This is a genomic window from Exiguobacterium sp. s78 (genome assembly GCF_018618985.1).
Taxonomy (GTDB): Bacteria; Bacillota; Bacilli; order Exiguobacteriales; family Exiguobacteriaceae; genus Exiguobacterium_A; species Exiguobacterium_A abrahamii.
Genome location: NZ_JACSNB010000001.1, coordinates 1,317,158 through 1,424,864 on the forward strand (window position 1 = coordinate 1,317,158; position 107,707 = coordinate 1,424,864).

137 protein-coding genes (2 of these 137 cut by a window edge) are annotated in these 107,707 nt (G+C 48.4%); 62 read left to right on the plus strand and 75 right to left on the minus strand.

Going from position 1 to position 107,707, the window contains the following annotated elements:
• The 3 genes in view from KNQ18_RS06745 to KNQ18_RS06755 are tightly spaced (at most 34 nt apart) and all read right to left on the minus strand, a layout consistent with a single transcriptional unit that may run on beyond the window.
• Positions 1–427 carry the 5' portion of an alpha/beta hydrolase gene (locus KNQ18_RS06745; protein WP_215084231.1) on the minus strand. Its footprint begins 494 nt before the window's first position, so the window shows 427 of its 921 coding nt (coding positions 1–427); its start codon is at positions 425–427; its stop codon lies off the left edge, out of view.
• A 34-nt stretch (positions 428–461) separates the two neighbouring features.
• The gene (locus KNQ18_RS06750; protein WP_215084234.1) at positions 462–1,910 is read right to left on the minus strand and encodes a PH domain-containing protein; all 1,449 of its coding nucleotides are present in this window, start codon (positions 1,908–1,910) and stop codon (positions 462–464) included.
• Entirely contained in the window at positions 1,907–2,398 is a 492-nt protein-coding gene (locus tag KNQ18_RS06755; RefSeq protein WP_056061365.1) for a PH domain-containing protein, read from the minus strand. Before KNQ18_RS06755 ends, KNQ18_RS06750 begins: the two co-directional genes overlap by 4 nt.
• 125 nt (positions 2,399–2,523) lie before the next feature.
• Between KNQ18_RS06755 and KNQ18_RS06760 the strand changes: the two genes are divergently transcribed.
• A complete protein-coding gene (locus tag KNQ18_RS06760) occupies positions 2,524–2,979 on the plus strand; it encodes a hypothetical protein (RefSeq protein ID WP_064300971.1) in 456 nt (151 codons plus the stop codon).
• Positions 2,980–2,996: 17 nt separating this feature from the next.
• Here the strand turns inward: KNQ18_RS06760 and KNQ18_RS06765 are convergent, their stop codons facing one another.
• On the minus strand, positions 2,997–3,428 hold the full coding sequence (locus KNQ18_RS06765) for a MarR family winged helix-turn-helix transcriptional regulator (RefSeq protein WP_023468293.1): 432 nt from the start codon (positions 3,426–3,428) through the stop codon (positions 2,997–2,999).
• A 108-nt stretch (positions 3,429–3,536) separates the two neighbouring features.
• Here KNQ18_RS06765 and KNQ18_RS06770 point away from each other — a divergent pair, with 108 nt between their 5' ends.
• Entirely contained in the window at positions 3,537–3,959 is a 423-nt protein-coding gene (locus KNQ18_RS06770) for an organic hydroperoxide resistance protein (protein ID WP_029341685.1), read from the plus strand.
• A 131-nt stretch (positions 3,960–4,090) separates the two neighbouring features.
• Here KNQ18_RS06770 and KNQ18_RS06775 read toward each other — a convergent pair whose 3' ends face one another.
• Entirely contained in the window at positions 4,091–5,227 is a 1,137-nt protein-coding gene (locus KNQ18_RS06775; protein WP_149427355.1) for a Six-bladed beta-propeller, TolB-like protein, read from the minus strand.
• Between the two features lie 140 nt (positions 5,228–5,367).
• Between KNQ18_RS06775 and KNQ18_RS06780 the strand changes: the two genes are divergently transcribed.
• From KNQ18_RS06780 to KNQ18_RS06795, 4 genes are all read left to right on the plus strand, one after another.
• Positions 5,368–6,444 (plus strand): GTP pyrophosphokinase, encoded by a 1,077-nt coding sequence (locus KNQ18_RS06780; protein WP_231681756.1) that lies wholly within the window; start codon positions 5,368–5,370, stop codon positions 6,442–6,444.
• 71 nt (positions 6,445–6,515) lie between these two features.
• A complete protein-coding gene (locus KNQ18_RS06785; RefSeq protein WP_023468290.1) occupies positions 6,516–6,959 on the plus strand; it encodes a MarR family winged helix-turn-helix transcriptional regulator in 444 nt (147 codons plus the stop codon).
• Between the two features lie 72 nt (positions 6,960–7,031).
• Positions 7,032–7,517 (plus strand): tetratricopeptide repeat protein, encoded by a 486-nt coding sequence (locus tag KNQ18_RS06790; protein ID WP_058265937.1) that lies wholly within the window; start codon positions 7,032–7,034, stop codon positions 7,515–7,517.
• A gap of 85 nt (positions 7,518–7,602) precedes the next feature.
• Positions 7,603–7,848 (plus strand): hypothetical protein, encoded by a 246-nt coding sequence (locus tag KNQ18_RS06795; protein ID WP_214770058.1) that lies wholly within the window; start codon positions 7,603–7,605, stop codon positions 7,846–7,848.
• Positions 7,849–7,942: 94 nt separating this feature from the next.
• Here KNQ18_RS06795 and KNQ18_RS06800 read toward each other — a convergent pair whose 3' ends face one another.
• The 5 genes from KNQ18_RS06800 to KNQ18_RS06820 are packed head-to-tail and all read right to left on the minus strand — an operon-like array spanning position 7,943 to position 12,100.
• Positions 7,943–8,818, minus strand: coding sequence for an aminoglycoside phosphotransferase family protein (locus KNQ18_RS06800; RefSeq protein WP_215084236.1), 876 nt, complete (start codon positions 8,816–8,818; stop codon positions 7,943–7,945).
• 50 nt (positions 8,819–8,868) lie between these two features.
• A complete protein-coding gene (locus KNQ18_RS06805; RefSeq protein WP_029341679.1) occupies positions 8,869–9,426 on the minus strand; it encodes a guanylate kinase in 558 nt (185 codons plus the stop codon).
• Positions 9,416–9,886 carry a hypothetical protein gene (locus KNQ18_RS06810; protein ID WP_023468285.1) on the minus strand — a complete coding sequence of 157 codons (471 nt, stop codon included), beginning with the start codon at positions 9,884–9,886 and terminating at the stop codon, positions 9,416–9,418. The genes KNQ18_RS06805 and KNQ18_RS06810 overlap by 11 nt, the downstream gene beginning before the upstream one ends.
• 13 nt (positions 9,887–9,899) lie before the next feature.
• Positions 9,900–10,622, minus strand: a complete 723-nt coding sequence (locus KNQ18_RS06815) for a glycerophosphodiester phosphodiesterase (protein ID WP_251133309.1) — start codon at positions 10,620–10,622, stop codon at positions 9,900–9,902.
• Positions 10,622–12,100 carry a carboxypeptidase M32 gene (locus tag KNQ18_RS06820; protein WP_195865074.1) on the minus strand — a complete coding sequence of 493 codons (1,479 nt, stop codon included), beginning with the start codon at positions 12,098–12,100 and terminating at the stop codon, positions 10,622–10,624. Before KNQ18_RS06820 ends, KNQ18_RS06815 begins: the two co-directional genes overlap by 1 nt.
• 145 nt (positions 12,101–12,245) lie before the next feature.
• Between KNQ18_RS06820 and KNQ18_RS06825 the strand changes: the two genes are divergently transcribed.
• Positions 12,246–12,875, plus strand: a complete 630-nt coding sequence (locus KNQ18_RS06825; RefSeq protein WP_023468282.1) for a Lipopolysaccharide core heptose (II) kinase — start codon at positions 12,246–12,248, stop codon at positions 12,873–12,875.
• Positions 12,876–13,017: 142 nt separating this feature from the next.
• On the opposite strand, the gene KNQ18_RS06830 is transcribed toward KNQ18_RS06825, so the two are convergent.
• The 3 genes from KNQ18_RS06830 to KNQ18_RS06840 all read right to left on the minus strand — a co-directional run bounded on the left by KNQ18_RS06830 (position 13,018) and on the right by KNQ18_RS06840 (position 16,686).
• Positions 13,018–13,713, minus strand: coding sequence for a hypothetical protein (locus tag KNQ18_RS06830; protein ID WP_215084238.1), 696 nt, complete (start codon positions 13,711–13,713; stop codon positions 13,018–13,020).
• Positions 13,714–13,791: 78 nt separating this feature from the next.
• The gene (locus KNQ18_RS06835) at positions 13,792–15,084 is read right to left on the minus strand and encodes a globin-coupled sensor protein (protein WP_064300965.1); all 1,293 of its coding nucleotides are present in this window, start codon (positions 15,082–15,084) and stop codon (positions 13,792–13,794) included.
• Positions 15,085–15,384: 300 nt separating this feature from the next.
• Positions 15,385–16,686 (minus strand): hemolysin family protein, encoded by a 1,302-nt coding sequence (locus tag KNQ18_RS06840; protein WP_214770046.1) that lies wholly within the window; start codon positions 16,684–16,686, stop codon positions 15,385–15,387.
• Between the two features lie 282 nt (positions 16,687–16,968).
• On the opposite strand from KNQ18_RS06840, the gene KNQ18_RS06845 reads away from it, so the two are divergent.
• The 3 genes from KNQ18_RS06845 to KNQ18_RS06855 all read left to right on the plus strand — a co-directional run bounded on the left by KNQ18_RS06845 (position 16,969) and on the right by KNQ18_RS06855 (position 19,933).
• The gene (locus tag KNQ18_RS06845) at positions 16,969–18,021 is read left to right on the plus strand and encodes a hypothetical protein (RefSeq protein WP_251133310.1); all 1,053 of its coding nucleotides are present in this window, start codon (positions 16,969–16,971) and stop codon (positions 18,019–18,021) included.
• Positions 18,022–18,140: 119 nt separating this feature from the next.
• The gene (locus KNQ18_RS06850) at positions 18,141–18,734 is read left to right on the plus strand and encodes a TetR/AcrR family transcriptional regulator (RefSeq protein ID WP_023468277.1); all 594 of its coding nucleotides are present in this window, start codon (positions 18,141–18,143) and stop codon (positions 18,732–18,734) included.
• A 17-nt stretch (positions 18,735–18,751) separates the two neighbouring features.
• A complete protein-coding gene (locus KNQ18_RS06855; RefSeq protein WP_058265930.1) occupies positions 18,752–19,933 on the plus strand; it encodes an MFS transporter in 1,182 nt (393 codons plus the stop codon).
• 39 nt (positions 19,934–19,972) lie between these two features.
• On the opposite strand, the gene KNQ18_RS06860 is transcribed toward KNQ18_RS06855, so the two are convergent.
• From KNQ18_RS06860 to KNQ18_RS06875, 4 genes are all read right to left on the minus strand, one after another.
• Entirely contained in the window at positions 19,973–20,578 is a 606-nt protein-coding gene (locus tag KNQ18_RS06860; RefSeq protein ID WP_215084240.1) for an HAD-IA family hydrolase, read from the minus strand.
• On the minus strand, positions 20,550–21,461 hold the full coding sequence (locus tag KNQ18_RS06865) for a PhzF family phenazine biosynthesis protein (protein WP_215084242.1): 912 nt from the start codon (positions 21,459–21,461) through the stop codon (positions 20,550–20,552). Before KNQ18_RS06865 ends, KNQ18_RS06860 begins: the two co-directional genes overlap by 29 nt.
• On the minus strand, positions 21,458–22,510 hold the full coding sequence (locus KNQ18_RS06870; protein WP_215084244.1) for a flavin monoamine oxidase family protein: 1,053 nt from the start codon (positions 22,508–22,510) through the stop codon (positions 21,458–21,460). Before KNQ18_RS06870 ends, KNQ18_RS06865 begins: the two co-directional genes overlap by 4 nt.
• Before the next feature lie 80 nt (positions 22,511–22,590).
• The gene (locus tag KNQ18_RS06875) at positions 22,591–22,767 is read right to left on the minus strand and encodes a hypothetical protein (protein WP_169738094.1); all 177 of its coding nucleotides are present in this window, start codon (positions 22,765–22,767) and stop codon (positions 22,591–22,593) included.
• Between the two features lie 214 nt (positions 22,768–22,981).
• Here KNQ18_RS06875 and KNQ18_RS06880 point away from each other — a divergent pair, with 214 nt between their 5' ends.
• The 5 genes from KNQ18_RS06880 to KNQ18_RS06900 all read left to right on the plus strand — a co-directional run bounded on the left by KNQ18_RS06880 (position 22,982) and on the right by KNQ18_RS06900 (position 25,706).
• Positions 22,982–23,143, plus strand: a complete 162-nt coding sequence (locus KNQ18_RS06880) for a hypothetical protein (RefSeq protein ID WP_215084246.1) — start codon at positions 22,982–22,984, stop codon at positions 23,141–23,143.
• 299 nt (positions 23,144–23,442) lie between these two features.
• A complete protein-coding gene (locus KNQ18_RS06885; protein ID WP_214723164.1) occupies positions 23,443–23,652 on the plus strand; it encodes a helix-turn-helix transcriptional regulator in 210 nt (69 codons plus the stop codon).
• On the plus strand, positions 23,649–24,110 hold the full coding sequence (locus KNQ18_RS06890) for a hypothetical protein (protein ID WP_215084248.1): 462 nt from the start codon (positions 23,649–23,651) through the stop codon (positions 24,108–24,110). Before KNQ18_RS06885 ends, KNQ18_RS06890 begins: the two co-directional genes overlap by 4 nt.
• A 283-nt stretch (positions 24,111–24,393) precedes the next feature.
• Complete coding sequence (locus tag KNQ18_RS06895) at positions 24,394–24,924, plus strand: GNAT family N-acetyltransferase (RefSeq protein WP_052017128.1); 531 nt, start codon at positions 24,394–24,396, stop codon at positions 24,922–24,924.
• Complete coding sequence (locus KNQ18_RS06900) at positions 24,921–25,706, plus strand: endonuclease/exonuclease/phosphatase family protein (RefSeq protein WP_215084250.1); 786 nt, start codon at positions 24,921–24,923, stop codon at positions 25,704–25,706. The genes KNQ18_RS06895 and KNQ18_RS06900 overlap by 4 nt, the downstream gene beginning before the upstream one ends.
• 40 nt (positions 25,707–25,746) lie before the next feature.
• Here the strand turns inward: KNQ18_RS06900 and KNQ18_RS06905 are convergent, their stop codons facing one another.
• The 3 genes from KNQ18_RS06905 to KNQ18_RS06915 form a co-directional block, all read right to left on the minus strand.
• A complete protein-coding gene (locus KNQ18_RS06905; protein WP_251133311.1) occupies positions 25,747–26,232 on the minus strand; it encodes a YusW family protein in 486 nt (161 codons plus the stop codon).
• Positions 26,229–26,846, minus strand: coding sequence for a flavodoxin family protein (locus KNQ18_RS06910; RefSeq protein ID WP_055968026.1), 618 nt, complete (start codon positions 26,844–26,846; stop codon positions 26,229–26,231). The genes KNQ18_RS06905 and KNQ18_RS06910 overlap by 4 nt, the downstream gene beginning before the upstream one ends.
• Positions 26,847–27,000: 154 nt before the next feature.
• Entirely contained in the window at positions 27,001–27,480 is a 480-nt protein-coding gene (locus KNQ18_RS06915; RefSeq protein ID WP_214723156.1) for a GNAT family N-acetyltransferase, read from the minus strand.
• A 121-nt stretch (positions 27,481–27,601) separates the two neighbouring features.
• Between KNQ18_RS06915 and KNQ18_RS06920 the strand changes: the two genes are divergently transcribed.
• Both KNQ18_RS06920 and KNQ18_RS06925 read left to right on the plus strand, forming a co-directional pair.
• On the plus strand, positions 27,602–28,048 hold the full coding sequence (locus KNQ18_RS06920; RefSeq protein ID WP_214723154.1) for a MarR family winged helix-turn-helix transcriptional regulator: 447 nt from the start codon (positions 27,602–27,604) through the stop codon (positions 28,046–28,048).
• Between the two features lie 36 nt (positions 28,049–28,084).
• Positions 28,085–29,353, plus strand: a complete 1,269-nt coding sequence (locus KNQ18_RS06925) for an NAD(P)-binding domain-containing protein (protein ID WP_214723152.1) — start codon at positions 28,085–28,087, stop codon at positions 29,351–29,353.
• A 19-nt stretch (positions 29,354–29,372) separates the two neighbouring features.
• On the opposite strand, the gene KNQ18_RS06930 is transcribed toward KNQ18_RS06925, so the two are convergent.
• On the minus strand, positions 29,373–29,813 hold the full coding sequence (locus KNQ18_RS06930) for a VOC family protein (protein WP_064300951.1): 441 nt from the start codon (positions 29,811–29,813) through the stop codon (positions 29,373–29,375).
• Positions 29,814–29,964: 151 nt separating this feature from the next.
• Here KNQ18_RS06930 and KNQ18_RS06935 point away from each other — a divergent pair, with 151 nt between their 5' ends.
• Entirely contained in the window at positions 29,965–30,711 is a 747-nt protein-coding gene (locus KNQ18_RS06935; RefSeq protein WP_214857593.1) for a bacteriorhodopsin, read from the plus strand.
• A gap of 250 nt (positions 30,712–30,961) precedes the next feature.
• Here the strand turns inward: KNQ18_RS06935 and KNQ18_RS06940 are convergent, their stop codons facing one another.
• The gene (locus KNQ18_RS06940; protein WP_214723146.1) at positions 30,962–31,384 is read right to left on the minus strand and encodes a hypothetical protein; all 423 of its coding nucleotides are present in this window, start codon (positions 31,382–31,384) and stop codon (positions 30,962–30,964) included.
• Positions 31,385–31,465: 81 nt separating this feature from the next.
• Here KNQ18_RS06940 and KNQ18_RS06945 point away from each other — a divergent pair, with 81 nt between their 5' ends.
• Entirely contained in the window at positions 31,466–31,969 is a 504-nt protein-coding gene (locus KNQ18_RS06945) for a DNA topology modulation protein (protein WP_214769996.1), read from the plus strand.
• 127 nt (positions 31,970–32,096) lie between these two features.
• On the opposite strand, the gene KNQ18_RS06950 is transcribed toward KNQ18_RS06945, so the two are convergent.
• Positions 32,097–33,803, minus strand: coding sequence for a methyl-accepting chemotaxis protein (locus tag KNQ18_RS06950; protein WP_215084252.1), 1,707 nt, complete (start codon positions 33,801–33,803; stop codon positions 32,097–32,099).
• 162 nt (positions 33,804–33,965) lie between these two features.
• Here KNQ18_RS06950 and KNQ18_RS06955 point away from each other — a divergent pair, with 162 nt between their 5' ends.
• Entirely contained in the window at positions 33,966–35,018 is a 1,053-nt protein-coding gene (locus KNQ18_RS06955; protein ID WP_023468255.1) for a C45 family autoproteolytic acyltransferase/hydrolase, read from the plus strand.
• A 40-nt stretch (positions 35,019–35,058) separates the two neighbouring features.
• Here the strand turns inward: KNQ18_RS06955 and KNQ18_RS06960 are convergent, their stop codons facing one another.
• The 4 genes from KNQ18_RS06960 to KNQ18_RS17410 form a co-directional block, all read right to left on the minus strand.
• Positions 35,059–35,535, minus strand: coding sequence for a GNAT family N-acetyltransferase (locus KNQ18_RS06960; protein ID WP_064300945.1), 477 nt, complete (start codon positions 35,533–35,535; stop codon positions 35,059–35,061).
• Complete coding sequence (locus KNQ18_RS06965) at positions 35,517–36,095, minus strand: GNAT family N-acetyltransferase (RefSeq protein WP_215084254.1); 579 nt, start codon at positions 36,093–36,095, stop codon at positions 35,517–35,519. The genes KNQ18_RS06960 and KNQ18_RS06965 overlap by 19 nt, the downstream gene beginning before the upstream one ends.
• Before the next feature lie 34 nt (positions 36,096–36,129).
• Positions 36,130–36,618 (minus strand): GNAT family N-acetyltransferase, encoded by a 489-nt coding sequence (locus tag KNQ18_RS06970; RefSeq protein ID WP_149427329.1) that lies wholly within the window; start codon positions 36,616–36,618, stop codon positions 36,130–36,132.
• A 109-nt stretch (positions 36,619–36,727) separates the two neighbouring features.
• Complete coding sequence (locus KNQ18_RS17410; protein ID WP_133208597.1) at positions 36,728–37,633, minus strand: methyl-accepting chemotaxis protein; 906 nt, start codon at positions 37,631–37,633, stop codon at positions 36,728–36,730.
• Positions 37,634–37,897: 264 nt separating this feature from the next.
• Here KNQ18_RS17410 and KNQ18_RS06980 point away from each other — a divergent pair, with 264 nt between their 5' ends.
• From KNQ18_RS06980 to KNQ18_RS06990, 3 genes are read left to right on the plus strand one after another with little or no spacing between them, the layout of a single operon-like run.
• Positions 37,898–38,881: an ROK family protein gene (locus tag KNQ18_RS06980; RefSeq protein ID WP_215084256.1), complete on the plus strand. Its 984-nt coding sequence runs from the start codon at positions 37,898–37,900 to the stop codon at positions 38,879–38,881.
• Positions 38,878–40,041, plus strand: a complete 1,164-nt coding sequence (locus KNQ18_RS06985; RefSeq protein WP_215084258.1) for an MFS transporter — start codon at positions 38,878–38,880, stop codon at positions 40,039–40,041. The genes KNQ18_RS06980 and KNQ18_RS06985 overlap by 4 nt, the downstream gene beginning before the upstream one ends.
• A 17-nt stretch (positions 40,042–40,058) precedes the next feature.
• On the plus strand, positions 40,059–40,436 hold the full coding sequence (locus tag KNQ18_RS06990) for a VOC family protein (protein ID WP_215084260.1): 378 nt from the start codon (positions 40,059–40,061) through the stop codon (positions 40,434–40,436).
• Positions 40,437–40,941: 505 nt separating this feature from the next.
• Here KNQ18_RS06990 and KNQ18_RS06995 read toward each other — a convergent pair.
• Positions 40,942–41,553, minus strand: coding sequence for a DUF3885 domain-containing protein (locus KNQ18_RS06995; RefSeq protein WP_215084262.1), 612 nt, complete (start codon positions 41,551–41,553; stop codon positions 40,942–40,944).
• Positions 41,554–41,662: 109 nt separating this feature from the next.
• On the opposite strand from KNQ18_RS06995, the gene KNQ18_RS07000 reads away from it, so the two are divergent.
• Positions 41,663–42,130: a GNAT family N-acetyltransferase gene (locus tag KNQ18_RS07000; protein ID WP_215084264.1), complete on the plus strand. Its 468-nt coding sequence runs from the start codon at positions 41,663–41,665 to the stop codon at positions 42,128–42,130.
• Positions 42,131–42,229: 99 nt separating this feature from the next.
• Here the strand turns inward: KNQ18_RS07000 and KNQ18_RS07005 are convergent, their stop codons facing one another.
• Positions 42,230–42,553: a DUF3784 domain-containing protein gene (locus KNQ18_RS07005; RefSeq protein ID WP_215084265.1), complete on the minus strand. Its 324-nt coding sequence runs from the start codon at positions 42,551–42,553 to the stop codon at positions 42,230–42,232.
• A 379-nt stretch (positions 42,554–42,932) separates the two neighbouring features.
• Here KNQ18_RS07005 and KNQ18_RS17275 point away from each other — a divergent pair, with 379 nt between their 5' ends.
• Together KNQ18_RS17275 and KNQ18_RS07010 are read left to right on the plus strand one after the other, a co-directional pair.
• Positions 42,933–43,817, plus strand: a complete 885-nt coding sequence (locus KNQ18_RS17275) for a hypothetical protein (RefSeq protein ID WP_251133312.1) — start codon at positions 42,933–42,935, stop codon at positions 43,815–43,817.
• A 219-nt stretch (positions 43,818–44,036) separates the two neighbouring features.
• The gene (locus KNQ18_RS07010; RefSeq protein WP_251133313.1) at positions 44,037–46,151 is read left to right on the plus strand and encodes an ABC transporter permease; all 2,115 of its coding nucleotides are present in this window, start codon (positions 44,037–44,039) and stop codon (positions 46,149–46,151) included.
• Positions 46,152–46,265: 114 nt separating this feature from the next.
• Here KNQ18_RS07010 and KNQ18_RS07015 read toward each other — a convergent pair whose 3' ends face one another.
• Positions 46,266–46,550, minus strand: coding sequence for a hypothetical protein (locus KNQ18_RS07015; RefSeq protein WP_195865105.1), 285 nt, complete (start codon positions 46,548–46,550; stop codon positions 46,266–46,268).
• Entirely contained in the window at positions 46,547–46,849 is a 303-nt protein-coding gene (locus KNQ18_RS07020; protein ID WP_058705042.1) for a DUF2089 family protein, read from the minus strand. The genes KNQ18_RS07015 and KNQ18_RS07020 overlap by 4 nt, the downstream gene beginning before the upstream one ends.
• A 187-nt stretch (positions 46,850–47,036) precedes the next feature.
• On the opposite strand from KNQ18_RS07020, the gene KNQ18_RS07025 reads away from it, so the two are divergent.
• From KNQ18_RS07025 to KNQ18_RS07035, 3 genes are read left to right on the plus strand one after another with little or no spacing between them, the layout of a single operon-like run.
• Positions 47,037–47,450 (plus strand): DUF4064 domain-containing protein, encoded by a 414-nt coding sequence (locus KNQ18_RS07025; protein WP_058265893.1) that lies wholly within the window; start codon positions 47,037–47,039, stop codon positions 47,448–47,450.
• A 24-nt stretch (positions 47,451–47,474) separates the two neighbouring features.
• Positions 47,475–48,164 carry an ABC transporter permease gene (locus KNQ18_RS07030; protein ID WP_149427320.1) on the plus strand — a complete coding sequence of 230 codons (690 nt, stop codon included), beginning with the start codon at positions 47,475–47,477 and terminating at the stop codon, positions 48,162–48,164.
• Complete coding sequence (locus tag KNQ18_RS07035) at positions 48,164–49,093, plus strand: ABC transporter ATP-binding protein (RefSeq protein WP_215084267.1); 930 nt, start codon at positions 48,164–48,166, stop codon at positions 49,091–49,093. Before KNQ18_RS07030 ends, KNQ18_RS07035 begins: the two co-directional genes overlap by 1 nt.
• A gap of 105 nt (positions 49,094–49,198) precedes the next feature.
• Here KNQ18_RS07035 and KNQ18_RS07040 read toward each other — a convergent pair whose 3' ends face one another.
• From KNQ18_RS07040 to KNQ18_RS07050, 3 genes are read right to left on the minus strand one after another with little or no spacing between them, the layout of a single operon-like run.
• Positions 49,199–50,167, minus strand: coding sequence for a FecCD family ABC transporter permease (locus KNQ18_RS07040; RefSeq protein WP_215084269.1), 969 nt, complete (start codon positions 50,165–50,167; stop codon positions 49,199–49,201).
• Positions 50,164–51,147, minus strand: a complete 984-nt coding sequence (locus KNQ18_RS07045; RefSeq protein WP_371743230.1) for a FecCD family ABC transporter permease — start codon at positions 51,145–51,147, stop codon at positions 50,164–50,166. The genes KNQ18_RS07040 and KNQ18_RS07045 overlap by 4 nt, the downstream gene beginning before the upstream one ends.
• A gap of 59 nt (positions 51,148–51,206) precedes the next feature.
• Complete coding sequence (locus KNQ18_RS07050; RefSeq protein ID WP_371743245.1) at positions 51,207–52,073, minus strand: ABC transporter substrate-binding protein; 867 nt, start codon at positions 52,071–52,073, stop codon at positions 51,207–51,209.
• 237 nt (positions 52,074–52,310) lie between these two features.
• Here KNQ18_RS07050 and KNQ18_RS07055 point away from each other — a divergent pair, with 237 nt between their 5' ends.
• Both KNQ18_RS07055 and KNQ18_RS07060 read left to right on the plus strand, forming a co-directional pair.
• Positions 52,311–53,057 (plus strand): arylamine N-acetyltransferase family protein, encoded by a 747-nt coding sequence (locus tag KNQ18_RS07055; RefSeq protein WP_215084271.1) that lies wholly within the window; start codon positions 52,311–52,313, stop codon positions 53,055–53,057.
• Positions 53,058–53,060: 3 nt separating this feature from the next.
• Positions 53,061–53,531, plus strand: a complete 471-nt coding sequence (locus KNQ18_RS07060; RefSeq protein ID WP_215084272.1) for an NUDIX hydrolase — start codon at positions 53,061–53,063, stop codon at positions 53,529–53,531.
• 44 nt (positions 53,532–53,575) lie between these two features.
• Here KNQ18_RS07060 and KNQ18_RS07065 read toward each other — a convergent pair whose 3' ends face one another.
• The 4 genes from KNQ18_RS07065 to KNQ18_RS07080 all read right to left on the minus strand — a co-directional run bounded on the left by KNQ18_RS07065 (position 53,576) and on the right by KNQ18_RS07080 (position 56,747).
• Entirely contained in the window at positions 53,576–54,277 is a 702-nt protein-coding gene (locus tag KNQ18_RS07065; protein WP_035397505.1) for a DUF554 domain-containing protein, read from the minus strand.
• A 16-nt stretch (positions 54,278–54,293) separates the two neighbouring features.
• Entirely contained in the window at positions 54,294–55,226 is a 933-nt protein-coding gene (locus tag KNQ18_RS07070; RefSeq protein ID WP_215084273.1) for a DMT family transporter, read from the minus strand.
• The gene (locus KNQ18_RS07075) at positions 55,226–55,891 is read right to left on the minus strand and encodes a GntR family transcriptional regulator (RefSeq protein WP_174316277.1); all 666 of its coding nucleotides are present in this window, start codon (positions 55,889–55,891) and stop codon (positions 55,226–55,228) included. Before KNQ18_RS07075 ends, KNQ18_RS07070 begins: the two co-directional genes overlap by 1 nt.
• Before the next feature lie 85 nt (positions 55,892–55,976).
• A complete protein-coding gene (locus tag KNQ18_RS07080; RefSeq protein WP_133208617.1) occupies positions 55,977–56,747 on the minus strand; it encodes a CPBP family intramembrane glutamic endopeptidase in 771 nt (256 codons plus the stop codon).
• 159 nt (positions 56,748–56,906) lie between these two features.
• Here KNQ18_RS07080 and KNQ18_RS07085 point away from each other — a divergent pair, with 159 nt between their 5' ends.
• Positions 56,907–57,230: a PadR family transcriptional regulator gene (locus tag KNQ18_RS07085; RefSeq protein ID WP_035397512.1), complete on the plus strand. Its 324-nt coding sequence runs from the start codon at positions 56,907–56,909 to the stop codon at positions 57,228–57,230.
• A 1-nt stretch (position 57,231) separates the two neighbouring features.
• Positions 57,232–57,969, plus strand: a complete 738-nt coding sequence (locus KNQ18_RS07090; protein ID WP_149427312.1) for a hypothetical protein — start codon at positions 57,232–57,234, stop codon at positions 57,967–57,969.
• Between the two features lie 81 nt (positions 57,970–58,050).
• Here KNQ18_RS07090 and KNQ18_RS07095 read toward each other — a convergent pair whose 3' ends face one another.
• Positions 58,051–58,623, minus strand: a complete 573-nt coding sequence (locus KNQ18_RS07095; RefSeq protein WP_149427311.1) for a GNAT family N-acetyltransferase — start codon at positions 58,621–58,623, stop codon at positions 58,051–58,053.
• 15 nt (positions 58,624–58,638) lie between these two features.
• The gene (locus KNQ18_RS07100) at positions 58,639–59,874 is read right to left on the minus strand and encodes an MDR family MFS transporter (RefSeq protein ID WP_149427310.1); all 1,236 of its coding nucleotides are present in this window, start codon (positions 59,872–59,874) and stop codon (positions 58,639–58,641) included.
• Positions 59,875–59,976: 102 nt separating this feature from the next.
• Between KNQ18_RS07100 and KNQ18_RS07105 the strand changes: the two genes are divergently transcribed.
• Complete coding sequence (locus tag KNQ18_RS07105) at positions 59,977–61,608, plus strand: ABC transporter substrate-binding protein (protein WP_215084274.1); 1,632 nt, start codon at positions 59,977–59,979, stop codon at positions 61,606–61,608.
• A 139-nt stretch (positions 61,609–61,747) separates the two neighbouring features.
• Positions 61,748–62,887 carry a globin domain-containing protein gene (locus KNQ18_RS07110; RefSeq protein ID WP_214723097.1) on the plus strand — a complete coding sequence of 380 codons (1,140 nt, stop codon included), beginning with the start codon at positions 61,748–61,750 and terminating at the stop codon, positions 62,885–62,887.
• 49 nt (positions 62,888–62,936) lie between these two features.
• Here KNQ18_RS07110 and KNQ18_RS07115 read toward each other — a convergent pair whose 3' ends face one another.
• Together KNQ18_RS07115 and KNQ18_RS07120 are read right to left on the minus strand one after the other, a co-directional pair.
• On the minus strand, positions 62,937–63,677 hold the full coding sequence (locus tag KNQ18_RS07115; RefSeq protein WP_215084276.1) for a sugar nucleotide-binding protein: 741 nt from the start codon (positions 63,675–63,677) through the stop codon (positions 62,937–62,939).
• Positions 63,678–64,056: 379 nt separating this feature from the next.
• A complete protein-coding gene (locus KNQ18_RS07120) occupies positions 64,057–65,256 on the minus strand; it encodes an MFS transporter (protein ID WP_215084278.1) in 1,200 nt (399 codons plus the stop codon).
• 175 nt (positions 65,257–65,431) lie between these two features.
• Here KNQ18_RS07120 and KNQ18_RS07125 point away from each other — a divergent pair, with 175 nt between their 5' ends.
• Positions 65,432–65,749 carry a hypothetical protein gene (locus tag KNQ18_RS07125; RefSeq protein WP_064300912.1) on the plus strand — a complete coding sequence of 106 codons (318 nt, stop codon included), beginning with the start codon at positions 65,432–65,434 and terminating at the stop codon, positions 65,747–65,749.
• 47 nt (positions 65,750–65,796) lie between these two features.
• Here KNQ18_RS07125 and KNQ18_RS07130 read toward each other — a convergent pair whose 3' ends face one another.
• Both KNQ18_RS07130 and KNQ18_RS17415 read right to left on the minus strand, forming a co-directional pair.
• On the minus strand, positions 65,797–66,732 hold the full coding sequence (locus KNQ18_RS07130) for a cation diffusion facilitator family transporter (RefSeq protein WP_214769957.1): 936 nt from the start codon (positions 66,730–66,732) through the stop codon (positions 65,797–65,799).
• A 172-nt stretch (positions 66,733–66,904) separates the two neighbouring features.
• A complete protein-coding gene (locus KNQ18_RS17415; RefSeq protein ID WP_214723091.1) occupies positions 66,905–67,810 on the minus strand; it encodes a methyl-accepting chemotaxis protein in 906 nt (301 codons plus the stop codon).
• Positions 67,811–68,074: 264 nt separating this feature from the next.
• Here KNQ18_RS17415 and KNQ18_RS07140 point away from each other — a divergent pair, with 264 nt between their 5' ends.
• A complete protein-coding gene (locus tag KNQ18_RS07140) occupies positions 68,075–68,491 on the plus strand; it encodes a hypothetical protein (protein WP_214723089.1) in 417 nt (138 codons plus the stop codon).
• Between the two features lie 203 nt (positions 68,492–68,694).
• Here KNQ18_RS07140 and KNQ18_RS07145 read toward each other — a convergent pair whose 3' ends face one another.
• Positions 68,695–68,889: a hypothetical protein gene (locus KNQ18_RS07145; RefSeq protein WP_064300907.1), complete on the minus strand. Its 195-nt coding sequence runs from the start codon at positions 68,887–68,889 to the stop codon at positions 68,695–68,697.
• Between the two features lie 363 nt (positions 68,890–69,252).
• Between KNQ18_RS07145 and KNQ18_RS07150 the strand changes: the two genes are divergently transcribed.
• The gene (locus KNQ18_RS07150; RefSeq protein ID WP_214723087.1) at positions 69,253–69,579 is read left to right on the plus strand and encodes a DUF3139 domain-containing protein; all 327 of its coding nucleotides are present in this window, start codon (positions 69,253–69,255) and stop codon (positions 69,577–69,579) included.
• Between the two features lie 68 nt (positions 69,580–69,647).
• Here the strand turns inward: KNQ18_RS07150 and KNQ18_RS07155 are convergent, their stop codons facing one another.
• The 3 genes from KNQ18_RS07155 to KNQ18_RS07165 all read right to left on the minus strand — a co-directional run bounded on the left by KNQ18_RS07155 (position 69,648) and on the right by KNQ18_RS07165 (position 71,416).
• Positions 69,648–69,896, minus strand: a complete 249-nt coding sequence (locus KNQ18_RS07155; RefSeq protein ID WP_149427300.1) for a hypothetical protein — start codon at positions 69,894–69,896, stop codon at positions 69,648–69,650.
• A 34-nt stretch (positions 69,897–69,930) separates the two neighbouring features.
• A complete protein-coding gene (locus tag KNQ18_RS07160) occupies positions 69,931–70,107 on the minus strand; it encodes a hypothetical protein (protein ID WP_156323164.1) in 177 nt (58 codons plus the stop codon).
• 559 nt (positions 70,108–70,666) lie between these two features.
• A complete protein-coding gene (locus KNQ18_RS07165; RefSeq protein ID WP_055967881.1) occupies positions 70,667–71,416 on the minus strand; it encodes an SDR family NAD(P)-dependent oxidoreductase in 750 nt (249 codons plus the stop codon).
• Positions 71,417–71,498: 82 nt separating this feature from the next.
• Between KNQ18_RS07165 and KNQ18_RS07170 the strand changes: the two genes are divergently transcribed.
• Complete coding sequence (locus KNQ18_RS07170; RefSeq protein WP_035397549.1) at positions 71,499–71,906, plus strand: MerR family transcriptional regulator; 408 nt, start codon at positions 71,499–71,501, stop codon at positions 71,904–71,906.
• Here KNQ18_RS07170 and KNQ18_RS07175 read toward each other — a convergent pair.
• A complete protein-coding gene (locus tag KNQ18_RS07175) occupies positions 71,876–72,949 on the minus strand; it encodes a threonine aldolase family protein (RefSeq protein ID WP_215084280.1) in 1,074 nt (357 codons plus the stop codon). The genes KNQ18_RS07170 and KNQ18_RS07175 overlap by 31 nt on opposite strands.
• A gap of 124 nt (positions 72,950–73,073) precedes the next feature.
• Between KNQ18_RS07175 and KNQ18_RS07180 the strand changes: the two genes are divergently transcribed.
• Both KNQ18_RS07180 and KNQ18_RS07185 read left to right on the plus strand, forming a co-directional pair.
• Positions 73,074–73,751, plus strand: coding sequence for a hypothetical protein (locus KNQ18_RS07180; protein WP_215084282.1), 678 nt, complete (start codon positions 73,074–73,076; stop codon positions 73,749–73,751).
• Between the two features lie 200 nt (positions 73,752–73,951).
• A complete protein-coding gene (locus KNQ18_RS07185; protein ID WP_029341604.1) occupies positions 73,952–74,245 on the plus strand; it encodes a hypothetical protein in 294 nt (97 codons plus the stop codon).
• Positions 74,246–74,298: 53 nt separating this feature from the next.
• Here KNQ18_RS07185 and KNQ18_RS07190 read toward each other — a convergent pair whose 3' ends face one another.
• From KNQ18_RS07190 to KNQ18_RS07210, 5 genes are all read right to left on the minus strand, one after another.
• Positions 74,299–74,835 carry an Imm64 family immunity protein gene (locus tag KNQ18_RS07190; RefSeq protein WP_215084284.1) on the minus strand — a complete coding sequence of 179 codons (537 nt, stop codon included), beginning with the start codon at positions 74,833–74,835 and terminating at the stop codon, positions 74,299–74,301.
• 24 nt (positions 74,836–74,859) lie between these two features.
• Positions 74,860–75,996 carry a GGDEF domain-containing protein gene (locus KNQ18_RS07195; RefSeq protein WP_215084286.1) on the minus strand — a complete coding sequence of 379 codons (1,137 nt, stop codon included), beginning with the start codon at positions 75,994–75,996 and terminating at the stop codon, positions 74,860–74,862.
• 134 nt (positions 75,997–76,130) lie between these two features.
• Positions 76,131–76,403: a phage holin gene (locus KNQ18_RS07200; protein ID WP_149427295.1), complete on the minus strand. Its 273-nt coding sequence runs from the start codon at positions 76,401–76,403 to the stop codon at positions 76,131–76,133.
• Positions 76,373–77,008, minus strand: a complete 636-nt coding sequence (locus KNQ18_RS07205) for a M15 family metallopeptidase (protein ID WP_149427294.1) — start codon at positions 77,006–77,008, stop codon at positions 76,373–76,375. The genes KNQ18_RS07200 and KNQ18_RS07205 overlap by 31 nt, the downstream gene beginning before the upstream one ends.
• Positions 77,008–77,763, minus strand: coding sequence for a helix-turn-helix domain-containing protein (locus KNQ18_RS07210; RefSeq protein WP_149427293.1), 756 nt, complete (start codon positions 77,761–77,763; stop codon positions 77,008–77,010). The genes KNQ18_RS07205 and KNQ18_RS07210 overlap by 1 nt, the downstream gene beginning before the upstream one ends.
• A 90-nt stretch (positions 77,764–77,853) precedes the next feature.
• Between KNQ18_RS07210 and KNQ18_RS07215 the strand changes: the two genes are divergently transcribed.
• Positions 77,854–78,351 (plus strand): DinB family protein, encoded by a 498-nt coding sequence (locus tag KNQ18_RS07215; RefSeq protein WP_167507561.1) that lies wholly within the window; start codon positions 77,854–77,856, stop codon positions 78,349–78,351.
• Between the two features lie 36 nt (positions 78,352–78,387).
• Here the strand turns inward: KNQ18_RS07215 and KNQ18_RS07220 are convergent, their stop codons facing one another.
• Positions 78,388–78,873, minus strand: coding sequence for an NUDIX hydrolase (locus KNQ18_RS07220; RefSeq protein ID WP_214723071.1), 486 nt, complete (start codon positions 78,871–78,873; stop codon positions 78,388–78,390).
• Positions 78,870–79,403, minus strand: a complete 534-nt coding sequence (locus tag KNQ18_RS07225; protein WP_050677833.1) for a DUF402 domain-containing protein — start codon at positions 79,401–79,403, stop codon at positions 78,870–78,872. Before KNQ18_RS07225 ends, KNQ18_RS07220 begins: the two co-directional genes overlap by 4 nt.
• A 155-nt stretch (positions 79,404–79,558) precedes the next feature.
• On the opposite strand from KNQ18_RS07225, the gene KNQ18_RS07230 reads away from it, so the two are divergent.
• Together KNQ18_RS07230 and KNQ18_RS07235 are read left to right on the plus strand one after the other, a co-directional pair.
• Entirely contained in the window at positions 79,559–80,668 is a 1,110-nt protein-coding gene (locus tag KNQ18_RS07230) for a GGDEF domain-containing protein (protein ID WP_215084288.1), read from the plus strand.
• Between the two features lie 82 nt (positions 80,669–80,750).
• Positions 80,751–80,999 (plus strand): hypothetical protein, encoded by a 249-nt coding sequence (locus KNQ18_RS07235; protein WP_149427289.1) that lies wholly within the window; start codon positions 80,751–80,753, stop codon positions 80,997–80,999.
• A 46-nt stretch (positions 81,000–81,045) separates the two neighbouring features.
• On the opposite strand, the gene KNQ18_RS07240 is transcribed toward KNQ18_RS07235, so the two are convergent.
• The 3 genes from KNQ18_RS07240 to KNQ18_RS07250 are packed head-to-tail and all read right to left on the minus strand — an operon-like array spanning position 81,046 to position 83,561.
• Entirely contained in the window at positions 81,046–81,732 is a 687-nt protein-coding gene (locus KNQ18_RS07240) for a polysaccharide deacetylase family protein (RefSeq protein WP_149427288.1), read from the minus strand.
• A 17-nt stretch (positions 81,733–81,749) separates the two neighbouring features.
• Positions 81,750–82,877: an MGDG synthase family glycosyltransferase gene (locus tag KNQ18_RS07245; RefSeq protein WP_215084290.1), complete on the minus strand. Its 1,128-nt coding sequence runs from the start codon at positions 82,875–82,877 to the stop codon at positions 81,750–81,752.
• 54 nt (positions 82,878–82,931) lie between these two features.
• Positions 82,932–83,561, minus strand: a complete 630-nt coding sequence (locus KNQ18_RS07250; protein ID WP_149427287.1) for a DedA family protein — start codon at positions 83,559–83,561, stop codon at positions 82,932–82,934.
• Between the two features lie 215 nt (positions 83,562–83,776).
• Between KNQ18_RS07250 and KNQ18_RS07255 the strand changes: the two genes are divergently transcribed.
• The 4 genes from KNQ18_RS07255 to KNQ18_RS07270 all read left to right on the plus strand — a co-directional run bounded on the left by KNQ18_RS07255 (position 83,777) and on the right by KNQ18_RS07270 (position 85,881).
• Positions 83,777–84,319: a GNAT family N-acetyltransferase gene (locus KNQ18_RS07255; RefSeq protein ID WP_064300890.1), complete on the plus strand. Its 543-nt coding sequence runs from the start codon at positions 83,777–83,779 to the stop codon at positions 84,317–84,319.
• Positions 84,320–84,345: 26 nt separating this feature from the next.
• Positions 84,346–85,149, plus strand: coding sequence for a hypothetical protein (locus KNQ18_RS07260; RefSeq protein ID WP_149427286.1), 804 nt, complete (start codon positions 84,346–84,348; stop codon positions 85,147–85,149).
• Positions 85,115–85,510, plus strand: coding sequence for a hypothetical protein (locus tag KNQ18_RS07265; RefSeq protein WP_149427285.1), 396 nt, complete (start codon positions 85,115–85,117; stop codon positions 85,508–85,510). The genes KNQ18_RS07260 and KNQ18_RS07265 overlap by 35 nt, the downstream gene beginning before the upstream one ends.
• A gap of 89 nt (positions 85,511–85,599) precedes the next feature.
• Entirely contained in the window at positions 85,600–85,881 is a 282-nt protein-coding gene (locus KNQ18_RS07270) for a hypothetical protein (RefSeq protein WP_149427284.1), read from the plus strand.
• A 56-nt stretch (positions 85,882–85,937) separates the two neighbouring features.
• Here KNQ18_RS07270 and KNQ18_RS07275 read toward each other — a convergent pair whose 3' ends face one another.
• Both KNQ18_RS07275 and KNQ18_RS07280 read right to left on the minus strand, forming a co-directional pair.
• Entirely contained in the window at positions 85,938–86,120 is a 183-nt protein-coding gene (locus KNQ18_RS07275; protein WP_029341587.1) for a hypothetical protein, read from the minus strand.
• A 128-nt stretch (positions 86,121–86,248) separates the two neighbouring features.
• Entirely contained in the window at positions 86,249–86,884 is a 636-nt protein-coding gene (locus KNQ18_RS07280; protein WP_058704052.1) for an NAD(P)-dependent oxidoreductase, read from the minus strand.
• 163 nt (positions 86,885–87,047) lie between these two features.
• On the opposite strand from KNQ18_RS07280, the gene KNQ18_RS07285 reads away from it, so the two are divergent.
• Positions 87,048–87,479, plus strand: a complete 432-nt coding sequence (locus KNQ18_RS07285; RefSeq protein ID WP_058265849.1) for an Rrf2 family transcriptional regulator — start codon at positions 87,048–87,050, stop codon at positions 87,477–87,479.
• A gap of 17 nt (positions 87,480–87,496) precedes the next feature.
• On the opposite strand, the gene KNQ18_RS07290 is transcribed toward KNQ18_RS07285, so the two are convergent.
• The 3 genes from KNQ18_RS07290 to arr all read right to left on the minus strand — a co-directional run bounded on the left by KNQ18_RS07290 (position 87,497) and on the right by arr (position 88,716).
• Entirely contained in the window at positions 87,497–87,673 is a 177-nt protein-coding gene (locus tag KNQ18_RS07290) for a hypothetical protein (protein ID WP_156501836.1), read from the minus strand.
• A 104-nt stretch (positions 87,674–87,777) separates the two neighbouring features.
• Positions 87,778–88,293, minus strand: coding sequence for a hypothetical protein (locus KNQ18_RS07295; protein ID WP_149427283.1), 516 nt, complete (start codon positions 88,291–88,293; stop codon positions 87,778–87,780).
• A gap of 21 nt (positions 88,294–88,314) precedes the next feature.
• The gene (arr, locus tag KNQ18_RS07300) at positions 88,315–88,716 is read right to left on the minus strand and encodes an NAD(+)--rifampin ADP-ribosyltransferase (protein WP_064299934.1); all 402 of its coding nucleotides are present in this window, start codon (positions 88,714–88,716) and stop codon (positions 88,315–88,317) included.
• 199 nt (positions 88,717–88,915) lie between these two features.
• Here arr and KNQ18_RS07305 point away from each other — a divergent pair, with 199 nt between their 5' ends.
• From KNQ18_RS07305 to KNQ18_RS07320, 4 genes are all read left to right on the plus strand, one after another.
• On the plus strand, positions 88,916–89,446 hold the full coding sequence (locus tag KNQ18_RS07305; protein WP_064299935.1) for a hypothetical protein: 531 nt from the start codon (positions 88,916–88,918) through the stop codon (positions 89,444–89,446).
• 153 nt (positions 89,447–89,599) lie between these two features.
• Complete coding sequence (locus KNQ18_RS07310) at positions 89,600–90,019, plus strand: MarR family winged helix-turn-helix transcriptional regulator (protein ID WP_215084292.1); 420 nt, start codon at positions 89,600–89,602, stop codon at positions 90,017–90,019.
• Between the two features lie 19 nt (positions 90,020–90,038).
• Positions 90,039–90,461, plus strand: a complete 423-nt coding sequence (locus KNQ18_RS07315) for a MarR family winged helix-turn-helix transcriptional regulator (protein ID WP_023468160.1) — start codon at positions 90,039–90,041, stop codon at positions 90,459–90,461.
• Positions 90,462–90,546: 85 nt separating this feature from the next.
• Entirely contained in the window at positions 90,547–91,323 is a 777-nt protein-coding gene (locus tag KNQ18_RS07320) for a hypothetical protein (protein ID WP_149427281.1), read from the plus strand.
• Between the two features lie 149 nt (positions 91,324–91,472).
• On the opposite strand, the gene KNQ18_RS07325 is transcribed toward KNQ18_RS07320, so the two are convergent.
• From KNQ18_RS07325 to KNQ18_RS07340, 4 genes are all read right to left on the minus strand, one after another.
• Complete coding sequence (locus KNQ18_RS07325; RefSeq protein ID WP_149427280.1) at positions 91,473–92,462, minus strand: DUF2268 domain-containing putative Zn-dependent protease; 990 nt, start codon at positions 92,460–92,462, stop codon at positions 91,473–91,475.
• A 150-nt stretch (positions 92,463–92,612) separates the two neighbouring features.
• Positions 92,613–93,404, minus strand: coding sequence for an ABC transporter permease (locus KNQ18_RS07330; RefSeq protein ID WP_058704049.1), 792 nt, complete (start codon positions 93,402–93,404; stop codon positions 92,613–92,615).
• Entirely contained in the window at positions 93,401–94,195 is a 795-nt protein-coding gene (locus KNQ18_RS07335; RefSeq protein ID WP_208796383.1) for an ABC transporter permease, read from the minus strand. The genes KNQ18_RS07330 and KNQ18_RS07335 overlap by 4 nt, the downstream gene beginning before the upstream one ends.
• Positions 94,192–95,196, minus strand: a complete 1,005-nt coding sequence (locus KNQ18_RS07340; protein WP_149427279.1) for an ABC transporter ATP-binding protein — start codon at positions 95,194–95,196, stop codon at positions 94,192–94,194. Before KNQ18_RS07340 ends, KNQ18_RS07335 begins: the two co-directional genes overlap by 4 nt.
• Before the next feature lie 142 nt (positions 95,197–95,338).
• Between KNQ18_RS07340 and KNQ18_RS07345 the strand changes: the two genes are divergently transcribed.
• The 3 genes from KNQ18_RS07345 to KNQ18_RS07355 all read left to right on the plus strand — a co-directional run bounded on the left by KNQ18_RS07345 (position 95,339) and on the right by KNQ18_RS07355 (position 97,639).
• Positions 95,339–95,722, plus strand: a complete 384-nt coding sequence (locus KNQ18_RS07345) for a hypothetical protein (protein WP_023468155.1) — start codon at positions 95,339–95,341, stop codon at positions 95,720–95,722.
• A 155-nt stretch (positions 95,723–95,877) separates the two neighbouring features.
• Entirely contained in the window at positions 95,878–96,963 is a 1,086-nt protein-coding gene (locus KNQ18_RS07350) for a diguanylate cyclase (RefSeq protein WP_167507558.1), read from the plus strand.
• A gap of 64 nt (positions 96,964–97,027) precedes the next feature.
• Complete coding sequence (locus KNQ18_RS07355; protein WP_149427277.1) at positions 97,028–97,639, plus strand: YdeI/OmpD-associated family protein; 612 nt, start codon at positions 97,028–97,030, stop codon at positions 97,637–97,639.
• Here KNQ18_RS07355 and KNQ18_RS07360 read toward each other — a convergent pair.
• Together KNQ18_RS07360 and KNQ18_RS07365 are read right to left on the minus strand one after the other, a co-directional pair.
• Complete coding sequence (locus tag KNQ18_RS07360) at positions 97,628–98,518, minus strand: ABC transporter ATP-binding protein (RefSeq protein WP_149427276.1); 891 nt, start codon at positions 98,516–98,518, stop codon at positions 97,628–97,630. The genes KNQ18_RS07355 and KNQ18_RS07360 overlap by 12 nt on opposite strands.
• A 1-nt stretch (position 98,519) precedes the next feature.
• On the minus strand, positions 98,520–99,203 hold the full coding sequence (locus tag KNQ18_RS07365; RefSeq protein ID WP_058704043.1) for an ABC transporter permease: 684 nt from the start codon (positions 99,201–99,203) through the stop codon (positions 98,520–98,522).
• A 242-nt stretch (positions 99,204–99,445) separates the two neighbouring features.
• On the opposite strand from KNQ18_RS07365, the gene KNQ18_RS07370 reads away from it, so the two are divergent.
• From KNQ18_RS07370 to KNQ18_RS07385, 4 genes are all read left to right on the plus strand, one after another.
• Positions 99,446–100,306 carry an alpha/beta fold hydrolase gene (locus KNQ18_RS07370; RefSeq protein WP_149427275.1) on the plus strand — a complete coding sequence of 287 codons (861 nt, stop codon included), beginning with the start codon at positions 99,446–99,448 and terminating at the stop codon, positions 100,304–100,306.
• A gap of 43 nt (positions 100,307–100,349) precedes the next feature.
• Positions 100,350–100,736 (plus strand): hypothetical protein, encoded by a 387-nt coding sequence (locus KNQ18_RS07375; protein ID WP_149427274.1) that lies wholly within the window; start codon positions 100,350–100,352, stop codon positions 100,734–100,736.
• Between the two features lie 163 nt (positions 100,737–100,899).
• The gene (locus tag KNQ18_RS07380; protein WP_149427273.1) at positions 100,900–101,562 is read left to right on the plus strand and encodes a type 1 glutamine amidotransferase domain-containing protein; all 663 of its coding nucleotides are present in this window, start codon (positions 100,900–100,902) and stop codon (positions 101,560–101,562) included.
• A 54-nt stretch (positions 101,563–101,616) separates the two neighbouring features.
• A complete protein-coding gene (locus KNQ18_RS07385) occupies positions 101,617–101,904 on the plus strand; it encodes a putative quinol monooxygenase (RefSeq protein ID WP_064299947.1) in 288 nt (95 codons plus the stop codon).
• Positions 101,905–101,974: 70 nt separating this feature from the next.
• Here KNQ18_RS07385 and KNQ18_RS07390 read toward each other — a convergent pair whose 3' ends face one another.
• The 4 genes from KNQ18_RS07390 to KNQ18_RS07405 all read right to left on the minus strand — a co-directional run bounded on the left by KNQ18_RS07390 (position 101,975) and on the right by KNQ18_RS07405 (position 105,500).
• Entirely contained in the window at positions 101,975–102,829 is an 855-nt protein-coding gene (locus KNQ18_RS07390) for a LysR family transcriptional regulator (protein ID WP_149427272.1), read from the minus strand.
• Between the two features lie 89 nt (positions 102,830–102,918).
• A complete protein-coding gene (locus KNQ18_RS07395) occupies positions 102,919–104,151 on the minus strand; it encodes a chloride channel protein (RefSeq protein WP_058704037.1) in 1,233 nt (410 codons plus the stop codon).
• A complete protein-coding gene (locus tag KNQ18_RS07400; protein ID WP_050677800.1) occupies positions 104,148–104,498 on the minus strand; it encodes a potassium channel family protein in 351 nt (116 codons plus the stop codon). The genes KNQ18_RS07395 and KNQ18_RS07400 overlap by 4 nt, the downstream gene beginning before the upstream one ends.
• 24 nt (positions 104,499–104,522) lie before the next feature.
• Complete coding sequence (locus tag KNQ18_RS07405; protein ID WP_058704035.1) at positions 104,523–105,500, minus strand: DUF389 domain-containing protein; 978 nt, start codon at positions 105,498–105,500, stop codon at positions 104,523–104,525.
• Between the two features lie 141 nt (positions 105,501–105,641).
• On the opposite strand from KNQ18_RS07405, the gene KNQ18_RS07410 reads away from it, so the two are divergent.
• The gene (locus tag KNQ18_RS07410; RefSeq protein WP_214769824.1) at positions 105,642–106,136 is read left to right on the plus strand and encodes a hypothetical protein; all 495 of its coding nucleotides are present in this window, start codon (positions 105,642–105,644) and stop codon (positions 106,134–106,136) included.
• Between the two features lie 64 nt (positions 106,137–106,200).
• Here KNQ18_RS07410 and KNQ18_RS07415 read toward each other — a convergent pair whose 3' ends face one another.
• A complete protein-coding gene (locus KNQ18_RS07415; protein ID WP_215084295.1) occupies positions 106,201–107,232 on the minus strand; it encodes a zinc-binding dehydrogenase in 1,032 nt (343 codons plus the stop codon).
• A gap of 169 nt (positions 107,233–107,401) precedes the next feature.
• Between KNQ18_RS07415 and KNQ18_RS07420 the strand changes: the two genes are divergently transcribed.
• A protein-coding gene (locus KNQ18_RS07420; protein WP_214769821.1) for a peptidyl-alpha-hydroxyglycine alpha-amidating lyase family protein crosses the window boundary here: on the plus strand, positions 107,402–107,707 show its beginning. It continues 765 nt past the right edge of the window; 306 of the gene's 1,071 nt are visible here — the first part of the coding sequence; the start codon lies at positions 107,402–107,404; its stop codon lies beyond the right edge, outside the window.

Below are 107,707 nucleotides of genomic sequence, written 5' to 3' on the forward strand. Positions count from 1 at the left end.
TCCATTCCAAGACATCCAGTCGATCGAGCCAACCGTAGTTCCGGACGCCACCGCTTCGATCCTGCCCACGCCGTTCGATGAGTAAGACATTGAAATCAGCCTCATGGTAATAACGGGCAAGCGCATAAACACCGGTCTGTGAAAACATCATCTCATCCGGGACGAGGAGGACTGTCTGTTTGCTACCGTCAACCGGTAGATAACGACCGAAGCGGACGAGCCCGTCCTTCGACCATTGCTGTGTCTCGCTTGTTTGTTTGAACCATGTCTCGTCTTTCGTCACCTGTCCGTCCGTTCTCGTCGTCTTCAGAATCGGAGAAGCGTCCGACTGACCGATCAATGTTTCTTGCATCCGGTATCCATCATAGACGATGAACAATAGCAGACACGTGACGAGCAACACGATGCCGATTCCCCATTTGCGCATGTGCTTCGCTTCCTTTCCGACAGTGAGTCTTTCCTTATTCGTCGTCAGTTTTCACTTCCCCTGCTAACGGGGTCGAAAGGAACGATTGTTTATACCAGCGCTGTAAGGTATCGATATCCGTTCGTTCAAAATAGAGCGCGTTAAAGGCAGTATTGCCTCGTAATTGAATTTCGATCCGGGCAATCTCCTTTGCTTCGAGCCAACGGGAGACGGACCAGGTCAATTCCTCGATCTTCAGTCGTGGCGTATAGACGGTCTCTTTTTGGACCCATTGTTTGCGTAACATCAAGAGATCGTGGCCGGTTCCGAAACGGGTCTTTCGGTAACCGCTGCGCACAGCGAAGTAATAGAACGGTAACCAGATGAACAGAAGCAAGATCAGGAAGCGCCATGAGGAATCAAGGACGATGATGACGACACTGCTTAATGCCGTAAACAACAGCGCATAACCGAGTAACGGCCAACGAACCCGGTAGCGAAAGCCGATCGGTGCGACTTCATGCTGCGGGCTGAACTGTCGAAAGCGCGGCAGATATGTCGCTAGGAACGCATCAATCTCGTTCGTCCGGATGAACGGATGGAGCAACAGTCGCTCCTTTTCTCCAGTCGCCGAGATGATGTGCAAGGACAGGCTAGCCCGTCCAATCAACCGCTGAATCCAGCTTTCCTGAATGACGAGGGCTTGAATCTTATCGGCATGAAACGCGACCTCGGTCCGGTTCAACATCCCGTATCCGATCAATAACCGGTTGTGTTGCAAGACGGCACGGTACGAACCGTACTTCAAGATATAGACGATGATCGAGCCGATGTAGATGACGAGTAAGACGATTACGCCAAGTCCCGTCAAGACGAACAGTGATAAATGCGCGAGCTCCGAGAACAGTCGATCGACATAACGTTCAATGAACTGATCGATGAATTGATAGGCGGTTCCGATCCCGACGAGCGCCAGTCCGACGCGTCCTGACAAGGCACCGGCTAATGCCAAATCGCGGACCGGGATCGTATAGGCGACTTCCGCCTGCTGTTCTTCGACGACGAGCTGTCCCTCGTTTTTGATCGACGATTTCAGTTCTTTCGCAAAATCAAGTCGGATCCCTTTTAGTTCGACTTCCGGTGTTCCGCTCTCAGACGATGTCTCGACGGTCAACGTCGCAAGACGCAACAGTCGTTCGATGACGTTTTGCTGAATGCCGATCGACTCGATCCGTTTACGTTGCGTCGTCCGTTCACTTTTTTGGAAAATTCCTTTGCGGACCCGAATCGTCTCGGCATCAATCGTGAACGTATAGAAATACCAGGAGGCGATCCCGTATAAGAGGACGAACACAATCCCAACACTGATCCCGATCCACGTATAGGTGTTGATCTCACCTTTTCGGATCGCATTTAAAATCAAGGCGGCGAACGGAATCAGGAGCGAGCGGATAATCGAGATACTCGACATCACGATGAACAGCGGGTGGACGCGCCGGGTCATAACGATTCCTCCTCCCGCTCCTCGAGTTTCGCGAATCGTTCGACTTGTGTGCGTAGCGCGTCTCCTTGCGCACGATCGAGTCGAGTTAACGTGACGAAGCCGGATGCCGTTCGAATATCAAGTGTGATCAAATCATAGCGACGCAGGATCGGTCCCGTTTGACTATCGATCAATTGCACCTTGACGAGCGGCACGGTGACTTCGCGGCGGAAGAAGATGCCGTTGCGGACGACGAGAAATTCCTCATCGATGCGATAACGCATATACTTCAAGCGAAGAACGGGTATGTAGACGATACGGGGAATGAAATAGATCAGCCAAAGCAGACCGACGATACCCATCCACCAGGGTGTCAGGTCGAGCCACATGACTTGAGTGATCGTCGTTCCGATCAAAATGACGGCGATCAAGCCGTGTAACGGCAACAATCCGAGCCGTTCTGCTCGAATCGATCGTTCTGGCAACGTATGCCATTGTACAGTAGACATCAAAAACACTTCCTTTCGTTTCCATTTACGGTTAAAAACGTCGCTTGGTTTCAGACAGCGGTTGACATTTTGTTTGATTTCATCGCATATATAGAAGTGAAGAACTGTAACACCAAGGAGGAACCATGTTAACTTTTGAAGAAAAACTACGAATTATCGAGACCTTCCCACAACTCGTCCGCAAAGATGTCTCGCTAAAGCGCATCAATTTCCAATTCCCGGACAGTCAGTATGAGAAGAAGAATCTCGTCTATCATTTGCATCCGAACGGGAACGGCTTCGTCTATGCCGCTGGTCTACCAGGTTATGAAACGGACGAAAAAGGATTCGTTAATATCCGTGAATTCTCAGAGCCTGCTTTAATTCTCTTATTAGAAGATGCAATCAAAGCACTCTCGACGGTCCAATCGGTCGAAACACTCGAAGAAACATGGGTCAACGATAACCAGTTCGAATTAACGTTGCTCAATGAAGACATCGACACGTGGCTCGTCTACGCTGGTGATCTTTTAGACGGTGCATTCAACTCGTATAAGGAAGCAGCGAACTATCTTGAAGAAGAAGGCTTTCGCCGTAAATAAGACAATGAGCGATCCGGTTAATCCGGGTCGCTCATTTTCATGACGAGACGATTCAGTGCCGCTTTGACGACGCGTAAGTCTTCTTCGTCGACGTCGAGTGTTTGGACGAGATCAAGCGGAACGGTCTCTGCTTGTTTCCGTAACGCACGACCGGCATCTGTCAAAAAAATCTGGATGTGCCGTTCGTCTTCCGGTTTACGGACGCGTCGCAACAGATCTGCTGCTTCGAGTTTCTTAAGTAACGGCGTTAACGTACCGGAGTCAAGATGGAGCCGTTCGCCGATGGCTTTAAGCGATTGTCCCTCCTCCTCCCAGACGACGAGCATGACGAGATATTGTGGATACGTCAGACCGAGGGGTTCAAGTAACGGACGATAACGACGCGTGATCTCACGCGAAATCGCATAAAACGGAAAACAGAGTTGTTCATCTAAAGCTAACGGGTTCATAAAAAATTCCTCCAATCGTGAGCAAACGAGTTGCATTTCGATTTAAATTGTATACAATCTAATTGTAAGCTACTTATTTGAATCTAACAACGAAAGGGAGTTACACACATGAAACCAATGTTCACATCATCTGCAACAGCTGTCGGAGGTCGCGACGGACGCGTCGTATCGGAGGACGGAATCCTTGACGTCGCCCTCGCAATGCCGGTACCAGGATCGAAAAAACAAGCCACAAACCCAGAGCAACTCTTTGCTGCAGGATATTCTGCTTGCTTCGACTCTGCATTGAATCTCGTTGCTCGTAAACAAGGCATCAAACACGACGGAAGTGAAGTTACAGCACACGTAACATTAAACGAAGCAGCTGACGGATTCATGCTCTCTGTCGAACTCGATGTTCTCGTCCGCGGGATCTCGGAAGAAGCGGCGGCTGAACTTGCGAAAGTTGCGCATACGGTCTGCCCTTACTCACGTGCAACTGCTGGAAACATCCAAGTCGACGTCTATACACGTACGACTGACGCAGAATAAGTGTAGCATTTCTAGCCAGCCTGAGGTTTACTCTCGGCTGGTTTTTATTTTTTATAATAATTTCGGTAGTTGAAATAATTATATTCTTGATGATGAACGGTTGCTCTCACGAAAAGAACAACCGCTCTTTTTTATAGTTGATGGACCGATAAGATGACAAGTTCCCCGGACACGGTGACATAATAGGCATCCTCGAACCGGTAGCGTTCATTATGTTCTGCGTCGTAAACCGTGACCATCGGTTCCGCGTCGTCTCCGATCGCTTCGTGTAAATAGAAGCGTCCACGTAAGACACGTTCGAACGGTTCCTTATCGAGGAATCGGGCACCGTTGCGTAAGTTGATCACTTCATGATGGTGTTCAGACCGGTCATTGACGATGAAGATCGTCGACTCGACGTCATCGTATGTGAAGTCGAGCGGTTCATAGTCACTCCACTGAATTCGGGCAACCTCTTCGACACTCGCTTCCGTATCAATCCGGTAAAAGATTTCTTCGTTTAGACGGTCAGTATAGGCACTAAAGATCAGATGCCCTTCCTGTTCTCCGAGATACTGAACGGTATCCCCTTCCCCTTCTAACTTCAACAAGGTTGCGAACGATAAGTGCTCAACACCCTGTTCGATCTCCTCGATCAAGGTCGGTAGTGGGGCAATCAACAGACTTTCCGAGTGGTCGATCGGATCTTCTGGTGAGATGACACCACTTTCAAGGGCATCATAGAACGAGAACTCATCGAGCCGAGCATTACAGACGATGTACTCCTTGTCTTCGAGCGTGACGAGAAAGAAATAGAGTTCCCGGTAATTCTCCGTCATCCCGTAGAGCCGTGGATCGCGAATCGTCTGCCGCGATTCATCCTTGACGTCATACAGAAACGCAGACGTCGTATCCGTCGTCTGTAAGAATACGAGATAGTTCTCATTGAGCACCCAGTAGAGCGTCAAATCCCCTTCGACATAAAACGATGCAATCTGCTCCCGTTTACCGGACAAGAGATCGATGACGAGCACTTCCGTCTCCCCGCCCTGTTCTTGCGTATGTTCATTCAAACAATAGACTCTTCCGTGCCGCACGAACGGTCGGGTTGGTCCGTGATCCGTCAAGGCTTCTGGCGTTAGATCGACCTGTTCTTGATCTTCAAGATCATACCGGCTGATGTGGTAACGGGCGTCATCAAGACGACGTCGAAAATAGATCGACGATGGTGTGACATGCAAAACATCCATATGATCGGCGGGTAAAGCACGGGCATCCACTATTTCCATGATTAATCTCCTCCCGGACACGTACTACTTGTCTTTTTCCCACGAATCGTACTGCTTCAAACAGGGTCTTGCTGTGCGTTTAACGAAGCAGAGTGCTACAATATGGCTAGATGACTACAGGATGAGGAAGGTGCGAAACGGTGCAATCACAAGATTTAAATACGATGATGCTCGAATATGTCAACGATAAGGAAGAATACGATGCCTACGCCGACAAGTTGAAGATGCTCTTGTCCGAGTTGCTGGACGCGGCAGGCATCAAATACCACTCAATCGTCGCCCGGACGAAGGACTCCGAGAGTCTGTATCAAAAAGTCTTACGGCAACCGAACAAATACCGTTCACTCAAGGACGTCCATGACTTGACCGGGATTCGGATCGTCACTTATTTCCATGACGACGTCCGGGAAGCGGCACGCATCATCGAGAATGAGTTCGCGATCGATCGCGATCAATCGGTCGATAAGTCGACGTTGCTCGATACGACGGAATTCGGTTATCTCTCGGTCCACTTCGTCGCTTCACTCAGCGATCAGCGGCTTGCCCTGAGCGAGTATGGACGTTTTAAGGACTACACGGCTGAGATCCAGATTCGCTCGATCCTGCAACACGCGTGGGCGGAGATCGAACATGATCTCGGATATAAAAATCCGAACAGTGTCCCAGCAGAAGTCCGGCGCAGCTTCAGTCGTGTGGCAGGATTACTCGAGATCGCCGATCAGGAGTTCGTCAACATCAAGAAACAGTTAAAACAATTTGAAGACGAGACCGTTCAACAAATCTTGTCTGACCCACATCAAGTCCGGATCACGGCAGATAACTTGAACTACTTCATCGATCACTCCCCGGTCATTAACGAGCTCGATAAACGACTCGTTACATCGCAAATGATGCTCGATTCCGATCAACAATTGATCAACGAACTAATTCGGATGTTCCATTATGTCGATATCCGGACATACGGGGAATTGATTGAAGCCGTCACGACCCACAGTCCGCTCGCCTTACGCTGTGCGAAGGTCATGCCGAATCCGTTCCTGCCCCGTCAAGGAATCGGCATCGCCTATATCTGCATGGCACTGACGATTGCTGGCGAAGATACACACCGGATCGACTACTTCTTCCGCCGCTTCTATCCAGAACTGCGCAACGTCGAAGAGATCGTCGCCCAAGTCGCCCGCGTCGTCGAAACAGATGATTCAAGAGAAAAATATTGATTAAACTAAAATTTTTCACTATACTAAATCACGAGTGAAAGAAACTACGGTATAGAAAGAGTGAACGATACATGGCAACTACACTAGAAGTAGCACAACGCGATCAGTTGATCGTTGATACAGAAAAAGGATTACGGATGAACTACCGCGCGATCAAAAAGGACGTGCGTAGCATGTTCACGACTTACTTGACACGCAATGAATTCTTCATCTTGAAGTCCCTTTGTGCGAACAGTCCGCAAATCGCCTCTGCCCTCTCGCAGGAGTTCCAATTCTCAGCGAGCATGATCACGGCATTAGCAGACGAATTGACGAAAAAAGAGTTGATCTCGCGTGAGCGAAGTGAACTCGATCGTCGTGTCGTCGAACTCCGCGCCACTCCAAAAGGCATCGAGCTCTATGAAAAACTCGAATCGATGAAGATGGATTACCTCGCAGACGTCTTCGAGGACTTCTCGGATCAGGAACTCGAACTGTTCCGGACGCTCTTGACGAAGCTTGAAAAAACAATCTAAGCTGTTCAATCGAACGGATCCGGTCAGGATGACCGGATCCGTTTTTTAGTTTATTCAGGAGGAGGAAACACGATGTTTGATTTCGAATCGGTGCAACAGTTACGACAGACGGGGCAATATGAAGCAGCGAAGGCTGTCGTTCGTCAGTATGTCGAGACGGCACCTAACGACCCGACCGTTCTCTATCAGATGGCGTGGTGTCATGATAGTCTCGGTGAGGAGCAGGCTGCTGTTCCCTATTACGAACAAGCCCTAGCACTCGGTCTTGCAGGTGAGGACCGTCTGCAGGCATATATCGGGCTCGGCAGTACATATCGTGTCATCGGTCAGTTCGAAGTTGCGTCAGACGTGTTTCATCGTGCGCTCCGTGAGTTTCCGGACGCCCATGCCCTGCAAGCCTTCCTCGCAATGACGGAGTACAATCTCGGTCAAGCCGATCAGGCAGTCGGTCGGTTGCTGAAGAGTCTTGCTACGACGTCGTCGGACGCCTCGATCCAGACATTTGACCGAGCAATCCGTTATTATGCCGATCATTTGGACGAGATCGTCAAAGAATGAACGGCAACGGTTGACGAGTGCTCGTTTTGCACAGCATAATGTAACAGCCAAGCGGACTCGCTTTTGGCAGGAAAGGAAGTTAAGGATGTCATCAAAAAAAGTATGGACAGTAGAAGGTTACGAAGAACAAGGGCAAGAAAAACACGGCAAGGCAAGCAAGTCAGAGACACATACGAATGAAGCCGATGCTAAGAAAGCTGCTAAAAAGATGGCGGATCAGAATGATCATCTCGACGTCTACGTCATTTATACGAGTACGGTAAACGGTAAAACAGAAGAACGATTCTTCAATTCGAACGGCAAGTATAGTGAAGAAGGCTTCGAGTGGTAAGTATCGCTTCGAATATATGATTCAGACCAAACATGATGCGTTCGTTTCTCAGTCAAGAGAGACGAACGCATCATGTTTTTGTTGTCCTTGCTGTTCAAGTCTCATACCAAAGCGGGATGTCCCGCTGAAAGCCAGCATGATCTTGAATGATTCGCTGAACACGTCGTTGCATCGCTTGCATTCCGTCTGCATCGAACCGCTTCGCCCAGACGAGTGCTGAAAAGACGACCGTCGCCATGTAAAGACTATACATTCGCCAAAAGTCGGACGGTACTTCGTTCTCGAAATATCCTTTAATCATGTGACGGGCAAATACCGGACTCGTCTCGACCTGAAACAGACCACATTTAACGAAGTCATGCCACGGATCGCCATAATCATGGTTCCCGTAATCAAGGAAAGCGGAAAGATGCCCATCCTCGACAAGGAGATTATCGAGATGAACGTCGTCATGTTGCAATCGATTCGGACGTGCCTGAAGTAACGAAATCCGCTCGCTAATGAATCGATCAAGACGCTCGATCCACGTTGGCTCAAGCAACCCGTCAATCGCTGCGCGATAGCGGTCATGTTTCGCCTGGCAACGTTCGCTCCAAGACGTCATTTCGCTCGGTGCGGTGACGTCATGAATGCGTCTCAACGCTTGCCCTGTCTCCTGACCAAGCTGAGGCGCAAGTTCCGGTGACTCCTCGAGCACGCTTCGAACGGTTTTTCCGGGTAGGTACGGATAGATGCCGTAAGCGGTCGTTGCGGTCCGTCCGGTCGCTAGCGGTAAGGCATGAGACAATCCCGCTTGTTTTGGAATCGCTAAAGCGGCTTCTCGTTCAAATTGACGACTAAACGAATCCGTCACGACCTTGACGATGTAGTGCGCTGTTGCCGTCTTGACGGACCAGACGGCTTGGCGCGATCGACCAGATAACTGTCTTTCGCTCTCAACGTGCGTGAGTAAGGGATGCAAAGGTAGCATGAAGACTCCTTTCTGACATCAAAAAGAGGACGCATCTTGCGTCCTCTTCGTCATGCCTGTGGAATGTAGCCAGCAATGATCTCAAGCAGATCGGCATACGCTGTCTCAAAATCGATGTTTTCAATCATATAATCATAATGATCGCGGTCTTTCCACGCTTCCTCGTAATCGACGAGTCGCGCTTCAAACTCCGGTGTATCCCCGCGCATCAACAGTCGTTCCTTCATCAAGTCGGGTGGGACCGAGACGAAAATCGTAATCACTTGGTCGCCAAACAAACGCTTGAAGTTCGCCGCCCCTTTCGGATCAATGTCCTTAATGACGATTTGATCCTGTTCGAGGACATCGACATACGCTTGACGCGGTGTCCCGTACCACGCCCGGTGGACGTGGGCGTATTCGATGAAGCCGTCGTCTTGGATCAATTGTTGGAACGTCTTGACGTCGACGAAATGATAGCTTGCTCCATCAATCTCCGTCGGTCGTTTCGGTCGGGTCGTGACCGACGGGATGAACCGGACGTGCGCGTATTCCGTTCGCAGACGTTTGATCAGGGAGGACTTTCCGCTGCCCGATCCACCAATCAAGAGAATGATTTTACCTGACATCGTTTTCCCCCTGTTGTTGTGTCGTGAAGTAACCTGTAAAGCGAAGAGCGAACTGTTCGAGTTCACTATCGACGACCGTTCCGTAAATCGGTCGGATGACGATTAAATAGCGTTCGTACGAGATGATCCGGGATGTCTCGTTTCGTGTCATCTGGACTTGTTCTTCCGGATAACTCTCGACGTAATACCAATCGACCGCAATTCGTTCATCGGATGGGGTCTCATAAATCCAGGTCACCGTCGTTCCATCCGCAGGAAGGGTGCTTTTCAAGGTGAAGCGCTGAATCTGCTTCAGTTCCCGTTTCGCTGACGCAAGTCCTGCCTGATAATCCGCAGGGCGCATCGGTGTCGTCGTCACTTGCTTCGGTTTTGGTTCCGGTAAGCGGGCAAAACCAAGCTGAAGTCCGACGAATAAAGCGACGAGCGACAAACTGATGACGAATACGTATTCCTTGCGCATCCCTTCCTCCTCCTCATCCTTCGAGTGTGTCGCGCATCCCTTTTGGATCGTTGACGATGACGGCGTCGACACCGATCCGCTGCATCTGCCGGACATCCTCGACCGTCTTCGGGGTATAGACCCGGACCGTGACGTCTTGCGCGTGAGCGAACGCGACGTCCGCTTCCGTCACTCGTCGATAATCGGGATGGATTCCGGTCGCACCAATCCGGAGGGCTTGTTCTTCCGGATGATAGATCGGATACGGATAGAGAATCGCCGTCTCAACGCTTGGGTCGAGCTTCCGGATCAAGGCAACCGAATAATGGTTGAACGAACTGAATAACAGCCGGTCGGTCGCGATGCCGTGCGCCGCGCAACGTTCGAGGACATACGCCTCGATACCGTCATAGCGGATCGTATCCGTCTTCAGCTCGATGTTGAGACGCAGGGTCACTGGTGCAAGGATTGCGAGGACTTCGTCAAGCGTCGGAATCTTCGTCTTGATCGGTTCCCCTTTGAATCGTGCTCCAGCATCCAGCGCCTGCAGTTCGGCAACCGTCATGTCGATGACGCGCCCCTTCCCGTTCGTCGTCCGGTTGACGGTCTCATCGTGAATGATGACACCGACACCGTCCTTTGAGAAATGGACATCGAATTCGACCCCATCGACGTCGTCTTCAATCGCAGCAGCGATGGCTTCGAGCGTGTTCTCCGGAAAACGGTCACTGACGCCGCGGTGTGCAAACCACAACATCAGAGTGCCTCGACGACACGCGTGTATTTCTTCGTCAAGTAGTTGACGAGTGGTGCGACAGAGATCGATTGACCCGTTGCTGCTTCGATCAGTTCAGCCGGTGTCTTCGATTTCCCGTGACGGTGGATGTTTTCTTTCAACCAGCCTTTAATTGGAGCGAGTGTTCCCGCTGCGATCAGACCATCGACGTTGTCGACGTCACGACGAAGCGCTTCGTTCAGCTGCGCCGCATAGACGAGACCGAGCGCATAACTTGGGAAGTAACCAAACGAGCCACCTGACCAATGGACATCTTGTAAGACGCCTTTTGCGTCACTCGGCACATCCACACCGAGATACTCTTTATAGAGACGGTTCCATTCTTGCGGGAGATCCTTGACTTCGAGCTCTTTTGTCATCAGGCGTTTTTCCAGCTCATAGCGGATGATGATATGAAGGGCATACGTCAATTCATCGGCTTCGATCCGAATCAGTGACGGCTTGACTTCATTGACCGCTGCATAGAAGCGTTCGAACGGGACGTCAGCCAGTGATGGGATCGCTTGTTGTAAGCCATGATAACGTGCTTCGAGGAAGCCTTGGTTACGTCCGATGAAGTTCTCAAAGAACAGTGATTGAGATTCGTGAATCCCCATCGAAGCACCGTCACCGAGACCGAGTGAATCGAGTTCCGGTTCGATGCCTTGCTCATACGTCGCGTGTCCGGCTTCATGCATCGTGCCGAAGACAGAGTTCCGATAGTCGTTCTCATCGTATTTCGTCGTGATGCGTGCGTCCTTCCGGTTGATCGTCGTCTGGAACGGATGGACCGTCTCATCCAAGCGACCAGACGTGAAGTCATAGCCGATATCGCGTAACCATTCTTGGTTCAAGGCAATCTGTGTCTCGCGGTCCGCTGACCAGTCAAGCGTCGGGAAGTCTTTTCCTTCGAGCTGACCGAGCAAACCGATGATCGCTTGACGGAGTTCTGCGAACAATGGGTCGAGTGTCGCGACCGTCATCCCCGGCTCATAGTCATGGAGCAGTGCGTCATATGGGTGCGCGTCATAGCCCCAATACTCGACGAACTGGCGCTCCATCGCGACGATTTTCTCGAGGTATGGTTCGAACATCGACCAATCGTTTGCGTCCTTCGCCTTTTCCCAGACGCTCTCTGCCTCAGAGATCAACGTGATGAATGTTTGGTACTCGGCTTCTGGAATCTTCGAGTCGCGATCGAATGCTTCTTTTGCTTTTGCGAACGAGATCGCTTCGATGCCCGTCAGCGTCTCTTGCTCCATTGCTGCTAGTAATTGTTGGTATGTTTCGCCTGTCCGGCGACGGAAGCTCTCTGTCGAGAGGAATCCGATCGACGCGGAACGGTTTGCTGCGCCTTGATCCGGCATGTATGTCCGCATATCCCAGTAAAGTAATGCGACGGCTTCTTCGTATGCGCGAAGACCATCGAAATGGTCGCGCCATTGTTGTGTCGTTGACATGATTAAAAACCCCCTTAAAGTATGTAACATTGTAGCATTTTTAGCATATCACATAATGTTCAAAACTTTCACACACAAGCGATTTTTGAAACTTTTCCTGTCAGATGAGCGTATAATGGGTATAAGAAATGAAGGAGGAAAGGAAGTGACACCATTGAAAACTGACGCTGAGTTAGCGCAATTGATCCAATTGAAAGAAACAGGCTTCGTTTGTACGATCGAGCATCTTCCGAGTGAACTTGACTTAATCGGGACAGGACGAAGTGCGTTCGTCTTTCGCATCCGCGGTACGGATCGCGTCATCAAGAAATTTTACCCGTCGTTTCGAACGCTCGCTGATCTCGAAGGGAGCATCTACGCACAATTGACTGATTTTCCGACGTATGCGCAAGTCTACGAATACGGTGCCGATTATATCGTGCTTGAATACATTGAAGGTCAAACGTTATTCGAATGTCTCGTCAGCGGGACGTTCATCCCGGAATCCGTCTTAACGACAGTCGATACGGCTTTAGCACAAGCACGATCCGTCGGTTTGAACCCATCAGACATCCATTTACGCAATATCCTTTTGACCGCTAATGGAACACGGATCATCGACGTCGCTCGGTTCCGTCAAACGGAACCGTGTACACAATGGGATGATTTGAAGAAGGCATATCATTATGTATATGCAAAACCGTTCTTCCCGAAAAAGTTGAGCGAGACGTTCCTCAATACGATTGCCGACGTCTATAAGGGACGGTTGTTCGAATCGATCCGAAAGACCGGTTAACGAAAAGGCGCGCTGGATCTCTACAAAAGAGAATCAGCGCGCCTTTTTTGTATGTATTCATATAATCATTAGGCGAACGACCTATCTTATTACTTCTTGTGCTTTGAATTTTTAAATCAATAGTACGGTCAGTGAAATAAAATCACTTCGAATAAACAAGTCGAAAGACGATCATACTAGCGACGGCTAAGAGACGTTCGTTCGTGTCACAATCAAAGACGAGTCGCGCCCCGTGTCGTGACCCCGTCGCGATACAATCCCCGTTTTGATAGACGCCGATTTTTCGCGTAAGCGTCGAGGACCGAATCTGATACTCCTGATCGGCATACGAGACGAGTAAGACTTCTTGCAGCTGCAGTTGCTGACGCAGTGCCGCATCGTTACGAATCGTTCCGACATCGCGTCCGTCTTTGCGAATCACGAAATGTGTCGTATTGCGGAGCCACTCCGTTCTCGTCTCTTTAATTTGTAATTGTTCCCCGTCTCCTTCGAACGTCACGTCGAGAAAAAATGATTCGAACTTTTCGAAGCGCGCAAGGATTGCCTGCCACCACGTGGCGTATCGACGTGAGAACGTCAGCCATCGTTCATGCGCGAGAAAGACCGTATTCGTCTTTCGGCTCGCCCGATCTGCCAAGCGAACGGATATCCCCTCTTCTACTCCCCGATAACGTAAATCGCGCCGGATTTGCCACCATTCGACTCCACCGATCACGAAAGCGACGCCCGTTAAACCGAGTAACCCGTACAACTCACGTGGAGCGAGTTCCCCTGTCATCAAATAATGTCCAATCAATGCTAAAAAACATAAAACAATCAGTAGTAGACTCTGAACCATAAACCATTCACACCTCCACTTTCATTTTTCCATAAAACGACAAAAAAATCCTCCTTTCCCGTAGAAAGGAGGGATCACTTATAAGGTTGCTGCGACTTCTTGTAAGTCATCCGCCGTCTCAGCAATCGCTTCTGCGATCTTACGCATGCCTTCGATCGTTCCGGCGACATCCTTCGTATCGGTCGATAGTTCATGAATTTGCCGCGAGACCGCATCCGTCTGTTCCGAAATCCGTGAGAAGGCACGGACGACTTGTTGCATCTCCGTCGTCGTTCGGACAACCGCCGTCTCCGTCGTTCCCATCCGCTCTGAGACGACGAGCATCTTTTGCGTGATTTCTTGGGCGATCCGCGACGTCTCTGCTGCCGACTGTTTACTCTCTTCAGCGAGTTTCCGAATTTCTTGCGCAACGACGGTAAACCCGCGCCCCATCTCCCCAGCACGTGCCGCTTCGATCGAGGCGTTCAAACTGAGCAGGTTCGTCTGATCAGAAATCGTCGTCACCATCCCGGCGATTCGCTCGATTTCCTGTGACAGACGAGACAGTTCAGCGACTTGTTCGGTCGTCCGTGATAAATCTGCAACGACATGTTCAAAGCGACGTGTCTCCTCTTCGACGAGGACGACACCTGCTTCTGCTTCACTGACCGCTTCCGTCAACTGGATTGAAATTGCGTCTGTCGTCGTCGAGACGTGTTTGGCGTGCCGTTCAATCTCTTGGAAGTTCGCTGACGACTCTTCACTCATCGCAGCAAGTTCTTCCGTTGATTTTTGAACGCCATCTCCGACGTGCCGTTTGGCTGTCGCGATCGCTTGGCGTTCCTCATCGATTTGATCCTCATACATCGTCATGACGATCTGTTGCTCGAGGTTGAAGAGTTTCCCCGCTGCCCGCATGATCCGGACACGTTCTGCTTCCGGCCAATCACTGCCGTCAATCTGTTCACTGAGGACGTTCCAGACTTTTTGGAAGGCGGCGATATACCATTTATTATGCAGCCCGATTTGAACATGTCGCTCGGCGATCCGGCGCCGGGCTTCGATATAGTCCATCGTCACCTGACCATCGAACATTTGCAGGATGTGCCGAGCGAGAGTGCCTTTCAATCGTTCGAGCGTCGAATGCTGTTCAATCAAATGCCGGAGTGACGGAACACGAACCAGCTCCTCGTAGAACGCGTCGACCATGCTCGGCATCCAACGGGATACATCTTCGCGGATGACCCGGACAATTTGTAAATCGACTGCTTCTAGACCGATTAAACGTAATTGTTCATGTAAGGATGTCGGAACATTCAACACGACATGAGCGCGTTCGCCTTCGATGCGCGCATCAAAGGACGGTGATGCTGATTTCGCGAACCATTTCATATGCTTCTCTCCCTCATTTATTTGTGAACTTCATTCCTTATATCGTCTCGAACTTCTAACAATTGAATGGAAAATCACAATAATTATGTATAACCTTGAACGTTTGTTGATTAAAGAGACCACTTTCCTGAGCATCTAGTAGATATACTCTCGCTTTATCGCCAAATCTTATCGATTCGCGAGCTCGTCGGTCCGGAATATTATCATACTTCTCTTTGATGAACGCGCTAAGACCTCGTTTGATAAAAGAAGACCCGCCAGCTCAGTAGATTGAACTACTAAGCAAAACGGGTCTTTCTGTTAGCTTGACGGCAAGGTCAACTTGACATCCTGAATCTGATATTGGGCAGAACGCAAGATTTCAAGCGTAAACGCCTCATCTGTGACGATCGTTCCCTCTTCAAAAACAGCCGTCCGTGATTGGATATATCCACCGATCGTGTCGACCGCCTCTGCTTCAGTGAACCGAAGACCAAATCGTTCTTCAATTTCAACTAATAGGACAGTACCCGCTAAGCGGTACGAGCCGTCCGGTAACTGTTCGATTTCGGCTTGCTCCGCTTCATCGAATTCATCACGGATATCACCGACGATTTCCTCCAAAATATCCTCCATCGTGATCAAACCGGATGTCCCACCATACTCGTCGATGACGAGAGCGATGTGTGACCGTGTCTGTTTCATCTTCAAGAGTGTTTCTTGCAGTGGTGTCAATTCCGAGACGACCGGCAACGGTTTAAGGAACGATGCAAGTTCTCGTTCGTCTTGTACCGCGTGATGGGCGAGCACTTCCTTGACGTTGATATAACCACTAATCCGGTCCTTATCCGTTCCTTCACTGACCGGGTAACGTGTATACGGATTGTCAGACATCGTCTGTAATAGATTTTCCCAACTCATCTCGTCCGAAATGACCATCATGTTCATCCGTGGCACCATGATGTCGCGCGTGACACGCTCATCAAACGCAAAGACGTTTTGCATCAAGGCGAGTTCCGATTGATTGATCTCACCACTTTGAAAACTTTGTGCCATGATGATTTTCAACTCTTCTTCGGAATGGGCTTGTTCGTGACCGGCTGGTTTCACACCGAACATCCGCAAGAGGACACGGGCCGAACCGTTCATGATCCAGATGAACGGATACATGACTTTTCCGAATACATAGAGTGAAGGCGCTAGCAGTAACGTCATCCGTTCCGCATACTGGATCGCGAGCGTCTTCGGTGCAAGTTCTCCGATGACTACGTGGAGAAACGTTACGAAGATGAAAGCGATACTGTATGAGAGAATCGTTGACAGCGCAACGGCGACACCAAGTTCATCAAAGACCGGTGTCAACAATTTCTCGACGGTCGGTTTCCCGAGTGCACCCAGACCAAGTGCAGTGATCGTAATACCGAGCTGACAGGCCGACAAGTAATAATCGAGATCTCCTGCGACCTTCTTCGCAAGTACTGCTCCCTTTTTTCCTTCTTGCACCATCTGGTCGAGACGTGACATCCGGACTTTAACGACAGCAAATTCCGAACCGACGAAAAACGCGGTCAAACCAATCAATACGACGAGCAACAACAAATTCAGTGTTAAGACGATGTCCAACTTGTATCCCCCTAAAAACGGGGGATCACCTCCTTTTGATTTTAAACTGTACAGTATAACGTGATACTTGATAAGAGTGTACGATGCTTTTTCTTCAAACGCAACCAATATCACTTCGTTGAAGTTCAGACGACCATTAATCATGTACCTATAATACTAGGTTTCTCTTATTTAGTTACCGGTTATATAAGAGCTATGCGCGTAAGAAACTTGAGATGAAGCTTTTACATTCATGAACATCTCGAACTTGAAAGACCAATTTGGGGAGAGGTAGTGCTTATTATGGAAAAGACAAACAGAGGCTTTTCGTCGCATTTCCGAGCGGAAGCGGACGGAGCAGGTCGTAACATCTCATGGAGCTCGATTTTTGCAGGTGTGGTATCATTTCTATCTTTATTGATCTTATTTAGTTTAATCGGTTCAGCGATCGGACTCGGCGTCACGGACGTCACGTCAAATAACCCGTTCGATGGTGTTGGAACTGGCTTGATCATCTGGGCAATCCTTTCATTGCTCATCTCGCTGTTCGTTGCCGGATTCGTCTCCGGTGTGACGTCGGCACGTGCCGGTCTCGTCCACGGTTTCTTGACATGGTCGACGAGCGTCATTCTCTTGTTCGCTCTCTTGACGTTCACGACGGTCAATACGTTACAATCGGTCGGCTCATTACTCGGTACGGTCGGTGGTGCGGCTGGTAACGGCGTCGGATCCGTTGCTTCGACGGCGCAAGACGCTGCGACGAAAGGATTCGATTCGATTACGAAAAACGTGTCACAAGTTGATACGAAAGAACTTGAAGGGAACGTCGACGAAATCTTAAAAGATACGGACATCAAAGAATTGCAACCAGGTTACTTGCAGAACGAACTTGACGCTGTTCAAGAAGACGTCACGGCTGCTGGTAAGGAAGCGATCACGAAACCAGAGAATTTCGATACGATCGTCCAGGATCTCGGTGATTCGTTGACAGCACGAGCTGAAAAAATCGAGAAATCAGTCGATGAAGATAAAATCGCTGATGCTGTCGCGAAAAACACCGATTTGACAGGTGCTGAAGCGGAAGAAGCGACGCAAAACATCGTTGATGGTCTCAACACGGCAACAAAAGAAACGACGCAACAAATTGAAACTGCTAAACAAACGCTTGATGAAACATCCGCTGACCTCAAGAAAACGGTTCAAGATGTCCGCGAGCAAACAGAACAAGCGACACAAACGGCGTCAAAAGTTTCGATCTGGGCGTTCGTCGGACTGCTTCTGACACTCCTCTTCACGTCATTCGCAGGAATCGTCGGCTCACGTGTCGCAACACGCGGTCGTGTCATGAATAAATAATGATTCTTCCTTAACTGATTCCGCCTTCGCGGAGTCAGTTTTTTTTTGTGCGGTAAGACAATCTGATTGACTACATTTGAAATTTGCTGTTACAGTGTTACCTAACGACCGTTAGGAAGGTGATTCATCTGAAAGCCCAACAATTGTTACAGACGAGCATCCATCATTTTGCTGCGCACGGCTATGAAGGGGCATCGTTGCAAGAGATCGCGACAGAGGTTGGCATAAAAAAGCCATCGATCTATGCGCACTATAAAGGGAAGGACGACCTGTTCCTGCAAGCGACGACGTATGCCTTGCAAGAACAAAAGCGCCGCTTTGCGACGTATTTCACGAGTACGCGGCAGCAGCCGCTCGAGCAATCGCTGCACGGCTTCTTCGATTGGTTCATTTCGGAACAGCAAGATGATATCCTGATGCGATTCATTCTTCGGGCTGCCTATTTTCCACCGGAAAAGCTCGAACAAGAAATGACGGACCGCTTCAATCCGTTTTTCGATTCGCTGCACGATCTATTGACGCGATTACTTCGCGAACGAGACCGAACGGAACAGATTCTCTATTCGACGGATTACAAAAGTGCCGCTCTCGCCTATCTGACGGTTGCGGAAGGTACGCTGACGGAACTCGTCTACAACGGTGTCGACGCGTTTCACGCTCGACAGCAAGCTGTCTGGCCGATCGTCTGGCGCGGTATGTCAAAAACGATTTAATTCTATTGAGGTGAACTATGCAAAACAATACATTGATTTTAAGTACACTCCTGCTCAACTTATTCATCGCCTTTTTAGGCATCGGACTCGTCATTCCCGTCACACCGACGATCATGAACGAGTTGAACATCTCCGGGGCGACGGTCGGTTACATGGTTTCCGCCTTCGCCTTTGCACAACTGATTCTTTCACCACTCGCGGGACGTGCCGTCGACAAGTACGGACGTAAACCGATGATCATCATTGGTTTGTTCATCTTCAGTATGTCCGAGCTCTTATTCGGTCTCGGTCAAAGCGTCGAAGTCCTGTTCGCGTCACGGATTCTCGGTGGTGTCAGTGCGGCTTTCATCATGCCAGCCGTCACGGCATTCATCGCTGACATCACGACGAACGAGACTCGTCCGAAAGCGCTCGGATATATGTCTGCTGCCATCTCGACCGGTTTCATCATCGGACCGGGGATTGGTGGGTTCCTCGCTGACCTCGGCTCGCGGACACCGTTCTTCTTTGCTGCTGCGTTCGGTTTGACAGCGATGGTGTTATCCGTCTTTACGCTTAAGGAACCGGAACGTCACTACGAGACAACGACGGTCAAACAACAGACCGGTTTCCGGAAAGTCTTCAGTCCGCTCTATTTCATCGCTTTTCTTGTCCTGTTGATCTCATCGTTCGGTCTTGCCTCATTCGAGTCGTTGTTCGCCTTGTTCGTCGATCGGAAGTTCGGCTTCACGGCGAAGGACATTGCGCTTGCGATTTCTCTCGGTGCGATCGTCGGCGTCATCGTCCAAGTTGGACTGTTCGATCGTTTGACGCGCTGGTTCGGTGAGATTCGCTTGATTCGGTACAGCTTGATCGGTTCGACACTGCTCGTCGTCTTGATGACGTTCGTGACGAACTATCTCTCGATCATTCTCGTGACGATGGTCGTCTTCGTCGGTTTCGACTTGATGCGCCCCGCTGTCACGACCTATCTTTCGAAGATTGCCGGAAATGAACAGGGATTCGTCGGCGGAATGAACTCGATGTTTACGAGCATCGGCAACATTCTCGGACCGATCGTTGGTGGACTACTCTTTGACGTCAATTTGAACTATCCGTTCTATTTTGCGACAGTCATGCTCGCAGTCGGCATTTTACTGACGTATTTCTGGCGTGCACCACGCGCTGAAGCAACCGAAGCAGATCGATTGTCTTCTTAAAAAACAGCCCCGTTTCCATCACTGGAAGCGGGGCTGTTTTTATGTCAGTAACAATTCCTTTAATCGACCGGGCGACGTTACGGTATAGGTCGCAACGGTCTGACTCGTATGTTCGCTTATCAAACACGTCTTGATACCGGCACGATGTCCGGCTAAGACATCGAGTTCCCGGTCTCCAATCATGATCGTCTCGTCTCGTGCCATCTGGTGCCGATCGATCAAGTACGTGACAGCTTCCGGATCCGGTTTTCGGGCGAATCCATCCGGTGCCGTCAACACGTCTTGAAAATGATGTGTCAACCCATGTTTTGCAAGCAACGCATGAATCGATGTTCCGCGATGGGTGACGATATGATGCGTCGCACCTCTCGTCGATAACGCTTCTAGCAGTTCACTGATTCCGAGAAACGGTTCAGACTGTTCTTGTTCGATGATCATCTTTTGTTGCTTGTAGTTCAGAATGAACGCTTCGGACACACCAAACGCCTCATACGTCGTTTTTGCCGAGATCGCCATCAGCTCTGCTACTTGCTCGCGTTCAACCGTTCGCCCCTCACGCTCGAGTAATTCCACGAACACATCGACTAGCACCGGATATGTATCAAACAAGGTGCCATCAAAATCCCAAATGAAGTGTTTTAACATCTGCCTCTTCCTCTCCCGCTCTCTTGACGCCGACAAAGACGGCTTGCCCGTCCATCTCGACTTTCCATTTGCTGTGATCAAGACCTTCGCCAGAAATACGGATTCCGACCTGACCGGGTCGACCCATCTCGTGTCCTTGTTCGACGATGATCGCAGTTTCCGTTTCAGGTGGCTGGATGAATTTTCGGTAGTAGACGCCCATCACACCACTCGCCGTTCCCGTAACCGGATCTTCGATGCTTCCTGCTCCCGTTGCTGAGAAGTGACGTCCGTGCATCGTCGCTTGTCGGTTATATGTATCGAGACAAATCGGATGAATCGAGGCTTGTGGGAAGTCGGTCAACACGGTGGCAAAGTGTTGGTTATCCGGCATCATCCGGTGGAAGTCCTCAAGTCGACGAATGGGGAGGATCAGTGTCCAGTTCCCAGTACTGCCGTATACGATTGGCCATCGGTCATCGAGATGTTTCAATTCGAGACCAATCGCGGCTAGAACGTGCTTTATGTCACCGTCAAACTGATGTAATTGAGGTTGTCCTTGTTGCAAGCGAAACATTCCGTTCGCTAAACGCATCACAGGCAAGATACCTGTTTTCGTCTCGATCTGACATATCGGAGATAAACGGATCTTTGAATCGAGTGCCGTTAATGCAGCGATCGTACCATGGCCGCATAAATCCATTTCCCGTTCCGGTGCAAAGTAGCGCATGCGGTAGTCCGCTTGCTCGGATGACAGGACGAACGTCGTCTCGGTAAAGCCGTTCGTACGAGCGATTCGTTGCATTTCCGACTCAGTCAATTGATCGGCGTCTAAGACGACCCCAGCTGGATTACCGCTTCCTGGCGTCGATGTAAACACATCATAATGTAGCGTCTCGATCATTTTTCTCTTCCTCTCTTTTCTAAATAGCGTTCAACGGATCGTAAGGCGCCTTCTAAGTGTCCACCATGACTCGGATCGGTCTCTGTCCCAATCAATGAAATCGCTGCATGCTCCACTCCGAGATTGATGGCATGATACGCAGGGAAATCCACGAGCGGTGCTGCATCAGCTCGTGTTGCTGTCCAACTATCCGTCGACCAGTCTTTATACGCCCAACCAATCGACTGACGCGCTTGTTCACCGAACAGACGAACCAGCTGCGCGAGTAACGTTTCCTTGATTTCCGCCTCGGTCAATAACTGTCGTTCACGTGCCGGCGTCCGGAAAAAACCGAACAACGCTCCCGGTCCGTCTTGTGGGGAAGCGTCATGAATCTCTTGCACCATCCCAGTCCAGCTGATTGCCTGACCGGACCAGCCTGAATCACGCCAAAACGGTTTCTCGTAAAAAATCAGACATTTCGCTTGCTGCGCCATCCAGGTCGGTAATGCTGCGAGTTCATCCAGGACTGCTTCAGGTAAAGCTGGCACATACGATAGTCTTGCCACTAGACGTGGTGGTAGTGCGAGAACGATCTCATCGAACGGTTGACTTTTCCTTCCTTTACTGACGACAATCCGGTTCGTGACATCAATCTGGCTGATCGGAGACTTGAGTCGAATCGTTCCCGGTGTGAGTCGTGCAGCAAGTGCCGTAGCAACGGAGCGGATTCCGTCACGAAGGCGAAGCGCCGTCGGTTGATTCGCAACTACATGTGACTCGATGCCGTCAGCCCGTTCGAGTCGAAGCGCTCCCGCCGCATATTGTTCTAGTGTCGGTAAATCGAATCGATGAATCAAATCGACCATCAGTGGTTCACTGTCCGGCCAAAACCAGGTCGGTCCAAGATCAAACGCATATGATTGTCCTGCTAGGTTGAAATCAACCGTCTCAATTCTTCCGCCGATTCGGTCACGTGCTTCATAGATCGTCACGTCGTGTCCAAGCTCCTGTATACGCGTCGCGAGATATAAACCACTAATTCCTGCTCCTATGATGGCAACGTTCATTTCACTTCATCCTCTCGATTTGAGATGCTTGTTTTAGTATACTGGAACACGTGAAAAAACAAGGACGAGACGTCCTTGCCTTAGGATGATTGCATTTGCTGCCAGTCGTCTTCTTCATAAATCGATTGAACCCATTCGATCGAAACATACAAGGATCGGGCAATCGCTTCGTCCGTTTTCCCCAGTTTTCGCAACAGATGGACGATCCGAATCCTTCGTTCGAGCTCCCGGTCATCCGGTATCAGTTCAGGCATCATCTTCTCTTCTCCTCTCCACTGAATCGGCGATGGCGTTTTCAAAAGAATACCCGATAATTATCTGAATATTCCGATTGATGTGCAGAAGCAAGGATTTTTGATAAAGTTCAGGGATAGATAACAGAAAGGAATCCCTCGCTTTTTGTAGAAACATATTGAATAGGCGCAACAATAGGATTTCTTGCGTCAACCAAACAGAATAGGAGCATGCATAATGATTAAACGTAAAGCACTATTTCGTCTGTCGATCGGCTTGCTGCTGATGGGTGTCTTTGGCGGTATCCTGTTAGATGCCATCGGCTTCTTTCCGCACGCGACAGCTTACTTATTGAGCATCCCGATTGCTTCGAATAGCACGGAGTTTTGGCTAGGATAGATTTTATCTGGTATGACGATCACTGGGCTGGTCACGTTCTTCTTATCTTTACGTCATCACCAGGGATTAACGACGTTCGCCTGTCTCATGGCTGTCATTTTGACACCTTACGTATTTTAATGCTCACGTGGGCTTCAAATGACCGATCCCCTGGAATGATTTTAGATGATCATCACATGACGTGACGAACCAATGAATCGACTCGATTCATTGTTTTTTTTACACACAAGACGTAAAGTCTACTTTACAAAATGTAACACCGACTTTACAATGTAAACAACTGGAAAGGAGGTCGTCAGATGAAACTGACGAACCATGTCCGCCTATATCGTCAACAGCACAAGTGGACGCAAGAGCAATTCGCCGAACGAATCGGTGTGACCCGACAAACCGTTATCTCGCTTGAAAAAGGAAGCTATACCCCGTCGCTATTACTCGCGATGCAGATTGCCCGCGTCTTTGATCGTCCGATCGAGGAACTATTTCAATTAGAGGAGGAATCCCGATGAAACGTGTCGTCACTCAATCCTTACTTAATTGTTGTCTCTACTTTTTAGCGGCTTATCTCATTAGTGCCATTCATGCGAACCTACAACTATTTCAAGATGATCCGGTATCCGGTAGGGGATTGTCGCTGAAATTAGATGTAATGAGTGTCCTTCCAGTGCTAGTGATTGCGATTGTCCTCTCGATCGTCAGCTATTTCTTACGAGAAGACCGTACACGTTCGTTTGCGACAGCAGAATTTTCCGACTCCGATGAACGTGAGGCACTGATCACCGGTAAAGCGACTCGTGCCGCGTATGTTGCTTTTATGATCAGCCTTCCCGTCCTAATGATTGCTTTTTTGTTCGAGCAACCGTTACTTCAACTGTATCCAGCGTTTCCGTTCTATGCGATTGCAATTATCTTATCGATCGGAACACTTACGTACATGTCAGCTTGGATTGTGCACGTCCGGCGTTAAAATCATTTGTTGAACACATCATGGAGGGTGATTCATAAATTATTCTCTGCAAAGATAAGGGTGACAGAATAATCATCTATCATCCTTATCTCGTAAAAAAATGACTCGTCACACGCAACTCCGATAGGAAAAAGTGCAAAAAGGCGAATCATTCTTTTTTTGAGTCACCCTTTCGTATTGTTCTGACCCTAATTGAATTTTCATTTCTTCTCTCCTTAAATTTACAAATGATACCATTCCTGCCATAATGATAGCATATTCCATCTAGAACGGAGGATTACATATGCAGACGATGCACCACTCGTTCGATACGCAACGGTACCAGATTCGACCGGCTCGACTCAGTGACGCTGAAGCCCTCGCTGAATTACGCCAAACGCTCGATGCGGAAACGGAATACTTCGACCGGATGCCTGGTGAGGACGTGATGACGGCGACGGATTTCGCAAATCAGTTACGCGATTCCTCGGTTCCGGATCGTATCCTCGTCGTCGAGCGCGATGGACGACTCATCGCCTACGCCCGGTGTCGTGGTTTTCATTTAAAACGTTTCGCGCACAAGGCATCATTTGGACTCGGTGTACTTCAATCCGACTGGGGGCAAGGAATCGGTACCCAACTGCTGGAACGGATGATTGCTTGGGCAAAAGCGCAATCCCTGCAAAAAATTCAGCTCGAAGTCGTCGAGACGAACCTCGGCGCTATTCGTCTCTATCAGCGACATGGATTTCAGGAAGAAGGACGACTGCGTCATGACCGGTTACTATCGGACGGTTGCTTTTACGATACGGTGTTGATGGGCTTACAGCTATGAGTCTTTCGTTATCGATTGCGACATATAACATTTGGCATCACCCGTACAAACGACAAGAACGGTTCGAGGCGTTGTGCGCGGAGATCAAGCAACATCAACCGGACATTCTCCTCCTGCAAGAAGTCATGTCGACGTTTCATCCGGATGAACCATTCATCTCGATTGCCGAGCATCTTGCAGAGGCGACTGGTTATCCTTATTGGATGATGGATCCTTACATGGATTCACCGGATGAAGGACTTGCCATTCTGACGAAATTACCGTTCGAACGAACGGATTCGAGTGCCGCTGCGACAGCAAACATCAACCACCACTGTGCGATTCGGATCCCGTTTTCGATTGACGGTGTTCGTTTTGCCGTGACGAACATTCATTTCAATTGGCGTGCTTCAGACATTCGACTCGATCAACTTCGATTCGTCAACGAATGGATTGCCTCACAGACGGATGACACGACGATCGAGTTCTTAGGCGGTGACTTTAATGATGGTCCAAACTCTGCTCTGCATCAAGCTGCGCTTAAGAAATGGGTCGATCTCGCCGGTAGTTTTGCCGCTCGTACAGGACAGATTGCCGCCGCGACGCTTGATTCCGTGATGAATCCGTACACAAGGAAGAATGACGGCATCACAAGCCCCGTTCGATATGATTGGTTACTCTGTCAGCGTTCGCTTTCACAGGTGACCTTACAGCACGTCCAGCTGATCGGAAATCATCGACTGCCGCATCACCTTGTACCGAGCGATCATTACGGTGTCCTCGCTCATGTGACGCTACACTAAGACAACAGGTCTACACCCGTTACGGGCGCAGACCTGTTGTTTATTTTTTATATTCTTTTTCGGTTCCGTCTGAGAATTCGATTTCAACCTCTAAGCGGGAAGCATCTTGGATCGCAAACACACGTTCAACCTCACTGATGACCTCATTTTCAGATGTATCCGCATCAATCTTTAAGTTCTTGAACTTCGCGTCGAGTTCCGCCATCGCGTCGTCTCCTTGTTTTTGCTCCCCTTTATAGCGATATTCCGCTTCCGTTCCGTCATTATCCCGGTCATAACTAATATCAATGGCATCGTTATCCCCTTCAACGTCCGCTTCAATCGACAGACTGTTGAAGCCATAATCCGTGTCGGCATTTTTCGTTACCGTATCCTTGTCTTGCATCGTATCGTCGGTCGTGTTCGAATTCGTTGATCCTTCTTCGACCTTGTCCGTCGACGCTTCGTCGTTTCCGCAACCCGCAAGCATTAAACTCATCGCGAACAATGTGGCGACACCGTATCCTGTTAAACGTTGTTTTTTCATTCCATCACATTCCCTTCTGCTGGAATCGGGTGTTCCTTTAACATCTTCGCAAAATGGTATAGGTTGGCAGCTAAAAACTGTGCGTGCCGCTTCGTAAAATCGTTGTTCCGTCCTGCTTCGATGTACGATGGTCCTGGTCCCGCTTCACCGACCCAGTAAGCATCGACGTTCGGCGGAATCGTAAAGCCGATATGCGACAGACCGTACAAGATGGAAGCAGACGCATGTTTAGCTCCATCTTCATTCCCCGTGACGATGACGCCACCGACCTTGTTGTAGTAGATTGCTTGTCCAAGATCGTTCGTCAGGCCGCTCCCTCCGTACAATCGTTCAATGACTTGCGTCGCAACACTACTTTTTTCACCCAACCAGAGCGGTGTTCCGATGACAACGATGTCCGCCCGCTTCACCTTTTCGAAAATCACGGGCCATTCATCCCCGTTGCCTTCGTCTTCCGTGACGCCGAACGCCACTTGGTGATCGACGATCCGGACAATTTCTGAAGTGACGTCCTCTTGTTTCCAATATGCAATCACGTCACGGATCAGCGCCTCCGTATTCGATGGTTCACGTGATGCTTTTAAGGTGCAGTTTAAAAATAAGGCGTGCAACATCCATCCATCCTCCTCCGTCATTTTAAGTAACATCATACGTCTTTAGTACTTTCCTTCTTCCATCGACGGATAAACTAAAAAACCCTCGCTTCAGCGAAGGCAGGTCATGCTAGAAGATTTGAAATGAACAATCAAGCGTGTAAACATCACTTCATTACCTGAGGTCATTTCGTCGCTCAAATAACAACGTGTCTCGCCAGACACAATGATGCTGTGCGATGGCACGTCGTCGACCGACTAGCTCGAACCCAAGTCGCTCATGCAGCCGTCTGCTTGCGATGTTTTCTGGGAACATGTGTGATTGAAGCGTCCATATCCCGTTGGCGTCCGCATAGGTGATCAACGCCTCCATTAAGAATCGTCCACCGCCGAGTCCTCGAGCGGAACGCTCCAGATATATACTGACTTCTCGAACGCCACGGTAGACATGACGTTCAGAAACACGTCCCAGTTTAGCCCAGCCAATCACTTTTCCACCTTGCTCTAGAACGAATCGTTCAGATTGCGTCAGCGTTGTCCACCACTCTTGCTCATGAATCATCGTTTCGAACGTCGCGTTCCCTTCTTCTACTCCTTGACGATAGATGGCTAACACAGTGCTACGATCTTCCTCTTCCATCGAACGAACAAGCATCCAATTCCCCCTTTCCTTATTTAAAATTGAATATGAGAAAATCATATATTTATTACTTGCAATTTGCAAGTTTATATCGTATAACTGATTCATAAGCAAAATAGAGAAAGGAGAGCTATACATGAATGAAACTCGTGAATTATTTCAAACGTTCACCCGGCGCTTCGGATTATTGAATAAGAATTGTTGTGCCGTCCTAGATGAAGAGATATCTCTCGTTCAAAGTCATCTGCTGTATCAGGTTGCCAAACATCCTGACTCCGCAATGCAAGTAATTGCTGACCAACTCGCTCTTGATATCACTACGTTCAGCAGACAAGTACAAACATTGATTAAGCGGGACCTACTCGTAAAGCGTCCCGCGATCAACGATCGTCGAATTCACCTACTTCGCCTGTCCGAGAAAGGATTACGTGTTGCTCAAGCCATTGACGAAGAGATGAACACGTATCTTGATTCCATCTTCTCATCAATGACTTCCTTCGAAAAAGCACATGTCCTCCAGGCAATCGACTTGCTGAACACGAAGATGGGCGAGAGTGACGTTTGCTGTAAACCATGTCTCTAATACTTGCAACTTACAAATAAAAAGGAGGTTTTATTCATGTCATACGCTTCTTCCCACCCCATCGTCATCATCGGTGCCGGTCCGATCGGTCTTGCAGCTGCAGCTCAACTTGTAGTGGAAGGTCAATCGTTTTTACTATTTGAGAAAGGTCCTTCGATTGCCCACCATATCAAACAATGGGAACACGTTCGGATGTTTTCGACGTGGCAATACAATATTAGTGACGCAGCACGTCACTTGCTCGAGCTGACGGACTGGATTGCACCAGCAAACGATACTGTGCCGACCGGAACTGAATTGATCAAACAATACCTTGCCCCACTTGCTGCATTACCGGAAATTGCTCCCTCTCTACATTTCCAACATGAGATTCTCTCGATCTCACGGGCAGGTCTAGACAAGATGACGAATGCCTCACGTGATGTAACACCGTTCGAATTAGTCATAGACACGCCGAACGGACGTAAACATATTCTCGCTCGCGCGGTCATCGATGCGTCTGGCGTCCTCGGGCGACCAAATCCTGCAATCAGTTCTGGTCATCGAGTCGAAATCGAGCAGAACTTACCTGTCCGGTATTCGATCGTAAATGCGAAACGTGATACTGTTGTTTTCGCTAATCAATCCGTCGCTGTCATCGGTAGCGGGCACTCGGCTTTGAACTCGCTCCTTGAACTCGTTTCCATTAAAGCGCACTACCCTGAAACGGAGATTCATTGGATTCTTCGCAAATCTGACCCCGTTCAAGCCTACGGCGGAGAAGATAAGGATGCACTAGAAGGTCGCGGGGCACTCGGTTCGCGTATCCGTCAGCTCGTTGAACGAGATCAGATTAGGGTTCACTCCAGTTTCAAGACCCAATCCATTGAATCGAAAGGAAAGTCGTTTGACATCACTGCTCAAGATGGTCGGTCTCTCCATCATATCGATCAGCTGATCGTCAACGCAGGAAGTCGACCCGACTTCTCGTTCCTTGAAGAAGTACGGCTTGATATCGATCCTGTGACCGAGAGTAGTCGAATACTTGCTCCTCTGATTGATCCGAACCTTCATAGTTGCGGGACTGTCCGTCCACATGGGGAAGCGGAGTTACGTCATCCTGATCACGGACTTTATCTGGTCGGTGCAAAAAGTTACGGTCGTGCTCCGACCTTCCTGCTTGCGACCGGTTATGAACAAGTTCGATCAGTCGTTGCTTTTCTTGTCGGAGACGAGGCACGTGCGAAGCAGGTCAAGTTATCATTACCGGAGACGGGTGTGTGCAAAGTTTCCCTGCCACAATCATCGACTTCCTGTTGTTCTTAAAAATATACATCGGACCTGTCTAGACGGGTCCGATTTTTTCTGCCAACTCAATGATCACGCCTTCTGGTCCTCTTACGTAACATAGGCGATACTCATTTTCGTAATTCGCGACGTCGCCAATCGACTGATATCCATTGTCCGCTAAACGTTCGACGAGCGCGGCGAGTTCTGTTACTTCAAAACAGAGATGACGCAATCCACTCGCATGGACGGATTGGATTACGGAAGCCGTGTAGCGTGGGTGTTTGAACCGAACGAGTTCGAGCCATATCGGTTCACTTGGTAATCCGAGTGCAGCACACTCCGTCTCCGCTCCCTCTAGATTCAATAAACGATCGAGTAACGCTCCTTTCATCTCCCAACGTCCGCGTACTTCGAGACCACAAAGTGAAAAAAAGTAAATCGCTTCTTCTAGATTCAAGACGTTCAGGCTGATATGATCCGTTCGTTTAATCGACATCCGTCACTCCTCCTCAAGTGTGTCAAAATGTTGTCAAACCGTTGATAGACTGCACATCAAGAGCGTTTCGACGTGGTGTCTGAAGTTTGTATCGTCAGTAAAATAAAAGTATGAAAGGTCGTGTCCACTTACGAAAAGGAGTCGAAACAACATGGAAGACGTTAACCTTCTCGTCCTTGCGACCCAGTACATGTTCTGGGTCGGATTCGTCGGAATGGCCGCCGGTACGCTCTATTTTCTCGTCGAACGAAATTCCCTTGCCCCGGAATACCGCTCGACCGCAACAGTCGCTGCTCTCGTCACGTTCGTCGCCGCGATTCATTACTATTTCATGAAGCAAGCTGTCGGGGAATCAGGTTTGTTGTCGGAGATCGATGGTTTTCCGACTGAAATCCGCTACATCGATTGGCTCGTGACGACGCCTCTCTTGCTGATCAAGTTTCCGCTGTTGCTCGGTTTAAAAGGTGGAAAAGGACGTTCGCTTCTGACGAAACTCGTCATCGCGGACATCATTATGATCATCGGTGGTTATATCGGAGAATCGTCCATCAATCTAGCGGGTGGCTTCACACAACTCGGTCTTTGGGCATATGTCGTCGGTTGTATCGCATGGTTTTATATCATTTATCTCTTGTTCACGAACGTCACGAAAGCCGCTGAAGATAAGCCTGCCCCGATTCGTAAAGCCTTGTTGCAGATGCGCTTGTTCATCTTAATCGGATGGGCAATCTATCCGGTCGGTTACGCGGTCACCTTGTTTGCACCCGGCATCGAGGTACAACTCGTCCGCGAATTGATCTATAACTTCGCTGACTTGATCAACAAGGTCGGATTCGGTCTGATTGCCTTCTTCGCCGTCAAGACGATGTCTGCTACGAAAAATTTGAAATCGACTTAATCAAAAGGGGCTGACTCAAAAGTCAGTCTCTACAAAGATAAGGGTGGCAGAATAATGATCTGCCTTCCTTATTTAGTAACAAAAAGAATGACACGTCACACGCCACTCCTACAGGAACAAGCGCATTTATGCGCTGTCAGAGACGAACAAGACCCGCTTTCCTGCTTCAACGAAGCAGGAAATCTGGCTTGTGTCTCGCCTGAGGAAAGGGCGTGAAAAGACGCGTCATTCTTTTTTTGAGTCAGCCTCTTCATTTGAATTCATGCTGTAAATCCTGTGGAAATCCTCCGTTTTTAAAGATAAAACTTGAAAGCCTAATCCGGTTCCCATCCATATCTAGAAAATAAGTTACGTTAGGTTCATTTGCAAATTCGACTTCAATTGAAGCCGGATTCGCCGAAGACTCATACGAAAATTTTTGTGTTTTTGTAGTGTAGACTTCATCCGGGAATTGCCGTGCTAATTCTATCTTAAGCAATTTCTCATCCTCAGCAATCTGTTGATTGACGAGCGTCGGTCGGATGTACCAAAAGGAACTACACCCGATTGCCACCAAACCAAGCAAAATCAAGCCATACCGCTTCCAACGCTGCGGCAGGAATATCACGCCGCAACCGATTACGAGTAGTGTAAAAACGATCGTCATCCCTTCGATTATGAAATTTGGTACCATCTCATTCACTCCTTTCGTTCTATCCTCGACTAGAAAACCGTGGTATGATCAATTTCTATGACAAAAAATAGGAGGTCTACGATGCGAAAGATCATTTTGATTGGTTCTGGTGGATCCGGTAAATCGACGCTTGCCCGCGAGATGGGCAAAAAACTCAGCTATCCTGTTGATCACCTCGACAGTTTATTATGGCGTCCGAACTGGGAGACAGTTTCGCGTGAGGAACAACGCCAGATTCAACACATGCTCACGTCGCGCGACACGTGGATCATCGACGGTAATTACAGTGGAACGCTTGATTTACGAATTGATGCCGCCGATACAATCATCTTCCTTGACCTACCACGGACACTCTGTCTGTACCGGGCATTGAAAAGGACATGGCGCTATCGCAAGACCGGTCGACCGGATATGGCGGCAGGCTGTCCCGAGAAACTATCGTTTGATTTTCTGAAATGGATTTGGCGTTTCCCGATCGATAAGCGACCGAGTATTCTTTCAACGCTTACAGCGACGTCCGATAAACAAGTTATCCATCTGACGTCCCGTCGTGCTGTCAAACAATTTCTTCAATCACTTTCATAACATCTATCTGCTGCTACTTAACCTGTACATACGACGCCACACGCTTACTCCCCTGCTTGTTTTCCATTCATTACCACAAATAAAAAAACGACCATGATGGATTACCTCATGGTCGTCGTTCAATATCTTACACGGTGAATCTGCCTGTGACTTGTTTTAAATCATCTGCCATCGTCGCGAGTGATTGGGACGCGGATGAGATTTCTTCCATCGACGCCATCTGCTCCTCGGTCGAAGCGGAGATGTTTTGTGTTCCGGCAGCAGTCCCTTCCGTCACTGCTTGAATCGTTCGCATGACGGATGCGATCTGCTCACTCGCTGCCGCCATTTCCTGTACGGCACCGGACACTTCTTCGACGTGCCCTGTCACGTCGGTGATTGCTGTCTCGATTTCTGAGAATGAGGCACCGGCTTGATCGACGACGGCAATTCCACTCGTCATCTCGGTTGAGACTTTCTCCATCGAGGCGACCGATGCTTCCGTCTCTTGTTGAATGACCCGAATCAACGACTCGATCTGTTTTGCCGAGACCGCCGACTGTTCCGCGAGCGTCTTGACTTCCGCTGCGACGACGGCGAATCCGCGTCCTTGTTCGCCAGCACGCGCTGCTTCGATTGCTGCGTTTAACGCGAGCAAGTTCGTCTGTGCCGCGACACCTTTGATCGAATCCGTGATTTGTCCGATTTCCTGCGATCGGTTACCAAGACCGTCAATGACGTGGCTCAGTCGAGAAACATCTTCTTGAATCCGTCCCATTTGGGTACCGAGTGTTCCGACGACTTGACCACCGAGTGCGACTTTTTCCATCGCATCCGCTGTGCGTTCCGTCATTTGTTGGGCATTACCGGCGACGTAACGGACCGACGTCGTCAACTCTTCGATCGTCCGTGAGGCATCCGATACTTGATGCAATTGTTGACTAGCACCGCTTGCCATCTCTTCCATCGTCACGGCGACCATTTCCGTTGCTTTCGTCGTCGATTCCGCGTTGACGCTTAACTCATCCGATGCGACAGCGACACGGTCAGCCGTACCCGTTAGTTCAAGCACGACTTGTTGCTGTGACGCAATCATCTCGTTGAAGGACGTCGTCAACTGTCCAAGCTCGTCTTTTGAGTCGTATGTTCCACGGACAGTCAAGTCCCCGTTCCCCGATTGATCCATCCATCCCTGCAATTGACGAATCGGACGAGTGATGAGACGTGTAATGTACATTGCAAGTCCTGCAAAAAAGAGGACCGCGAGTAAAAAGATGCCGAGCATTAAGTAAAAGGCCGTTTGTTTTTCTGCTTGATTCTGAGCGTCAAGCATCTTCGCTTGCTTCGTCATCGAAGCCATCAACGACTTCGCAGAATCCGCGACGTTATCCCGGACTTGTTCCAGACCTTGCGTATACGCCGTATAGGCTTCTTCGGTTTCGTTGCGCGTCGCCGCATCCTGGACGATCGTCATCGAATTATCATAGGCGAGGACGTTATCCTTTAATTCTTCAAGCTGTTTCTTTTCTTTGGCATCGAAATGCCCTGTTTTTTCGACCTTCGTGACCGACGAACGAATCTGCGCCTGACGCGTATCGATCTCAGCTTGCAGTTCCGTGACCCGCGTCTCGTCCTTCGTTAACATCATCTCGACTAAAAAAGAATCGAGCGCGCGTGTATCGATCCGGATTTGAGCTACTTCCTGGATCGGTATTAAGTTTTGCTGATACATCGCTCGGGAAGCATTCGACATCTGATTCAAGAAATAGAGTCCTGCTCCCGCAATCAAAAGCATCGCAACGACGGCTGTTGCGATCAAAGCTTGTATCTTCCGTCTGACTGACATATGTTTCATTCCATCCCCTCCCGTTTTTGTTATCGGTTTAAGAATGAAAAAGTTGACTATTTTTTCAATATTCCCATACTTTAGATGTGCTTTGGTAAAGACTTACCGTACGACTTTCTCCCTCACGTTCGATATAATCAGCATACAGCAGTTGAAGAAAGGATGAATCGTATGCAACGTGTAGCCAATGAGATCACGCAATTCCGCGGCAGTCATTATGAGTTCGGTCGCGAACAAGGGCGTTACGTCAAACGAAACCAGTTGCTCCATAACCGGGAAGACAACTGGAAAATCCGTGTTCCGCGCTTTCAAGTCGATCCGGTCGAGACGAAGGAGATGTTTCTCCGGTACGCCCCGCATATTTGGGACGAGTTACTTGGACTCCAGGACGAACTTGAACTGTCGCTTCCGGATACGTTACTCCATTTCGGGCATTATCGGGTCGAAGGACCGAAAAGCGGTTGTTCGATCATGACAGGTGATAATTTCCTCGTCCGCAACTATGATTACCATCCGATGACATATGATGGTCGATTTTCCGTCTTTCAACCGAATGATGGTGGCTCAGCAATCATCGGTCCCGCATCGCGGGTAACCGGTAGGATGGACGGGATGAATGAACATGGTCTTGCAATGGGCTATAACTTCATCAACCGTCGTCGTCCGGGCGATGGGTTCGTCAGTTTCATGATCGGGCGGATCATCCTCGAGATGTGCACGTCGGTCGACGACGCGATCTCACTCGTCAAGGAAATTCCACATCGCGGATCGTTCACGTACGTCGTCCACGATAAATCGGCGCGTTCGTTCGTCATCGAGGCGACGGCACGCGACGTCCAAGTGCGGGAATCGAACATGTGCACCAATCACTTCGATTTGCTACAACACGAAAACCGCTATCATCTGGATGACTCGAAACGTCGGATGATGGAGTTGAAGACCCATCAACACATGATTCAAGATGCGGAGTCCGCTTTCCGACTACTCAACGATACCGATAAAGGCGTCTTCGCTGATTTATATGCCCAGTGGGCGGGAACGATTCATACGTCTGCCTACTTCCCGGAAGAGTTGAAGGTCTGGTTCGCGCTCGGTGGTGATCAGGAACCAGTCACGTTCGACTTTGCCGACTGGCTCGCTGGCAATGACTTTACAGCAAGCGAGATCACGGGAGAACTGGAGACGAATATCCAGTTCGCGAATACATTACAAACATGGCGTTAAACAAAAAGGATTCCTCCTGCTTGCGCAAGAGGAATCTTTTTTAATGGCTGTCATCGAGACGTTTCGACATATAATAATCCGTTTTTTCATACCCAAGCGAGTCATAGACATGAATCGCCCGTTCGTTATGCGCGAAGACATGTAAGGAAATTTTCTTGACGTTCATCCGTTTTAATATCACTTCTAGTGATCGGAGCGCTTTCTTGCCGTAGCCTTGGTTCTGCTTGTCGGACGTAATCTTGACGTCGAAGATGAAGGCGGAACGTCCGCGTGATTCTTCCGTCACATGGACCCAAACCATCCCGATGTCGCTATCTGTCTCATCACGAAACGTAAACAAATAATGATCCTTCGTTTTCAGACCTTCTGGCAACAGCGCCGCGAACTCTTCAGTCGCCTTCTCAAGCGACTCGTTCTCTGACCACGTACCAGCGCGACACTTATCTGCCGCATACTCCTCAATTGCGACCGGTAAGTAAGCGTCATACGTCGCTTGATTCATTGGCTCGATGCGCATGCTGCCACCTCCTGTGTTTTCGTCCAGTCCCGTCGTAACATCGCATAGACCTGGATGTCGTGATAAGTCCCGTACAATTTCTCAGCGTCCCGTAAGACGCCTTCTTCCGTGAAACCGAGTCGTTCCGGGATTCGTCTGCTTCGGACGTTTCCGGTCGCACACTCGATGACGACACGGTTTAAGCCGAGCGTCTCGAAACAATAGTTCGTGATGAACCGGACGACGTCCGTCATGACGCCTTTTCGAAGGTCCTTTTCCCCTAAGTAATAGCCAATCGACGTTTGCCCGAGATGCCGATTAATCTCATGTAAACTAATCGTTCCGACGAGCTCGTCATGAAGATAAATGCCACATGTAAAGCCGTTGCCATCGGCGAATTGTTGCAGCCATGCTGGAATGACGATCTCCTGATATGTAATAGTCTCTGTTGCACCATCGACCCAACCGAGCCATTCGCGGAGATGTGCGCGATTGGCATCGACGAGGGCGAATAATCCTTCCGCATGGTGCCGTTCAAACAATTGAAGCGATACGTGATCGGATACTTGTAATCTGAACATGACCTCTCTCCTTTCTAGTACCTGTTGTTTGACATCACGTCGACGTTTCCCTGCTTGACGTCACGTTCCATTCCATTCGTCTCGAGCGGACAGCCATTCCAAGTGCCTCGTAAAAGGCGATCGCTTCTTGATTGGCGTCATCGACGCCGAGTTCGATTTTGTCACAGCCGATCGTTTCCGCATGTGCGTAAGCGGCTTGCATCAATCGTTTCCCGACGCCTTGTTTTTGATGCGTATCCGCAACGACGAGGCTGATGATGCGTAAGTAATGCTTATCGAAGACGAAGCCGCTCCCTTCGACGATGTCTTCCTTTAGGACGATCACACCGGCAAGCCCGTCTTGTTCCGCAACGAGTAATGCAAAATCCGGATTCTCGAGTTGCGACAGAAATAAGTCTTCCGGAACCGGCATCTCGTGCGGACGGTAATGATCGGGTCGTAAGGCGACGTGTTGATCGTGGATTTGCTGGAACAATGGAATCAATGCCTGAAAATCGTCAGGTCGAGCAGTGCGGATATTCATCAGAAGTTCGCTCCCTTTCCGTTTTGTAGTATATTAACATATTATTCCAAAGTATAGGGGTACTTTTTATACAAAAAGGCACTCCGTTTACCGGAATGCCGTCTCTCACTTAAATTGCTTTTGTAAAGTCTCGCGCTGTCTCCGTTAACGTCGATGCCGCACTTTGAACGTCATGGAAGCGATCGACCGTTTCTGCGACGACCGTGACGCTTGCTTGTGCATCCGACGTTGCTTGCGTCATCGCACGGGCAATCCGCTGCAGTTCATCATTCATTCGCTGCGTCGTTTGCCGGACATCGACGACGGCTTGTTCGACGAGCTTTGAGAGATTTCGGACTTCCGTCGCGACGACATTGAATCCTTTGCCGTGTTCTCCGGCTCGCGCTGCCTCGATCGATGCATTCAGTGACAATAGATTCGTCTGTGACGCAATTGTTTTGATCGTCTCAGTCACTTGAGCGATGTCCTGTGCCTGGCGTTGCAGCCGTTCAATCGTCTGATGGTTATCACGGGTCGTCTCGGCCATCTGTTCGATCGTTCGCCGTAACGCTTCGCTTTCCTGCTCGCCATGCGTCGATCGTGTATTCAAATCACTAGCAATCGTGTCAAACGAAGTCGCGAACTTTTGAATCGTCTGCTGACGATCCGTAATATCGGAAGCAATCTTCAAGACACCGGTCACTTCCGTTCCATCGTAAATCGGCATATAGGTTGCTTCTAGCCAAATCGACTGACCATGCGCATCGATGCGTTCAATTTTATCTGCCGTACTGAAGCCACTAAACAGCTTCTGCCAAAATGCTTGGTAACTGTCACTCATTGCAAACTCCGTCGTGCAGAAGAGATGATGCTGCATCCCGATCATCTCTTCTCGTTTATATTTCATCGTCTTTGCGAATAAACCATTGACGTCGACGACACGACGTTGCCGGTCGAATCGAATCATCGCGACATTATCTCGCAGGGAGGCTAAAATATCTTGGGATCCTAGGTCGGTTGATAGTTGGGTAGTCATGATTATAAGCTCCTCTCGTCATCTACCTCCTGTTACAGGCTATCCAAGATATTACAAATCGGAATAGTATGAATTAAAGATATATGACTAAAATTTTTTATCTTCTTTTTATATATCCAGACAACGATAGGATGAAACGTTATTTCTCTAAATATTCTTATCCTACACCTCTTTTTTAAACTTGTCTTTTTCTTCCGACCTGCTATACTCAAATCAAAACTTATTAAACTTTTTTAATAAGTGATTTAGATTGGAGGTCTTTGTTTGACTGAACTCATTTCACTTACACGTCACGCTTTTTTAGTCGACCATCTGGATACGATCCCTGCGATTCGTCAAGTCTTGGATGTCAGTTTTCCGACTGCGAGCAAACAGATCGATCAGATGATCGCTGCTCTTGAAATTGAAGAGACACCACTTGAATTGGTTCGCGGAGGGCGTCCGGCAAAACGGTATCGCTATCGCGTGGATCGCTTCCACGGACTCGCTCTATATCTCGAACGCACGTATCTGCAGTATCGCATCCACGACGTCGGTGGACATCTGATCGCAACGGATCGGTTGACGTTCAATTCGTCGGATCATGTATTTGTTTTATTGAGAACGCTGACAACATTACTCGACGATCATCCACATATTCAAACGCTTGCGATTGGTGTCGCTGGTGCCGTTGATACAACCGGCACGATCCTTTTCGCCCCAGATTATCCGTCGCTTGACGGTCGCCTCTTGCAACAAGAACTGACGGAACGGTTCGGGCGACCAGTCATCGTCGAAAATGACATGAATGCGGCGGTTCGGGCGCAAGCTTCTGATAACAATACGACCGTCTATATGTATCTCGGAACGAACGGACCGGGAGCCGGTGTCGCCGTTTCAGGTCGTGTCGTCCGAGGAGCGCATCACTTTGCTGGAGAGATCTCGTTCATTCCGTTTGACGAGAAACGAAATGTCGGTCAAGTACTCGCAACGACTGCACCACACTCTGACGACTGGTATGAGGCGTTGAGCCGGATCATCCTCTCGTTTAGCGTCACCTTGAACCCAGATGTCATCTTGTTTACAGCGTCAGATGTCTCGGATGACGGATTAGCACGTTTGACGGATCGATGCGCCAAGCGCTTTCCGCTCGACAAATTACCTCGGTTGCGGCAAGGCGACTGGGAAACCGATTATTTGGATGGTTTGATGCAACTGAGCATCCAATCATTCATTGAACAAATTCCGTTAGGAGGACTCACCCGATGACCCGTCTACTATTACCTTTGATTTATTTGGCTTTCATCAGTCTTGGTCTTCCGGACGCGTTACTCGGTACAGCGTGGCCCGTGATGCGGCTCGATCTCGACGCACCGCTCGACATGGCGGGATGGCTCTTCATGACGATTGCTGCCGGAACGATCGTTTCGAGTCTGTTTAGCGGTCGTCTGATCGAACGTTATTCAACGGGTCCAATCACGGCAGTTTCTGCCGGTTTGACGGCACTGGCGTTGATTGGTTTTTACGTTGCTCCGTCCTTGATTTGGCTCTTCGTTCTTGCGATCCCGCTCGGACTGGGTGCTGGAGTCGTTGACGCGGCATTAAACCACTTCGTTGCCACCCATTATCAAGCGCATCACATGAACTGGCTCCATTGCTTCTGGGGCATCGGTGCGACGGCTGGTCCGCTCATCATGGCTGGCGTATTGCTCGATTCCGGCTGGCGTTTTGGTTACCTCGTCGTCGGTGCATTGCAACTCGTTTTGATGATCATCTTGATCGTCAGCTTACCGCTCTGGAAACGGGCTCCGAAACACGTGTCTGAACAGGTTCAGACCGTAAATACGTCGTCCGGAAAACCACGCGGATTGATTGCCGCACTCGCAGCGTTCTGTTTTTATTGTGGAGCCGAGGCGGTCGTCGGGCTGTGGGGCAGTAGTTATCTTGTCCAAGTCCGTTCCTTTTCCGTGACGTCAGCAGCGACGTGGATTTCCGTCTACTACGGAAGCATCACCGCGGGGCGTTTCATAAGTGGTTTTCTGTCGCTGCGCTGGTCGAATCGTCGTTTGATTCGTGTCGGTCAATGGACGGCATTCGTCGGAGCTACCTGTTTCATCCTCGCACCCGCTGCCTGGATGCCGCTTGGTTTCGTACTTGTCGGGCTTGGTCTCGCACCGATTTATCCGGCAATGCTCCATGAGACGCCGGTTCGCTTCGGGGAGGCTGCGGCGCAACGGCTGATGGGGGTACAAATGGCATTCGCCTATACCGGTAGTACCTTCATGCCGCCATTGTTCGGCTGGCTGGCGACGTCCTATTCCTTATCGTTGTTCCATTGGTTTACGATCAGTCTCATCTTCTTGATGCTGGTCGCTACGGAAGGGTTGAACCGGATGTTGTTAAGACAGCGATTGGCAAAAGCGTCTTGAAAAAAGGAGGAATGGAGATGAAGATTGAACATATCGCCCTCTGGGTGGCAGACCTTGACGGGATGCGTCAATTCTACGAAACACATTTTGATGCTACGGCAGGCGATCGGTATCATAATCCGACGAAAGGGTTCACATCGTATTTCCTGACATTCTCGAGTGGTGCGCGTCTTGAGTTGATGCAACGGACGGACATCATGGAACGGACGGCAAATATTCTCGGCTACGCTCACTTCGCCTTTTCGCTCGGCAGCAAACAAGCAGTTGATGACTGGACAGATCGGTTAAGGGATGCAGGTGTACAACACCTTGACGATCCCCGGACGACGGGTGACGGATATTATGAAAGTACGATCACGGACCCGGAAGGTAATGTGATCGAGTTGACGGTCTAATGTTGAAACGAAACAATCCCTCATTCTGATTAGAGTGAGGGATTGTTTGTCGATTGATAGCTGTTCCATCGTTTGCTGCTTGTTGGTATATCTCGTGACGAGTAGGTGTATGACACGCATTTCATTCAGACTATCTTTAGGCGACGATTACAAAACTCTTTCACTGTAAACATTTGTAATGATATGCTAAAAAAGAACCAAATTATGACTATGCGTATTCATTTTCGAGGAGGTAGTTTATGCGAAAGCATCTAGGATGGACCTCAATCGGCATCGTGGTTTTCACTTTCCTTACTGTTAAGCTCTTACCGTTCAATGGTTTTTGGGGTACGAACTATATGTTAGCTGGACTATTGCTTGCGATAGTGTGCGCCATCATAAGTCTAAGAAATACGGGGAAAATCCTCGCGTTAACATTGCTCACTTCTCTATTAGTTCTTTTTATTTTTTCAGTGATCGGCTTCTTAGCACTAGCTTGAGTATTTCTAAAAGCGATTAAAATCGATTAGCTGATATCATTACGATATTTCTTCTTGAACATATCATACGTTGCTGAATCACCGAACAAAAGGAAACAACCGCGATCATCATAGATATTCAAAACGATATTTCGATCTACGTTCACGAAAAAGACCTCCGGATAGTATGTATACGTTTGACGAAATCTTGGTTGTAGCGGCGGGAAATCCTGATTGCAGATTGCTTTGATTACACGCTTATAATCTAACGCGGTTTTGTTCGGTAATAACACGGCATATTCGGATACCTGCTCTTCTTCATCAATCACTCTCTCTACGAACTTTATGTTGTATTGATCTTCTCTACGTCTTAAATGACGAAACACTTTCGTCGCTGACTTTTGATACTTATCGCGCTCACTTCTCACATGCACGACGAAATAAAGAGGCTCCGCTTCTCGGAATAGATCCTCAAACAATTCGTTTGATTTTTGGTATGCCTGTTTGAAGTATTCCTCGTTGATTTCATCTGAATCTTTCTTTAACTGATACAGGTCCTTTACTAAGTCTACGTGAATTACGAAATCCTTCTCGACAAAGGAACGATCAAATAAGTTTACATTTCCATAACGTTGATGCAAGTATTGTTTGAAGTTCATTCCAAAGCTCCTTTATTGCGATGAGGACAGATATACTATTTTGAATAACTGTTGCAGGACGGATTAATTTAATGATCGATACAACAATTGTAGAAAGGAGGATGAGAAGATGATCATTGATACATTATCGAATCATCCTGAACAATTAAAAGTGGTTGCCACAATGATTCATACCGAATTCGTTCAAAAGAAAAAAGGGGCGACACGCTATGAAAAAATAAAAGACTTTTTAGACAAAAAACCAAGTGAACCATATCCTGTGACGTTCGTTGCCTTAGATGATGTCACGTGTATCGGAGCCGTTTCCCTCTTTGAAAATGACTTGAACGAACGACCAACCTATACGCCTTGGCTCGCTTCTTTATTCGTTGAAAAAGTCTATCGGAATCAAGGAATCGCGCAACAACTCATCAATCAATTAATCGTCTACGCCAAATCACGACAGATCACAACAATCTATTTAAAAACAGAAAACGCTTCAGCATATTATAAAAAATTAGGATGGACATTGGTCGAAACGATCGAGACGACGGAGTTACCCATACACATTTTTTCATACACGATTGATGAGGGTTGATATCTTCATATGAACGACGAAAGTCATTTCGATGTTAATCGTCTTAAGGGATTTCTCATTATGGTTTAAATGATGGAGGTCTTGCTGACGTGAACAAAATTATCTCTTTTTCTTGAATCGGTCACTCGTGTTCGAATAGACGACTGCGAATACAATAAGAAAGAATAGTAGCATGACGCCCAAAGTAAACAAAGAGTGATATCCAAACAGCTCACTCCCAGCGATCAACAGGATGCTAAAACAAATGCCGTACATGATCTTACCCATGAATTGACATAGGGCGACTTCGTCATAATCTTGTTTCTTACTTTCAGACAACGTATTATATCCTGCAAGCAATGATGCGCCTTTTCCTCTCGATAGAACGATAGCAAACACTAGCAGAGGGACAAAAATTACAAAATAAACAATGGATTCGCTCATGACCATCTGTTCCTTTCTCTCGTTTTATTGTATGACGCGTGTCAATTCATTAACGCTTTTACATTCCTTCAAGTTTCATAATCTTTTTGAATTACCCACTTGATAATATGGTTGTCCCCTTTACTATCATTTTTAAATTGAATGATTGACTCATTTTTCTGATTTTTCTGTTTTTGTAGACCACTTTCTCAATCTTCAATTATAATTAGGTAATTATTGGATATATTTACTTACATATGGAATACGGAGCATTCATTTAAAGGAGGGTTTTTATCCATGACTGAATCGGTACATATCGTCAGCCACACTTCACTTCAGTTGATGGCTGATGCAAGGTCCATCATAAGACAGTACATCTTACCACGGGAGGGGGTTGCCGATGCTTAAATTTATCTGGAATTCCTGGTGGCGCAATAAAGAGCGATTCATTTTGCTTCTTGTGGGCGTTCTTATCGTCAGTACTGGACTGAGCTATTTGATCGGAACGACACAAGCCAATAACGGAACCGTCATCGATGAACTGCAAAAGCGCTGGGGCTCCTCTTACGATATCGTTGTCCGACCGGAAGGCAGCCGGAGCGTGACGGAAGACTTGAAGTTACTCGAGCCAAACTACATGAGTGGTCTCGATGGTGGCATCACGCGAAAACAATACGAGACGATCAAAAAAATGACTGACGTCGAAGTCGCTGCCCCAATCGCGATGATTGGGTATAACCAAACACTTTCGAGTATCGGTACGCATACGATCGATCAAGAAGGGATTTATAAATTGACGATCAAAGACACGCAAGATACCGGGTTACAGAATGAATCTTCGAGTGGCGTCACCTTTTTAGCTGCGGGATGGGAACCTACAGAAAATGCAGTAAAATCAGGCGTGTCCCCCCTTCCACTTGGAAAGCAGCCTCTTTTTGAGTATGGGAGTCAAGTCATGATTGCAGGGGTTGATCCTGAGGCGGAAGCCGCACTCGTCGGCTTAGATAAAGCGACGACCAAAGGAACCTATAGTAACTATTTTTCAAAAGATGATCAAGTCACCTCGTTTGGTGAAGATGGTGTCCAAATTCCGATCCTGTTGAACAATCGTGAATACGTCGATGCGACACGCATCTACACGTACGAAAAAGTAGAGCTTCCGTCGAAAGAGACATCCATTAACGATCTGGTACAACAAGTCGAACAAAAAGGCGGAAATAAATACTTAGACTCCTTACCGACAAGTGGTGCGAAACGTTATACGATCACGACACAAGATGTCTAGAAAAAGCTCGTCAATGATATTTTAAAACATACGTTACCGACTGCTGAAGAGACGAACAGTAATTCCTTTACTTGGATTGCCTTAAAACCGTCTCCGATCGACTACCGCTCGATCAAAAGTCCGTACGCATCACGTTGGCCGTTCACCTATCAAGTCCAACCGAAACAAGTCGAGCAAGATTCCTTACTCGCTAAACGCAGCATGTACCGGGAAGCGCGGATGTTCGGAAAAGAAAGCACGGACTGGCCAAAGGTCAACTTGAACTACATCGGGGTCTTTGATCCGAAAAAATTGAACATCTCGAAAGATCCGCTGACGGAACTGCCAATGGAAACATACTTCCCGTCAAAAGCCCAGTGGGTCATGGATAAAAATGAACGTCCCGTCAATCCGGTTCGAGACGTTAAACCGACGAATGATCCGTACGATTTCCTGACGAAACCACCATCGATGCTGACGACGCTTGATGCTGCGTTTAAAATTCGTGGTGCCAAAGCGATTTCTGCCATCCGCGTCAACGTCAAAGGTGTCGAGACGATGAATGCTGCTAGCGAGAAAAAGCTCCAACAGGTGGCAACAGAAATCGAACAGAAAACAGGTTTAATCACGGACGTGACCCTCGGCTCGTCACCGCAGCTCGCTTTGACCTATTTACCGGGTCTAAAAGATGAATCAGCACTCGGCTGGGTCCAACAACCGTGGATTAAACTCGGGTCTTCAATTGCGATCTTTCAGGAAGCAAAAGTTGGGATGAGCGGCATCATCGCCAGTGTCATCGCCGTCGCACTCGTCTATGTCTTCAGCTCGAACATCATCTTGCTGTATGCGCGAAAAAAAGAGTTTGCGATTTTACTATCGCTCGGTTGGCGTCCGCGTCAACTGTCAAAACTATTGTTCCTCGAAGCCACGCTGCTCGGAACACTCGTCGTCTTGATTGCTTGGACGATTCTCGGTTCGTTCTGGGTCACAACGGACAACCCGATCGCAATCGGTCGGATTTTATTGATTGGTCTTGCTGGTTTACTCATTTACTGGGGTGGATCGCTCGTGCCGATGACGCTCATCCGTCGCATCAAACCGTATGAAAGCATGCGTTCCGGTGAAGTCTCAAAAGGTCGTCGTTTCGTTCGTGCGCGTAGCGTGCTTGGGATGAGCATCAATCAGCTCGTCACGTACTGGCAACGGACATTGCTTTCGGTCGTCGCGATCGCCTTACCGACGAGTCTGTTCATCTTCTTCCTCTTCATCACGTTCCGACTCAAAGGCGTCTTGTACGCAACGTGGCTCGGCGAATATGTCGCGCTTGAAGTCAGCACGATGCATTACGTCGCGATGGGTGTCGCTCTACTGATTGCCATCCTGACGACGACGGAGATTATGTGGCAAAACGTTAATGAACGCAAGAGTCAGCTTGCTGTTCTTAAAGCGACGGGCTGGCAAGACGTGCAAATCCGTTTACTTGTATTGAGTGAAGGAATGATGACAGGACTATGTGCTGGCGTGATCGGTCTTCTGACAGCACTTGGGATGATTGGCTTCGTTTACGGACAGTTCCCGGTCCAAGAACTTGGTTTCCTTAGCATCATGCTCTTGATTCCGGTGATCACGGGTCTGTTAGGTGCCTTGCTCCCTGCCGAGCGTGCCGTCCGCATCACACCGAATGCGGCACTCGGCAGTATCGTCGAAAATACGCAAGCAACAGAACGGCGCTTTAAATGGGCACTTGGATCCATCGCCGCTTCCTTGTGTATTGGAGTGGTTAGCCTGTTCTTGTTCGCCTCAACGGAATCCTCAACGACTACAACACAGAGTGCTCCGCAGCAACAGACGAGCGGACAAAAATTAAAGGATTTGACCACTGATCCAAAAACATCTGCTGACAAGAAATCAGGTGATCAAACAGCACTAAAAAAACTGATGAAAAAAGGCGTCATCCAAACCTATCCAGGCGATCCGGAAGCCACCTCTGAACTGTTTTACGCTAAATCACTCATTCCAACACCGAAAGAACTCGATTTAAAGGAAAAGAGCGGTTATCGGTTCGTTACGGTTCCTGTTGTCATGTACGATCCCGATAATAGAGTAAAAGGCGCTTATGCTATTTACCGACCTGGCACCTTTACATTGACGTCGCTCGACGGAAACGAATATGAAACCGTTGATTACGTCAATCATAATAAGAAAGCATTCAGAAACAGTTATCAGTATCTCTCACCATATAAGTCAACCGTTGATTTAGTCTATCAAGTTCCTGATGACCAGAAGGTATTCGTTCTCTTTGCGGCGGATGATGCGTTTCCAAAGGATACGACAGTGAAGATTGAACTCGATTAATATGCCGTAATATGAATCTAGCCCGGATCACATAAATGAGAGTCGCCTCGGTTTCATCATCGAAACCGAGGCGACTCTCATTTTTCTCTAAAAAACGATATGTATCGTTGTAACTCACAATGTATCGTGGACGCGCATCCGTTCTAATTCTTTTTCTTGATTCTCTTTAAGCTTCTTTCGACCACGCGACCATTGTTCCCACAGTGAAATCATGCCGACTCCTAAAATCAATACATAGGCTAAAAAACTATTGTATCTACCATCAAAGTAACGCCATGTCAGGAAAATCACTAAAATGATTGGCATGATGATACCGAGATACGGATTGTGACGGCTTGATAAGAAATACTGTATTCCTAAACAGATACTGATAATTAGAGCAGAAATGAAAAAGTTCATTGATTGTTACCCCTCTCAAGTCGATATTTTTCGATGATTTTTTTGGCATCTTCAATCGTGATCCGGTCTTCGATAGCCATTTGTTTAATGTATGCGATGAACGGTTCATTCTCGATTTTCTCATTCACTTCGATTTTCTGAATGATCCGATCGACGCGAATCCGGACTGTGGGATAGGAGACATCATAATGTTTCGCCAGTTCTTTCAAAGAACCCGAGCTTACGATGAATTTTTTAACGAATTCCATCTCTTCCAATTCTAGAGATAAAACCCAATCTGGAACATCATCTTTTTTCATTTACCATTTCCCTCCCATGTCACCATAATAGCATTTACTTAAATAAAGTTAAAGTATTTTTGATATTAATTAAACATTTAACCAATAAATAATTAAAATATATTCATTATTTCGCTTGTCATAGTGATTCGAGTCATGGTAGTTTAGGATTGTCAAATCGGAAAAATAAGGAAAAGGAGTGTTTTAATTGAAAAGAACAACGGAATACATATTTGCTGTCATCGGTATCGTCTTGTTTGGATCATTATGTTTAGGTGGGTTTCTATTGTCTGGATCGATTGCGGATCACGCTGGCATGAAGGAGTTGGTCGATCAATTCATCCAGGATGAGAACATTACGGATGTCACGTCTACCCAAATCCTCACATCCTTCCAACAATTCTTCTTGTACCTTGGTGCCGTCTCCCTCTTATGTACGATAGGCGGAATCGTCTCGATCGTCCGGATTCGCAAAAACGGTTCAGCAGGAAAGATGTTGATCATTACTGCAATTCTCGGTGGGATCTTCACATTACTCGCCGGTGTCTTTGGTTCAATCGCTTATTTGATCGCCGGTATCACTAACGTCACGAAGAATAAAAAGATAGCACGGCAATACTAAACTCAAACAGAAAGGTGTGTCGATATGTTCGCGATTACACTTCGAGAATTTAAATCGCTTTTCCAAAGTATTCGAGCCATCCTGATCATCGTCGTCTTGTTCGGTGTGACGATTGGTTCCGCTAAGCTTGTCAGCCAGTTCAAAGGACAACTTAGTGATCTCGGTCTAGGTGACAACGCCTATATCATCGGTTTGATGCTGCTTCTGTTCTTAGCATCTCCTTTATTCGTGACGAGTATTTCTCATAGTAGCGTTAACAAAGAGATCGAATCGAAGACGATCCGTTTTCTTGCGACGAAAACATCTCGTGAGAACATCATTTTCGGAAAGTTTTTAGGCAACGTCTCGTTCTGGGTCCTCTGTCTGACAGTTGCCCTCTTGTTGATCGTCCCGTTTTCAAAATCGTTCCCGATCGTCGATTTGATCCAAAGCATCATCTTCGTCTCTTACTTCATCGGTCTGTCGCTGTTTCTTTCAACAGTCGTCAACAGCTCTGCAATGACGATGTTCGTCGGCATCTTCATCTCGATCGCGCTTCCAGTCATTGGGATGTGGAGTCTTATTTCGAAGAATGTCATCGTTGATACGTTGTCTTACTTGACGCCCTATTATTACTACACGCAAGAAAACACTGCATACACGTATCTTGTCTTGATCCATATCGCCGTCTTCGTCATCGCGAGCTTGATGATCTTTAAAAGGAGAGATTTATGATGCTAGCCCTTCGCGCAACCAATCTAACGAAACAGTACGGCAATAAGACCGTCGTCAACCAGTTGAATCTCGAAATCAAACAAGGGGCCATCTTCGGCTTCCTTGGTCAAAATGGCGCCGGTAAATCAACATTCATCAACATGATCACGGGTCTTGTCCGTCCGACATCCGGAACGTTCGAGTTACTCGGAGCACCGAACGATTCCTTGAAGGACGTCCGAACTCGAATCGGCGTCCTGCCGGATTACTCGACCTTTTACGAAAACTTCACGGCGCTCGATCATTTGAAGTATTTCAGTAAAGTCCTCGGTCTGAAGACGACGACGGACGAGTTAAAACAACTCCTCCGTGATGTACAACTCGAAGACGCCATCGATGTGAAAACGAAGAACTACTCCTTTGGGATGAAAAAAAAGCTCGGGATCGCCCAAGCCCTGATTAATCGACCGGAAATCCTATTTTTAGATGAACCGACGTCTGGCGTTGATGCCAACTCGATTCTCGGGATTCATACTTTGATTCGTAAGATCGCAGCAGACGGAACGACGATTTTCTTAACGTCTCATAACTTGGACGAGGTCGAAAAACTGTGTACGGAGATTGCGATCATGCAGGACGGAACGATTCAGACGCAAGGCACGATGGAGGAGTTACGGGAAGAACATGAGAAGAACATCACCGTTCACGTAAAACATGCGTTGCTCGACAATGATACACAACAACATCTGCAGACCAAGTTGTCGACACTTGCGAAAGACGTCAACGTCTCCTCTACTCACTCGACGTTCATCGTCCAAAGTGAACACGATATTGCTACGATCAATAGTTACCTCGTCTCGCAACACGTTAACGTGTATCGACTCGAAGTCGAGGAAGCGTCGTTGGAAGAGATCTTCTTGAATCTAGGTTCGGAAGTCCGCTCAGCATAAAGTGAAAAACATGCCTCATGATGAATTAAACAAAAACTTCTATACAACAATCCCCCTCATTCCAATTACGAAATGAGGGGGATTGTTTTGTTCACTTTCATCCGTTCAGGCCGCCCGCTCTCTTCGTAAGAGATACAGGAAGTACGGTACACCGATGATTGCCGTGATCAATCCGGCTGGCACTTCAAGCGGCGGATGAATTCCGCGACCGAGCGCATCAGCGACGACGAGTAACCCACCGCCGAGTAAAAGCGCCATCGGTAAGACGGCGAGGTGTTTATGTCCGACGAGACGGCGTGCCATATGTGGAGCAATCAAACCGATGAAGCCGATTGCACCGACCGTCGCGACGGCAACACCGGCTAGGACGACAGCGAGCGCCAAGAAGACGTGCCGCGTTCGCTGAATTGGTAAGCCGAGACCGATGCTGACTTCCTCACTAAGTGATAAGACATCGAGTTGACGATGGCGATAGAAGAGGATCGCACCGATCACGACGAGCACAGGCGCTAAGATCAACACTTCCTGCCACCCTTTCCCGAACAGACTTCCAGCAAGCCAGACGAGTGAATCGTTCGTCTGAAGTGGAAATTTAATCAACAGGTATTCTGTTCCCGAGGCACAGATCGCACTAACGGCAATACCAAGTAACGCAAACGAACTGCGGGAGACGTTTCCTCCCCGTTCAAGCATCATCAACGCCAGCATGACAAGTGCTGCTCCGATGAAGGCGGCGATCGGTGTCAACAAGAGCGGACCATCCGGCACGAGGGCGATCATCAAAACAGCGAACAGAGACGCTCCGTTCGTCACTCCGATCACGTCCGGTGAGATCAATGGATTACGGATGACGCTTTGTAAGATGACTCCAGCAAGAGCGAAACTCGCTCCTGCTAAAAAGGCGAGGACCGTTCGCGGCAGCCGGTAATTTTGGACGATGAAGGCATCCTTTCCACTAAAGAACGACTGCCAGAGTTCCGTTAACGATAACTGAATCGAACCGACCGACAGTAAGGCGAAGCTTGTGACAAGGACGATTACTGCGACAAGTAGAATCCGACGCCTCTCTCTCATCGTAATCCCCCTTTCATTTGGCGGCGTGCCAAGATAAGGAAGAAAGGTGCCCCGAGCAATGATGTCACGATGCCGACTGGTGATTCATACGGATAGGCGATGAAGCGCGCCAGGACATCGGCGTACGTCAACAACAGACCACCGATGACGGCAGAGACGGGTAAGACGATCCGGTAGTCCTCACCAACAAGGCGACGCGTGATATGCGGCACCATCAGACCGATGAAGCCGATCGCTCCGGCAACGGCAACCGTTACCCCTGCGAGTAACACGACACTGATGCCGGCAAGCAGACGGATCCACGTCACTTTTTGTCCGAGTCCGACCGCGACGTCTTGCCCGAGTTGGAAAACGGCGAGCGACTTCGCGAGACTTGCCGCAAGAATCAAACCTGCGAGCGACCATGGGAGAACGATCCGGAGTTCGAGCCAGCTTGCGTCACTGAGCGAACCGGACAACCAGTACAAGACGTTCGTGATCCGGTCGTTGAACAAAATCAAGCCTTTCGTTAGCGACGTCAACAAGAGATGAATCGCCATCCCGACGAGGGCGAGTTTTAACGCCGTCATCCCGCGAATCGAAGCGAACGAAAAGACGAGCACGCCACCGAGCAAGGCACCGGCAAAGGCGAAGTAAAGCAAGTTCGCCGTCCCGAGTGACGGAAAGACAAGGAGACTGACGACTACAAGAAACGACGCACCGGCGTTGACACCAAAGACTTGTGGTGAAGCGAGCGGATTACGCGTCACGGCTTGCATGATCGCTCCAGCGACGGCAAGATTCGCTCCGAGCAACAACCCGAGTAAGAGACGCGGCAACCGCAGATTCGTCAGGACGAGTCCCGCTTTAGAGGTCGTGCCACTGATCCACTCCTGCACTAAGTGGATTGGATTCATCTGTGTGATACCAAAGAACAAGCTACTATAAACGGCCAAGCAACTGAGTAAGATAAGTACGAAAATCAGACGTTTCCGCTGCACCGGATCTTTCCCCTTTCATCAAGACGAAAAGCCAGATTGCTCCGGCTTTTTGTCGTTCGTTATTTCTGTTTGAGCAATTGAATTGCTTCGTCAACGATTTGTTCAGCAGCGTCCAGACCACGGTAACGTGTCCAGAGGTCACGATTGACTTCGTAGACTTCTCCGTTTTTGACCGCTGTGATCTGATTCCAGAGCGGATTATCCTTCCATTCTTTCAGTAACTTCGGATCGGCTTCCGCCATGAAGATGACGTCCGGATCCCACTTGACCATCTGCTCTAACGTGATCGTCACAGTCGGTTCCGCTGTTTTCGTAACGGCATTCTCGATACCGATCTTCTCGAGCAGCTCACCGTCAAACGACGTCTCACCGTGTGCTGTCAGTGAATCGGCGCGGAAGACACCGACCATGACTTTCCGGTCATCTTTTGGATCAACCTTCTTCTTCGCTGCCTGCAAGCGCTCTTCATGAAGCGCAAGGCGATCGTCCATCTGTTTCGTTTTGCCGACCGCTTCCGCAATCGTCTTGAACGAATCGATGTTCTCTTCATACGTCGCATTGCGACTCTTCAAGATGATCGTCGGTGCGATTTCTTGCAATTGCTTGTAAATTCCTTTATGACGATTGAAGTCGCCGATGATCAAGTCCGGTTGCAAGGAACTGATCACTTCAAGATTCGGTTGTTGGCGTGTACCGACTTCCGTGAACTCGATGTCTTTTCCGAGTAATCCAGAGACATCCGTCTTGTTTTCTTGTGCAATCCCGACCGGTGTGATGCCTAGTTCGTCTAACGCATCAACGAACGAGAATTCGAGCGCGACGACCTTCTTCGGCTTTTCCGGTACTTTCGTTTTTCCTGCTTCGTGCGTAATCGTCCGCGTCTTTTCGTTCGATTGCTCTGCTTGACTAGAACAAGCCGCAAGCATCAAACTGCTCAACACGAGGAGCGTCAACGCTGTCATCCAAGTTTTCCGTCTCATGGTGAGACCTCCTTTGATTCGTGATTCGACATTGAGAATCATTCTTAATTAATCCTGTCTCAGCATATCAAAGATTTCCATCGAACAAAAGGGAAATCCTTATTTTCAGATAATATAGGCTAACATTCACATTCTCTGAAGCAATATGGGATAATCAGGTAGTGAACAAAGGAGGGATCAGAGATGGATTGGATGAAAGACTTAGAACAGCGAATTGCGTTTCCGCTCGATGCAATCACGTTTGATCAGTTACCTGACTTACTCGAAGCCTTCGCCTACCAGTTACCGTTCGAGAATACGACCGTCCTTGAGAAGCGAATCCGTCCGTTTAGCGACGAGCGCTTCATCGAGACGTTTCTGACAGAACGACGCGGTGGTGTCTGTTATGACTTAAACGGACTGCTGCACCGGGTCCTGCAGGAACTAAATTGTCCCGTTCGACTCGTTCAAGCGACTGTTTACGATACGAAGTCGGACGCCTGGTCAGCGACCGGACCGACCCATGTTGCGGTCATTTGGAATGAAACGCACTTGCTCGATACCGGCTTCGGCGTCAATTTACCGCTCGTTCCTGTTCCGTTGAGTGGGGAGACCGTTGATTCCGCAAGCGGCAGTTACCGGATCATCAATGATGACACACTTGAGATGAAGCGGACGGGACAAGCGAAATTTGTGACAGGTTACCGGTTCGACCAAGAGACACCCATTACAACAGATGACTTATCGAAGATGGAACAGATCATCCAGCAGAGCGACGCTTCGCCGTTCAATAAAGGTCGCCTCGTTGCAATGCGGACGCCGCGCGGACAAAAGACGTTGACTGAGCGGACGTTACGGATTGAAGAAACGACGACGACCGAGTTACCGGTCGCAGGTCCCGCCCAATTCGAGATGCTGTACAACACACACTTTTTAGGACGGGAGTCGTAAATCATGGATCGTTATACACTTTGTTTAATCCGACACGCAGACCACTTTTTACTCGTCAATCGGCAAAAACGTCCGGCGATGGGCATGTGGAATGGTGTCGGTGGTAAGATCGAACCGGGCGAGACACCGGAAGCCGCCGTCATCCGCGAGACGTTTAAAGAGACAGGCATCACGCTCACCTCAGTGACATCAAAAGGCATCGTTCGCTTACATGGGGAAGAGACATCTGGCATGTACCTCTACCTGGCTGATTTAGAAGATCGTCCGTTTCCAACACCGGTCATGACAGTTGAAGGAATCCTCGATTGGAAATCACTCGACTGGATTTTAGGCGACGATAACATGGGTGTCATCAGCAACCTCCGGCACTACCTACCGATTGTTCTGTCGACCGAACACCCGTTACTGCATGACTTCCATTACGATGGACATACAATCACGGCATACGAGACACATGAATTAATTGAGACATAACACAACATCCCCGCTTGTCCTTTCGGACAGGCGGGGATGTCTCGTTAGAATAGATGTAAGCCCGTCACGATGACAGCAACGATAACAATGCCCGGTAACAAGTTCGCGACGCGGATCTTCGTGATTCCGGCGAGATTGAGACCGATCGCTGCAATCATCACCCCACCGGTCGCCGTCATCTCCAAGATGAATTCTTGCAACGCGGCGTCGGGAATGAACTTCGTGATCGCAACGGCACTCAGTGCAATCGCCCCTTGATAGAGGAAGACGGGAATCGCTGAGAACATGACGCCAATCCCGAGCGTTGAACTGAGGACGAGCGCCGTGAAGCCGTCAATCAACCCCTTCGTATAGAGGACGTCGTGATCCTGACGCAGTCCACCGTCGAGCGCACCGAGGACACCCATCGCTCCGATGACGAAAATCAACGTCGCGGTGACGAAGCCTTCGGCGATATTTGATGGACGACCGCGACTGATCTTACGCTCGAGCCATGCCCCCATCCGGTCGAGCTTCTCATCGAGACGGAACCATTCCCCGATCGCACCTCCGAGAACAAGACTACCGATGACGATCAAAAAGTTCGTGCTCTTCATCCCCATCTGGATCCCGAGCACGACGACGGCTAGACCAATCGCCTGCAAGACCGTCTCCTTCATCCGTTCCGGAATCCGGTGGAACATCAATCCGAGCAACGTCCCGACGATGATCAGGACGGTATTGACGAGTGTACCTGTTAAAACCATCTGACAGCCTACTTTCTCAATTGATTTTTCGTTTCGCAGGACGGACGACCGTCCGCTCCACCTGATTCAAGCTATGCAACGTCATCCCGAGCATGACGAGGATGATCCCGAGTGTCGCGAGTCCCGTCGGCAGTCCCGCATGGAGAAACAGAATCTCGCCGAGAACGGTAAAGACGATCTCAAACGACTGGGTCGCTTCGATCGCAGCTAACCGGACCGGTTCCGTCCGGACGAGCGACGTTGCGTAGAAAAAGAGCGATGTCGCGATGACGCCCGAGAATAAGGCGACGAAGCCGGACTGAGTCACTTGACTGACACTCGGCAAACCGACTTGTATGTAAGCAATCACCGAGAGAACGATCCAAAACGGTAAACTCGCGATTGTCATCCCGAGGATCCGCTCGAATACATCGAGCTCTTCCCCATACCGTTCCATCATCTTCCGGTTCCCAAGCGGATAGGCGATCGCAGCGACGAGCACCGGCAAGGCACCGAACAGTAAGGATTTCAGCGATAGACTTCCAGCGACGGATAACTGCATGACGACGACACCGAGGACGATCAAGACGGAATACTTAAGAGCCGACCACGGAATCCGTTGCTTGAACAAGGGAGCAAGCAGCGGTCCGGCTAGGATCGTCAATTGCCACGTTCCGGCAATCAGCCAGCCCGGCGCATGATCGGCAGCAAGACAGATGCTACCGTAAAACAGTCCGAAACCGATCGTTCCGTACAGTAACCAAAAACCGAAGTCGGCTCGCAGTGCCTGTAAGACGCGACCAATTCCCCGACGCATCAAGACGATGACGACGAAGAACGGCAACATCAAGAAGAAGCGAAGCGACGCACTGTAGATCCAGTGCCCCCCTGCTCCTTGCATCGATTGATTCAAGATGAAGGTGACGGCAAAGAACATCGCCGCCAAGATCCCATAAATGATTGGTCGCATCAGCGCTCCTCCTTTAGTGTCGAGACGAGTAAACGTCCGAGCCCGTTCCAGTTATGTTCCGTCGCCTGGACGAGCTGCTCGACATCCCGTTGTTGACATGCAATCAAAATCGCCGCATGATCGGCAATCGATTGGCGTCCGAGTCGATCGAACTGGGCGTATTCAAGCCGGCGGATCAGCGGTGTTAATCGGCGAATCGTTTCTCGTAGCTGAGCGTTCTGACTGCGCAACACAAAGACATCGTGAAAGGCATCGTCTAACGTCAGTGCTGTCTCCGTCTCCTGTTGATCGATTGCCGTCGTGAACTGTTGATGGATCGTCTGAAGTTCCATCAAGTCGTCTTCCGTCAATTGCGGTCCGGCAAGACGCGCTGCCAGCCCATGCAGCGTCGCGATGATTGGATAGGTTTGCTGTGCCTGTTCAGCGTCAAGCTCTGTCACGATCGTCCGCGAGCCCCGTTTCGCAAAAATCAATCCTTCCTCCTCGAGTCGTTTCAAGGCTTCGCGGACCGGTGTTCGGCTGACTCCGAACATTTCCGCGAGCGCTTGATCGTTCACCTTCTCGCCTGGGGCGAGGCGTAAAGTGATGATGTGATGCTGTAAACGTCGATATACTTCCTCACTGAGAGGAAGTCGTGCAATGGCTAAATCATCTGTAGGTTTCATACAAGTAATATATTACATATTAATCATTGATACTAGCTTTATTCAAAAATAAAAACTCCCCGTCAAACAACGGAGAGTCAGCTATTCAAACGTTACGTGGATTCATCGGTCCATTCAGGTGACTGAGATCGTGCCGTTTCAACAAGATCAATTGAATGACAATCGCGACGAGTAGATAAGCTTGTGTCAAAAGAGGAGTGATGCCTAAATTGACGTTCACGACATCCGCTGCGATGCTCGCGAAATCCCACAGCGCATGGAAAATGATTAATGGCCAGAGGTTATTCAGCTTCAGTGCGATGATCGCTAAGAACACACCAAAGACGAATGTGTTCGCAAGTTGGAACAACATCGCTGCCGGCGGAATCAAGGCGATCAAATTAAGCAAGTGGAAAGATGAGAACAGAAGCGCACTGATGAGGACGGCACGATACGGATGTTCGTTCGGTTTGAGATAGCGTAAGATGATGCCGCGAAACAAGACTTCCTCATTGAAACCGACGAATAAGGTCGTCAGGAAGACTATTCCGACAAGTTGAAGTGCCGATGATGATATCGAGGACGTGAACAACGCATTGACGATCAATCCGACTTGAACGAGAACGATCAGCAGTAACGGAATGTACCAGATTAGACCCCGCGACTGCAATTTCGAAAACCCGACGGCAGCAAACGTGGCATGACGACGAATGTACCAGACGAGAAAAATCGCTGTTGCGACTTCACCGAAGATCGCGATACGTAACAACTCCGGTTCACCATAACGAATGCCGAAACCAAACGCAGAGACAGCCATGACGATACCCATGATGATGAAGACGACGGTTGCCGAGACGACAGTATTCCGCTTATCCACGATCAATACCTCCCTTTTCTAAACAAGCGACGTATCTACTTTATGATTTATTTACCTTTTTTTCAGGGAAATAAATCTTTTTCCTCCAGCTACCTTGCAATACAAAATAGCTTGGTATATCATTACCTTGTAATACCAAGTAGCGAAAGGATGATGCGGATGTCATCGACGCAAATGTTAAAGGGGATTCTCGACGGTTGTTTACTTGCACTGATCGCGGAAGAAGAGATTTATGGTTACGAACTGGCGACGAAACTCAAAGCATACGGTTTCGCTGACATCAGCGAAGGAACGATCTATCCCTTATTGATCCGGATGCAAAAACTGGGCTGGATCGAAGCGACTTCACGCGTCTCTCCGTCCGGTCCAAAACGGAAGTATTATTCGATCACGACGAGCGGTGCAGAAGAACTCACCGCCTTCAAGGAAAGATGGCAACACCTTTCGACAAGTGTTGAAAGCATTTTAAAGGAGGATGATTGAGATGACCCTATCAACGGAATCAACCCGATTTTTGGAAGACTTGAAGGTCTACCTGCTTGCTTCGGGAAAAAATGAACAAGCGACGAACGAGATCGTCCTTGAACTCGAAGACCATCTGATTGAAGCGGAAGCGGATGGCAAATCGGTTCGCGCGATCACAGGTGACAGTCCGGCTGACTACATCCAGTCGATTTCTAAAGAGATGGCGTTCGATCCGATAGAAGCATTTTGGATCGTCATGCAAGTCTTTCTCGGTGCATCGAGTTTTCTCTATCTCCAAAATCTGCTGAATGGAACAACGACATTCAGTATCTTGCTAGTTGGTGGCTTCCTGCTGATTAGCGCTGTTTATTTGACGACCCTGGCGTTTTTATTCCGTCAAGACGCATTACGTGATGGCGCTCGCCCTCGCATCATGCGTTATGGTATTCATGGAAGTGTTCATATTCTCCTGATCATTGGACTATTGATCGTCAACGGACTCATTGATTCGCCCAAAATCACGTTATCTCCGAGTGTCGGTTGGTTAATTGGCGCCCTTCTAATTGCCTGGATTCTCGTCACGGCATGGAAGACGAAGACATGGATTTTACCGATTGCAGTGTCCGTCTTTTTCGTGCCTCAACTGCTGCTTTTGTTTGTATTTAATTTGTCAGAGATTACCGCCGTCCTCGTGAGTTATGTTTTGACCTCGATTACGATTGCAGTTATCTTTCTCCGAACATCTAAGCAAGATTAGTCAAAAAATACAAAACTCTAAAGAATCTATTTAATTCTGATACCAAAAAACAACCTCAGCGCTGAGGTCGTTTTTGATGTATTACGTATTCTTCATCCCGTTCTTTGCTTCATACCGCTCACGCGTCCAGTTGTAGACATGGCTCGTCACGGTCCGTCCGTCGATTCGTTCTAAGACGAATGGTCGGTCAAGAATAGGCGTAAACCCGAGTTTCTCAACGACACGGCGTGATTGGTCATTAAAATCAAAGTGACCACACCAGACGATATCGATCGGTAGTTCCCGGAAGATGAAATCAAGTATTGCTTCAACGATTTCCGGCATCCGCCCTTCTCCCCAGTAATCAGGTGCGAGGACATAGCCGATCTCGACTTGACGGTCATGGGTGATCGAATCGTCCGGCCGACGATTGAAGTGAAATCCGAAGCTCCCGATGACTGCCCCCGTTTCCTTATCGGTCACGGCATATTCACCAGGTGACGCTTGGAAAATGCCAATCACTTCCTGGCTTTCGTCAAGTGACGCGTGCGGCGCCCAGCCTGCTTTTGGTCCAACAGTTGGATCCTTGGCGTAAGCATACAATGCTTCTGCATCGTCTTCTTGCCAGCGGCGTAACAGGTGCCGTGGCGTTTCGATAGTATCTGGTAAGTTCATCTGTATTCCCCCTTATTAAGATACGTTTCGCTCTCGTTCGACAGATTCCTTCACGAACAGACTCGTATAGACTAATCCAAAGCCCGTTAAGAGGATCAATCCGAGATATACACTCATCATCGACGGGATCAAGAAGGTCCCGACTAGAATCGTCGATCGAGAAAGTAAGTCCGCTCCAGCAAACGACGTTCCCGCGAACGCTGAGTACGCTCCGCGTTGATCGGCTGGCATCATGTTTGCTTTTTGAGTGTTCAAGACCGGGGAGTAGAGCAACTCGCCAATCGTTGCGATGAAGATGAAGACCATCAGTGCCGTCATGCTATTGGCACTCGTCACTACAACGTAACCGATCGTGTACAGCATGAGACCCGCAGCGAGCGTCCGGCGCGGAGACAAACGCTTCGCTAGTCGCTGGACGATGAACGTCAACGTGACGACGAGCAACGTATTTTCGATGTTGATGATACTCATCATCCGGACCCCGTTGATCGACCACCCGGCAAATGATAGCGGTTCGAACGAATCGGCGAGTCGGACGGCGACGTAACTGCCCATCGAAAACTCAGCCGCTAAGATACACATCGAACCAAAGACGACCTTAACGAACGGACGGTCCCGCCAAGCGAGTTGATAGCTCGTGAAAATATCCGTGAGGACACCACGAAGTTTTTGACGCTGCCACGTCCGTGGCGTGTCGTCAAGAAACAGGTAGTACGCAATCGGTAAAACGGACGACGTGAAGCTTAAGATCCCGAACAACAGCAGTTGATTACTGACGTAGAGCCAGCCCCCGAGCGCCGTACCGATGGCGATCGAGAGATTGATCAGCCAGTAGTCAAGCGCATAAACCGCTTGGCGGTTTTCCTTCGTCGTTGCATCGATGATAATTGCGCTCATTGCCGGTCGACCAAGATTACTTGTCACCGAGAAGACAGCGTAAATGACCATGAACAACAGCATCCAATCGAATGTCAACGAGATCGTCATCGTGATGAATGTCAGCGCCGTGAGCGCAGAAGTCGTGACAAGCAGACGTTTACGGGAAAAGCGGTCGGCAAGATATCCGCCGAGTAGATTCGTGATGAAGCTGACGAAGACCATCGCGATCAAAAATGCACCGGCGATGACTTCGTTGAATGCCTGGACGAACAAGAGGGCCATGAACGGCATGATCGAGAACGAAACAGCCCGGTTGAAAAACGATGTGATGAGACGTACTTTAATTGGTTTCGGTATTTCTTTCCATTTCATATTGTCACCTTCCATTCTCTACCTGTATCATAAACAAGACAAGACGCAGGAAAAATGGACGTCGTTCAAAAAAGATGTCCCCTTTTAAGGAGGAAAAGGACGATGGATGCTTATCTTTTTATGTTATGGAAGACTTGCCGAAATGGACACTACTCGATTGCGACGCTTGCCGACGCCATCCATCTCAGTCCTAAACAAACGAAACGATATCTCAATAAATGGCAGGAAGACGGCTGGATTGGTTACACGAGCGGTCGCGGACGAGGCAACTTAAGTGAACTCGTCTGGTTGCGCCATGTCGAACGGGAGTATGCGAAACAGATGCTCGAGCGGATTGACCGTGACTCGATCGAATCGGTGACGGAGGAATTGACGTGGGACTGGTCGCCGGCGCAAGCAGGACGCTTCATGCGGCAACTGGAACGAAAATTCGGCTATACACAGACGACGGCTGACGCGTTATTGATTCCGCGAAAACGAAATTTCCTGACGACACACCCGTTAGAAGCAGCCGATATCCATAGTGCCCACCTCGTCCAGAACGTCTTCAACCGGCTGTTTACGATCGACGTCGACGGCAACATTCAAGGTGAACTGGCGCATCACTATGTCTGGAACGGGGCGACGCTCAGTCTCTTCTTACGGAAGGACGTCCGATTTCATGACGGCTCGCTCCTGACGAGTAAGGAAGTGACGAAGAGTCTGCGTGCCTTGATTGCCTATCCGACTTACGCTTATTCCTATCGGCACGTAAAGCAGATCGTCTCGAACGGTCCGTACCGGGTCGATCTCACACTCGATCAGCGCCGGAGTTCGATTTTTCCGCAGCTTGCCTCGATTCACACGAGCATCATCAAGGACGGCATTGGAACGGGACCGTTCCAACTGACGCAACATGACGACAAGAAAACCGTTCTGACGGCGTTCCCGAATTACTTTGGTATCCGTGCCCTGCTCGACCGGATTGAGTTCATCCAGATGCCGGAGCAATATGACCCGGTCTACCGGACATCGGCATCTGACTCCAGTCCGATTGATACGATCGCGACACAATCCGGGTTTGGTCTCGTTTTGCTCCATCCACGCGCCGGTGGTCCGTTTGAATCCAAAGCCGCGCGACATTATGTCCATCGGCTCGTCGCGGAAGTCCGTAATGGCATTCATGACTTCCATGAACGGGCACAACCGAACGACTGTGGTTTTCTTGAGTCCTATAGTCAACCGTATACTGTCCCGGATGGTCCTGCCGTTTTGTTCACGCAACCGATCCGAATCAAGCTAACTGATTTTACGGACAAGGTGACACGCTGGCTCTGTCAGCGATTTGATCAAGACGGGATTCCGTATGAGTTCGTCGAGGTCGGATTTGAAGAGAGCATCACGGATTTTCATGTCTACGATACGATTGATCTCGCCATCCATGCCGAAGTGTTTGAGCGAAATATCCAGTACGCCTTTTATCAGTTCATGACGAACACGTTCTCACCACCGATCCGACTGTTTCAGCAGATGCCAGAGATGTTGAAATCGATCGAACAATATGACGCGACACCGTTCGAAGACTGGCTCCCGATTCATCAAACGATCGAGCGTTACTTGATCGACGAATCGTATTTCATCCCGTTCTATCACGATACACGACTGATTCCGTATCCGATCGAGCTGCAAAACATCACGATTGACTCGTTCGGTTACTTTGATTTCTCGAAGCTCTGGATTTCCAACCAATCGTGACGAATCGTTGACGAAATCTTGACCTGCTTGTGACAAAACGCACGGTATTCTTTAATCTAGTATTTTAAATGTTGTATTAAAGGTGGGGCTGCGAAATACTAAGACTGTCTTCATTACTTAGTGAAAAGGAAGTGGTCTTATGTTATCAACCTCTACCATTCAAATCGTTCAATCGACTGTTCCCGTCCTTGCGTCGCACGGTGCCGCGATCACGAAAGTTTTTTATCAGCGCTTGTTTCAAGCTCATCCGGAACTGAAACACGTCTTCAATCAATCGAATCAACGGAGCGACCGCCAATCGCAAGCACTCGCGACCGCCGTGTATGCCGCTGCTGCTCACATCGATCGACTCGAGACGTTAAAGCCGGTCTTATTACCGGTGCTACATAAACACCGTAGTCTACAAATCAAACCGGAGATGTATCCCATCGTCGGACAAGAATTGCTCGGGGCGATGCAAGATGTCTTAGGAGAAGCCGCAACGCCAGACATCTTGCACGCGTGGGGAGAAGCATATGGGGAGATTGCCGATCTGTTCATCACGCTCGAAGCCGAACTCTACGCGCAGGATGAGCAAGCAAAAGGTTTTTCCGGTTATCAAACAGTCGAGATTTCGGATGTCGAGGAACAAGCGGATGGGATTCGCGCCTTGACCTTCCGCACGGACGGTCCGCTCCCCATTTACCAAGCCGGACAATACATTACGGTACGGATTCAAGACAAAGACGGCTTATGGCACAATCGTCAATACAGTCTGACGACGGCATCAAACACGGATACTTATACGATTGGTGTCAAACGAGAAGGCATCGTCTCGGACTACTTACATGCAGCTGCAATCAGTGACACGGTATTGATCAGTGCGCCAGCGGGTGCTTTCACACTCGATGCTTCAGACGAACCAGTCGTTCTGATTGCTGGTGGCATCGGGATCACACCGATGCTTGCGATGGCAGACGAAGCGTTAGCTGCTGGTCGCCATGTAACGTTACATCACGCCGTCCAAGATGAACGCAATCGTCCATTTAACGAACAACTCGTTATGCTTGAACAGCGTGGTGCGCGAGTCATTCGTTACGCGGAGCATCAGGCGATAGATCAAGCAGGTCGCCTGCCGAAAGACGTCATCGCAAACATCACGGATCTGACATACGTCTGTGGCCCGGAAGCGATGATTCAATATGTGATCGAACACTTCACGGCATCACCAGATAAACTGCATTACGAAATCTTTGGACCAACGCTTGCCTTTTCAGCAGAAACTCCAGTTGCTCAATAAAAAACATCCCGCTTTCTTTGACACGTGTCAAGGAGAGCGGGATGTTTGATTAGAGGGGCAATCGTTCTGACAACAGGCGGACCAAAACGACGTCCGTCGCCATTCGGTTATCGCGGCGTGGTTCATCGACCGGTTCGATCGTCCAGTTTTTTGCGTGAAGCGTATTCAAGGCACGCGCTAAGTCGTACATCGAATAGCGATCGTTACCATTCAACTGATAGAGACCTGCTTCGTGTTCAAGTAAAATCGTAACGAGCGCTTCCGCCGTGTCCTCAAGTAGCGAACTTGACGGATACCATTCGCGACTCGCCCGAATGACGCCGTGCTGTTTCATCTCGTTCGTGAAGAAATCAACCATGTTGTTCGAACCAGCTTCCGTCCCGACCTGCCAGCCGATCCGAACGATTTTTGCTTGTGGATCGAGTGCTTGAATCGCTTGTTCGCAGGCAATCTTATAGGCACCGTATTCGTCGGTCGCATCCGGTACTGCGTCCTTGTCAATCGGTGCCGGCACGTCGTCCGAGAAAACAGACACCGTACTCGTGAAAAAGAACGGAATCTCGTATTCCTGGCACAAGCGGACGAGCGCTTCCGTCCAACTAACAGACCCCATCCCGATATGTAAAAAATAATCTGGTCGTTCCGTTTCTAAAAACGTGCGCATCGCGGATTCGTCAGTCGTCGAGACTTTCGTTCGGTCCCAGGCGACTGTCTCGATGTCGTGCTTTGCTAAGACATCCGCAACGACAGGCGCTACCGTTCCGTTCATACCTGTAATGATCGCTTTCATGGTGATTCATCCCCCTTATGTTTAATCGAAACATCATAAAACTACTTACTACATCAGTTTACACGGGAAGTGTAGATTTAACGAGTCTGAGGTGATTCTCCTACGACCATTTATGCCTCAAATGAAAAAAACGTCCGCTGTCCAATCTAAAATTGGTAAGCAGACGCACTGTTTAGTTAGTTCATCCTCACTCCGAAACGCCTTCCGTTTCCATTCGGCGCCACAGTACATTTAAGAAGACCGTCATCCCACTGATCGGAATCAAAAACAATAACGCCGTGATCCATAAACTCTCCATCGACTCCACTCCTCATCGTTCATTTCTATCTCTAGTGTATAAGAGTGCGAAACCGCTTACCTCCACCTCAAGGCGGATATTTCATCCGACCTTGTCCTGTCGTACCTCAGCAAAGGAAACGGTACGATGAAGAAGTAACCAGACACTGGTCATCACAAGACCACTCAAGGCAAAGAACAGGAAGACGAACGAGATGCTAAAGAACGACGTCAAGTACGACGACAGACCGTAACAGAGCGCGGAACATGCCGTTGATGCAGCGACCATCGCCGTCCGGACCCGGCCGAGCAAATGCGCAGGCGTCGAGCGCTGTAACAAGGTCGCAAACGGAATTCCGAACAACGTCAGCGCCATCCCGAGTAAGACGAACCCACCAACTGCCACTGGAACGAACGAGACATAGGCGACGATCGCAATCGCGAGTCCTTGCAAGACGACGGCAAAACGAAACAGCTTATCCTGTCGTACGGAGGCGATCCATTTCCCGTAAAGGAGCGACATCGCGATTCCCCCGATCACCGTCGCCAGTTCGAGTGCAGAAAACGTCTGAGCATTTCCCGATAAGACATTCTTGGCATATGGCGCAAGTAAGGTATTCATCGGTGTGATCATCCAGTTTGCGAGAATCGCACAACCAAGGATCCATTTAAGGCGACCGTCACGGACGACGTGATGAATCCCTTCGAGCAACGCTTCGCGGTACGAACCTTGACGCGCTCCTTCTGCGACTTGCCCTGTCATATGTCGAACGAGTAACCAGGCGACGAGATGTAGACCAAGATCGAGCCATAAGATACTCGCAATCGAGAAATGGGCGACCATCATCCCACCAAGCAAAAATCCGCTTAGCGTACCGATCCGCTCAATCGTTGCAAGATAAGCATTCGCTTGCGGCAATTGGTCATCTTCGACTAGATCAACGACCCACGTGAAGACAGCATTGCCACCAATGATTTGCAGAATCGTCTGCACGACGAGTAAGCCGAGTAACCACGGTAGGACGACGTTTGTCAGACCGATTCCCGCTAACGCGATCCCAAGCGCAAGCAAGCGAATGAGTACTGATGTTTGATACAACGATGCACTGACGAATCGGTCGATCCATGGTCCGACGAACGTTGAGACAAGAAAACGAATTAAAAAGACACCAGTCGCAATCAGGGCAACGCCAGAAGCACTGATCTCTTCCGCACTCACCCAGTAGATTGCGATATAGACAAAACTCGTCCCGACGGTCGATAACAAATCCGAGACATACATAAAACGAAACGCACGTGACATGATGCTTTATTCCTTTCCTAAAACGACTTCTTGTCTATCTTACAATTTTTCTCAATTGCTGCCCATTCTTTTTTCGTCATCACATCGTCATCGTCTGTTAAGGCATTCTTACCCGTCTGTAACAGAGCCGACATGTTCATTCGCTATACTAAAACGCATAGGGAGGTGAAGATCCATGAAAACGCAAACGCGTTATGACTATGAAACCGAACAGGAACAGGTCGACGTCCCATCCGAGGCACGTCTAGGCTACTACTTTCTCTTAATCGTCCTGCCGCTTGGTCTCGCGCATCTTGTCCAGTCGCTTGCTCCTTCGCCGGATCAACACCACTCGTCCGTATTGACGGGTTTGACGTTCTTATCCATCGTCTTATTCATGTACTTAGGTAACCGAGCTGCTGGAAATGCCAAAACGACCTTTTTCGGATACTCGATGTTCTTGAGTATCAGTCTGTTCGCGACGCTGTTTCTACCAACGGTGCCGATCATTTGAGCATAAGCAAACGAGCACCCGTCCGACTTGGACGCGTGCTCGTTTTTTTAATGCGTATGCGATTCGTGTTTGCCGTCACAATACAACGTATTGCCATGTGCGTGCTGATCCGTCTCGACCTGGATCGTCGCGTGATTAATCCCGACGTGTTTCAAATCGTGATCAATCTGTTCGCGAATCGACTCTGACTCCCGGACAGTCATGTCCTCCTTGACGACGACGTGACACGATAATGCGTTATACCCACTCGTGATCGACCAGATGTGTAGATCATGTAGTCCGAGGACAGCTTCGTTCGTCTGAATCGTCGAAACGACCTCATCGATATCAACGTCGCTCGGCGTTCCTTCCATCAAGACGTGAACGGATGCCTTCGTCACGTAATAGCCACTCCGTAAGACGAGGATCGCCACGATGACACTCGCCAAGGGATCCGCCCATCCCCAACCGAAGAACATGATCAGAAGAGCAGCTGCAATCGCACCAACGGATCCGAGCATGTCACTTAAGACGTGCAGATAGGCACCACGCATGTTGAGGTTGTGCTCATGCCCTCCGCCGCGTGTCATGATCCCGGCAACGAGAATGTTGACGAGCAACCCGAGGACACTGATGATCAGCATCCCGGTCGTTGCGACAGCGGGTGGATCGATGAAGCGTTGGATGGCTTCAATGAAAATATAGAGGGCGATGACGATCAGCGTCACACCATTTATGATGGCGGCTAAGATTTCAAAGCGTTTTGAACCGAATGTCTTATTCGCATCCGGTGCTTGACTCGAAAACTGGAAGGCTAACAAAGCAATCGCAAGTGAAATCGAATCACTTAACATGTGCCCAGCGTCAGATAACAACGCGAGACTGTTCGTCCAAATCCCGCCGATGACCTCGACGACCATGAACGCGGTGATGATCAGGAACGACAGGCCCAGTACCTTTTTATTGTCGGTATGATGATGGTGGTGATGATGATCATGTGCCATGACGTTGCCTCCTTTTACCTTACATTCAAACGTCTATTTGAATTATAACGTGCCTCCGTTCTGTGGTCAACGGGCTCATCTGTTATATCCCACGCCTTTACTCTTCCAAAACGACTCATCTGACTAAACAAAAAAACGATGACCCACTGCCATCGCTTTTTCCATATCCTTTTCAAATAAACGACCTGAAATCCTCTGTTTGTTGCTCGAGTTGTCGTGCGACCTCTTCGATTGCGGTAAAGCGTTGCATCGTTTCTTTTACCGTCGCAAGGCTCGACGCGACTTCGAGATGGGACGCTTCAATCTTTTTCATCATCGCCATGATTTGACAATTCATCGTTTCCGTATTCGTGCGCACTTCGATAACTGCACTGCCGACTAGGTCCGATAAGTTTTTGACTTCACTTGCAACGACCGTAAAGCCTTTACCGTGTTCTCCAGCCCGTGCCGCTTCGATTGCCGCGTTCAGTGACAACAGGTTCGTCCGAGCAGCAATCTCCTTGATCGTATCAGCAATCTTCGTGATCTCGATAGCTTGGTCATACAGCGTTTCGAACGTCTGTTGGTTTTCTGCCGTTTCACTCGAGATCGTGTTCATCGTCTCTTGAAGCTGGGTGCCCTCTTTCGATCCTTGAATCGACTGCAGATTCAGTCCTTCAGCAAGCGTCTGGAAGCTTTTCGCGTATCCTTGTACCCGGTCAATCCGGTCCGTGATGTTACTGGCGATTTTGACGACACCGACGACTTCTTCTCCCTCAAAGATCGGCATGTAGGTTGCTTCAAGCCACAAGATGTCGCCCCGGGCATCGACTCGTTTGATTTTATCCGCTGTACTGAATCCCGAAAACAGGCGTGTCCAAAAATCTTGATACTCACGGCTGTTCGCGAATTCTGGTGTGCAAAACGTATGGTGCTGTAAGCCAATCATCTCGTCTCGTTTATATTTCATCGTTTTCGCAAACAAGTCATTGACGTCGACGACACGTCGTTGGCGATCAAAATAGATCATCGCGACGTTTGCTTCAAGGCTCGACAAAATCGCTGGTGAGCGTAGCGGTCTCGGTAAGGTTTCATTCATGGTGTCATTAACTCCTTCTATGTATCGTTCATGTACTAAGACAGTTTTTCAAAAGAACAATCTGTACCTATCTATCGTCATCGATTGACCTTTTTTATAGCTGAATCGGCGATTATTCAAGTTGTTTTTCACGAAAACGAAATCACTTCGATAAAAATATTGTGACAGTTACAATCGATACACCATGGCATTGTCAAAAAGCGTAGTAGATGCTACATTTATTAATGTAGTAAATACTACATTTTTTTAAAGGAGGAAATAAAAATGACGCATAACAAGCCCCCTCTATTTTCGAAAGGACAAGCTATCGTCTTGGTCGTACTTGGTGTAGCGTTCTGGTTCGTCGGTGCCCTGTCAGTCAGATTCGGATCTGGAATCGGTATGTTCGAAAACGCTGGAAACGTGATTGCCTTCCTGATCGGTTTACCAGTCTCGTGGATTTCCGTCATCATCATAAAAAAAGTCGCTCGTTTAAATGCTGAACAGATGGTGCCGGGTGTCAGTCTCGGACTGTTAATGGCGACGTTTTTAGACGGAATCGTTCTAACGTGGGGCACATCGCTTTATGGAACGGATCCCTTACTCGTCGGACGTGGGGCAGCATGGATCCTTTGGGGGGTCTTCGCCTTTCTTGCTGCTGCTTTCATCGAGGCGAGACGAATGGGATATAAAATGATCTAAGGCGATGAAATGTGTTCTACAGGACGACAAATAACACAAATAGACCATTGGACTCGTCACTCGTCCAACGGTCTATTTGTGTAAAAGCAGGTGAATTCCAGTGCGTCGGTGAAAAAGATAATAATCGGAATCGTATCGTGATTATCTCGACGATTTAGTTCGGTGGGGTCATATTTAAACAGAACGATTGACTTCAAATGAAATCAATCGTTCTTCGTCTCTGCTTCAGCCTTTTCGATTTGGGCTGATTTGAAGTTGAGATATATGGTATACCCTACTGTTACTATTAAAAAAATGATGCCATACCCGAGTTCCCAATCGAATCCAAAATACAAGATTGACGATGTGATGACGACAATGAGAACTAACCGAATGCTCGATAAATGATACTTACTCATGATTCCCCTCCTTTTCTACCGCCACCGAAGTAGATGTATGTCACGAAAAGAATCAACGTCCACGTAAAAACCGCGAATATGATTTTAAATAGGCCGTCAGACAGTATTTTTGAGATATATAACATGGTCATTAGGATTGAAAACGTTAAATGGTTATTTCTCATTTGTGTAGAGAGCTTATCCCAATTGAGCAGTACAAGTAGTACCGCGACGGGTGCGAGGAGTGCCGTTAGGAAGAAGAACGGAACGTTCCTCATATAGTACGGTATCTCGTCCTTGTTTTTTCCCATCACATATCTCTCCTCATCTTCAATATAGAATACCTAGCTTCTCTATTCATTTCATCGGAACGGATGTGATTGTATGAAAAAAGAAGTACGTCCACTCATCTATACACTTATCGTTCTCGTCATCTTGATAGCTGCCTATCCGACTTACCTCTTCGTTTCTAAAACGATGACTGAAATCAAGATTGAACGAATGTTAGTTGAATCAGAATACGACCAAGATATTTCAAAAAAAGAAACGGTCTTTGAGTCGAAGACCGGAAGATACGTGCTGGAAATCAAATACACGAATGAACCAGACTATACATACAACTATGAAATCGTCGAAGATCATGTACTGACGACTGTATACGACCAGCATCATGTTGAAGTGACTGGCTCCGTTCAACATGAATTAAAGTAGACATCGTACTTTAAATAACAATCGAGCCCATTCAGCGATCGCACGAATGGACTCGATTTATGTACCTCTTAACATTCTTCTTTCATGTTCAGTGATTCTGCCGAGCGAATCGTAATTTGTTTTGTAGCATCATCGATGGATATGACACAATCCCATGTCGGCTTTAACTGAAGGACATCATTTCGATCCAACCACAAGACCGCAGTCAGTTCGATGAAGTCCCCCATCACTACCATTTTTCTCGCCTTCTCATCAATGACAGCATACAGTTCATCATCTAAGTTGATTTTCCAGTCAAAAAATTCACTGACGCTCATTCTCTCTCTCCCAATTCTTCATACGTTCTCTAGATCATTCCGGAGTAGAAAACGTAATCTTCCATTTTTTCCGCGCAATCAATACTACGATCAGTGAAGCCAACAAAGATATTTTCAGCGTCGTATCACTGATGAGGTGTAGCCCGTAATGAAGTGAAAAGAGCATCACGAGTAAGAGAACGACGAGTCCTAAGAACATCATGTTTTTCATTCGATCACCTCTTTTACAATGGTCATCTGACGTTACATCCAATGTTCTGACATGTTTCGTCCAACTTGAATCCCCTTGTTTTAAAATCCGCGATATGTTTAAACTAATACAAGAACACAAAAAAAGGAAGTCGTTCATGATAAAAAAATCCATAAAATACTTTTTATTGTCATTTATGTTGATTGTTATCATCTTGAATCTCTTGAATGGTCGAGTGATCGAAAATGAGCGATTAACGTTAGCCGTGAACATCGCTATCATGCTGATGGCATTATTTTTTATAAGCTTGAGGTTTTCAAAGCGAAAACGTAAATAGAATGCTTATAGCTCTAAAAAGTATGTAAAGGTGGTTAACTCGTGGGACAATTCATGATTTTCGGCGCCTTGATGAATCTTTTGATTATTGGTGCAGTCGTCTATGTCGTTTGGAAATTAGCAAAAAAACTCTTTAAAAAATAAATGATGGATGTCCCTTTTTGATTCATTGCTGAAATTCGTATCAATCATGCTTACATAAGCAAGGTCCCTTTCTCATTCGAAAAAGGGACCTTGTTCCATTTTATCCTGCGTAGTTGAACAATGGACCACGCAATTCGAACTCATACGTCTCACCGTCGACGATGCCGACTATCGCGTCGCTTTCAATCAACTGATGCAGGAAGCCTGCCATTTCAGCCGCCGTATGGTACTTTTTGACGTTCTTGCTGTAGTCGAAACCTGCTTCGCCGCGCGAACGATCCGCAAACTCTGTCTCAGTCGCAGCTGGTGCCAGTACTTTCGCCCGGAGTTTTGCCCCACCTTTTTGCAGTTCTTGCGCGAGCCCTTCTGTATAAGCACTGACATAGAACTTCGTCGCGCAATACGTGACCGCGTTCGGCACGATCCGGTAGCCACCTGCTGACGAGATATTGACGAGCGTCGTTCCGTCAACGTCATGATGATCGCGGACGAACAGACTCGATAGAATCGTTAGCGCCTCGATGTTCAAGCGAAGCATTTTCTCGATTTTCCCAAGCTCAATGTCCTGGACGAGATCAAAATCGCCGAATCCAGCATTGTTGATCCACGTTTCGATGTCGAGTTCCTTTAGTCCCTCATATAAATCATGGACATTTTGGTTATCTGCGAGATCGACCGACTTGAGGATGACATCACTATCTGGTGAGATTTGTTTGACTTCATCCCGAAGTTTTTCGAGCTCAGACGTCCGTCGCGCGACGAGAACGAGTGATTTCCCTTTTCCTGCGAGTAGTTTTGCCGTCTCATATCCAATTCCTGAACTTGCTCCTGTAATGACCGTGTACTTCATGTAGCATATCCCCTTTTTGATTTGGTATAGTGAGAGTCTAATCCTTAGAGTGAACTCTAAGTCAAGCAGAAAGGTGAGATGTATGTATACGATTTCTGAAATCAGTCGATTGACCGATACGAGTGCCCATACGATCCGCTATTACGAAAAAGAAGGGCTACTGTTTCCGAAGCGCCAGAACGGTCAACGTCGATACGACGACCAAGATGTGACGTGGCTTCGGTTCGTCCTTCGCTTGCGCGAAACGCATATGCCGATCGAGCAAATCCGTTCTTACGTGACGCTGTTTCTTGCTCACGGCGAGCAGGATACGACGCAAGAACGGCTCGCATTGCTTGAAGCCCACCATGCGAACGTCTTAGCACAACTAGCAGCATTACAAGAAACGGAGCGAATGATTGCAGAAAAAGTCGACACCTATCGTCGCCTCCATCCTACAATTCCCGCTCCTGATGTTGTTCAATCCTCTGAGAACGCCTCCGTCAATTGACGGTAGACCGTTTCACGCTCAATAGGCGTTAACGCGAGAAAACTGTCGCCGATGTTGATTTCCGTCGCACAGCCGCTATCTTTCTCAACGAGATAACCAGCGATACCAACTTTTCCGTGCGATTGGATTTCAATCAATTTTTCCTCGACGACTGCTTTTTCTGCCTTGAAGTAGAGATGAAACATGTTCGAGACTGGCTCTTTGGGACGAGTCGAGATGCCCGAAATCGCATTCAAACTGCTCGCAAGCTCCTTTGCGGCTGCATGGTACTCTGCCATGCGGTCTTTTCGTTGTTCATAATAAAAATCGGCAGACAGAATATACGGATATAGACTGATCAAGTCACCGCCGTAGCGACGTTTCCAGATTCGTGCCTCTTGGCAAAACGGTTCTGGTCCAGCTAAGATTGCTCCTGCGACGCCGCCGAGTCCCTTATAAAAAGAGATGTAAACACTGTCAAACAGTTGCGCGATGTCCTTTGCTTCTGCCTCATAATACGGTAAGACCTCAAGTAAACGGGCACCGTCCAAGTGAAGACGGATTCCTCGTTCACGGGCATACGCACAGATCACTTCGAGTTCTTCACGCGACGAAAGCAATCCGCCGAGTTCGCGTTGCGGCAGTTCGAGTAACAGACAACTGACGTCCTGCAAAGCTTTGACGTCGTCTATCGTCATCAACCGATCCGCTTCTCCGACTAGTACTGGTTCGATCCCGTGCAATTTCTTTAAGCCGTCCTGTTCATGGATTTCGAGATGACAGAGCGGGTGATACGCGACCTTACGATTGTTCTGCTCATCCGACCAGATACGTAGCGCAATCTGTTGCGCCATCGTGCCACTCGGGAAAAAGACCGCATCGTCGTGCCCGAGTAAGTCTATCATCTTGCGCTCGAACGTCTTGATTAATTCGCCGTTGCCATAAATATCACTTGGTTGATCAGCCGAGACAGTTCGGAGCGCTTCTTGTAACACGCCGACCGTCCGACTACCATGTCCATCTAAACGTTTCGTCGTTTCTTGGTAACTCGATCGTAAATCCATCTCTTTCATTCCCTTCTAAATCAATGACTATTTTTTGAAAAAATCAAAATATTCCCTCTCCACTTTTGCTATACTGTGTAGCGAAAGTCTGTTAAACGTACTCGTCAAAGGAGGTGTTCCTATCGTGCAAACGCTTCGCACTCGCCTATTGCTTCTTATTCCACTTGTCTGTCTACTACTACTCACCATGCAACAATTGGTCCCGTCGCTCTATACGTCACTGCTTGGACGAATTGATCCAGCAACGAATACATATTGCGTCGATCGTTGCGGTCCAAAGGAATCGATCATCGATACGATCGAAGAAGGAACGTCTTATGGCGAGAGCACGGTCACGATGAGCGAAGCCGATCCACCAGCTCCATGGTTCCGGACAGGGTTCGACTCTTCGGTGACGACACCTCCTTATCTTCTCATACTATGTCTCATTCTCCTGTTTTGTAGCTGGTTTTTCTGGTATTATCTCCAGTGGTTGCGTCGACCTCGTATCGATCCATCAGGGTATGTGCTTCCGCCACGATTTCCAATCTTCATTTATGAGACAAAAGACCTGCCTGCTGACTCGATTCGAAAACAACTCGCTCACTTTAATGCACAATTGCCGCTGTCCTTACAACGCCGGACCCACGAGACGGTAACAGAATGGTTTGATCGGATTGCGTTCCCATCTCCTGTTGATCCGCTCTACTTTGAAGTGCGGTATGGGAAGGTACCTGTCATCTCGACGCATCAATTGACCTTCTTCGCCCAAGCGATGGAGCAGTATCTTCGGACATGCCAAGTTCAATCATCGATCTCTTGAATCCTGCCGCCCTGCTCATTGAAGCTCGGCGGTTTTTCTTTTGCTGTCGAGTAGGATGACATCTTGAAAGAAGGTTTCAAGTGTTTTTAAAGTTTGGATTGACTATTTTTCAAAATCAGACGATTAGTTGCCAGAAAACTGGGTAATATAGACTATAGTCGAGAAAAAGTCGTTCAACCAGGAGAGTGAGGTGAGAGAAGATGATCAGTGCACAAGAAGCCTATTACATCAAGAAGGAATTGAATGAAAAATTCGAGGATCCGCGAATTTCCTGTGATTTTTCAATCTTTTCACTTGAACCGTTCCAACTTCTCTTGCACGTCCAAGAAGATGTCGATGAGCTCAGTACTGAAACACGCTATGGCTTAAGCCGCAAGATTCGGTCTCAGCTCAAACAACTCGATGCACGTGTCGGTGGTGTTCCCGTCAAAGCGGTCTATGTCATATCGGCGCCTCTCATTTCCGATCGATCGTATTGCGTCATCTTACAATGAACATAAAAATACCCCGTATGAGAAGTAAGTTCTCACGTGGGGTATTTTTGTGTTCATCGGTCTGTAAAACCATCGATTTTCCAACCGTTCTTTAAAAAAATCTGCTCCTTGGACCAGTAGATGATGGCATATTCTCGATTGATGTGTTCCCGTTCTGTTATCGGATGCTCGATTTCCGCATCAAAATCACAAAAGGCATATAAAGCATTCGATCGATCGGCAATCCTCTGCATATCCTCCATGAAAATCGTCTCCTGCTGATCGAGTGACCACGCAGTTAAATTCTCTTCTTGAAAACCGAATCGAAAACCAAAGCAGTCAGGCTCTTTTTCAATCGTCATTCGAACAGGTATTGTCGTTAAACCATGATACGCTGAGAAGACGAGCGAGGCATTCCCGTAATGATGACTCAGCAATGGACGCCAGTCTTTCGGAAGACCTTTTTCCTCGCCCCAATGTGATCCATCAATATCCGTCGCGTAACTGTATCCGAGAACTCGTATGTCTGAATGAAATGCATCCAAGACCGTTCGAGCAGCGTTTTCCATGTCTTCCGTTTTTTCAAAAACAAATCCTACCTGTATCACCATTCTTCATTCCCATCTGATTATGCATTACCCTGCCATGTCACCGATTTGGTTCCGACCATTCTCTTTCGCCCGATACAACGCTTGATCGGCTTGATCGATCACCTCTTTTTCCGTCGTCTCTGCTCCGGGTACGAGCGACGTCAAGCCAAGACTGACACTGACCCGGCAAAGTGGTTCATACCGTTCATGTACGATATTCAAATCGAGAATGTCCTGACGGATTCGTTCTGCAATGTGCCGGGTTTCTTCTGCTCCACGCGACAACAAGACCGTGAACTCCTCTCCTCCATACCGAGCGACTTGTCCATGCCGTGCTTGACGCTTCAAGACGCGGGCGACTTCCTTTAAACATTCATCCCCTTTTAAATGACCATACGTATCATTATACGATTTAAAGGCATCGACATCGATCAAAATCAGGGAGAGTGGTGTCTGCTGTTGTTTGGCTTCTTCGAGGAGATGTTCCAATCGTTCATCGAACGCCCGCCGATTCGGAATACCGGTCAAGGCGTCGTGAAGCGACCGATGAATCAAGGCTCGTTTACTGCGTTCCATCCGAAACGTCTGGATGAAGGCAATCAAGACAAGAACGGCAATGCTTGCGACAACGACGATGACCCATTTCGCAGCACTCGATGCTTGCTCGGAACGATTCGTTGCTTCGGCGATGATTCGGTTGACGTCCGTCCGTAGACGGGCATCAATCGGGCGAAACGTCTCGATGAACTGCATCCCTTGATAACGCTTTGCCTCAGCGGCTGCTTGATCCCCGTTTCGAACGAGTGCCAGTTGGGCATCATAAAATCGGATGGCTGTCTCGATCCGGGGAATCGCTTCCGTTCGGACGAGCTTTCGCATGATCGGATGATTCTCATCGAGTTGATTGAGTCGTTCGACCGTTTGATCTAGCCGATCAATCGTCCGATCATACTGCGCTAGATCCGCCTCGTTCGGTGAGAGGATGTAACTGCGAACGACCAGTTCAAGATTTAGTATCGCCGGAAACAACTCCGCTGCTTCCGTCGAGATCGGAATCGCCTCGTTTAAGATGCGTGCATTCTCTCGTTCGATTTTCAGGAAAGCTTGATAGCTCCAAACGCTTGTAAATAAAAGCGCACAGAGTGCCAAAAACAAATAGCGCTGCAACGTTGACCATTTCACAAAAAGACCGACCTTTCTTTCTCTTTCTAATTGACTAAAGTCTATCCCTTCTATCGGTGTCTTGAAATCAAACTGTTAGTCGTTTGTATGAAATAATGCCCGTTGCCGACACATTCCAAACGCTTCCAGGCTTTTTAATCGGTCAGGGATGTGTTTTCCAGCTGTTCCTGTGACTGCCTTCGTCTCAGTGCCCGTTCTGTCACGTCATTGTTCTTCCACCACGCGACGAGGAGACCAACCAGTCCGATCAGACCCGTCACGAACCGTTCGACGTCACTTGACGACACTGGCAATGCTGTAAAACCGAGCGTCGGTAAGAGTAACTCAAGAAAAACATAGAGCGGAATCAAGAGGCGGATCCACGCCTGAAGACGAATCATGGCGACACCGGAAAAAGACGACGCCATGTTTGCGGACCAACGATTCCGTCAGCGACTAGACGACATGTCTGTTGGAACGTTCGAACGGCGTGCGTCAATCGGGAATCAAAGATTCCTGTCACCACAAGACCCAAGCGTTTTTCGATTGCTCGGACGAGTTCCGGTGCTTGGATTCGTTCCCGTAGATAGTGTCCCGGTTTTGGCACATGATGGCGGGCAAGACTGACATGATCGTACAGTTCAAAATGTGGGTAGTCGGGAAAACGAGACCAATCACCTCCCCAGTCCATTCCGCGTCGTTTCATCGCTGCAACGATTCGCCGGAGTCGCGCGTCTGGCGGAGAAAGGAATAATGCCCCATCCTGATAGAGAAAGACGTCGATTGCGACACCGAAATTATGGTTTGATTGTCCACCGCGGGCTTGCGTCACGATGGGTCCTGGTGTCGTCCGTCCTTTTGCATACAATACGTTCTGTTCCGCGATGCTCCGAAAGCTTTGCGCTACACCGAGCTTGATTCCATGCGGATAAAGCTCTCGTATCACGTCACGCGCGATCCGGATGACAGACGGATGCATGCCAGGATCGGATAGTTTTTGATTGGCACGTCGGAGTAATTCTTCTAGTTGCATCAAGCTCCCTCCCTTGTCAGTGCTTGTAATAATTCTGCAATTTCGGCGTCGTCAGGTATGGTCTGTTTCTCTTTATGGTGTGCTTCATATGCTCGTTGCGCTGCTTTTTCTCGTTCCATCCAATTCGGTAATTGAAATAATGAAGTTTCTCTTCTTGAACGTTTGGTTCCTTGTTTCGGACGTACTGCCGCAGATCCGGTCGCAAGGCGTTTGACGACTTGCTCGATGTAACCAAAATGACGACTGTTCGCCCGCGCTGCCTCTTCGATCGCATACTGGATGCGCTCGATCGGATGGTCTGTTGCCAGCTGTAGCAATTCCTGCTCGATTCGTGGTGTCGCTTTACCTAGATTCGTTTCGTACTGCTGCACCAGTTCCTTTTTTAAAGTCGTTTTCTTCAAGACTTCTTCTTCGGAGTCAGCAGAAACCTCGGGGGCAGTCGTCTCGTGACTCGCCGGGGACGGTATGTCGGCACGGGGCAGGACACGGTAAGCATTCGAGGTCTGTCCCCCGTGTTTCGTGAACCGTTCGACTTTCTCGATCCGACCGCTTGCGAACAAGGACTGGATACACGACTTGACCGTCGATTTACTGCACGGAACAGCGTCGGCGATCGTTTGATAGGACGGGAATGCTTGACCATCCTGACCACTGAAGCTTTCAAGGATCAGATAGATCATCTTTTCATGGACGGACGCAAATGCCGTCCCGCTCCGTAAGAGCGTATGGGGAACCGGGAGATATGGAACTTGCATGGTGATTCCTCCTTTCTAGGAAATATGACAGGAAGAAGTCGAGGATTGTTCGAAAAGAATAGGGAGATGTTTTTTGAGAGGAGTGACAGGATGAACGAACTATTCACCTATTATCTACAGGAGCTTGATCACTATCAACCGGATTCCTTGATTCATCATCTGGATCATGACACATGGTCGATCAGTCAGATGTACGATCATCTGATCGTCGTCAGTCATGAGTATTTGGATGAGGTCGAGTCGTGCCAGTTCGCACCCATGACCACGTCCGGGAAGTCACCTTTTGGCGAGGTACTGTTTGCTGCCGGTGCGTTTCCGGCGACACCGATCCGGTTACCGGATGCGATGAACGCACCACCGGACGAGACGGCTCACGTCGACCGATTACGGACGCGTTGGCTTGAGTTGACCGATCGTCACACTGCACTTGCTTCCATCGCAGAGTCGGCACCCGCTGACCAAAAGACGCAACACGGTGGGATGGGCTGGTTGAATGCCGCCGAGTGGTATGCTCTCGTCATGTATCATCTCGCGCACCATCGCCATCAAAAACGACGGCTTGATGCCGCATTAGCGAATCTCCCATAAGAAAAAGCGCTCTCCGTTAACGAAGAGCGCTCCTGTTCATTTCAAGACGTCCCAACTCGAAAAGTGTCGTGCCTCGAGATCGAGTTGCTGTTCCTCGATCCAGCGAAACGCTTCGAGTACGAGCGGTGACGCGTTATCAATCGAGACGTCACTCGCCTTGACCCAGCGCGCACCGAGCGAGTCTTGTCCGACAAATTGTTCAGGGATACTAAGCGTTCCCCCCGTCTGTCGGACGAGATAAAAAACAGCGATGTGATGGACTTCGTCGAACTCGCGCCAATCCCACGGAAGCTTGAAGTCCGCGACGCCGATCTGCCGTTCGAGTGCCACCTCGAGCCCTGTCTCTTCCGTGAATTCCCGGCGCATCGCCGTAGCGAGCGTCTCCCCTTCTTCAAGGCTCCCCCCTGGTAAATCATAGCGATTGATATACGGTCCACCATTCTTGTCGATGACGAGTAAGGCATCATCCTTCAACAATAATCCATAGACACCGAATGCCCGGTGACAACGAATCGTCTTCATGTGTCATTCCCCCTTCTCTTCATCTGCAGGACGGTCGGGATGAATGGATCCAAAAAGCCGTCAAACGGAAACTGCTGCTGCGCGATTCGCTGTTGTAGGTTCAGTAACGATGCACGAGCTCGTTTAATCACATCAGTCGGATAGTCGTACAATTGTTGGTTCTCTAAAAATTCGTCCTCGTCGACGACCGTCCACACTCCCTCTCGATGGACGAGATCGAGATCCAGATCAATGAACGATAAGGTATTTCCTTGAAGTACCGGCGGTAAGCAAATGTTACAGTAGTACGTCACTTCTCCCGTCCGCTCTATATCGAGACCGACCGTAAAATCAGCATCAAGCGGATAGAATTCCAGACTATAATTGTCATATGTATAAACGGCTTCGCGACGATGATGTAAAAGTGTCCGTCCTGGCGTATTCGCGACGAGCAGATACGCTTCCGTCTGAACAAGAACGTCTCCGTCCCACGAGTAGTGCGGACGTCCGTCAAACTTCCGCGCTTCAATCGTTAGATGTTTCGGTTCCAACCTCATCCCTCCCTTTCCCTAAAGCTCTCTTATTTTACCAAATGATCATATCGAAGCAAGTCTTTACCTGATTTACTAAAATTTTGAGAGTCTCTCGTTGACATCCTTTATCAAACTGCTATCGTGAAGGTATCATACTCAAGGATGTGGAACCGATGTTCATTGCCGAGTTGTTATTGAATGCTTGCATCGCCTTCACCGGCTTTTATTTGATCGCCAAAATCATTTATAGTCAACGTCTCGCGTCAAGTAGCTTGAAATCCCTCATCGTCGGTCTCGCGATCGGGCTGCTCGGGGTGCTATTGATGTTTAAGGGGATCGCCGTCAACGAGTCGTTACGAATGGATTTGCGACATTTGCCACTCGTTCTGCTCGCCTTTTATGGCGTCCGCTCGCCACTGATCATCGCGACGCTAATCATCGGTTGTTCCCGGTTCTATTTCGGTTGGACACCCCAAGCAGTCGTCGCCTTTCTCGCTGTCCTTGGCATCAGCTCCGGGATGTACTTCATCCACAAACGGCTGCTCCAACGACCATTCTTGCAAAATCTCATCATGAACGTTTGGGCCTTGTTCATGATCTCGATTGCTGTCTCGATTAATCTCGGCTTTAGTGATGCCGCTCTTCGTTTGCTCGCTTCGACATGGACGATCGGACTCGCGGTCGGACTCTTATCGAGCCTGTTGACGATTGATTTTCAGTTGCTTAACGAACAGGTGCAACGCTATAAACAATCAGCGGAACTCGATCATTTGACGGGTCTGTACAATCGCCGTGTTTGGGACGAACGGACGGCGTTGCTCGAAGCAGAAGGACGTGTCTACAATGTGCTCGCACTCGACATCGACCACTTCAAGCATGTCAACGATACGTATGGGCATGCGAACGGGGATCTCGTCTTACAACAGTTCGCACGGATCTTACAGGAAGAAACGCGTCCGCACGATATCACGGCGCGCATCGGGGGAGAGGAATTCATGGTCCTCGTCTATGATTTGACGCCTTCGAAAGTTGCGAAGGTCGCCAACCGAATCCGGGAGCGGATCGCGAACACGCGCTTTCAGCTCGACGGCTTTCCCTCCATCTCGATCACAGCGTCCGTCGGCATCGCCCATGGGAAACACGTTGCTGCCCAGCGGATGAATATCCTTGCCGACGAAGCGTTATATGCCGCCAAGGAACAAGGACGGAACCGCGTCATTCTGTACGAGGTCGATGTCGAAGCAGCCATGACAACACAAGACCGCGAACCGGTCCGTTCTTAACCTTTATCATACGCATTCGATTATTTAGTAGATTGCGCTGGGTAATGCAAAAACAGATCATCCATCCATAAGGAGTGAAGCAATGAAATCCGATTTTGAGTTCATGACGACATCAGAAGCGATTCTGTTCGTCAGTTCCTTTTTCATGTGGCTGTACATCGGGCGTCATTTCGTCATGATCACGACGTTTGATGACTTATTTTTAACGCAATCGTGGTGGTTACTACTTCCGCTCATCACCTTCATCTTATTCTTACGCTCGTTCGTCGTACGACGCTTGATCCTCCATCATAGTCAAGCAGACGAGGACGACATGTCACGCAATGCTTAATCCATGCAAAAGAGGACCTACCATGAAACCGGTAAGTCCTCTTTCTTTACGCTTGATCGATTCGACGAAACTGTAAGCCACGTGCTTTCCACTCCGGCAAGAGTTCTTTCAGCGCCGCGATCGTCTGCACGGGTGCTTGTGGATCTGCACCGAACGTATCCCCGTTATCGTGGAGCAAGATGATGTCTCCTTCTGACACATGCGATAGTAGCCGTTTGATTTTCGCCTTCCCGCCCTCTAGCTTCCAGTCCTCCGCCATCTTCGACCAGAGAATCATGTTGTAAGAAGGAGGACAAAGGACATCTCCAGCATTAAGCGCACCCCACGGTGGACGATAGACCGTCGGACGTTCGCCCGTGATCCGTTCAATGATTGTAGCCGTCCGCTCGATGCCTGTCCGGACGGTCGACGGTCGCATCGACCAGTTCGGACGATGGATATAATTGTGGATACCGACTTGATGCCCTTCTTCGTGCATCCGGCGAATGAGGTCCGGATGTTCTTCTGCTTTATGACCCACGACGAAAAACGTCGCATGAATGCCTTCTTGTTGTAAGAGATCAAGAAGTTCTGCCGTATAGACAGGATCTGGACCATCATCGAACGTCAAGGCGACGGATCGTGAGTCCAGTGATTTCGTCACGCGCCATCCAAAGACGCGTGACGCCATATACGGAACGACCGTATAGGCGAGTGTCGCGAGAACTCCCGCTGTGACAAGACGTGAACGCATGTAAACTAACTCCCTTATTATCCATTTACTTTTTGACGACGATCTTGCAGGCAACCCGCAATCCGTTCAGCGAAAAATCGCTGATCGGCCATGACGCGATCATTTTGATACTGTGTGACCGCTTGTTGCCAAGCGTGCATGACGTCCGGATTCTCAAGCGTCCGACGGATGACGTCCGCGAGTGTATCCGTTTGATTAAAGGAGAACGCAAGCCCTTTCTCCATCAAATACGTGCGATTGATTTCTTCTTGCCCCGGTAGGACGTGTTGAATGAACAGCGGTATACGTTTTTCGAACGCTTCGCTAACCGTCACGCCACCCGGCTTCGTGACGATCGCATCCATCCGTTCATACAGTTGATTCATCTCATCCCTTGAATCGATATAGGCGAGTGGATGGATATGTGGATGACGTCGCGTGGCTAGTCGTTTATAGAGCGTCTGATTGTTCCCGCACAAGACATGAAAATCTGCTTCCGCACACTGTTCGATTTGCGTCAGCAACGTCTCGAGTTGACCGAGTCCACCGTTTCCGCCAGCAACAAGAATTTGTTTGCGGGACTGCGTCGAACGAATGATGTAACCACCAGAAATTGCTGGATGGACAGGGATTCCTGTTACGAACAACCGCTCTTTTGGTACAGCATGGTGCGCGTGCAATTCCCGCCTCGCCTCACGATTCGGCAACAGATGATACTCGATATGCTTCTTTCCCCAGACGCGACTGACGAATAGATCGGTATAGGCATTGATGACGGGTACATCACAAAGGTTTCGTTCCTTCAATTGATTCAAGAGATAGGACGGAAATGCATGCGTACAGATGATGACATCCGGTTGTTCCGTTCGGATGATTCGTAACATCTGCTGTTGGAAATAATGCGACGTCCATCCCCTTGAGCGCGCGTTACTTGAACGCCCGGCAATATGCCGATGGTAAAAACGACTATAACCGTTTGAGAAATGTCGGATCCAGTTCAGATAAAACTTCGATGTCACCCATTCCGCGAACGGGCTGATCGTACTGAGTAACTCTACTTCCTTGACTTCAACATCTGGTCCCTGCAATCGTTCGGCGATGGCTTCCGCGACGAGATGATGACCGGATCGCATCCTTAAAAAAGGAAAGATCACTATTTTTTGCATCGTATGTCCACTCCTTCAAACTATCCGCAAAAATCCTTTAAAAAGAAGTATCGCTTAGTCTTCTTTTCCCGCTTGGTTTTTCCCTGAAACGACGCGTTTTTCAAGCCGTTTACGCTTGAGCCATTTGACGAGTACACCGAGCAGGAACAATACGAGTAAGGCAAGTCCGAAATACGGTACGACTTCCGGCTTGATATGGAACGTCTTTCCGGCAAAGTGACCGAGTAAGACGAAAGGAACGACCCATAGCGCGGAACCAAGTGCCGACACCCAGAAATAACGACCGAACGGAATCCGCTTCATCCCCGCAAAATACGGATTGATTTGTCGCACGCCCGGAATATAAAGACCGGCGATGATCGTCCGATTGATGCGTCCCATGTAGCCGTTTGACACCCGCTCCCAGCGCTCCCTCGTCAATCCGATGAACCGACCGTATCGTAAGACGGTCGGTCCAAAGAAGCGCCCCGCGCCATATGCCGTCAACATGCCGACGTACGTTCCGGCGAATGCCGTCAAGATTGAATAAATCAAACGTTCTTCGTTCTGACCACTTAAGATACCAATCAGGACGAGTAGTGATTCTTCCGGTGCCGGGATCCCGACGATGCCAAAAAATAAAAAAATGAAAATAACGCCATATCCATAGGCATCGAGATACTGGTTGACCGTATCCATGTTCATGTTGTCACGTCCTCTACTGCTGTCTCTCTGTACTGTTTCATCGTCTTCTGACTATGTATTCGTTCCTGTTCATGCAATTCCTTTTTTAGAAAAATTAAAACCCGTTTTCAGCTAAAAATTGACCTGTTCTCGTACCTCTCCTCGTGACAGTTCTCAGCATTTAGGAGATGATGAAGAGAGTGAACTATATCTTTAAAGATAGAAGGAGGATGACGATGAAAGAGACTGAACAATTGAAAATTCGCCCTCTCTCGATCGAGAGTATTCCACTCGTCAATGATGCCAACGATCCGTTTCCAATCATCGGACACATCGTTCCGCAGTTTTCCGGTACCACCTGGTCCTACACGGAAGAACTTTATGAAACAGTTACCGAGACCCATTTCCCGGACGACCGTCTCGATTGGTCTACTTATATTGATCATAAAGATCGTATCGTCCTACTCGCCTTCTCCGGCACTTCTTGTATCGGTCAGATTCGTCTCGTACGTGACTGGAACCGTTTCGCCTACATCGAGAACATCGCCGTCAAACAATCGTTTCGTAAACTAGGCGTCGGACACCAACTGCTCGCCGCTGCGACGAAGTGGGCACAGCAACGTGAGTTGATCGGTCTGTCCCTTGAAGCACAGGACGATAATCTGATAGCTTGCCGGTTTTACGCGCGAGAAGGCTTCGTGCTCGGTGGTGTCGATAGCCTAAAACAATCCGCCAATCCAGACATCGATCTGACGCTGTATTGGTACAAACTATTTTGAGCAACAAACGGAAAGGACTTATTTCTATGGCATCAATCGTAAAGAACAGTTTCATTTCCGCGATATTGTTCGCTTTCTTGTACGCACTGATTGCTGGGCATGAGATGGGGGATCCAGCAATCTACGGCACGTCCTTCACCGACTTCTTCCTGATTGGTCTACTGTTTGCCGGTCCAGTCATCCTAATCGGCGCACTCTTGACAGAAGGGCTGCCGCGCCTGTTATTCCGTTCGACTATCTCATTCGCACAACGGATCATCCTCAATCAGGTCGTCGCGTTGTTCGCAAGTATCGTCCTCTATCTACTTGTGCAACCCAATCCATTTTCGTTCTATTTTGTCTTGTTCTGTTCTGGAGTAGCATTAGTGTATCTTCTTGTCTCCGAGTCGGCACGGAAGTATCCGTCATTTCTCCCCTATCTGTTCGGGTGGCTTGGTCGGACCGTCCTCAGCTTCTTTTTGTTTCTCCATTTGTTTGGATCGATGACGATGATGATTCCGTTTCTGTCTTATACGGAGCAGTTGGTCAATGAACAGTTAGACGCTGTCATGCTACTGTTCTTCAGCAGCATTGCGATTGCTGATATGCTGTTAGCTGTCCGTTTCACGAAGCGTTCGCTTCCGTGGACGACGCATCTCCTCGTTCATCAAGGCACGGTCTTCGTGTTTGCTGGCGCGTTCATTTTGTTCACTTCACTTCCTGCTTTATTTTTCATCGGAAACGTAGTCGCTGCCTTTTTATATGTGATGGTCACCCGTCTATTCATCGTCATGAAAACCGGGAAGGAGGAACACCATGATCCGTCTGTCATTTCGACTACTGATGACTAACTGGATTTTTTTGATGCTGTATCAACATCTCCCGTCGTCACCACGCCTTATGGCCGAGACGGACGCTGGGTATTATTCAGGTGTTTTCGAGACATTGCTGTCGTTTATGATTGTCATCACGGTCGGCGGCATCCTGACTGACGCGATTCGTTACTTCGGCTTCCGAACGCGTCCACTTTCCTTTACATCACATCTCTTTCTGAATCAAGGCATCGCCTTCCTTATTGGTGGCATCTTATTAATCGTCTTCAATGGTCTGTTTCAACCGCTCTATTTTCAGGCGATTGCGAGTAGCGCCGCCTTCCTCTATTTTTTGTTGACACGTTTGACATTACTATACAAAAACGATTCAGTTGTTTGAAATCAGCCACATTCTTACATTTTTGTTAGATAAGAATGACAAGCTGGGCATTATACTGAATGTATCGTTCAGTAAAGGAGACATGCCGCATGTTTCGTCAAAAATCACTTTTGTACTTACTCATTTTTTTGTCCTTCGGTTTCGCTTTTGACACGATCACTGGAGCGTCCCTCATTCCGTTCGTTGAACCCCTTCATGAATTGATCGCCTCACTTGCGTTGACGATCACGACCGCCTGTTTGACACTGTTCTTTCTGTTCTACCACGGTGTTCGTCCGCATCTTGAATTACTGATCGTCCTCCCCTTTTTGATTTTGACGAGCGGCATTACGTTCTTGTTCGTCTTCTTGAACGCAATGACTGTCATTTAACGTCACTAAAAGCCCGTCTTCTTGAAGGAGACGGGCTTTGATCGGCAATATGTAGATCACGGTTTGGCATGAAGCTCCAGCAATGGATCGCTTTCACTCGGCCAATTGATTTGTCCCTCGTAATGATCCTCGATCGTCGCGACCGGTTCCGAACGTTCGAACCGGGACGGTTGTGTTGATGTCGTACAGACGATCAAGACAGCTAATAGACTGATGATACTAAAGCATCGTCGCATCATGATTTGAGCTCCTTTAGTCGTTTCTATTCTCATATTAAACAAACCATGCTACTATGCCATCCGTCCTCCGCTGTATCTCTCACTCCGCCCATTAAAAAAGACCGACTACGTAAGTCGGTCTGACACCATCACCCTTGTTCGCCAACGACCGAGAATCGTTCGTTGAGATGTTGCGCGTTTTCTAGCTCATCGACTACCGCGATGGCGTAATCCGCGTAACTGATGTAGCTTTCCCCTTTTGCGTTTAAAATCATCTGCTCACCGCCGACTGTATACGCTCCTGTACGTTGACCGCTCGGATCAAAGAATCCAGCGGGGCTGAGATACGTCCATGTCACGTCTTGCTGCCCTTGCAGTTCGATCAAGTTTTTTCCCATGTTCGAGGCTGTCGGATAATACGCTTCCGGGAAATCCGGTGTTTCCATGACACGTACTGTATGCTCGGCATCGACGAATAGGCTTCCCGCCCCACCGACGACGAAAAGTCGTGTCTTGCTTCCTGCTAACACGTTGATTAAATGACGCCCGACTTCGATATGTTTCGTCTCCTCACCCGGTGCTGAGTTAAACGCATTGACGATGGCGTCAAACCCGTTTAAGTCATCTTTCGTCAGTGCGAGTACATCACGCTCGAGAATCGTGACGTTTGCCGTCACTTTTGCCGCGTTACGGACGATTGCCGTGACGTCATGACCACGTGTGATTGCTTCTTGTAAAATCAATTGCCCTGCTTTTCCTGTTGCGCCGATGATTCCGATATTCATGATGATTCCTCCTTTTGATATGTAACTATTTCGATTACATGTAACTAATATAGTTACAATTACTTTGTTTGTCAACAGTGTTGTTCCTATTCCCCGTTTCTTGCCAAATGAACAATACGACGTATAATGAGAGAACAATGTTTTTAAGAAGGAGGGTCATCCGTTGGCCATCAGTACACGTTTTTCCGTCGGCATCCATATTCTCTCGTTGATCGCGACCGACGAGAAGATGACATCCGACTTGATTGCTGGCAGCGTCAATACGAATCCGGTCGTCATCCGTAAAATCATGAGCATGTTGAAGAAAGCTGATTTGATCGAGGTCCGTCCGGGTGTCGCCGGTGCGCGACTCGCCCGCCCGTTGTCTAAGATTACGCTGCTTGACGTCTATCACGCCGTTGCTGTCGTACCGGACAAGGAATTGTTCGGCGTCCATGCCGCACCGAACCCAGACTGCCCAGTCGGACGAAACATCCAATCGACAGTCACACCCATCTTTGAGCTTGCGCAATCCGCGCTTGAGAAGGTACTCGCTCACGTCACATTAGATGATATCGTCAGTGAAATCGAACAAAAAGAAGCATCGTCCTCGTAAGGGCGATGCTTCTTGCTTTAGAAAAACCATTGATATAGTAGATATCCTCCACCGAGGACGACAAGCACTGCGAGCATCTCCAGACCACGCATCCCGTCGTTTTGCCCACGTGGTACGGCACTACCGAGACCTTGATCGACACCATCGCGGAGATGATCGAGTGGTTGTTTCTTTTCTTGTTTGAAGCGAGACATATAAACGCCCCCTTTTTACATATTGTACCATTCCATCTTCACCTTGCAGTACATTCTGACAAAAAAATACGTGGTAGTGCTTATCTTACATTCAATTCGTTTCTCTATTCATTTCGAAGCAATTTCATGAATCCCATCTTTTCAACGATCAAAACATCCTGCTCGAAGCGTTTGATAGAATGTTTTGATGCTTGTTCGTCCAACGCATTCGGATGACCAAAGCATACGTTTAAGATCGAATTGAGTTTCTTTGCATCACCACCGATGAAGTAGTGAGACATATAGGTGTCGTCTTCTGAAGCAATGACGACGAATGTCGCCATATCAAGCACTCCTTCGACGCTTTCTGCTGTCATGAGTTTGTCATTCGCAGATGCCTTCTGAAAGTCATACGATTCGATAGAGGCAATCCTACCTTGCAACAGATCAAGAATTGATTTCCGGTAGACACAATAGACGCCAACGATCGTTTCAATGGGTGGAACGAACGGATCTCCAAGGATCGTGATCCATCGCTCGTCCTGTTGATTCAGGCGGATGGCGTGCAAGTGATTGACTAATAATTGATCAATGACGTTCACATTCGTCGGTTGGATCGATTTAAAATCATGTACAGGCAAGCTTTTCTCCCCCCCGCTCTTTTAGTCAATGATCATATCCTTCCCTTCTGCGCGTAACCGCTGCAAGGATGCTTTCATCGTCTCAATCTCTTCATCTGTATGCCGCTCCCACGTTCCGAGTTCAGCAATGATCTTCACGGGTTCTGTCGACCGATACGACCGAGTCGGATTGCCTGGGAACCGTTTGTTCGTCAAGTTCGGATCATCCTCATACGCTCCGAGTGGCTCGACGAGGTAGATATGCTCCGGAGCGTCAGATTGTGCGAGCTCCGCGCCCCACTTCGCTGCATCAAGTGTTGCTGTGAAATAGACGTGCTGGAGCGGTCGTTCACGAAAATTCGACGCGTGCCCTGGTTTCAATTCGTCACCGATTCGCAACGTGGCTTTCGTGCCATGGAAAAACGGACCTTCGACTGGTTTCATACGCTCGCCTCCTGACTAGATACATTTAGTATAGACAGTCGATTGATTCAGGTGTAGTCTGTTTCAAAACGAAATTTCACGGTATACTTATAGCAAAGGAAGAGCATTTGTCGTCAGATTGTAACTCGTTTTTTGTCTAGCCATCAGGCATGATGGGAATAGTCATTTTACATACCCTATAGGAGGTCATCCGTTCAACGTGAAGTTCTTTAAAGCTTTAGCGAAAACCGAAGAGGCTGTCTGGATTCCAGAAGCCGAGTGGCAAACCGTTTGTGAGCAAGAAGGACTGACCGTGCCGCATCATCCACAAGAACAATTTGTTGGTCTCGCGTACAACAATCAGCGGCAAGTCGTCGAAGTCACGCGCAACATGCGCCCCCCAGCGCTCAGTTATTACGTTACGATTCTTGAACCACCTAATAGTCGATCTCTCATCTCAAAACGTTCGTTCTTAACCGTGCTTCATGAACGAACGGAGCGCACGTCCCTCACCGAATACGGTACATTCTGTTTACTTGAGATCAACGTTCGTGAAGAAGGGCTCGGCGAGCGTGGTCTGTTACTTGAGTCGTTGATTCATGATATTGAAAAAAAGTACACTCATTACGCGATTCGTGGTGATTATGCGACGATCACCTTACAAGGACGCGTCTCAGATCAATGTTTTACGAAATATGGATTCCAGTTAACGGATTCCTATCTCACGCTTTCGAATGGGATTCCTTCCTGAACCGACCTGACTTGTTCAGGTCTTTTTTATACAGTTCCTAGGCAATGATGGGAAGTGATGGGTTTGCGTTCAAACTAGTAGCACTACATATTTTTAATATGGTATGGTAAAAGTAATTCATCAGCAGTACATTCTACATTTAAGAGGTTCCCCATGACAACAATAACAGAGACATATCCCATGACATGCTGGCATACGATTTCGACGTATCATAATCAACAAATCAAGCGCGTCAATGCTTTCTTGAAACAATGGGATCTCTCCCATACGAATCTTGAAGTATTGCGTTGCCTACAAACGACCTCATGCACGAGCCAGAAGGAAATCGCGGAACGGATCCAAGTGACCGATGGCACGATTTCACACGGAATCAAACGTTTATTTGATCGGCAACTCATCACCCGCAAGCGCAAATGGAAGACGAACTATCTGCTATTGACGGAAAAAGGAACAGCCATTCTGCAAGAAGTGTTGCCCGCCTACGAACGTTTTCAACAAGAACAATTCGCCGCTTTGACTACTCGACAACAGGAAGAATTAATCCGTTTCTTCGATAAGCTCAATCCTGCATGACAGAAGAGGAGGAAAAATCATGACCTTCACATTCGAATCTTCAATGCAACACTGGAACGCCATTCAGCGAATCCATTCTCGTTATTCGAAAGAAGTCAACGATGTACTGAAACCAAAAGGGCTCTCAAAATCCCAATTCGATTTATTGATGACCCTATATCATCAAGAGAGTGCGACACAAAAATCACTTGAACGCACGCTCGAACTCTCAAGCGGTGCCATTTCGCAAACGGTCAAGAAGTTGCTCGCAGAACACCTCGTCATCCGAAAACGAATCAACCGGGAAAAACGGATTCTCTTGACGGAAGATGGTGCAGCGCTGATTCAGACCTCAGCTCCAGAGATCGAAGAGATTGATGATCGCTATTTCCGTGCCTTTACATCAAAGGACCACGAGACGTTCGATCAATTGCTCCATAAGATGCAAAGCGATCATTTTTGATCGCCCTACCGACACTCGCGGACGCTTCCCTAATGAGGTGTCCGCAATTCTTACATATAAACACCATAAAGAGGGAGCAACAGAGATGACACATAGAGACGTATTATTGGAACGATTAGACGCAATTGGGCAAACGGTTGCACAAACAGATGATGCGCTTGTCCTGCTCGGACTCGGTTCTGTCGGTCAAGAACTTGAACGACTCGATGACTATTCGGACTTAGACTTTTTCATCATCGCAAAGCCCGGTAAAAAGGCTCGATTCATCGAGCAACTCGACTGGTTAGAAAACACATACCCTTTACACTTTCAATTTCAAAATACGCAGGATGGACATAAAGTCATGTTTGACGACGGTATCTATGCCGAATTCGCCATCTTCGAACTAGATGAACTTTCTGAAATTGCATTTTCCGCTGGTCGTATCGTGTGGTGCGATCCTTCCTTCGACGCGTTTGAACGCTTAGTCCCACAACCACGTAACAGTTCGAGCGAACATCCATCCGTCGATTACGCCATCCATGAAGCACTGACGAATCTATATGTCGGGCTCTGTCGCGAAGCACGTGGCGAAACATTATCAGCCTTCCGTTTGATTCAACAATTTGCCGTTGGTCAATTGTTACACGTTCTGTCCTCATTTGAAAAAGAGGAAGCGACATCTGTTGATCCGTTTGCTCCGGAACGTCGGATTGAGCAACGTTTCCCAGAAATGGTCAACCGATTCTCAGAGATGATGCCAGGCTATTCACATAATAAAACGGCTGCACTAGTGATCCTCGATTACATCGAACAGATTCATCCTGTCTCCCCTGCCATGTCAAACGCTATCCGTTCACTCGCCCGAACTGATATTTCCTAAAAAACACGTTCGCCGTTTTATTTCTGTTCATCAGCCGTTTTATTTCTGTTCATCAATCGTTCAAAAGCGTTCGACTTAATTTCGAAAAATTTCAAAAGTATAAAAATATGCCCATCAGCTTCTTTATGCTGACGGGTCTATTTTTTGAATCAAAGTAGATCATTTTTATACTTGTAATCCTTTAAAATCGTTTCCGCGTCTTTAGTCGTCCAATCTGCTATCGATTCTGAAGGATGTTTTTCAAGATAGGCGTCCATGATATCTTTACCTAATCGGTACATACTCCACATAGGAACATCCTGATCCTTATTGCCGTCCATGATATCTTCTTGCGTTAACTCACCATTTTTCATTAAACGTAAAACACGCTGTTTTGTCTCTTCTTCTAATGGCTCGACCCAAGCTGGTGTCACACCTTTAACGACGCGTTTCGCGAACTGATCCGCTTTCCCTTCAAGGAGGAGTGAATGGATCAGTGGACTAGCTTCCTCTCCTAAGGAAGTATCTAGCTTCATCCGATCATATAAAGCAGTGTGGTGATATTCATGGGCTACTGCATATTCCAACATTTTCTTATCGTAGTCAGCGGTAAGGAATAGCATGAAGCAATCTCTAGTTGCCAATCCTGCGACCCCTCCCATGACATCTATACGCTCCATGAATTCCGTGTTAACAGGCACGATGAATATCGTATTCGTTTGTTTTGGTAATGCCCGATGTGAAGCAGTGTAACTTTTTTCAATGATTTTTTTGATCTCTGTATCTTGTTTCATCAGCTCTTTCGTCCGACTCACCAATTGTTCTTTATACTCAGTTGCTTGTAGCATAAAGTAACTTTTCATATATGTTAGATCGAGATCTTGTTGCTCACCGATTTCATCGATGTAACCTAAGACATGATTTAGGTAACTGTTCGTGTTGTCGTCTGAGTTTCCTGTCTGCATCGCTTCTTCTAAGTACTGATTGTATTGCGTATAGAGCGGAACGATCTTGACCTGATCCTCTTGACCAATCTTGATCGTCTTGTTTTTAATCGTTTCGTCGTTCGGTGAAAAAAAGTTTTCTGTCCTTTCCCAAACGGTACACCCCGATAAGGTAACCAAGACCAAACACAGTAATACGAGCCATCCCTTTTTCAATATAACCCCTCCCTCAGATTCATGTCTCAATATTTTATACTGTCATTTAATAACAAAAGTTTCATATTTTACATAAAGAAATCCATATCTAAATTGATTAGAAACAAAAAGAACCTTGAAGCGTCGCAACACTTCAAGGTTCTCCTTCTTTCATGATCCCGTACTCGCAAATGCCTTCAGTCCGAACAACCAGAACCGATAAGCAATCAAACAGGCGATGATCGCGACAAGTGGTGTCGCAATCGCCATCACTCCATAGCCTTTTCCATCAAAGAAATACATCGCCGGATAAAAGGCAGTAAATCCGAACGGGATGATGTAGGTCAAGACGAACATCAACACCTTCGAGTAGATCGTCATCGGATAACGGGCGAAATCACTCAGACTGAAGACCGCTGAGACGACCGGTAAACTGTCGACCATCCAGAACGAGAACGTCGCAAAAAACAGGTTGATCGCGATATAGAGCAATCCGCTCGAAAGAACAAGTACGATTAACATCAAGACATCACCGAAGCTCCAGATCATGTCGAGGTGATCGGAAGCAACATAGAGCACCCCACCGCCAATCAATAGTTGACCGAACCCGTCTTGCTGAACGCGCTCAGCGACGATTTGAAACAGTGGATTGACCGGGCGCATCAACAACCGATCCAGATTCCCAGTCCGGATGTACTGCCAGCCGATCGTCCACAAGTTATCAAAGAAGATATGGTGTAAGGCTCGTCCTAAAAAGGCAATCCCGTAAATGAATAGGATCTCGTAAAAGTCCCAACCGTTTAGCGTCTCGATATGCTGAAAGACGACCGACAGGAAAAAGAGTGAGGCGAACTGTTGACCGAAGACCGACAAGACACCGATCAGGAAATCAATCCGGTATTCCATCATGACTTTAAAATGACTTTTGGCATATAGCCAGTAGAGTTTTATGTATCGTTTCATCCGCCGAACACCGTCACTTTCCGGATCGCGAGCGCGAACGTGATTCGCAAGATGACGAAGAATCCAATCAACCAGCCGATTTGAATCAGTAACGCCTGCAGGATACCGCTTGCGCCAATTTCTCCCGTATAGATCGCAACCGGGACGTAGACGAGTGAAGCAAACGGTAAGTACAGACTGATCGTCTGAAACCAGTCCGGGAACAGCGTCAACGGGACGATTGCACCGGACATGATCGTAATGATGGCGTCTTGTAAGACGGATAGTCCCCAAATGTTGACGGTATAGAAGGCAAAGATGCCGACGAGCAGATCAATCAATGTCGCGAGCAACACGGCACAAATCACGCTACCGACGAAGGCAATGCCAGCTAGCCATGACTGTGGTCGATCCACGCCGATGAACAAAATCGAGACGAGGACGAGTGGCAGGATCGAGCGGAACAAAACCGAGACTTTTGAGCCGATGTCTTGGGCGAGTAACTTATCGAGCAAGTGATACGGACGGAGTAACTCGATCGCAATTGCCCCTTGTTTGATCATCCGGGCGAGATCGCGTCCGGCACCCCCGCGGAACTGATCGATCATCGTCGCAAGCACCGCATACGTCAGCATCGTTGACAGCGAGATACCGGAAACATCGGTCTTATTGGCATACACGGCTTGCCAGAAGAAATAGAGGATGAACAGACGCATCGTCACGCTAAACATGCTTGCCCAGTACCAGGCTGTATAGGCGAGATCAACTTTGATTTGGGACCGCATCAACGCGGTATATTTACGGATTCTCATGCACTGATCCCCGCTTGGTAGAGCTTGCGGATTAACGTCTCCATCTTCGGTACGGACACGGAGACGTCCCGAACGGCGTACAGCGAAACGATTTCCTTGATGACTTGACCGCTTGACAGTTCTCGGTCGTCGAAGGCGAGCTCATACGTTAGTTCATCCGTCTCAAACATGATCACACGATTGATCAATGCCGTCGGTAAAACGAACGGCACCGGTTCTTCGAGCGTGATTCGAAGTGTTCGCTCGTGACTGAACGATGCCTTTAACTGATCGATCGTATCGTCATAGATGATTTTGCCGTCGTCGAGGACGATCACCCGGTCACAAACTTCCTCGATGTCCTGCATGTCGTGCGTCGTCAAGATGACGGTCGTTCCCCAGCGATCACTCATCTCGCGGATGAAGTGACGGATTGTCTCCTTAATTTCAATATCAAGTCCGATCGTCGGTTCGTCGAGATAGACGACTTTTGGTCGATGCAGGAAGGCTGCGGCTAGTTCACAGCGCATCTTTTGTCCGAGCGACAGTTGTCGGACCGGTACGTCTAGAAGCGGTGCGAGATCGAGCTTCTCCCGAAACCACGCGAGCGTCTCGGCAAACTCTGACGTCGGCACTTGATAGATTTCCTTCAACAGCTCAAACGATTCTTGGACCGGAATGTCCCAGAACAGTTGCGTCCGCTGACCGAAGACGGCTCCGATTTGCGACGCGTTCTTGACGCGGTCGGCATGTGGATCAAGTCCGAACACCCGGACGTTCCCCGCATCCGGACGCAGGACACCAGCGAGCATCTTGATCGTCGTTGATTTCCCGGCGCCATTAAAACCGATATAGCCGACCCGTTCTCCTGGCGCAATCGTCAAATCAATTGCTTTGACTGCCTCTTTCGTCCGATATGTCCGGTGAAATAACGCTTTGATCGCTCCACGTAGTCCCGGTTCCCGTTGTAGGATTTGATAGTGTTTCGTCAGTCCTGTTGCTTTGACGGCATATGGTTGCATGTATTCTCCCCCTTTTGTGCAAACGCTTTCCGAAAACGTAGTATACCAGAAAAATCCAATAGTCTTCCATCTCTTTTGAAAATTTTTCTCGATATTCTGACGCTGTCGCGTAATAATAGATAAAAAAAGGAGTGGTCTGACCATGCTATTACGCCATATGACACATCGGCATCACATGAAATCAATCGTGACACGCGGTGGATTGTCACCAACATTCCAAATCGATGCACCAACAGGCTGGATCGCCTTTGAAGTGGATCCTCCAAGCGCAGCGTATCAAACGCACTTTCATCAATTAAAAAATGATTGGCAGGATGGAGATGTCGTTACACTCGAATTCGATGGGGAGCGGATGCAAGCAGCAGGCTTCGAGATGCTGCAATCGCAAGAAGATGACCGCAGTCACCAGGCAGAGAGATTAGGCGTATCCATCGAGGAAATTGGCTCGTATGCATTCATTCGCAATTTCGTCTCACTTGATTATCTCGTCGAGTCTTCACGTGAAAAAATCTCAGAGTATTATTGATTTAGTTGAAGAAATCTAATCTTTTTTAAAATATACGGAAATCAAGATATTTTCATACATCTTTAGGGTATCGTTGGCTATATAGAATAAATATTCATTGAATGAAACATTTTTTTGTAGTTATTTTTCAGAACTCATTTGAGAGGAACACGAATATGTGGAATATACTGAACCATCTAATCCTCAACGTCGCTCTGACTTTTTTCTTCGTGCTCATCTCCCTGTTCTTTTTTAAACGATTTCAGTTTCGAAACACGTTCGACAGCTGGTTGAAGAAAAATCTGTTAGTACTGATCCTTGCGACAGGTGCCGGCTACTGGGTCATCCATAACGCCATCACCTATGAGGGATTCCGTTTCGATTTGTCGATTACCTTGATCGTCATCGCTTTCATTTATGGAGGTATCAGTAGCGGCTTCATCACGACCCTCGTCTTCGCTTCCCTTCAAACGTTCGTTTTTGATTCCGCTCATGCCTATTGGCTGATCGGTACGTATCTGATCGTCAGCATCGTTGTCTTGTACTTACAAAATGAAGCACCGGATCGATTCATCTCGTTTCCGGTCATCTTCACGATTGCACTCATTCTCTGTTTACCATGCGTTCAACATGTTCAACCGAATGACGTGACAGCGATGACGATCTTTCTCGTCGGGAATGGCTGCGCTGGTTTTCTCTTGCACAGCATCTTGCATCAAGTCCGCTGGCACTTCAATCAAGTCCGGATGCATCGGCGTCTTGCCTTGACGGATACATTGACAGGGCTTGATAATCGACGTCGTCTAGAAGAGACCGTCCAACGGTACAAATCACAACAAACGGATTTTTCAATCATGATCATCGATGTCGATCATTTCAAACAGGTCAATGATACTTACGGTCATGACCGCGGTGATCATATCTTACGGCAAATCAGCTCTTTGCTTGCATCGTATTGTCCCCCAACGTGTGTGCTCGGACGATTCGGCGGCGAAGAGTTCATGATGTTGTTGCCGGAGCATTCGTTGCCGGAGACGCGTCGACTCGCGGAACAAATCTGTGAAGCCAGTGCCAAACGGACGTATGAGTTATCAGCGACAGAACCGCTGCAAGTGACGTTATCGATTGGTGTGTCTCGCCAAACTCATCAACCGTCTGAGACCCATAATTTTCTGCAGACGATCCAGCAGGCAGACGCTGCCCTCTATCAAGCGAAGAAGAGTGGTCGGAATTGTGTCTTTCATCATGACCCGTTACGTTAAAGAAAAAAAGTGCCCCCTCGCGTGACGTGAAGGTGGCACTGCTATCTGAAATGGAGGAACGAACGTGGAAATCACGAATGTCTTACGCTTTACCGATCGCGATGGCTTTCGACAGTGGCTGAAGAACCACGCGGATCACGCGTCCTTCTGTTGGGTGATTCTCAGTCGAAAACAAATCGGGGACGGTTTACTTTATCTCGATGCCGTCGAAGAGGCACTTTGCTTCGGCTGGATTGATGGAATTGCAAAGAAGACCGAAGACGGTGAACTGGCGCAACGGTTCACCCCGCGTCGAAAAAACAGTAACTGGACCGAACTGAACAAGGAACGAGTCCGTCGCTTAGAACGTCTCGGCTTGATGCAACCGTCCGGACGACAGGTTCTACCAGACATGCGTGCTGATGCGTTCGTCATTGATGACGCCATCCAAGCGCGCCTACAAGAAGACCCGGTCGTCTATGAACAGTTTAATGACTTCCCGGAGCTCTATCGACGCATCCGGATTGATACGATTCAAAGTGTACGTAAGGATCCCGCTCTCTATGAAAAACGTCTGCAGACGTTGATTGAAAAAACGAAACTGAATCAGATGTACGGTCAGTGGAATGACGGGGGTCGTCTTTTACTCGAAGATGTTCCGGAGACGGAATTAGAGGCTAGTCGGTCAGACCGCTAAGAAAATCTCTTCTAACGATTGACGTTCGATCTGCACCTCGTAGACTTTGACGTCTTGTTCCGCAAGCATGACGAGTAACTCTGGAATATCCTCTTCCGTCGATAAATCAAGCCGTGTACAATCATCAGCTTGCGACAAAAGCCGAGCGTATGCTGGCAGATGCGATGGCTCTAATCGCGGAACAGTCCGAATACGGATTTGAATCTCCTGCCTCATTGCTTCTTGTAAGGATTCAACGGTTCCGAAGCAGACGATCCTTCCCTCCGTCATGATGGCGACACGGTCACACATCTTTTCGATCTCATTCAAGTTATGCGAGGTCAAGAAGATCGTTTTTCCGTCCGCTTTTAATGCAAGCAACAATCGCTGGATCTCGATCGCCGACTCTGGATCAAGACCGGACGTCGGTTCATCTAAAAAGAGTAATTCCGGATTTCCGGTGAGCGCTTGTGCGATACTGATCTTTTTCTTCATCCCGAACGAAAAGCTCCCGATCTTTTGTCGCTCCGTTCCGCTTAATCCTACTTGTTCAAGCAATCGTCCAACTTCTTGCTTCGTGATGCGAACTCCGGATAATCCTGCCATATAGTTAAGAAACGCACGTGCCGTCATATCATGATACAGATTTGATGTATCCGGCATGACCCCGATCCGTTGTTTGATGGCATCCAGTTGATCAGCGGGTTCACCGAGAAGTGCGACAGTTCCGCCTGTCGCTTGTGTGATTCCGGTCATAATCTGAATGAACGTCGATTTCCCAGCACCATTACGACCTAAAAAACCAAAGATTTCTCCTCGTTCGACCGTCAAATTCACTTCTCGTAAGACTTCCTTCGCACCAAACGATTTCTTCAACCCTTTTACTTCAATCGCTTTCATGTTACAAATCCTTTCGCTTTAACGTGAGATAGGAGATCGTCAAAAACAATCCACTCCATAAAACAGGTAACAGTAATAACGTTCCAGACATGATGACGGCATGGTACGGCAAGATGTATTGAAACGGTACCAGATACCATTTTTCTGAGAACGCTGACCAAAGACCGATGATCGGTACGACGATCCCGAGAAAAATACCGAGAAACATCGTCAAACCAGGCTTCGCAATCATCGTAGATAAAAAGATGTTGAAACTGGTGATATATAGGATGACGATAAGAACCGTCAGATAATCGATCCAGAACCATTGCTGCGCGTAGAGCGAGACAATGAGGAAATTGATCGTAAGCGTCGCACACCAAAACAACAATGATCCGAGAAACTTCTCCAAAACGATTCGCAGACGCGACGTCTTCGTGACCAGTAAACGAATCGTCCGCGTCTCGATTTCACGATTGATGATGTCGTGTGATAACGCAGCCACGAATAGAAAACCGAAGAACAGGATGAAGAACTTAATGCTTGAAGTATAAGCAGATGGTTGATTAACGCCTGCAAGCAGTTCCGGATGTCTCGTCAAATACGATGCTGTGAAGACGGACGTGATCGTCAGAAAAAGAATCAATAGAATCGCTTTGACGCTTTTGAAACTGCTCGTGAATTCTTGTTTTACGATTGGAAACATAACGGACTCCTTTGGACATATTTTTGATTAACGCAAGCGTTCTTTTACTTTCGTGACAAGGACACCGAGTCCATATAAGGAAACGGCTGTTAAGAGCATCGTGATGATGGTTTCCATGTGAATTCTCCTCTATGTAAATGACGTGTTATCTTACTCTACGCTACTTCTTAAAGAAAGTTTCCTTATTTTTCAATTCCCAACATTCTCCTCATGGTACAGTAAAAGAAAAAAGGAGACGGCAAATGAAACGTTATACGATCACCTGTCAGCAACAATCCGTTCACATTACGGAATGGGGAAACAAACAGCTTCCGACGATCGTCTGCTTCCATGGACTCGGCAGTACGAGTCTCAGCTTCATCGAAATCGCCGAAGCGCTCGCGGACGAATTCCGTCTGATTGCGATTGATTTACCCGGTCACGGCAAAACACCAGCTTTCTCAGATCCCCTACACTACCGCATGAAACCCTTCACGGACTGGATCGACGAAGTCTTACACATCCTTGATATCAAGCGGTGCTATGCCTTGTCGCACTCGTGGGGCAGCGTTCTCTCGCTTTATTATTTGATTGAACATGCGGACCGTGTGCTTGGCACGATCCTGATTGACGGTGGCTATCACAGTAAACGGCTCTACGGTCGTTCCGTAGAGGAAGAAGTCGCCTTTTATGAACAAGATTTCGAGGATTCCGTTTCAACATGGGACGAATTTTTGGATGTTGCCGTCTATGCTCCGGATGCACGTCGCTCGCCCTCCCTCGATCTAGCTGGTACCGATCTTCTTCGGATGGAGGAAGGACGATACCACTGGCATGCGCGAGGAGAGACGGCTGCTGCGATCGTACGCGCGCTTCACCACGAGGATGTTCTTGATTTCCTCCCGGACGTTCCACCAGCGGACATTCAGTTGTACGTCGCTACGTTACCGACAGATCAAGCATCGATCCGTCAGCAGGCGACGAACCGATTACATGAGATGACGCAAGCGACGGTCCATTTCGTCCCGGAGACAGGACATCTATTACACTGGGATCGCCCTGACGTCATCATCGAAGCGATTCGTCATTACTGGACGTCCGGAAAAAGATTGTCTTCCATTTGAAAAATGGTTTATTATGGAATAAGAGTAAAAAGGAGGGGTTCATATGTTAAAACGGTTAACGTTCGTTTGTGTGACCTTATGCGTCGCGATCGTCGCCATCCTTGTCGCTGCACGCCACTCAACTAGAAACACCATTTCGTTTGAAGAGCCATTATCGGTTTACATCGCGATTGGACTAATTGTCTTCTTATTCTTACCACCGCTCGTCCTATCGTTTTTCGAACACCCTGTACTGAAGATCGTCAATGTCATTTATCAATCACTGATCGTTTTTAGCTTCGTCGGACTAATTCCGGTCGGCTTCTTGATTCCGAACGGTTCCTCGACGATCATCGTCGCCGTCCTCGGAACAGTCGCGAGTCTTGCCAGTGTCATCGTGACGGTACGAAGTCACTCGATGTTAGCTAACTATTCTTCTGACGTACGTTAATCTATCTTTCAAACTGCTTCCGCCATCATGGTAGGAAGCAGTTTTTATTTTTATGTATAAATTTATTTATCGATAAGCTCATTTTTATTAATTTGTTTTTCGTTAGAGTTGGGCGTATTCTAATCACGTAGCCAATCGGCAAACGAAAAAGGAGGAACACATCATGAGTAAAAACATCTTAATGGTCGTCACGAACGCAAAGGAAATGAAGGAAGGTCATGCGACAGGACTTTGGTTGTCGGAGTTCGCGGAAGCATACATTGAGTTCAAGAATGCAGGATATACGGTAACGGTCGCAAGTCCGAACGGCGGCGAATCACCAATCGACGCACGGAGCCTTGAAGACGAAGTTCCAGCTGAGATCCAAGCGACAGCTCCACTCTTGAAAGAGACACTTGATTTAAAAGCAATCCAGGACTTCTCAACATTTGATGCAATCTTCATGCCAGGTGGACACGGTACGATGTTCGACTTGCCACAAAGTGATGCCTTGAACAACGCCCTTCGGACATTGTTTGAAGCGAACAAGACGGTCGCTGCGGTCTGCCACGGACCAGCTGGACTCGTCAGTGCGACACTCTCAGACGGAACACCACTCGTCGCTGGAAAGACGATCGCAACGTTCACGGATGAAGAAGAACGCGCAACAGGTCTTGACGTCTACATGCCATTCTTGCTCGAGACACGCCTTCGTGAACTCGGTGCGAACATCATCAAGGCTGACAACTTCACGGAAAACGTCCAAGTCGACGGAAACCTCGTCACGGGTCAAAATCCACAGTCCACGATTGCGGTCGCGAAAGCCGTCATTAATACACTCAACTAATCGAAACAAGAGATCCTTTGGATGAAGGATCTCTTTTCATAGGAGGTCTTTTAGATGATTCAACTGATTGCCCGGATCGAAGCGCATCCGAATCAAGGCGAACAGCTCGCTTCTATCATCGAAGGTGTGATCGCCCCTTCGCGTGCCGAGGCAGGTTGCCTGACGTATCAGACACATCGCGCTATCGATGATCCGAACGTCTTCTACTTTTATGAACAATGGCGTGATCAAGACGCTTTCGATCAGCATGTCGCCTCACCACACTATCAAGCCTATCGAGCAGACAGTGCCAATCTCGTCGTTGATCGATACTTGACGTTCTTAGATGACGTATCAAAGTAATATGTAATTCATACAAAAAAAGTCCAATCCTCTCAGCATTTGCTTGTGGATTGGACTTTTTTCATACAATTCAACCTAACGCCTTAATCACCTGTTGCAAAACCGGATCGTGGCGCGAGTCCGTTCGATAGGCGACGTATAACTGATTCGTCGCGAATCGTTCCGGCGCAATCCGTTGTACTCGTCCAGCACTGACCGCTGCCTCGACGAGATAATCGGGCAAGACGCTGATCCCGTGTCCTGCTTCGATCGCTTTTAGTATCGCATCTACGTTCGGTAAGATCATTTCAGGACGGATCCCAGGTCGTTCTCCGAACTGCGTCTGATAGTACCGACGAATGATCGGTAACTCAAGTCCGTAGCTAATCCATCGCTGTCGGTCCATCCATTCCTTTAGATCCGCTTCCGGAACTTCGTAGCCGATCGGGGCGATCAAATGAAAGCGTTCGTCAGCAATCGGGACGTATTGGACACCCGGTTCATCGATCCGCTTCGTTGAGATGATGAAGTCGAGCTCATTCGCAAGCAAGCGTTGCAACAAGGGAACCGTCAAATCAAAGACTACCGTGAACTGTGCGACGTCGAGCGGTAGCTTCGGTACGATCCCATGCGTGACGAATTCCGTCGGTCCCCCGAACTTCAAGACCGGACGAGGTTGTTCCCCTGCTTCGTACTTCATCTCAAGCGATAACTCCTCGAGCCGATCAATCAATCCGACGACTTGTGTATAGAGAGCTGTTCCCGTGTCCGTCGGAATCATTTGCCGTGGCGCACGGATGAACAAGGATGTCTCTAGTTCTGCTTCCAGTGCCGCGATATGCTGGCTGACCGCCGGTTGCGTCAAAAAGCGAATTCGGGCTGCCGCTGAGACGGAACGTTGTTGGTAAACGTGAATGAAACTCCGATACCATTCAAAATCAATCATGTGTGTTCTCCTTTTACTAGGTCTTCCTGAAAAGTATAGATTCATTTAATCCATAAGACAAATAACGAATAATTTAGTAAGTCATAAATTTATTTATCGGATAATGAAAGATGGTTTCCGTAGTATTTCATGAATTGTTGAACGCCAAGACAGACAAGTAGGATCAACGGAAAGAATTGCAACGGGAATAGAAAGAGGAGAAGCGTAGCGGTCACGAGTGGCTGACGCAAGACGACAGCACAACTTGCCGTGACGACAAGTGTTACGATCAATCCAGGCATGAACGGACTTAATTGGCTGAGACAGAATGCCAGGACTGTACTCGAAAAAATCAACGGAAATATCTTTCCACCTTTCCAGCCGCAGGAAAAACAAAGATGCGTCAATCCCACCTTTCCGATCGCAAGCAACAATAAGGCGCCGATTGACCATGAGGCTCCTTCCTTCGTAAAGTCTAGGATTTCATGTTCACCAGAAAACAGTAAGTAAGGTGTGAGCATGGATGCAAGACCAATCGCGATTCCCGCAATGAGTGCGAGAAGGATTGGGTTGCCGACGCGAGAGACCATCCAGTTCGTCACCCGCTCCATCCATAAGAAGAAGAGTCCGAACGCGATACCGAGGAGAATCGCCGGAAGGATGAACCACATGACAGTCGCATTCCACGTAATCGGTGGTATCTTGATTGCGAACAAGCGGTCATGGGGTACGAGGTGCATGATGAAACGAAAACAGGTAATTGCGACGAGCGTACAAATGCCGTAATAAAAGATGCGTTGTATCTTTTGCCAGCGTGACGTTGCTCGTTGCATCGGTTCCTCCTCGATCGCTTCAGAGACACTGACGAACGGGGCATGAAATATCGTCGCTAGCATCGCAGCGTATCCCGTCTGCAAGAAACTTTGCCGTTCCGGCTCCGTCAACCTTAGCCGGTCACCGATCCACGTCACCATTCCCCCTAAGATGCTGATCAGCGCAGCTTCTGGTCCTAAACTCGCTCCACACGTCAGCACGATCCATGCGGCAACGGCGTTTTTCCAGAGGGCACCGCGATAAGGTACACGACCTTCTTGCTTAAAGTTAGCAAGCGTCTCGTGCATCGTCTTCGGGTAATCCCCCACAGACTTTTGAATCAGACCAATACCGATACCACCGAGTAGACCGACGCCGAGTCCATAGAAAGATACATCCAGTACAGACGGTAACCACTCCCATACATAATGAATCGATGCGTTGATGCCACTTAAAAACAAGGCAGCCGTCAATCCGACGATTGCTCCGAGGATCAGACAATGCAAGAAGTGCGTCAGATGTGGTTTCATTTCTGCTCCTCCTTCTTCTTCTTGTCCCGGTGATATTGTTTTAGGGCCATATTGAAGTTCACGATGACGGCACTGAGAACACCGACGCCAAGCATGACATACACGATCGAAAACAATTTACCGAACGCCGTCTGAGGGACGAGATCCCCGTATCCGACCGTCGCGAGCGTCATAACGGAGAAATAGAAGGCATCCAGAATACTGAACTGTTCGACATTGTGATAGAAGACCGTCCCAATCAAGAAAAGTGCCCCGACCATGATCATCAATGCCTTTTGTTCTTCTTGCTTGAATAAGATACGGATGACATGAAAAAAATTTCGGATCAAGATAAAGAACGCCAGCATGCTCTTTCCTCCTCAGTTCCGTCATCACTGCATACGTTCATTAAACAATTTCTCTAGTTGGTCAGGATCAAGTTGATTCAAATCAGGGATCTGGATCAAGGTCAGTTTGACACGTGATAGTCCATAGTCGTCGAGCGACTGTTCCAGCCGTTCCCGTTCACGTGCATCATACCGTTTGCCTAACGTCGTCACCGTCAATTGCTGGCGTTTCTCGTCATAGCTATGCTGAACGACGAACGTCTCTTGAAACGTTTCCTCGACATAACGGTCAAGATTCGTCTCAAACAAACTGTCCTGACTAAGCAGATAGGCTGTATAGACACTTGGTATACTGATGAGACAGGCTAGCGCGATCAAGGAACGATTGATTCGTTTTGATGCCTGGATCCGTAAACTCTGATCCGTCCGTAAGAGCCATTTGACACCTAGGAACGTCGCGATCAAAATGAAACTACAGTTGATCAGGAACAGATAACTAGCACCAAGCGCGTAGGTCATGTTCTGATTCGCAATGGCGTACCCGACCGTACAGACTGGTGGCATCAAGGCGGTGGCAATCGCGACACCGGGAACGATATTATTCGCCCCTTTCTTGCGTAAACCAATCCATCCCGCGACTCCCCCAGCAAAGGCGATCAGTACGTCCCAAATCGTCGGGAACGTCCGCGCAATCAGTTCATCACTCGCTGCCGTCAAAGGCGAAAAATAGAAATAGACGGTCGATGTCACGATGCTGATCGTCAACTGGACGAGCAACAGCCGAAGTGCTTTCTTGAACAGAGGTATATCCGAGATCCCTAAAGCCATACCGAGACCGAGAATCGGATTCATCAGCGGCGAAATCAACATCGCTCCGATGATGACAGCGGTCGAATTCAAGTTCAATCCGATCGAGGCAATGAAAATCGCACACATCAAGATGACAGCATTGCTCGATCGAATCGTCAGCTCCTTGTCGATTTTATTTCTCGTCTCTTGCAGATCATAGACCGATGCTTCCATGAAGGCTCCACCTTTCCACCGTCGATCAATACGAGTCGCACCATTCAAGTCATTGGTTTTTATTTACCCAATTTTTAGTGTCTTCGCCTTATTTCCCTTATGAAAAATAATAAAATCCCTTTAATGAAAGGTGCATCGTTCATGAAAAAATTCCGCGGCAAACGCCGTTATTTTAAAAATCTCGAGCTTGAATTCAAAAGTTTTTCTTCTCCAGCCTATATTGATTCAGACGTTTGGTTTAACGACTGGCACGAACACCCTGACTTTTATGGACATGGCAACGCGAGTCTGCGCATTCGTAAAGCACATCTTCGGATCGCGTTGAGCGCTATGCAGGAAATGCAACAAAAACTAGCGGAAAAACAGATTGAACATCAGCTTTACATAACGATTGTCCTCGAGGATGCTTCACAAGACGCACTACATGTCCACACGACGAATCCGGACGGGACACCTTTCCCACTTGAGCGGATTCAGTCCTACCCTCTCGCTTCACACGTTCCAACGTGGGTAACGGAACTCTTTCCGGGCAACCGTTATACGATTCATGAATCACAGGAGGAATTGGTTGATTATACGGAAGAGACACCTGTCAGCTCGACCGTCACATTTTTTTACATCTTGCCAAACCGTTAACGATACGACAACGAGCTACCCTTTCCTGCACAGGAAGAGGATAGCTCGTTTTGTTCGGTTTATCTTATGGTAGCAAGACGACCTTGCCGAATTTACCTGCTTGTTTGAAGTACGCTTGGGCTTCTCGCGCTTCAGCGAGCGGTAACGTCCGGTCAATGACGGGCTGAATCGTCTGCGTCCGAACGGCCTCCAGTAATTTCTCATAATCATGGCGATTGCCAAGGACGGATCCTTGTAGGCGGATATGTTTTAAATAAAGCGTCCGAAAATCGAGCGACGTCACCTGTCCCCCGGAAGATCCGGAAATACAGTACGTTCCGCCGCGCTTCAGCAGATCCAGTCCTTGTTTAAACACCGCATCGCCGACGACGTCGAGAATCGCATCGACCGGACCGACTTCTTGCATGACCTGCTGATCCCAGTTCTGCTCACGGTAGGAAACGACCAAGTCCGCCCCGAGTTCGTGCAATTGATCCGTCAGCTTCAAGTCACCGACGAGTGCGACGACACGGGCTCCGAAGACACGTTTTGCAATCTGGACGTTGAGTGAGCCGACACCACCACTGGCACCTGTTACGAGAACCGTCTGTCCTTTTTGTAAATCCAATTGTTCGACCATGTGCCACGCCGTCAATCCACTGACCGAGAAGACCGCACTGTCCGTATAGGAGGCAAGGGGCATGTCGTAACAAAGTTCGAGCGGCCAGCAGACATATTCTGCGTATCCGCCGTCATACTCGGAACCGATGAACGATAAGTCCTCGGCACTCTGTTCATCAGCGATTTCTCCACTCGCCGTGAACGGGAACAAGACGACGTCGCGTTCGATTTCCGTCTCTGCGACACCGTCTCCGACTGCGACGATCCGACCGCTGATGTCTGAACCGGGAATTCGGGGGAATTTGACACCTTCTGCTTTCCAGCCTGATTCACTCTCCGCACCATAGGCGCCTTCCCGCATCCAAATTTCTGTATTATTCAAGGCGCAGGCTTTGATTTCAATCAGTACCTCCCCTTGTTTCGGTTGTGGTGTTTCTTGGTCGATATAGGCGAGCTTCTCAAGCCCACCATGCCCCGTTACGGTGACTGCCTTCATGTTTTTGCCTCACTTTCTTTCTTCCATATGATATCTCTCTTCTTTACCCGTTCGTCCTGATTTTAATATCCTGCTTCCGTAACCCGCTGTCTCCTACTGTAGAACGATTCGCCCTCGTTTAATATCTAGATATAATTTGTATACGAATTTACGTCTGGAGGAACGATGCATGAAAAAACGAGTGATCTTTATAGGTACATTAGCAACATTTACATTACTAGGTCTTGTTTGGTCTAGAGGCGGCGCAGATCCCGTCATGAAAGACAACTATCAACCCATCCCAAAAGATACGACGTATCGCGGTCAGGTCGCTTGGCCACTTGAAACGCGCGATCGTTCGATTGCCGGCGAAGCAAGCGGCGTCGCTGTTGCTCCGAACGGTGACGTCTACTATTTACACCGGGGTAGTAATTCATACGGGGATGACACCTACATCACAGAACCGACATTGATCGTGCTCGACGGAAAGACGATG

What these genes read in the sequence shown, in the direction of transcription:
- KNQ18_RS06750 (WP_215084234.1), bottom strand. Translation starts at nt 1,910, where the DNA reads ATGACCCGGCGCGTCCACCCGCTGTTCATCGTGATGTCGAGTATCTCG.
- KNQ18_RS06755 (WP_056061365.1), bottom strand. Translation starts at nt 2,398, where the DNA reads ATGTCTACTGTACAATGGCATACGTTGCCAGAACGATCGATTCGAGCA.
- KNQ18_RS06760 (WP_064300971.1), top strand. Translation starts at nt 2,524, where the DNA reads ATGTTAACTTTTGAAGAAAAACTACGAATTATCGAGACCTTCCCACAA.
- KNQ18_RS06765 (WP_023468293.1), bottom strand. Translation starts at nt 3,428, where the DNA reads ATGAACCCGTTAGCTTTAGATGAACAACTCTGTTTTCCGTTTTATGCG.
- KNQ18_RS06770 (WP_029341685.1), top strand. Translation starts at nt 3,537, where the DNA reads ATGAAACCAATGTTCACATCATCTGCAACAGCTGTCGGAGGTCGCGAC.
- KNQ18_RS06775 (WP_149427355.1), bottom strand. Translation starts at nt 5,227, where the DNA reads ATGGAAATAGTGGATGCCCGTGCTTTACCCGCCGATCATATGGATGTT.
- KNQ18_RS06785 (WP_023468290.1), top strand. Translation starts at nt 6,516, where the DNA reads ATGGCAACTACACTAGAAGTAGCACAACGCGATCAGTTGATCGTTGAT.
- KNQ18_RS06790 (WP_058265937.1), top strand. Translation starts at nt 7,032, where the DNA reads ATGTTTGATTTCGAATCGGTGCAACAGTTACGACAGACGGGGCAATAT.
- KNQ18_RS06795 (WP_214770058.1), top strand. Translation starts at nt 7,603, where the DNA reads ATGTCATCAAAAAAAGTATGGACAGTAGAAGGTTACGAAGAACAAGGG.
- KNQ18_RS06800 (WP_215084236.1), bottom strand. Translation starts at nt 8,818, where the DNA reads ATGCTACCTTTGCATCCCTTACTCACGCACGTTGAGAGCGAAAGACAG.
- KNQ18_RS06805 (WP_029341679.1), bottom strand. Translation starts at nt 9,426, where the DNA reads ATGTCAGGTAAAATCATTCTCTTGATTGGTGGATCGGGCAGCGGAAAG.
- KNQ18_RS06810 (WP_023468285.1), bottom strand. Translation starts at nt 9,886, where the DNA reads ATGCGCAAGGAATACGTATTCGTCATCAGTTTGTCGCTCGTCGCTTTA.
- KNQ18_RS06815 (WP_251133309.1), bottom strand. Translation starts at nt 10,622, where the DNA reads ATGTTGTGGTTTGCACACCGCGGCGTCAGTGACCGTTTTCCGGAGAAC.
- KNQ18_RS06820 (WP_195865074.1), bottom strand. Translation starts at nt 12,100, where the DNA reads ATGTCAACGACACAACAATGGCGCGACCATTTCGATGGTCTTCGCGCA.
- KNQ18_RS06830 (WP_215084238.1), bottom strand. Translation starts at nt 13,713, where the DNA reads ATGGTTCAGAGTCTACTACTGATTGTTTTATGTTTTTTAGCATTGATT.
- KNQ18_RS06835 (WP_064300965.1), bottom strand. Translation starts at nt 15,084, where the DNA reads ATGAAATGGTTCGCGAAATCAGCATCACCGTCCTTTGATGCGCGCATC.
- KNQ18_RS06845 (WP_251133310.1), top strand. Translation starts at nt 16,969, where the DNA reads ATGGAAAAGACAAACAGAGGCTTTTCGTCGCATTTCCGAGCGGAAGCG.
- KNQ18_RS06855 (WP_058265930.1), top strand. Translation starts at nt 18,752, where the DNA reads ATGCAAAACAATACATTGATTTTAAGTACACTCCTGCTCAACTTATTC.
- KNQ18_RS06860 (WP_215084240.1), bottom strand. Translation starts at nt 20,578, where the DNA reads ATGTTAAAACACTTCATTTGGGATTTTGATGGCACCTTGTTTGATACA.
- KNQ18_RS06865 (WP_215084242.1), bottom strand. Translation starts at nt 21,461, where the DNA reads ATGATCGAGACGCTACATTATGATGTGTTTACATCGACGCCAGGAAGC.
- KNQ18_RS06870 (WP_215084244.1), bottom strand. Translation starts at nt 22,510, where the DNA reads ATGAACGTTGCCATCATAGGAGCAGGAATTAGTGGTTTATATCTCGCG.
- KNQ18_RS06875 (WP_169738094.1), bottom strand. Translation starts at nt 22,767, where the DNA reads ATGATGCCTGAACTGATACCGGATGACCGGGAGCTCGAACGAAGGATT.
- KNQ18_RS06880 (WP_215084246.1), top strand. Translation starts at nt 22,982, where the DNA reads ATGATTAAACGTAAAGCACTATTTCGTCTGTCGATCGGCTTGCTGCTG.
- KNQ18_RS06885 (WP_214723164.1), top strand. Translation starts at nt 23,443, where the DNA reads ATGAAACTGACGAACCATGTCCGCCTATATCGTCAACAGCACAAGTGG.
- KNQ18_RS06890 (WP_215084248.1), top strand. Translation starts at nt 23,649, where the DNA reads ATGAAACGTGTCGTCACTCAATCCTTACTTAATTGTTGTCTCTACTTT.
- KNQ18_RS06895 (WP_052017128.1), top strand. Translation starts at nt 24,394, where the DNA reads ATGCAGACGATGCACCACTCGTTCGATACGCAACGGTACCAGATTCGA.
- KNQ18_RS06900 (WP_215084250.1), top strand. Translation starts at nt 24,921, where the DNA reads ATGAGTCTTTCGTTATCGATTGCGACATATAACATTTGGCATCACCCG.
- KNQ18_RS06905 (WP_251133311.1), bottom strand. Translation starts at nt 26,232, where the DNA reads ATGAAAAAACAACGTTTAACAGGATACGGTGTCGCCACATTGTTCGCG.
- KNQ18_RS06910 (WP_055968026.1), bottom strand. Translation starts at nt 26,846, where the DNA reads ATGTTGCACGCCTTATTTTTAAACTGCACCTTAAAAGCATCACGTGAA.
- KNQ18_RS06915 (WP_214723156.1), bottom strand. Translation starts at nt 27,480, where the DNA reads ATGCTTGTTCGTTCGATGGAAGAGGAAGATCGTAGCACTGTGTTAGCC.
- KNQ18_RS06920 (WP_214723154.1), top strand. Translation starts at nt 27,602, where the DNA reads ATGAATGAAACTCGTGAATTATTTCAAACGTTCACCCGGCGCTTCGGA.
- KNQ18_RS06925 (WP_214723152.1), top strand. Translation starts at nt 28,085, where the DNA reads ATGTCATACGCTTCTTCCCACCCCATCGTCATCATCGGTGCCGGTCCG.
- KNQ18_RS06930 (WP_064300951.1), bottom strand. Translation starts at nt 29,813, where the DNA reads ATGTCGATTAAACGAACGGATCATATCAGCCTGAACGTCTTGAATCTA.
- KNQ18_RS06935 (WP_214857593.1), top strand. Translation starts at nt 29,965, where the DNA reads ATGGAAGACGTTAACCTTCTCGTCCTTGCGACCCAGTACATGTTCTGG.
- KNQ18_RS06940 (WP_214723146.1), bottom strand. Translation starts at nt 31,384, where the DNA reads ATGGTACCAAATTTCATAATCGAAGGGATGACGATCGTTTTTACACTA.
- KNQ18_RS06945 (WP_214769996.1), top strand. Translation starts at nt 31,466, where the DNA reads ATGCGAAAGATCATTTTGATTGGTTCTGGTGGATCCGGTAAATCGACG.
- KNQ18_RS06950 (WP_215084252.1), bottom strand. Translation starts at nt 33,803, where the DNA reads ATGAAACATATGTCAGTCAGACGGAAGATACAAGCTTTGATCGCAACA.
- KNQ18_RS06955 (WP_023468255.1), top strand. Translation starts at nt 33,966, where the DNA reads ATGCAACGTGTAGCCAATGAGATCACGCAATTCCGCGGCAGTCATTAT.
- KNQ18_RS06960 (WP_064300945.1), bottom strand. Translation starts at nt 35,535, where the DNA reads ATGCGCATCGAGCCAATGAATCAAGCGACGTATGACGCTTACTTACCG.
- KNQ18_RS06965 (WP_215084254.1), bottom strand. Translation starts at nt 36,095, where the DNA reads ATGTTCAGATTACAAGTATCCGATCACGTATCGCTTCAATTGTTTGAA.
- KNQ18_RS06970 (WP_149427329.1), bottom strand. Translation starts at nt 36,618, where the DNA reads ATGAATATCCGCACTGCTCGACCTGACGATTTTCAGGCATTGATTCCA.
- KNQ18_RS17410 (WP_133208597.1), bottom strand. Translation starts at nt 37,633, where the DNA reads ATGACTACCCAACTATCAACCGACCTAGGATCCCAAGATATTTTAGCC.
- KNQ18_RS06985 (WP_215084258.1), top strand. Translation starts at nt 38,878, where the DNA reads ATGACCCGTCTACTATTACCTTTGATTTATTTGGCTTTCATCAGTCTT.
- KNQ18_RS06990 (WP_215084260.1), top strand. Translation starts at nt 40,059, where the DNA reads ATGAAGATTGAACATATCGCCCTCTGGGTGGCAGACCTTGACGGGATG.
- KNQ18_RS06995 (WP_215084262.1), bottom strand. Translation starts at nt 41,553, where the DNA reads ATGAACTTCAAACAATACTTGCATCAACGTTATGGAAATGTAAACTTA.
- KNQ18_RS07000 (WP_215084264.1), top strand. Translation starts at nt 41,663, where the DNA reads ATGATCATTGATACATTATCGAATCATCCTGAACAATTAAAAGTGGTT.
- KNQ18_RS07005 (WP_215084265.1), bottom strand. Translation starts at nt 42,553, where the DNA reads ATGAGCGAATCCATTGTTTATTTTGTAATTTTTGTCCCTCTGCTAGTG.
- KNQ18_RS17275 (WP_251133312.1), top strand. Translation starts at nt 42,933, where the DNA reads ATGCTTAAATTTATCTGGAATTCCTGGTGGCGCAATAAAGAGCGATTC.
- KNQ18_RS07010 (WP_251133313.1), top strand. Translation starts at nt 44,037, where the DNA reads ATGTTCGGAAAAGAAAGCACGGACTGGCCAAAGGTCAACTTGAACTAC.
- KNQ18_RS07015 (WP_195865105.1), bottom strand. Translation starts at nt 46,550, where the DNA reads ATGAACTTTTTCATTTCTGCTCTAATTATCAGTATCTGTTTAGGAATA.
- KNQ18_RS07020 (WP_058705042.1), bottom strand. Translation starts at nt 46,849, where the DNA reads ATGAAAAAAGATGATGTTCCAGATTGGGTTTTATCTCTAGAATTGGAA.
- KNQ18_RS07030 (WP_149427320.1), top strand. Translation starts at nt 47,475, where the DNA reads ATGTTCGCGATTACACTTCGAGAATTTAAATCGCTTTTCCAAAGTATT.
- KNQ18_RS07035 (WP_215084267.1), top strand. Translation starts at nt 48,164, where the DNA reads ATGCTAGCCCTTCGCGCAACCAATCTAACGAAACAGTACGGCAATAAG.
- KNQ18_RS07040 (WP_215084269.1), bottom strand. Translation starts at nt 50,167, where the DNA reads ATGAGAGAGAGGCGTCGGATTCTACTTGTCGCAGTAATCGTCCTTGTC.
- KNQ18_RS07050 (WP_371743245.1), bottom strand. Translation starts at nt 52,073, where the DNA reads ATGCTTGCGGCTTGTTCTAGTCAAGCAGAGCAATCGAACGAAAAGACG.
- KNQ18_RS07055 (WP_215084271.1), top strand. Translation starts at nt 52,311, where the DNA reads ATGGATTGGATGAAAGACTTAGAACAGCGAATTGCGTTTCCGCTCGAT.
- KNQ18_RS07060 (WP_215084272.1), top strand. Translation starts at nt 53,061, where the DNA reads ATGGATCGTTATACACTTTGTTTAATCCGACACGCAGACCACTTTTTA.
- KNQ18_RS07065 (WP_035397505.1), bottom strand. Translation starts at nt 54,277, where the DNA reads ATGGTTTTAACAGGTACACTCGTCAATACCGTCCTGATCATCGTCGGG.
- KNQ18_RS07070 (WP_215084273.1), bottom strand. Translation starts at nt 55,226, where the DNA reads ATGCGACCAATCATTTATGGGATCTTGGCGGCGATGTTCTTTGCCGTC.
- KNQ18_RS07075 (WP_174316277.1), bottom strand. Translation starts at nt 55,891, where the DNA reads ATGAAACCTACAGATGATTTAGCCATTGCACGACTTCCTCTCAGTGAG.
- KNQ18_RS07085 (WP_035397512.1), top strand. Translation starts at nt 56,907, where the DNA reads ATGTCATCGACGCAAATGTTAAAGGGGATTCTCGACGGTTGTTTACTT.
- KNQ18_RS07090 (WP_149427312.1), top strand. Translation starts at nt 57,232, where the DNA reads ATGACCCTATCAACGGAATCAACCCGATTTTTGGAAGACTTGAAGGTC.
- KNQ18_RS07095 (WP_149427311.1), bottom strand. Translation starts at nt 58,623, where the DNA reads ATGAACTTACCAGATACTATCGAAACGCCACGGCACCTGTTACGCCGC.
- KNQ18_RS07100 (WP_149427310.1), bottom strand. Translation starts at nt 59,874, where the DNA reads ATGAAATGGAAAGAAATACCGAAACCAATTAAAGTACGTCTCATCACA.
- KNQ18_RS07105 (WP_215084274.1), top strand. Translation starts at nt 59,977, where the DNA reads ATGGATGCTTATCTTTTTATGTTATGGAAGACTTGCCGAAATGGACAC.
- KNQ18_RS07110 (WP_214723097.1), top strand. Translation starts at nt 61,748, where the DNA reads ATGTTATCAACCTCTACCATTCAAATCGTTCAATCGACTGTTCCCGTC.
- KNQ18_RS07115 (WP_215084276.1), bottom strand. Translation starts at nt 63,677, where the DNA reads ATGAAAGCGATCATTACAGGTATGAACGGAACGGTAGCGCCTGTCGTT.
- KNQ18_RS07120 (WP_215084278.1), bottom strand. Translation starts at nt 65,256, where the DNA reads ATGTCACGTGCGTTTCGTTTTATGTATGTCTCGGATTTGTTATCGACC.
- KNQ18_RS07125 (WP_064300912.1), top strand. Translation starts at nt 65,432, where the DNA reads ATGAAAACGCAAACGCGTTATGACTATGAAACCGAACAGGAACAGGTC.
- KNQ18_RS07130 (WP_214769957.1), bottom strand. Translation starts at nt 66,732, where the DNA reads ATGGCACATGATCATCATCACCACCATCATCATACCGACAATAAAAAG.
- KNQ18_RS17415 (WP_214723091.1), bottom strand. Translation starts at nt 67,810, where the DNA reads ATGAATGAAACCTTACCGAGACCGCTACGCTCACCAGCGATTTTGTCG.
- KNQ18_RS07140 (WP_214723089.1), top strand. Translation starts at nt 68,075, where the DNA reads ATGACGCATAACAAGCCCCCTCTATTTTCGAAAGGACAAGCTATCGTC.
- KNQ18_RS07145 (WP_064300907.1), bottom strand. Translation starts at nt 68,889, where the DNA reads ATGAGTAAGTATCATTTATCGAGCATTCGGTTAGTTCTCATTGTCGTC.
- KNQ18_RS07150 (WP_214723087.1), top strand. Translation starts at nt 69,253, where the DNA reads ATGAAAAAAGAAGTACGTCCACTCATCTATACACTTATCGTTCTCGTC.
- KNQ18_RS07155 (WP_149427300.1), bottom strand. Translation starts at nt 69,896, where the DNA reads ATGAGCGTCAGTGAATTTTTTGACTGGAAAATCAACTTAGATGATGAA.
- KNQ18_RS07160 (WP_156323164.1), bottom strand. Translation starts at nt 70,107, where the DNA reads ATGAAAAACATGATGTTCTTAGGACTCGTCGTTCTCTTACTCGTGATG.
- KNQ18_RS07165 (WP_055967881.1), bottom strand. Translation starts at nt 71,416, where the DNA reads ATGAAGTACACGGTCATTACAGGAGCAAGTTCAGGAATTGGATATGAG.
- KNQ18_RS07170 (WP_035397549.1), top strand. Translation starts at nt 71,499, where the DNA reads ATGTATACGATTTCTGAAATCAGTCGATTGACCGATACGAGTGCCCAT.
- KNQ18_RS07175 (WP_215084280.1), bottom strand. Translation starts at nt 72,949, where the DNA reads ATGGATTTACGATCGAGTTACCAAGAAACGACGAAACGTTTAGATGGA.
- KNQ18_RS07185 (WP_029341604.1), top strand. Translation starts at nt 73,952, where the DNA reads ATGATCAGTGCACAAGAAGCCTATTACATCAAGAAGGAATTGAATGAA.
- KNQ18_RS07190 (WP_215084284.1), bottom strand. Translation starts at nt 74,835, where the DNA reads ATGGTGATACAGGTAGGATTTGTTTTTGAAAAAACGGAAGACATGGAA.
- KNQ18_RS07200 (WP_149427295.1), bottom strand. Translation starts at nt 76,403, where the DNA reads ATGGCGTCGTCTTTTTCCGGTGTCGCCATGATTCGTCTTCAGGCGTGG.
- KNQ18_RS07205 (WP_149427294.1), bottom strand. Translation starts at nt 77,008, where the DNA reads ATGCAACTAGAAGAATTACTCCGACGTGCCAATCAAAAACTATCCGAT.
- KNQ18_RS07210 (WP_149427293.1), bottom strand. Translation starts at nt 77,763, where the DNA reads ATGCAAGTTCCATATCTCCCGGTTCCCCATACGCTCTTACGGAGCGGG.
- KNQ18_RS07215 (WP_167507561.1), top strand. Translation starts at nt 77,854, where the DNA reads ATGAACGAACTATTCACCTATTATCTACAGGAGCTTGATCACTATCAA.
- KNQ18_RS07220 (WP_214723071.1), bottom strand. Translation starts at nt 78,873, where the DNA reads ATGAAGACGATTCGTTGTCACCGGGCATTCGGTGTCTATGGATTATTG.
- KNQ18_RS07230 (WP_215084288.1), top strand. Translation starts at nt 79,559, where the DNA reads ATGTTCATTGCCGAGTTGTTATTGAATGCTTGCATCGCCTTCACCGGC.
- KNQ18_RS07235 (WP_149427289.1), top strand. Translation starts at nt 80,751, where the DNA reads ATGAAATCCGATTTTGAGTTCATGACGACATCAGAAGCGATTCTGTTC.
- KNQ18_RS07240 (WP_149427288.1), bottom strand. Translation starts at nt 81,732, where the DNA reads ATGCGTTCACGTCTTGTCACAGCGGGAGTTCTCGCGACACTCGCCTAT.
- KNQ18_RS07245 (WP_215084290.1), bottom strand. Translation starts at nt 82,877, where the DNA reads ATGCAAAAAATAGTGATCTTTCCTTTTTTAAGGATGCGATCCGGTCAT.
- KNQ18_RS07250 (WP_149427287.1), bottom strand. Translation starts at nt 83,561, where the DNA reads ATGAACATGGATACGGTCAACCAGTATCTCGATGCCTATGGATATGGC.
- KNQ18_RS07255 (WP_064300890.1), top strand. Translation starts at nt 83,777, where the DNA reads ATGAAAGAGACTGAACAATTGAAAATTCGCCCTCTCTCGATCGAGAGT.
- KNQ18_RS07260 (WP_149427286.1), top strand. Translation starts at nt 84,346, where the DNA reads ATGGCATCAATCGTAAAGAACAGTTTCATTTCCGCGATATTGTTCGCT.
- KNQ18_RS07265 (WP_149427285.1), top strand. Translation starts at nt 85,115, where the DNA reads ATGATCCGTCTGTCATTTCGACTACTGATGACTAACTGGATTTTTTTG.
- KNQ18_RS07270 (WP_149427284.1), top strand. Translation starts at nt 85,600, where the DNA reads ATGTTTCGTCAAAAATCACTTTTGTACTTACTCATTTTTTTGTCCTTC.
- KNQ18_RS07275 (WP_029341587.1), bottom strand. Translation starts at nt 86,120, where the DNA reads ATGATGCGACGATGCTTTAGTATCATCAGTCTATTAGCTGTCTTGATC.
- KNQ18_RS07280 (WP_058704052.1), bottom strand. Translation starts at nt 86,884, where the DNA reads ATGAATATCGGAATCATCGGCGCAACAGGAAAAGCAGGGCAATTGATT.
- KNQ18_RS07290 (WP_156501836.1), bottom strand. Translation starts at nt 87,673, where the DNA reads ATGTCTCGCTTCAAACAAGAAAAGAAACAACCACTCGATCATCTCCGC.
- arr (WP_064299934.1), bottom strand. Translation starts at nt 88,716, where the DNA reads ATGAAACCAGTCGAAGGTCCGTTTTTCCATGGCACGAAAGCCACGTTG.
- KNQ18_RS07310 (WP_215084292.1), top strand. Translation starts at nt 89,600, where the DNA reads ATGACAACAATAACAGAGACATATCCCATGACATGCTGGCATACGATT.
- KNQ18_RS07315 (WP_023468160.1), top strand. Translation starts at nt 90,039, where the DNA reads ATGACCTTCACATTCGAATCTTCAATGCAACACTGGAACGCCATTCAG.
- KNQ18_RS07320 (WP_149427281.1), top strand. Translation starts at nt 90,547, where the DNA reads ATGACACATAGAGACGTATTATTGGAACGATTAGACGCAATTGGGCAA.
- KNQ18_RS07330 (WP_058704049.1), bottom strand. Translation starts at nt 93,404, where the DNA reads ATGAAACGATACATAAAACTCTACTGGCTATATGCCAAAAGTCATTTT.
- KNQ18_RS07335 (WP_208796383.1), bottom strand. Translation starts at nt 94,195, where the DNA reads ATGAGAATCCGTAAATATACCGCGTTGATGCGGTCCCAAATCAAAGTT.
- KNQ18_RS07340 (WP_149427279.1), bottom strand. Translation starts at nt 95,196, where the DNA reads ATGCAACCATATGCCGTCAAAGCAACAGGACTGACGAAACACTATCAA.
- KNQ18_RS07345 (WP_023468155.1), top strand. Translation starts at nt 95,339, where the DNA reads ATGCTATTACGCCATATGACACATCGGCATCACATGAAATCAATCGTG.
- KNQ18_RS07350 (WP_167507558.1), top strand. Translation starts at nt 95,878, where the DNA reads ATGTGGAATATACTGAACCATCTAATCCTCAACGTCGCTCTGACTTTT.
- KNQ18_RS07360 (WP_149427276.1), bottom strand. Translation starts at nt 98,518, where the DNA reads ATGAAAGCGATTGAAGTAAAAGGGTTGAAGAAATCGTTTGGTGCGAAG.
- KNQ18_RS07365 (WP_058704043.1), bottom strand. Translation starts at nt 99,203, where the DNA reads ATGTTTCCAATCGTAAAACAAGAATTCACGAGCAGTTTCAAAAGCGTC.
- KNQ18_RS07370 (WP_149427275.1), top strand. Translation starts at nt 99,446, where the DNA reads ATGAAACGTTATACGATCACCTGTCAGCAACAATCCGTTCACATTACG.
- KNQ18_RS07375 (WP_149427274.1), top strand. Translation starts at nt 100,350, where the DNA reads ATGTTAAAACGGTTAACGTTCGTTTGTGTGACCTTATGCGTCGCGATC.
- KNQ18_RS07380 (WP_149427273.1), top strand. Translation starts at nt 100,900, where the DNA reads ATGAGTAAAAACATCTTAATGGTCGTCACGAACGCAAAGGAAATGAAG.
- KNQ18_RS07385 (WP_064299947.1), top strand. Translation starts at nt 101,617, where the DNA reads ATGATTCAACTGATTGCCCGGATCGAAGCGCATCCGAATCAAGGCGAA.
- KNQ18_RS07390 (WP_149427272.1), bottom strand. Translation starts at nt 102,829, where the DNA reads ATGATTGATTTTGAATGGTATCGGAGTTTCATTCACGTTTACCAACAA.
- KNQ18_RS07395 (WP_058704037.1), bottom strand. Translation starts at nt 104,151, where the DNA reads ATGAAACCACATCTGACGCACTTCTTGCATTGTCTGATCCTCGGAGCA.
- KNQ18_RS07400 (WP_050677800.1), bottom strand. Translation starts at nt 104,498, where the DNA reads ATGCTGGCGTTCTTTATCTTGATCCGAAATTTTTTTCATGTCATCCGT.
- KNQ18_RS07405 (WP_058704035.1), bottom strand. Translation starts at nt 105,500, where the DNA reads ATGGAAGCATCGGTCTATGATCTGCAAGAGACGAGAAATAAAATCGAC.
- KNQ18_RS07410 (WP_214769824.1), top strand. Translation starts at nt 105,642, where the DNA reads ATGAAAAAATTCCGCGGCAAACGCCGTTATTTTAAAAATCTCGAGCTT.
- KNQ18_RS07415 (WP_215084295.1), bottom strand. Translation starts at nt 107,232, where the DNA reads ATGAAGGCAGTCACCGTAACGGGGCATGGTGGGCTTGAGAAGCTCGCC.